The following is a 112,828-nucleotide window of genomic DNA, read 5'->3' as shown; positions in this document are numbered from 1 at the left end:
CGTGGCCACGGTTTCGATCGACAGCGAAACCTGCGGATGACTTCGATAGAACTCGCTCAACTTTGGCAGCAACCATCGAACCGCCAGCGACACATGCATGCGTATGCGAAAGGGTCGTTTTTGCGGTGTCAGCCGATCTTCAAGGGTTTTCAGTTGCGCCAGGATACTTCGGGCGGTCGCAAGCACCTGTTCGCCTTCCGGTGTCAGCCGAACACTGCGGTTATTCCTCACGAACATCGGCAAGTCGAAGTGGCTCTCCAACTGCTGGATTTTTCGGCTCACTGCGCTTTGGGTCAGGCACAGCTTTTGCGCCGCGTGCGTGAAGCTGCCCGAGCCTGCGACCTCGACCAGCGCCTGCAAGGCCTGGAGAGAAGGAACGTGGTGAATTTTATCCATGCGTTTTTTGAATAGCTCGATGATTTTATAACGTTGGTTGTATCACTACAGGCCTTATAGATTCTAGCTCTAGCCAGCACCAGCCGGAAATACTCATGCGATGACGTCATGTGCGGTGCTTGCAGAACGACAGGCAGATGAGGTGATGCATGACCAATGTATGTGGCTGGATTGCGCAAGCGGGGAGTTCACCCGCTCGCGATGCTCTCAAAGGCACGCAAAAAGCCGATTGGCTGATTGTCGGTGCCGGTATCACCGGCCTGTGCGCCGCTCACACACTCGCTGAAATGCACCCTCAGGCGCGCATCGTGATTGTCGACAGACAACGGGCCGCACAGGGCGCCTCGGCGCGCAATTCAGGTTTCGTGGTGGGTCACGAACATCCGGCCAAGGATGAGCTGATCGGCAACCCGGGATTTGCCGGTTTTGAAGTCGATACCTCGATTTCCCGTGCTGCCAGTGACGAAGTGCGCCAGCGCATTGCTCGTCTGGGCATCGAATGTGAATTCAGGGAATCGGGCTACTACTTCGCCGTCAACGATCCCGCCAAGTTGACCGATGTCGCGGCCAAACTGGCAACGCTACGCGCTGTCGGCGCCTCTGCGCACTTTCTGGAAGGTGAACCGCTGAGCAAAAAACTGGGCACCGCGCATTACCAGGCCGCGATCTGGTGCGGCAATGGCAACGCACTGCTGCAACCCGCGAAATACGTGAAGGGCCTGCTGGATACGCTGCCGGACACGGTGACCCTGTTTGAGAACACCGATATCACGGGTCTGGAGCGTTTGGGCAAAGGGCGTATTCGTGCCAATGGCACCGATGGAAGCATCGAAGCCAGGCAAGTCCTGGTGTGCCTGAACGCGTTCATCCCGCGCTCCGGAATAGAAGACAGCGGGACGTTCCCGATGGAACTCAGCGCCAGCCTCACGCGACCACTCAGCGACGCCGAGTTCAAGTCCATCGGCGCGGTTGAGCCTTGGGGCGTGCTGTCCACCCGGCCACTGGGCGCCACGGTGCGACTGACCCCGGACCGCCGCGTGATGATCCGCAATACGGCGGAATACCGATCTCGGGATTTATCCGACAGTGAGCTTTTGTACCGTCGCAAACACCATGTGCTCGGCTTGCAACGACGCTTCCCGTTCCTGAGCGAGCAGGACATTCAATACACCTGGACCGGACACTTGAGCGCTTCACGCACCGGGCAACCGTATTTCGCCAAGGTCGACGAGGGTGTGTTTGCGGTGGCCGGCTGCAATGGTTCGGGCGTCGCACGCGGCACCCTTTGGGGACGCTTGCTCGCCGAACTGGCGTCGGGTGACAGCTCGCCCATCCTCGAATCAGTGATGCGCAGAGCCGCGCCGGGCTGGCTGCCGCCGCGCCCCTTGCTCGATATCGGTGCCATGCTTCGAATGCGCGTGGAGGCGGTCAGGGCCAAAACAGAAATCTAGAACACCCGGCGATCAAACAATAAAAACTCATCAAACACACGGTGATTGAACATGCGCGTCAACAACATTTCCCTGATGGTCGTGCTGTCGACGTTGTCAGCAGCCACTTACGCTGACGAAGTCGTCAATATTTCAAACTGGAACGGCTACATCGCCGACGACACCTTGACCACGTTCACCAAGGAAACGGGGATCAAGGCAACGTACGACATTCACGACAGTAACGAAGTGCTGGAATCCAAGCTGATGACCGGCAACACCGGCTATGACGTGGTGAGCCCTTCGAACCATTTTCTGTCCCGATTGATCAAAGCCGGGGCGGTTCAGAAACTCGACAAAAGCCAGTTACCCAACTGGAAAAACCTTGACCCGGCACTGATGAAAAAACTCGAGGTCAATGATCCGGGTAATCAATACGGCTATCCGTACATGTGGGGCACGGCGGGTATTGGCTACAACGTCGAGAAGATCAAGGCGATCTTCGGCAGCACCGATGTCACCCATTCCTGGAATCTGTTTTTTGATGAGAACAACATTAAAAAGCTGAGCCAGTGCGGCGTGGCGATTATCGATAACCCTACGCAGATCCTGCCGATCACCCTGAATTACCTGGGGTTGCCGTCCCATAGTCACGAGCCGGCGGATTACAAGAAAGCCGAGCAGGCGCTGCTCAAAATCAGACCTTACGTCCAGTATTTCCACGCCTCCAAGTACATCAGCGACCTGGCGAACGGCAATGTCTGCGCGGTGATCGGTTTCAATGGCGACATCGTGCAGGCGGCCGCCAGCGCCAAGGAAGCCAACAACGGCATTGAAATCGCCTATTCGATCCCTGACGAAGGTTCCACCCTGTGGTTCGACATGGTGGTCATGCCAAAGAGCGCGCCGCACGAGAAGAATGGCTACGCCTACATGAACTACCTGCTGACACCGCAGGTCATTGCCAACATCAGCAACAGCATCCATTACGCCAACCCCAACCTTGCGGCGGATGAATATGTTGTTCCGGCTGTGAAGCAGGACCTGGCGATTTACCCGCCGACACGTGTGCTGGACAAGCTGTTTACCGTAGAGGAACTTCCCGCTGCCATCGCACGGTTGACTACTCGCCTGTGGACCAAGTTGAAAACCAATACCTGATGATCAGGTGTACGCCAATAGCCGACCGCACATCACCACGCTGACCCATAACCCAATCGAAAGCAGCGCCTGGATTTTTGCGATTCCAGGCGCCGCAGTGCCCGTGTTCCACTGGGTGACCGAGCGGTATACCCCGACGTGGAAAAGAGCAGCGTTGAGCCCGGCAGTGGCGATCAGGCATAGCTTCAAGATGAAAATGTCATTCGAGGCGAAGTCATGGGGATGGGCTGAAAACATCATCAGCCCGGCGGGCACGATCAACAGCAGGGCCAGGATGGACCAGGTCAGGAGGTGGCGAGCCAGGGCTGTTACCGCAATCTCTTTCGACAGCCCGAGCACCCGTAGATCGAACATCACCACAGAGCCGACAAGCACCGCAAATCCAATGATGTGAACCACCTCGACCATCGGATACAACCACAGGTCGCCCCGCATGGCCGCGCCAAGCTGCGAGTCACCCACCCAGTCCAGCCAGCTGTCCGGACCCGAACCAGCGCTGGTATCGATGGCCTGCATCATCTCAACTCTGTGGTTTTGCCGCCGACCGTGATGCGTTCGGCGCGCATTTCATCGGGTTTGTTTCGATTCTGATAGCCGACCACGCTGGCCGTGTTCCCCACACTCAGCATGTCCCGGGAAAGGCCGCGGTTCTCCATGCGCGAGGGTGGTGCCAGGACGACGTTCCAGGTTTTGTCTTGTGTTTTGAGACGCACGAAGCCGTGTGGATGGGAGTAACCGGATTCTTCTATCGTGCCGTTCAACTGCAGGGGGGTGCTGGAGTCGTATTCACTCCAGCCGTGATGCGCGAACGCCGCCGTTGCAGCCAGTAACAGTGACAATCCAATGCTGCCGAGCATGCCGTTCATGACAAGTCTCCTGTTGCAGATCATTGATCTACGTGAGTCCTGGCGAGTTTTCACCGCAGAGGGTTTTTAGAATAGTCCGACATTTTTCAACGCTACGCCGAGCAAATGTTTCTGAAGAAGTAGAAGTTTGAACATCAATAGCTTGCTTGGCCGGTTCATAGGCGAGTGACGATAGCGAATTGGTTAAATGCTGTCTCCCTAACCATGGCCTACGCTTATCCGCAGGCCAGTGTTCATTGAGCAGGGTTTGTTCGCCCTGCTCGGCGTTCACCCGGCACCTATAAAAACAATGCAATCGGGAGACAACTTATGTCCGCCTTGTTCCGTCGATTCAGCCGCTGCATCGCAACGGCCGTTACCGCTGCTGCACTCGCGACACCGGCCTTTGCGCTGGACACCGTCAAGTTCATGGCCCCGGGTTCTGTGGGTGGCGGCTATGACCAGACCGCCAGGGTTCTGGGCAAAGCTTTAATCGAGGCCAACACGGCCAAATCCACCACCTTCGAGAACAAGGGCGGAGCAGGGGGGACATTGGGGCTGGCGCAGTTCGCCAACAGCACCAAGGGTGATCCGAATGCGCTGCTGGTTGTCGGTGCGATCATGGTCACTGCCATTGAACAAAACAAACCGCAAATCACCTTGAAGGACGTAACGCCGATTGCTCGGCTGTTTACCGAATACAACGTGATTGCCGTCCGCAAGGAGTCTGAATTCAAAACCCTGGAGGACTTGCTGAAAGTCTTCAAAGACAAGCCGACCAGTATTTCTTGGGGCGGTGGCTCCAAGGGGTCGATCGATCACATCGGCATTGCCGAATTGGCCGCAAAAATGGGTGTGCCGGTCAACAAGGTGAATTACGTCGCCTTCGCGGGTGGGGGTGAAGTCGTTGCTCAAGCATTGGGCGGGCAGATCAAGGTGATCACCGGTGGTTATGCCGAGCTTGGCCAATACATCAGGAACGGCCAGTTCCGAGTACTTGCCATCGGCGCGCCAGAACGCATTGAAGGCATCGATGCCCCGACCCTCAAGGAGAAAGGCTACGACGTGACCATCGGCAATTGGCGCGGTGTTTACGGTGCCGCGAACCTCACGCCCGAGCAGCGCAAAGCAGTGATCGACGCCGTCGTGGCTGCCGCCAACAGCAAGGTCTGGAAAGACAATATCGACACCAACAAATGGGCACCCAACGTCCTGACCGGCGATGAGTTCGGCAAATTCGTCGACGAAGAGCATGTGCGGCTGCGTGCAATGCTGGTCGAGGTCGGGCTGGTTTCGAAATGACTCAGTCTCGCGCAATCGTGCCGGTACAACTGGCGATCGGCGCCGGAGTGATTGCCATCAGCGCCGTGTTGGCGGTGGGCGCATTCCGCTTTCCTCCCGAGATGGGCTTCGTCATCCTGGGAGCCCACGTCTATCCGTACGCCGTCGCGGTGTTCCTGGGCGTTGTCGGTCTGTTGCTGTGTTATCAGGCCGTCACCGGTGGTTTTCGCGAGTTGGCAGACCACAGCGACGAAGCCGCCCAAGCGCTGCCCGGCGGCAAATCCGGCGCAGCCTGGGTGACGGCGGGACTTGTGGGGGTGGCCATGCTGATTAACCTCATCGGGTTCGTATTGGCCGCCGGGCTGCTGTTTGCCTGTTCGGCGCGGGGGTTTGGCAGTCGTCGTCCGGTGAAGGACCTCGCCATCGGCATTGCCTTGACCCTGCCGATTTACTGGCTGTTCAACGCCGGGCTAGGGGTTTCCCTGCCGCCCCTTGTCAACGCCTGGATCTGACCCGGGCTGAAGGAGGTAATCAAGGTGGAAACTCTTGCGAACTTGGCCATTGGTTTTTCTGCTGCGCTGACACCGATCAATTTGATGTGGGGCTTTATCGGCTGTTTGCTCGGCACCGCCATTGGTGTCTTGCCGGGTATTGGGCCGGCGCTGACGGTGGCGTTGTTGCTGCCGATTACCGCCAAGGTCGATCCTACGGGCGCCTTGATCATGTTCGCCGGCATCTATTACGGCGCGCAGTTCGGCGGCTCGACCACCTCTATCCTGCTCAATACGCCCGGCGAATCGTCCTCCATGGTCACGGCCCTGGAAGGCAATCTCATGGCGCGCAACGGCCGGGCAGGACCGGCCCTGGCAACGGCCGCGATAGGGTCATTTGTTGCCGGCACTATCGCGACGGTGTTCCTGACGTTATTTGCCCCTATTGTTGCCACGCTGGCGCTCAAGTTTGGTCCTGCCGAGTATTTCGCGATTCTGGTGTTGTCCTTCACGACGGTGTCTGCGGTACTCGGTGCTTCGATGCTGCGTGGTTTTGTCTCGCTCGGGATTGGACTGACCATCGGCTTGATCGGCCTGGACTCGACCTCGGGCATTGCCCGCTACACCTTGGCGGTGCCGGAGTTGGTTGATGGCATCGAAGTCGTGCTCGTGGCGGTCGGTTTGTTTGCAGTGGGTGAAGCCTTGTACAGCCTGCTTTATCAAAAAGAAGAAGCGTCCGGTCGGCACCGTTTGACCTCGTTGTGGATGACGCGCTCTGACTGGAAACGCTCGGTCCCCGCCTGGCTACGGGGCACGTTGATCGGTTTTCCATTCGGGTCGATTCCGGCCGGTGGCGCTGAAATTCCGACGTTCCTGTCCTATTCGGCGGAACGCAAACTGAGCAAGTACCCGAAAGAGTTTGCAGGCAACAAGGGCGAGGGGGCGATCGAGGGCGTTGCCGGTCCCGAGGCGGCCAACAACGCGAGCGCGACGGGTTCTTTGGTGCCACTGCTGACGCTCGGCATCCCGACGTCCGCCACTGCGGCGATTCTGTTGGCCGCGTTCCAGAACTACAACCTGCAACCGGGGCCGATGCTCTTCCAGACGTCGGGGGAACTGGTCTGGACCCTGGTGGCCTCGCTGTATATCGGCAACGTGATCCTGTTAGTGTTGAACCTCCCGTTGGTGGGCCTTTGGGTCAAGCTCCTGCAGATTCCCCGGCCGTACCTGAACGCCGGCATTCTGGTGTTTGCCACCATCGGCGTGTACGGCATGCGCCATTCTTCCTTCGACCTTTTTCTGATGTTGGCGATCGGTTGGGGTGGGGTGCTGATGCGTCGTTTCGATTTTCCCGTCGCCCCCGTGATCGTCGGCATGCTGCTCGGGCCGATGGCTGAAAAGCAGCTGCGCAATGCGTTGTCCATCAGCGAGGGAGACTGGCTGGTGTTTGTGACGCAACCGATATCGGCCGCGTTCCTCGCGCTAACGCTGCTGGTGCTGGTGATCCCGCATCTGCTTCACGCCCGCGGTATCAAGTTGCATGAGGACGATTGAGCGAATTGGCCAGCGTAGCCTGCCGGGCATTGAGGCGCGCCTGGAGGAAAAAGGCAAATCTTCCGACCACCTGTATGTGGTGGCAGGGAAGGGCGGGGCTTTTCCGGCGTAGGAGCATGGTTATTCGGCGTGCAGCACACGGACTCGGTCTCGCCGACAGCTGCCGGCGGGACCATTTTTGGCCTGACCATCACCCTCGTTTAGGCAGTTTCCAGTCTGGCCGAATGAAATGGCACGTGTAGCCGTTGGGATAGTGTTCGAGGTAGTCCTGATGTTCCGGCTCTGCTTCCCAGAACGGGCCTGCGGGCACGATTTCAGTCACGACCTTGTCGGGCCACAAGCCAGATGCATCAGCGTCGGCCACCGTGTCCTCGGCCACCTGCTTCTGTTCATCGTTGAGATAGAAGAGTGCAGAACGGTAGCTCATACCCACATCGTTGCCCTGACGATTCTTCGTTGTCGGGTCGTGGATCTGGAAGAAAAACTCGAGGATCTGGCGATAGCTGATCTGGTCCGGATCGAACACGATCTCGATCGCTTCCGCATGCGTGCCATGGGTGCGGTAAGTCGCATTGGGCACATCGCCGCCCGAGTAGCCTACCCGCGTGGACAGCACGCCGGGGTAACGTCTCAGCAAATCCTGCATGCCCCAGAAGCAGCCACCGGCCAGGATGGCAGTTTCAGTTCGCGTCGTCATATACGGTCCCTCCCATCAGTGAATTTGGGATCAGGTATCAATGTACATCATGTGGTTCCGCTTCTTGGCCGAAAGCGCTCACTCCGTCCGTGGCCACTGATCCTCGATTGCGTACCACGGCGCTTTCGATGCAACACACACGTGTTTCTGTTTTTCACTCAGGAACGGGGTATCCAGCGTGCCTATCGCCAAGGACATCCAATCCGAATACTCACCTTTGGAATCAGACCAGAACAGCGAAGAGCCGCACTCGCCACAGAACTGTCGTGCGACGCCTTCAGATGAGTGAAAGGTTTTGAGCGTCTCGCCCCCCGCAACGATCGTAATCGCCGACCTGAGGGCGCTTGCATACGTCGCGAATGCTGCCCCGTGGCCCTTGCGACATTGGCTGCAATGGCAATGGGTAACCGCTTTCAGCTCGGCGGCCACTCGATATTTCACTGCGCCGCACAGGCAACTTCCTTGGTGAAGTGCATCCATGTTCATCGTTTCTCAGGTATCGGTCGCGCCACTGTAGCGGTCTGCCGAGTGGAGTGAAACCCAGTTGTCCGGTCTTTCGTCAGGCGGTTTTAAGGTATCGTCAGCCCCCAGGATTTGACGCATCCCATGGAGAGAGCATGACGTTAACCGCTGAAACGTTGATTGAGATCGCGATGGCCAATCCGGCAAACGCCGAGATTGCCCGACGCTTACCTTCACTCGGCCTGAACCAATGCCTGTTGACGGCGGGCTGCCTTTTTCAGGCGGTCTGGAATCATCAAGCCGGGCTTCCCGCCGCTTGGGGCATCAAGGATTACGACGTTTTCTACTTTGATAAAGACGTGTCGTGGGAGGCCGAGAATGAAGTCATCATCGCCGCCCGGAAACTCTTTCACGACCTCGACGTAAACATCGAAATCAAGAACCAGGCACGGGTTCACCTTTGGTACGGTCAGCGATTTGGCAGGGCTTATCCCAAGCTTCAGTCGACAAAGGATGGCATCGATCGGTATCTGATTGCGGGGACGTGTATCGGTCTGGATGTGGTGACCGGCGAGGTGTATGCGCCTTACGGTTTGAACGATGTCGAAGAAGGGCTTTTACGGATTAATCCGGTGAATCATCAGCCCGATCTGTTCGATCAGAAGGCCCGGAGTTATAAGGCTCGCTGGCCTTTTCTACAAGTGGTCGCAGTTTGAATCGACAGACTTTTCCGCCGCGCACTCGCGGATCAACGGTAGGTAAAAGGGGAGGGTAGGGACACCGCAGCCTGGCTGACCGATGTCCCCTTCGTTACGAAAATCAGAACTTGAACGCTTGTCGGCCTACCAGCAACCCGTGGCCTTTCTGTTTTTGCCAAATCTGGAAGTTCTCGATTTCGGTCGGAACCACTTCGGTGCCTTTGAGCGCTTGTGCCGAGAAGTGATGAAGGACCAACGCTACGTCACCCGATACGGTGATGGTCAGGTTCTCGGCGGTCAGCGCTTTCAGTTCGGCAATGTTCTGCGGCCGAGAAAAAACGAACTTGCGTTGAGGGCTTGTCTCGAGGTTTAAGGTCAGAACGACGTCCCGAAAAATGAAGGTGAAAACTTTTGTCCTGGGCGAGCAGGGTTCGTTAGCAAAGTCTTCATATTGCTGGGTGTAGTCAGCGCGACTCGCCATTACAATGCAACACGTAGTAACTCATCATTTATAGGGATATTGGCTAGTGGATGACAACAGAAGGCCCATCAAGACGCGCTCTGCGGGCTGGGCAAAACGCATCACCGACATTCTGGTGAAAAGAGACATTTCCCCCAATCAGATTTCCGTCGCCAGCATCGCCTTCGCGCTTGCCGGCGTCGTGGCGCTCAATATTGATAGCGGTGTCATTGGCTCGATCTGCTGCGCGATCGGCATTCAGTTGCGCCTGCTGTGCAATCTCTTCGATGGGATGGTGGCGATTGAGGGCGGCAAGAAGTCCGATATCGGCAGTCTCTACAACGAATTCCCGGACCGGATTGCCGACAGCCTGCTGATCGTAGGGTTGGGGTATGCCATTGGCCAATCCGACCTCGGATGGTTTGCTGCCCTGGCGGCGGCACTGACTGCTTATGTCAGGGTGTTCGGCGGCTCGATTGGCCTCAAGCAGACCTTCATCGGCCCTATGGCCAAGCAGCATCGAATGGCCGTGATGACCGCAGGACTGCTGCTGAATGCCGTCGAAGCCAGCGTTTATGGCACTCACTACGTACTGTTGATCGCGCTGGCTGTCATCGCCATTGGCTCAGTCGCAACCTGCGTCACGCGAACGCTGGCGATCGCCAGGCAGCTGAAAGGGGCCGACCATGTGGATCAGTAATGCGTTGATTTCTGTTCTTCGACTGGTTATTGGCGTCACGGCCAGGTGGGAGAGTCCGCCGGATCTCTCGCGTCAGCGAATCTATTTCGCCAATCACACCAGTCACATGGACACCTTGGCCATCATTGCAGCCCTGCCGCCCGAGGCCAGGTTAAATGTGAAGCCGATCGCCGCTGCCGATTACTGGGGAAAGAACCGGTTTCTGTCGTACATCTCGCAGAAAGGGCTCAACGCCGTGCTGATTGACCGTAAACCGGCGCCCGGTAAAAACGCCCTGGAGCCCATTTTCGATGTGGTGCAGGCGGGTCATTCGATCATCTTCTTTCCTGAAGGCACTCGCTCATCCGAGGCACTGCCGGGGGAATTCAAATCAGGTCTTTACCGGTTGAGCGAGACCTTCCCCGATGTCGACCTGGTGCCTATCTACCTGGAAAACCTTCATCGCTCCATGCCCAAAGGCAAACACGTCCCTCTGCCGATCATCTGCACGATCCGTATCGGCAATCCGATGGAAAGGATTGCTGGCGAGGATAAACAGGTGTTTCTGGAACGCGCGCGTAACGCCATTGTGGGGCTGTCGAAATGAGTCTTGAAGCAAAGTTTTTGTGGTTCTTTTTTGGATTGGCGTGCTTGCTGGCGATTGCTTCGCTCGCCGGTCGACTGCTGGCCCGGCGGGCCAAAACGGAAGGCGCTGTCTCGACCATCGAAAACCTCAATCAGCGCGTGAATGCCTGGTGGGGGATGGTCATCATTTTCTTCGCTTCCTACCTGCTGGGCGGTAATGCAACGGTTGTCCTGTTCGGATTCATCTCACTGTTCGCGCTCAGGGAGTTCATCACCCTGACACCGACCAGGCGGGGTGACCATAACGCCCTGTTTTCGGCGTTCTTCATCCTGATCCCGCTGCAATACATACTGATCGGTATGCACTGGTATTCGATGTTCACGCTGCTGATCCCGGTGTATTCATTCTTGCTGCTACCGGCGATTGCGGTACTGAGCCAGGACACTGACGGCTTCCTGGAAAGGACGGCGAAGATCCAGTGGGGCGTGATGATCTGCATTTATTGCATCAGCCATGCGCCCGCACTTTTGCTTTTGGATCTGGAAGGATTCACGGGCCAAAACGCGCTGCTGCTGTTCTACCTGGTGTTCGTCGTTCAGTTGAGTGACGTGTTGCAGTACGTGTTCGGCAAGCTCTTCGGCAAACACAAGGTAGCGCCGCTGGTGAGTCCATCAAAAACGGTGGAAGGACTGGTCGGTGGAGGCCTGTCTGCAACACTGATTGGCGGCTGCATGTTCTGGATGACCCCCTTCAGCTTCTGGCAGTCACTGATGATGTCGTTCGTCATCGTGGTGATGGGTTTTCTCGGTGGGCTGGTCATGTCGGCGATCAAACGCAGTTTGAGCGCCAAGGACTGGGGGACCATGATCAAGGGCCACGGCGGCATGCTCGACCGGATGGACTCGATTTGCTTCGCAGCACCAATCTTCTTTCACCTGACGCGCTACTTCTTCTCCGCTGCCTGATTCAGGCGCCCTCAAAACCGAAAAAACATACCGCATGTCGTAAAGACATGCGCGTATGGATATTCGCTTAAATAACGGCTTGCGCCAGCCGATAGCCTCTTCAGCAAACCAATCCGCAGTTGGCTTTACGCCACTGACAAACGTGCTGAGAGAGGATCCACAGAGTGTCCATAAAATTACGTTTGATTCTGCTGATTGGCACCGGGCTGATTACCGCGTTGATCATGAGCCTGGTCAGTTACCTGGGGAACACTCAGATGGCTGAGGCGGTGAATGAAAACGAGGTCAGTATGGCCGTGCTGCGCAATCACCTCGAAGCCGACATGATGCACGACGCATTACGCGCCGACGTGCTTTCCGCGATGGTGGTGGGCTTGGGTAAAAGCACCAGCAGCAAAGCCGAGGTGCGCAGTTCCATCGAGGAACATGCGGCGCATTTTCGTGACATGCTCGGTGAAAACCTCAAGCTGCCGGTCAACGACACCCTTAAAGCGGGCCTGAGCAAGATCAAGCCAAGCCTCGACAACTACATCAGCGCAGCCGAACGGATCGTCGGGTTGGCGCTGGAAAATCCGGAGGCTGCTCAAAAAGATCTGGGCACCTTCAATACTGCGTTCAGCCAGCTGGAAGACCAGATGGCCGCTCTCAGTGAACTGATCGAAACCAACACCCAACAGACCAGCGCCGGCACTCAAAAAGTCATCAGCAACGCCAACTTCACCCTTGGCAGCGTACTCATCGCCAGCCTGTTATTGCTGCTCGCCCAGGGCCGCTGGGTGATTCTGAGCATCATGGGGCCGTTGCAGACCGCCAGCCGCATCGCCGACAGCATCGCCCATGGCAACCTGAGCGAACCGATTGTCGAACCCGCTCACAACGACGAAGCGAGCGCCCTGATTCGCAGCCTCGCGACCATGCAGCGCGACCTGCGCGGCATGATCGAAGTAGTGCGCAGCAACGCCCACGGCGTGAGCGGCATGAGTGAGCAATTGAGTAGCGGCTGCCATGAAGTGGCCGGGAGCAGTCAGCAGCAAAGCGTAGCGGCCAGCACCATGGCGGCGGCCGCCAGCGAAATGACCGCGAGCATCGAGGAGATCACCCGGCATGCCGAGCGGGCGCTGAACATGGCCAATCAAGCCGAGGCACTGGCCAAGGATGGCGGTCGTGTGATCCATCAGGTGGTCAACGACATGGACGGTATTGCGCGTTCGGCGCAGCAATCGGCCCAGGTGATCCGCACGCTGGACAAGGAGTCCGAAGGGATTTTCAGCATCATCCAAGTGATCAAGGGCATTGCCGATCAAACCAACCTGCTGGCGCTCAACGCCGCGATCGAAGCCGCTCGTGCCGGTGAGCAAGGGCGTGGATTTGCCGTGGTGGCCGACGAAGTGCGCAGCCTGGCGGGACGCACCAGCGCCTCCACCCAGGAAATTGCCACGATGGTCTCACGCATCCAGCAAAGCACCCGCGAGGCGGTGACCAGCATGGAAGCGGGCGTGGCGCAGGTCGACAAAGGCATGGCCGTGACCGCCGACGTCGAGCGCGCGATTCGCGAAATCCTCGACGCCACGTTGAACACCACGCAACTGGTCAATGACATCACCCGCACCATCGGTGAGCAGAGCCTGGCCAGCAACGAAATCGCCCATCAGGTCGAAATGATTGCCGGCATGTCCGAAGGCAACAGCAAGGTCATCGGCCGGACCGCCTCGACCACCGATGAGCTGTCCACCCTGGCGGGCAAGCTGTCGCAGTCGGTGGATCGGTTCAGACTCTAAGCCAAAACGCGATCCCTGTAGCAGCTGTCGAGCTTGCGAGGCTGCGTTCGGTTCGGGCCGCGTTCGGACGAAGCAGTCGTAAACCCTGAGTGCGCGGTGAATCTGACACACCGCATTGTCTGACCTTACGACTGCTTCGTCCGAACGCGGCCCGAACCGAACGCAGCCTCGCAAGCTCGACAGCTGCTACAGGGCTACAGAGCCGGACGCAAGCTCGCGCATGAAACGCCTAGAGATACTTATCCGTCACCGCGCCTTCCGAGGCGCTGGACACCGTCTTCGCGTACTTGGCCAACACCCCGCGTTTGTACTTGGATTCCGGGCGCACCCAGCGGGTTTTGCGCTCGGCCAGTTCGGCGTCGGAAACATCGACCGTAATCTGCCGTGATTCGGCGTCGATGGTGATCCTGTCGCCGTCTTCAATCAGCGCAATCGGCCCGCCATCAAAGGCTTCGGGCGTGATATGACCCACGACAAACCCATGTGAACCGCCGGAGAAGCGGCCGTCGGTGATCAGCGCAACGTCCTTGCCCAGCCCCTTGCCCATGACCGCCGACGTGGGCGAGAGCATTTCGCGCATGCCCGGGCCACCTTTTGGGCCTTCATAGCGAATCACGATCACATCGCCGGCTTTGACTTCGCCGTTGAGGATGCCGGCCAGCGCGCCTTCCTCACCGTGGTAGACCCGCGCCGTGCCTTCAAAGCGCAAACCTTCCTTGCCGGTGATCTTGGCCACGGCACCGGTGGGCGAAAGGTTGCCGCGCAGCACCACTAAATGGGAGTCCTTTTTGATCGGTTGGTCGAAGGGCAGGATCACGTCCTGACCTTCGGGGTAGTCAGGCACGTTTTCCAGGTTTTCGGCCAGGGTTTTGCCGGTGACCGTCAGCGCATCGCCATGCAGCATGCCGGCGGCGAGCATGCGCTTCATCAGCGGCTGAATGCCACCGATGGCCACCAGTTCACTCATCATGTATTGACCGCTGGGGCGCAGGTCGGCCACCACCGGGGACACCTTGCCCAGCTCGACGAAATCATCCAGCGTCAGCTCGACATCCACGGCATGCGCCATGGCCAGAAGATGCAGCACGGCATTGGTTGAGCCGGCGAGGGCGATCACCACGCGAATGGCGTTTTCGAAGGCCTTGCGGGTCATGATGTCGCGCGGTTTGATGTCTCGTCTGAGCAGCTCCATGACCTGCTGACCGGCGCGGAAACTGTCCGACGCCTTGTCGCTGCCGACGGCCTCCTGAGAGCTGGAACCGGGCAGGCTCATGCCCAACGCCTCAATCGCGGAAGCCATGGTGTTGGCGGTGTACATGCCGCCGCAGGAGCCGGGGCCTGGAATCGCCACTTCCTCGATCTGCTTGACCTGAATCTCGCTGATGTCACCCCGTGCGTGCTGACCCACGGCCTCGAATACGGAAATGATATCGGTGTGGCCGGCGCCCGGCCGGATGGTGCCACCATAGACGAAGATGGAAGGGCGATTCAGCCGCGCCATGCCGATCAGGCAGCCCGGCATGTTCTTGTCGCAACCGCCCACGGTCACCAGGCCGTCAAAGCCTTCGCAGCCGGCCACCACTTCAATGGAATCGGCGATCACTTCCCGCGACACCAGCGAATACTTCATGCCTTCAGTGCCGTTGGCGATGCCGTCGGAAATGGTGATCGTGTTGAAAATGACACCCTTGGCACCGGCGGCATTCGCGCCTTTTTCGGCTTCTATCGCCAGCTTGTCGATGTGCATGTTGCAGGGTGTCACCATCGCCCACGTGGAGGCGATGCCGATCTGCGGCTTTTTGAAGTCCTCGTCCGTGAAACCCACTGCGCGCAGCATGGATCGTCCCGGCGCGCGTTCCACACCGTCGACCACTAGGGAGGAATATTTGCGCAAATCGTTTTTGTCGCTCATGACTGCTCCTCACAGGCTCGTCGAGAAAATCACGATGAGTATAGTGGGCTCAGCGCGCGTGCCCGGACTATCAAGTCGGGAACAGACGCGCGGGTTTGCCGTGTCGTGATATTCTTCGCCCTAACTTGCTTTGACCTATTCAGTTTGCGCGTCCTTGAGACGCGCCAACAGAATCACTGTCGCTCAAGTAGCTGAAGCCAATAACGATAAAAAGTCAGTTCAGTAGGGACATATAAACTGAGGTCGATGGAGACACGTCGGCCTTGTGTGCCCACCCTCCAATCCTAATGCGTGCGGAACCCACAGCATGCTGCCTGCATGCCGTGAACCAGGGGCCTCAAGCGTGGGGATGGAAGGGCGGATGGCGTTTTATCATAGGTGCTACACATGTTTAAAAAAATGAACACGGCCCTGCTGGGGCTGGCTTTGTCGATGGGGATCGCGTCCGCGCATGCGGAAGAGGCAAAGAAAGTCGATGTGCTGCTCATTGGCGGCGGCATCATGAGTGCGACCCTGGGTGTTTGGCTCAATGAGCTGGAACCGGGCATGTCGATGGAAATGGTCGAGCGCCTCGACGGCGTCGCCCAGGAAAGCTCCAATGGCTGGAACAACGCCGGTACCGGTCACTCCGCCCTGGCCGAGTTGAACTACACCCCGGAAGACGATAAAGGCAACGTTCAGATCCCGAAAGCCGTTGAAATCAACGAAGCCTTCCAGATCTCCCGTCAATTCTGGGCCTGGCAGGTTCAGCAAGGCGTGCTGAAGAACCCGCGTTCGTTCATCAACTCCACGCCACACATGAGCTTTGTGTGGGGCGATGACAACATCAAGTTCCTGAAAAAGCGCTACGAAGCCCTGCAAGCGAGCCCGCTGTTCGCCGGCATGCAATACTCCGAAGACCCGGCTGTGATCAAGAAGTGGGTTCCGCTGATGATGGAAGGGCGTGACCCGAACCAGAAAGTCGCGGCCACCTGGTCTCCGATCGGTACCGACGTCAACTTCGGCGAGATCACCCGTCAGTTCGTTGCGCACCTGCAAACCACGCCGAAGTTCGACTTGAAACTGTCTAGCGAAGTGCAAGACATCACCAAGAACGAAGACGGCAGCTGGCGCGTCAGCTACAAAAACCTGAAAGACGGCACCAAAACCGAAACCGACGCCAAGTTCGTCTTCATCGGCGCGGGCGGCGGTGCACTGCACCTGCTGCAGAAGTCCGGCATTCCTGAAGCCAAGGAATACGCAGGCTTCCCGGTAGGCGGCTCGTTCCTCGTGACCGAAAACCCAACCCTGGCCGAACAACACCTGGCCAAGGCCTACGGCAAAGCCTCCGTTGGCGCACCGCCGATGTCGGTTCCGCACCTGGACACCCGTGTCCTGGACGGCAAGCGCGTCATCCTGTTCGGCCCATTCGCGACCTTCAGCACCAAGTTCCTGAAAGAAGGCTCGTACCTGGACCTGCTGACCACCACCACCACGCACAACGTGTGGCCAATGACCAAAGTAGGCATCAAGGAATACCCGCTGGTCGAGTACCTTGCTGGCCAACTGATGCTGTCTGACGAAGACCGCCTCAACGCCCTGAAAGAATACTTCCCGAACGCCAAAGCCGAAGACTGGCGCCTGTGGCAAGCCGGCCAACGCGTGCAAATCATCAAGCGTGATGAAGCTGCCGGTGGCGTGCTGAAGTTGGGTACTGAGATTGTTGCTTCGCAAGACGGCACCATTGCTGGTCTGCTGGGCGCATCGCCGGGTGCATCGACTGCTGCACCGATCATGCTGACCGTGCTGCAGAAAGTGTTCAAGGACAAGGTTGCTTCGCCAGCCTGGCAGGAAAAGCTGCACCAGATCGTGCCTAGCTATGGCACTCAGTTGAATGGCAGTCCTGAGAAGGTTGCTGAAGAGTGGGCTTACACCGCCAAGGTGTTGCAGCTGACTCCGCCGCCGGCGATTGGTCAGGTGGTGGCTCCGGCTACTGCTCCGGCTGCTCCTGCCAAGGCGCCGAAGGCTAATGCTGCGACTGATATGGCTCTGTAACTAGAGGCCAAATCAAAAGCCCACTGAACCGGTGACGGTCAGTGGGCTTTTTTGTAGGCGCCATTCAGTTCTTGCAGGTTACGCAACACTAAGGCTGAAGCGGGCGGACCGCTATCTCAATACTGCTTTGGTTTTTGCTCAACGTCCTTCGAACCGCTAGAGGTCGACGCATCTTTGTCTGTCGCTTCCGAGTCCGCACCGGAGTTTGAACCCGCCGCTTCCTCACCTTTTTTGTCGGCCTTGTCCTCCTTGGATTCATAGCCCTGAGCCTGGTTGATTCCGGGAAGCGCGGCAGGTGGCACGGCAGATTCTTCAGTTGTCTTTTCGGCCGCAAGTGCGAAAAGCGAGCAGGCGGCCAGGCCCGCGATCGTGAGAGCAGCAATTGTCCTGTTCATCATTTAGGTCTGCCATGTGAGGGGTGTACAGCGTTGGAAAAAACGGGAAGGGGAAGGTGCTGAGGAGCTGACAAACGGTGGTGGCTCCTGAGTTCGCAGCACCAGAGACGGCCAAGCAGTGCCTTCATTAGTCGCGACAAAATGGCTTAAGCTAATAGAAGGCTGGAATGGAACATCTCGACTAAAGGACGCGACATTTATGGAAATCCCCTTTTCTCAAATCAGCGAGCGTTTGAACAATCGCCGATTTTCGGTAGCAGACAACGCCCACGGGCTATCCGATGCACGCACCGTATTTCACTACCATGTCGAGGAAGATGCTATTTGGGGTACTTATCAGGGCGGCCATATCCGCATGGGTAATCAAGTCGGGCGCGTGACTGGTCCCGATACCATTGAGCTTCTTTATCAGTGCTTGACTACGGATGGTGAGATTCTTGCCGGCTGGTCGCGTGGCACAGTAGGCGTTGATCACGCAGGACGTACCACTCTGACCTTCGTATGGGGTTGGTTGTCGGGCGCGACTGGAGGTGGGGAGTCTAGCTACGTCGAGCTTGCGGCGTAGCGGTTAAGCAGAAAAAGTCGGACTCCGCCGCCGGTGATTGGTCAGGTGGCGGCTCCGGCTATTGTTCCAGAAAGGTGGACGATCATTCGTCGTACATCAATTCCAAGCTTTTTATCCATTCATGCGGCGCATTGTATCTTGCGTAATAAATCTCCCTTTCTGCTCCGCTTAAATCAGTAAAAAACGGCGAGAAGTAGCTGTCGTTATAGTAGCCCTGAGCGCCTTGCATATTTCCTCCCCACCACAAAGGGTTGTACCCCTCAAACGCTATCCAGGGTGGCGGAACGGCCAACCTCTCAAGCTGAATGATGTTCAGAAATTCGACGCTGTTCGTAACCATCCGTATCGTTGTGGCGCTATATTCTCCGTCGGAGCTGAAATAGATCAGGTGGTTGTTTTCTCGGATGTCTGAATAGCGTTTTACGGGAAGGTCGTTGAATGGTTTTTCAGTCTTGAACCTGAAATTCGATTCGACGAGTGCCGAAAACTTATGAGCGTCTTCATTGCCGATTAAGAAAGCAGAGTAATAGGCCGAGATACCGATATCGTCCAAAGATACCACTTGCGGATAGTCGGTCAGAGACCGAGGGAGGCGTGATAGAGGCTCAGCAAAAACCGACTTCAAATCTGGTATGGAGTAGCCGGCAACTTGCTCTTCCTGGACACGTCTTACTAAAGTTTTTATTCGACTGAAAATACTCATTCCCTATCCTCGATCCTTGAGATGACCAATCAATTTTGCCCATTTCCGGGCGCTGACAGATAGGCGTGCTGCTCTGCTATCCAAGCATCCGGGTAGGGTTCCGAGTGGTCTGCACCCCATCAGTTGTGTCCAACTTTTGGGGTCAGTCCACTGCGTGGGAACGATCAGTGCGCCTGTCAGCCTTGTGGATCGATGTTATCCAGCGCCCGATTCACCGCCAGTTCGCCCAGCATGATGATTTGCGCAATACCCAACAGGGAGTTGCGACTCGGCCCGTCCATGTGATCCGCCAAATCCATGGTCATGACATTGGCTGATGCCAACGACTCGCAAGCATGGCCCAGCAGGGTTTCGGTATCGAGCTCCGGGTTGACGATGAACATGGTGCCGGGTGTGCGCGGGGTGGCTTTGATGTGGGCAGCCAGTTTGAGGCAGTGATCGAGGGCGCGGTCGGCGGCTTCGTGGAGTTTTTTTGAATCGAGTGATTCGCAAGGGGATGCCGGATCGGTGTCCGGTGGATTGGGCGTTACTTTGAACATAGTTGAATCTCCTGGAATGAAAATGAAGAGCCATCACTCTCGCTACCAAACGATGGGTGGCGGCCATACGCGGGTTGGTAGACCGGTCCAGGAACCCGGCGCGTCCGAAGACGCCCTGCGCATGGCCACCATAAAAAGCAGAGATGAGACAACCCCGCAAAAGATGGTGCTATGCGCCTGGACATACCGGGCTACCAAACCCGATCGCTGCTTTTCAGCGACCGGCAAACGATAGAGCCCAGGCCCAAGGCGCACAAGCCGGCGGATTCTGGCGCAGTCGTAGGCAGCGGCGCAAGGATGTGTAGCCCGAATCAGTATCTGGAGATGTCGATTAAACAACTCGGTTATTGCTGACTTTTCGATCGATAGGAGAGACGGATAAATAAGTCCGTCCCTCTTTCGAAAACCGGATAAATAGATCTGTCCCCTTATCTCCCGGTATCAATCACCGAGATCGTTGCGCTATTAAATAGGCAGGCATAAGCGCGAGTACCGTCCGGGCTGATGGCAAGCCCCCTCGGTTGGTTCCCGGCCGGGATGTTCGTCAGGACTAGATTCTTCGCCGTATCAATCACCGAGACCGTGTTGCTACCAACGTTGCTGACATAAGCGCGGGTACCGTCCGGGCTGACGGCGATCCCGTACGGACTGTCCCCGACCTGGATGGTCGTCAGGACTCGATTCTTCGCCGTATCAATCACCGAAACCATGTGGTTAGCCTGGATGCTGACATAAGTGCGGGTACCGTCCGGGCTGACAGCGATCCCGGTCGGATGGTGCCCGACCGTGATGGTCGCCAGGACTAGATTCGTCGCCGTATCAATCACCGAGACCGTACTGCTATTCCAGTTGCTGACATAAGCGCGGGTACCGTCCGGGCTGACGGCGACCCCGTACGTATTGATCCCGGCCGGGATGGTCGTCAGCACTCGATTCTTCGCCGTATCAATCACTGAAACCGTTTGGTTAACCCCGTTGCAGACATAAGCGTGGATCCCGTCCGGGCTGACGGCGATCCCGATCGGAGCGTTCGTCGGGATGGTCGTCAGGACTAGATTCGTCGCCGTCTCAATCACCGAGACCGTGTGGCTCTTATAGTTGCCGACATAAGCGCGGGTACCGTCCGGGCTGACGGCAACCCCCGCCGGATAGCTCCCGACCGAGATGGTCGTCCGGACTAGATTCGTCGCCGTCTCAATCACCGAGACCGTGTGGCTATCAGCGTTGCTGACATAAGCGCGGGTACCGTCCGGGCTGACGGCGATCCCGTATGGAAGGTTCCCGACCGGGATGCTACCGACCAGCCCCAGCCCCGTAACGGTTACGGTTGCGGTTGCGCTCTGAACACCACTGCTGGCGCTCAGTGTGTAAGAGCCGGGAATGAGAGCGCCTTTGACGCCGCTGACGCTGACCCTGCCGGCAGCGTCGGTGATGAAGTCGCGCGGGTCGCTGCTGCCATCGCCGAATGTAAAGCCGATCGGGAGAGTCAGACTGAGCTTGCCCTCGCGGATGGGGATGTTATTGCTGGTACAGAGAAGCAACTCAACGTTCTTGAGTAGGCCGGCCGGGGCGATGGTGTAGGGCTCGTTGGTGAAGGTCAGCACGTCATACTCCGCGCTAACAGTATAGGTGTGCACCGGGAAGGCCACGGCCGTTGCGGCATTGGCCACATTATCAAAGTTCACCCTGAAGCTGATGGTCAGCACACTCCCATCCTTGAGCGTCTTCAACCAATCAATCGGTGCCGGCCGGATCAGACCCGGCAGCGCGGTGTGCGGCTCACCTTTGCGGTCCTCGAAAAAGATCGCCGTGCCATTGATATCGAACCCGTCATAGCGCAACCAGACACACTGCCCGCTCACTTGCTGCGGCCATTCACCCACCCGCAGCTGATCGCTGGCCTGCATCTTGGTCACGTCCAGTTCGTTGCCGATCGCGCTGTCCAATGCTGGTGTCGGCAGACTCGGATGGTTGTCCGGAATCGTGCCGACTGAAGCTGTCAGTGCCGGCGACGGGAATGACCTGCCGCCGCGAATCAGCACATAACTCAACTCGACCGTTTTACCCATATTCGCCGCGATAAACGCCTTGCTCAGCGCAAAGTTGGCGCGGCTGTTGACGTTGAGCGGCTTGGCCGCGAAGGTCGGCGAGCCAGCACCAGGGGCGCCCTTGACGATGAGTCGCACGGTGTCGCCCGCACGAAAACCCAGCACTTCCACCTGACCGTTGGCACCTTGCAGATTGGCCGGGTCCAGCGGGTCGAGCACCCCGTTGACGGATTTGATCAGACTCGGTGCTTGCAGGTTCGGTAGCCCCTCACCAATCACCCGCGCCGTGGCGGTCCTGGACGTTGCGAGTGGCACGCCGCCTCTGATCAGTTGATAGCTGACCCGCACCACGCTGTTGGTCAGCACCTTGTCGTTAGCCACCTGAAGGATGCAGGGTTTTTTCTGCCCAAACTCGTCAGCCTCGACGTTACCGACCACCGGCACTACCACATCCGCTTGCCCGGGCAATGTGGCGATGTAGGTCGCGCTGATGCTGTCGCCCGGCTGAAAGCGAGGATCGTGGGTGAGGACGATCACCAGCAGCGGATTGCTGCCCAGTTTTTCCAGGTCGATGGTGTTCGGCTCGTCGGTCGGGTCGTTCTGGATTTCCCGCAGGATCGGTTCCGGCAACCGATTGCCCGCCAGGTCCACGTCGACGACCTGGGTGGCCGACCACGGCGAGTTAGGGTCGGGGTTGTTACCCACCTGGTCGGTGACCGTGTAGGAAAACTTGAACTGCGCATGGTCCTGGGCGCTTTCCAGGTCCGCGCGAGTGACGGGGAAATATACCGAGACCGGGGTCGCCGAGCCCGGCAGCGGGGCTTCGAGCGGAGTGACGTCGTGGTACACCGGAAAGCCGTTGCAGTTCAGCCAAATCCGGTCGTAGGCCCGGCAATAGGGGTAGGACACGCACACCTGGGCACTGACGAAGTCGGGACCGACGCCGTTCTTGATGACGTCGGGCAGGATCAACTCCAGCTCGGAGTGGCCGTCGACACCTGGATCACGGTCCACGTTGCCGGGCCGGATGGCGTTGTACAGCATCTCCAGCGGCGGCTCGGAGGTGCCCATGTTCTGGCTGCCACGCGTCACGGTGTAAGTGAGGCGGTTGATGAAGTCCGGCTGCAGCAGCTTCTTCGGCAGATACAGGGTGCTGATCGCATTCTCCTCGCCGGGCTGAATAATCTTGCCGGCAAGGCCTGTTTGCCCGTTCATGTTGAGCGTGATTACGTCGCCAAGCTGTAGACCCAGCGGTGGATCAACGTGAACCTCCAGGCCCATGGGTTCCAGGTCATAAATGCGCAGCGGGACACCAAGATGAGCCCCCACCACCGGTTCTGTTGCGGCGGGGATCCTGGGTGGAAACAGTGCCAGCACGGTGTTGTCGGTCAGTGAATTGTCGAGCGCACTGAAGTCCAGTGGCGTGATGTCAAGTGCACTCATATCCACCGGGATGATGCCGGATGGGTCGGATTGATCATTCATCTGAAGCCGCTCCTTCGCCTGTAAGTCCGCCATAGACAGCAGACTGATGGGGGCTATCAGACACCTGACAAGAACTGGCTGGCTACTGTCAGAACTATCAGGTCGATGGGGTTTTCAGACGAGCGGTCGGGGCTGTGGGTTGTTCAAAGGCGCGTAACTGTCGACTGAAACGGGCTTGGTGACTCCATTTTTTTGTGGACACTATCTTGGATACAGTTGCCCCAGCCCGTCGAGCCGGTTGCCGCCCCAACTTCCCGCTGGACTTCAAACACCAATCGTCGAGGCCACCTTTCAGCCTGGTGCCTCCCCCCGTTTTACGTCAATGGCCGTAAGGTGCCTATTTGGGGTACTTACCGGGGCGGCCATATCCGCATGGGTAATCAAGTCGGACGCGTGACAGGCCCCGATACCATTGAGCTTCTTTATCAGTGCTTGACTACGGATGGTGAGATTCTTGCCGGCTGGTCTCGTGGCACAGTAGGCGTTGATCAGGCAGGACGTACCACTCTGACCTTCGTATGGGGTTGGTTGTCGGGCGCGACTGGAGGTGGGGAGTCGAGCTACGTCGAGCTTGCGGCGTAGCGGTTAAGGATTTATTTGATAATTGCGCGTCCATCTGTGCCGCCAGACCCCAACGCCTGAAGCGACGCATCACGCAGTAAAAAGCCCACTGAACCGGCGACGGTCAGTGGGCTTCTAGTGCCCGGAAAAGCATTAAACCAGCGGACTCACCCGCATCCCCCGCGCCGGATCATCCAGCAACTTGAATTGCTCCACCATGAAATCAATCAGCATCCGCATCGACGGCAGCATCCCATGCCTGCTCGCAAACACGGCGTAGATCATTTCAGTCCGCGGAGCCCAGCCAGGTAAAACCACCACCAGTTGCCCGCGATCAATGTAGTCGTGCACCAGGGACATAGGCATCTGCGCAATGCCGATGCTGTCCAGCGCCGCGCATCGCAGCATGGGCAGTCCCTTGGTGATGAGTTGCGGACGGTGTTGAATCGTAAATTCCGCGCCATCCTGATGAAACAACGTCCAGCTGTAATCACGTTGCGGACTGCCGTGATGGACGCTGGGGAAGCGTGACAGGTCTTCCGGTTCCTGGGGTTCGCCCAGGCGCTGCAATAGCGCGGGACTGGCCACCAGACATTGTGGACGCTGGGACATAACCCGGTTAACCAGGTCCGAATCCTGAAGGGGAGGCGGGCGTACTCTCAGGGCAAGATCAACGCCCTCGGCCACCACGTCTACTTGACGGTCGCTGGCTTCCAGATGCACTTCGACTCGCGGGTGCATGGCCATGAATCGCGTGATCATGCCGCCCACGCATTCTTCCAGTAACACCGTCGGGCAGGTGACGCGCAGCAAGCCACCGGGTTCTGAGCGGGTCATGGCAACCGCCGCTTCAGCGGCTTCTGCTTCCTTGAGCATTGAACGGCAATGGGCGTAGTACGTCAGCCCTAGTTCCGTCACTTTGAAACTGCGGGTGTTACGGATGATCAGGCGCACGCCGAGTCTTTCTTCGAGCAGTGCGATCCGTCGGCTGAGGTTGGATTTAGGAATGCCTAGCGCCCGTGCAGTCGGCGCGAAGCCGCCGTGGTCCACCACCATAACAAAGTACTGAAGGTCATTGAGATCGAGCACTGGGCGACGTTCATTCAGCCAAAGGAGGCCAACTATACAAGAAGGATCGTCCACTGTATGGGAAAGAGAAACCAACTATTGGGGCCTAGTTGACCAGGCAACACGGCGGCTAGATTGCCGCTGTTTGGTTGGTTCACTTAAGGAGATACAGATGTTACGCAGGACAGTTCTCGCCATGTCTGTGGGTTTGGCCGCACTGGGTTCGGTGTGTTGGGCCAATGCTGCAAACGATCCTTCCGTGGTGCTGGTGCATGGTGCGTTCGCCGACGGTTCTGACTGGGCGAAGGTGATCACTTTGTTGCAGGCCAAAGGTGTGGAAGTACGGGCCGTGCAGAACGGTTTGAATTCACTGGCCGATGATGTGGCCACAACCCGTCGCGCGATTGAAACGGCGCCGGGCAAAGTGGTGCTGGTCGGGCATTCGTGGGGCGGCAGTGTGATCACTGAAGCCGGTGCCAGTGACAAGGTAGCGGCGCTGGTTTACGTGGCCGCCTTCGCCCCGGACGTCGGGCAGACCACGGGTGAGCTCGGTAAAGACTATCCGCCGTCGCCGGGCATGCGCGAATTTGTGGCCGACAAGGCCGGGTATCTGTCGCTCACGCAGCACGGCATGGAGCAGGATTTTGCCCCGGACGTGCCCGCTGCGCAGGCCCGGTTGATGGCGGCCACGCAAGGCGCCATCAATGCCCGAGCGTTCGACGAACGCATCAGCGTGGCCGCGTGGAAGCAGAAGCCATCGTGGTACATCGTCAGTGAGCTCGATCGCATGATTGCACCTGAACTTCAGCGCGCACTCGCCAGGAAAATAAACGCCACAACGACAGCGCTGCCTACCAGCCATGTGCCGCATCAATCCCGCCCCGCAGATGTGGCCAAGGTCATTACCGAAGCGCTGAACACCACGCGCTGAACATGACCTGCGATGTAAATCAAAGTCGCCACATCAATAAATAGGGATATGAAAGATGACTGTAAATAGCAAGGTTTTCGACTTTGTCATTCTGGGTAGCGGTTCTGCCGGTGCCGTATTGGCGGCGCGTTTGTCGGAAGACAAACAACTTAGTGTTCTATTGGTTGAGGCGGGTCGAGCCTTTGAACCCGATGAGTATCCAGAAGCGATCTACAGCAGCAATATCATCGCCGCCAACGCGGATGGACGTTATGAGTGGGGATATTTCGCAACGCCGGTCGATCAACCGCAAGCGGTCTACGTTCCGCGTGGAAAAGTACTGGGCGGAAGTTCCGCCATCAATGGCGCCGTTGCCTGCCGGGCCTTACCTTTTGACTTTGCGCGCTTCACTGCCAAAGGCCTGAAAGGCTGGAGCTTTGAAGAGGTGCTGCCCTATTACAAAAAAATGGAGCGCACCCCGCACGGTGAAGAAGAATGGCACGGCCGCAGCGGGCCGCTTCCGATTCACCAAATGTCATTGGAATACATCACCCCTGTACAGCGCGCAATGGTCGAGGCGGCATGGGCTTGCGGCGCCAACAAAGTCGACGATTTCAATGATCCCGACGCTAATAACGGCGCGGGCGCTATTCCAATGAACGTGATCAACGGTGTACGCGTTAACACCGGGATGGCCTATCTCACGCGGGCAGTACGCGCTCGTCCAAACTTGACGATCCTGGATCAAAGCCTCATCGACAAGGTGCTGATTGAAGGCGGCAAGGTTCAGTCCGTGTTGTTGGCCGGAGGTGAAAAAGTCCACGGCAAAGAAGTTATTCTTAGCGCTGGCGCCTATGGCTCTGCTGCCATTCTTTTACGTTCAGGCATCGGTCCCAGGGCAGACCTTGAAGTGTTGGATATTCCCTTGGTCAAAGAGGCGCCGGTCGGTGTTCGACTGCTCGATCATGCGTTCTTCTGGATGAATTTCAGTGGAACAGAAGCGTTGAAAGGGCAGGATCATCCGGTGGTGGGGGCGCAGTGGTGGACCCACTCATCCTATGCCGGGTCGGATAAAGAACTGGATATCGCTATTTCCCCCTCGCATTTGCTCGATCCCGCCAGCAGTCCGACCGGTGTCGCGTTTTCGCTGGGTCTGGAACTGATGCATTGCACATCCCTCGGTCGCCTGCATTTGAAAAGTCGCGATCCCGAAGAGGCACCTGTTATCGAACTGAATCACCTGACCAGTGAAGACGACATGAACAGAATGATCGAGTGTTTCCGTCTGGCCAGAAAACTGGCCAACACTGAACCGCTTAAAAGCATGATCGTGGAAGAGCTCTATCCAGGCTCATCCATTGACGACAGTGATGAGCACATTCGTGCCGCGCTGGCAAAAGGTGTGGGCACTTTGCAGCACCCTTGTTCGACGGCCCCGATGGGGTTGCCGGATGACCCAAACGCCGTGGTGGATGAGGAGGGGCGCGTTTACGGCATAGAAGGGCTACGCGTTATTGATGCGTCCATTTTCCCAGAGATCCCGCTGATCAACTTGAACCCGACCGTCATCATGACGGCGGAAAAGTTGTCCGATGCCATTAAAAAATCCCTCCAGTCCGCATAAAAAACCTTGAGGGGGCATGCCATCTGAAAGGTATGCCCCCGACTTTTCTCTGGATTACTAAAACTTGAACAAACTGTCCGAGATGCATTCTTTCGCCATGGTGGTGGACACCGGCAGTATTTCCGAAGCCGCCCGGCGTTTGGGTATCGCCAAGTCAATGGTCAGCCTGCGGATCCAGCAATTGGAAAAGCGCCTGGGCAGCATCTTGTTGGAGCGTGGTCGTCAGGCCCGGCTGACTGAGTCGGGCGAGGTGTTTCACCGTTATTGCGTGCGTATTCTGGCCGATGTCGAAGATGCCGAAGATGCAGTGTTGGCGTTTCAATCGAGTTTGCGCGGGGCCCTGCGGCTTGCCGCGCCGATGGCCTTCAGCATTCGCTACCTGACGCCGATTCTGTCGTCATTCGCGGTGCGTTACCCCGAGTTGCGGCTAGATGTCGAGTTTGATGACCGCCACGTCAACTTGCACGAAGAGCAGTATGACGCGGCCATCCGCATCGGCGAGTTGCCTGACTCCTCGCTGGTCGCCAAGACCATTACGCCCAACCGTCACATCATCTGTGCGAGTCCGGAGTACCTGGCCGCTCACGGCACACCGCAAACCCCGCAAGAGCTGGCCCAGCATTTCGCCATGCTCTATGTGAATCGCGAACCCCACGGCATGTGGACGCTGCCGGTGAACAACACCTTGGAATCGTTTCGTGTGCGTTGCCGTATGCGCACCAATAATGGCCATCAACTTTTGGAAGCCGCCAAGGCCGGTATGGGCCTGGCGATTTTGCCCACCTTCCTGGCGGCGCAGGCCATTGTGGCTGGTGAACTGAAAGAGGTGTTGGCGCCTTATGCCCCTCGAGGCGGCAATATCTCGGCGGTTTACCGGCGATCCCAGCGAGCTTCGCCCAAGCTTCAGGCGCTGATCAACTTCCTCATCGAACAGATCGGTAGCCCACCGGCGTGGGAGCAAATGCTGACGGCTCACTCGCAACCACAGCGTTGATTCGTTCGAGAATAGCGAAACGTGGAATCGTCTTTTGCCGACTTATGAGTCTGCGCACCCTCCCATATGCTTTTTCCCAACAGACGCATTCTGGCGTCTGACAGGGAAGAAGACGGATGAAGAGTACCCTTAACAATCCTGCTCGCCGTGCTGTACTGGCCGGCGGTGTTGTGGCCGCCGCTACGTTGGCGGCGGGCAGTGGTTTGGCGCAGGCGTTGGAGTCAACCGGCAAGCGTGCCGCTCACAGCGCCCCGGTTGACGTGATCATTGTCGGCGGTGGCTCGGCAGGTGCGGTGTTGGCCCGTCGTTTGAGCGAGAACAACCAGCGTCAGGTGGTATTGCTTGAGGCGGGCCACAGCTACAGTCCGCACAACTACCCCGAGATCATTGCCAGCAGTGACATCGTCGGTGCCAATGCCAATCCTGAGTTCGAATGGGGTTACAAGACCCGACCGGGCTACATCGATCATCCCATCGGCGCCTTGCGCGGCAAGGTGCTGGGAGGCAGTTCGGCGATCAACGGAGCGGTGGCCATCCGCGCCCGTGCCAGCGACTTCAAGCGCTGGGATCTGCCTGGCTGGAGCTATGAAGAGCTGCTGCCTTCGTTCAAAAAGCTGGAAACCCACAGCGGTGGTGCCAGCCCGTTGCACGGTCATGAAGGGCCGCTTCCGGTGCATCAATTGGGCAAGGCCGATGTCACCCCCATGCAGCGAGCCTTCATCTACGCGACCTTCGCCAACGGCTACAGGGTGATTGAGGACTTTGACGGCGCTGACGCCCACGGCGTGGGCCCGTACCCGATGAACATCGTCAACGGCGTGCGGGTCAACACCGGCATGGCGTATCTCACCGATGAGGTGCGCGCACGCGACAACCTGCATATCCGTACCGACAGCCTGGTGAACAAAGTGCTGTTCGACGGTACTCGTGCGGTCGGTGTGCAACTGGGCAACGGTGAGAAGCTGCTGGCCGGTGAAGTCATCCTGTCAGCTGGCAGCTACGGCAGCGCCGCGATCCTGTTGCGTTCCGGCATTGGCCCTGGCGAGGACCTGCGAGCCTTGCAGATTCCACAAGTCGCTGAGCTTGCGGTCGGGCAGAACCTGGTGGATCACCCGTTCTATTACAACGCCTATGCCGCCAGGCCTGACCTGATCGGCAGCCAGTCGCCCGCCATCGGGGCCAAACTCTGGACCCACAGCCGTTCTGTCGAGAATGGCGAGCTGGATCTGCATATCACGGCCACCCATTTGTTCCCCCATGAACAGAGCCCGACCGGCGTTGGCTTCGTGCTCGCGGTAGCCCTGACCCGGCCACTGTCTCGGGGCAAGGTGACGCTGGCCAGTCGCGATCCGTTCGTGGCACCGAACATCGACCTGAATTTTCTCGCCGAGCCCAAGGATCGCCAGCGCCTGCTGGATGGCATCCGCCTGGCCCGCAAAATCGGCACCACGGGGCCTCTGAATTCGTTTATCCATTCCGAGCTCAACCCCGGTCAAGGCAACGATTCGGACGAGGCCTTGCTGGCCAGTGTCAAAGCCAGTCTCGACACCTATCATCACCCGACCTCGACGGCCCCGATGGGCAAGCCTGGGGATGCGCGGGCGGTGGTCGACCTGCAAGCGCGGGTCATCGGTGTGCAGGGGCTGCGCGTCGTGGACGCGTCGATCTTCCCCGACGTGCCATCGGTCGCCACCAACATCACCGTGATTGCCACCGCCGAGCACATCGCCCGTCTTTACGCTTGACCCTCAGGAACCTGCCTCTATGAACAGCACCCCGGTTTTGAACTGGATCGACGGCCAATGGCTGGACTCCGGTGTTTACAAAGACTCCATCGACCCTGCGACCTACGAGCTGATTGGTCGATACGCCGAAGGAGGCTTGAACGAAGCGCAACAAGGGATTGAAGCGGCGCAACGGGCGTTTGCCGAAACACCCTGGAAAGATGACCGCCAATTGCGCGCTCAGGTTTTGCTGGAGCTGGCGGACGCCTTCGAGCGCAACGCCGATGAGCTGATCGATACCCTGGCGCTGGAAAACGGCAAGATCAGACCCGAAGCCGAGTTCGAGGTCAGCATGGTGCCCTCCAAATTGCGCTATTACGCCGCCCTGGCCCGTGCCGAATACGGTCGAGCAGCCGAGCCCCGGCCCGGCAAGATATCGTTGGTGATTCGTCAGGCGGTGGGCGTGGCGGGCATCATCGTGCCGTGGAACTCGCCGGTGGTGCTGATGATTCGCTCACTGGCACCGGCGCTGGCGGCCGGTTGCACCACGGTCATCAAAATGCCCGGGCAAACCGCCCAGACCAACTGCCTGGTGGCCCGGATCATGAGCGAGGCGCTGTCGCTGCCGCGCGGCGTGATCAATCTGTTCAGCGAGCAGGGCGCGGCCGGCTCCATCCATCTGGTGGAGTCACCCCGGGTTCCAGTGATCAGTTTTACCGGCAGCACCACCACCGGCCGGGCGATTTCAGCCGTGGGTGCGCAACACCTCAAGCGTTTCGGCCTTGAGTTGGGTGGGAAAACACCCATGTTGGTGTTTAACGACACCGACCTCGATGCCGCTGTACCAACCCTGGTGAAAGCCCTGACGGTATTCGCCGGTCAGTTCTGCATGACCGGTTCGCGCCTGCTGGTACAACGCGATATCGCCACGGCGTTGACCGAGCGTCTGGCCGAGCGACTGGAAGCTGTGCGTGTGGGGCCCGCCGCGGACCCGGCCAGCGAAATGGGTCCGTTGATCGATAAGCCCAACGTGCAACGGGTCAATCAAATCGTGAAGGAGGCGATTACCGCCGGTGCCCAGGTCATCGTTCGTGGTGGCCCGGTGACCGAGGGGCCTTTGGCCAAGGGCGCGTTCTATCGCCCGACGCTGCTGCGGGTCAGCGACCCCGAGATGGCGATCGTCCAGCGCGAAACTTTCGGCCCGGTGCTGACGCTGCAGGTCTTCGACAGCGAAGCCGAGGCGATCGAACTGGCCAACAACAGCGAGTTCGGTCTGGCGGCCAGTGTCTGGACCCGCGATGTCGACCGCGCGTTGCGGGTGGCACGCGAACTGGAGGCGGGCACGGTGTGGGTCAACGACTGGGCCGTGGTCTACGACGAGTTCGAAGAAGGGGGTTTTAAACAGTCGGGGCAGGGGCGCCTCAATGGCGTGGCGGCCATGGATGACTTTGTCGAGTACAAACACATCGCACTCAATCCCGGTCTGCGCCAAGGCTGAATCCAATGCAGCCACCCCGATTATTGATTGGCATGCTGCTGGCAGGGACGCTTGCCGCGTCCTCTGCCTTTGCCGCCAACCAGAATAATGTGTCGCCCATGAGAAGTGCCCCCATGTCCCAGGACAGACTTTACGACGCTTTACTTGATGCACTCACCGCGACGTTCGGCCATCACCCGGGATTTCGCACGACTCATGCCAAGGGTTTATTGCTACGCGGAACCTTTGCGGCTTCGCCATCAGCCCCGGTATTAAGCCGGGCGGCCCATTTGCAGGGGCAACCGGTGCCGGTGGTGCTGAGGTTCTCCAACTTCAGCGGCGTGCCGGCCACCGAGGACGGCGATCCGCAGGCCAGTCCTCATGGCCTGGCCGTTCGCTTTACGCTGCCGGACGGTGAGTTCACGGATATCGTGACGCACTCGTTCAACGGCTTTCCAGTGGCCACGCCCGAAGACTTCCTGAGCTTTTTGCAAGGCATTGCCGCCAACGTCGCCACGCCGGCGGATCCGCTACCGCTGCAAACCTTTCTGGCCAGTCATCCAAGCGCGGAGCATTTCCTTCAGACACCCAAGCCCGCGCCGAGCAGTTACGCCAGTGTCGAGTACTTTGGCGTGAATGCCCTGGTGTTCAGCAATCGTCAGGGTGAAGTGTTTATCGGTCGCTACCGTATTGAACCGTTGCGGGCAGAGCCTGCATTGAGTGATCAGCAAGCCGCCGCGATGCCAGCCGATTATTTGCAGGACGAAATCGGCGCACGACTGGTCAGGGGGGCAGTGAAGTTACGTCTGGTGGTGCAACTGGCGGCGCCGGGGGATGCCATCGAAGATGGTTCGATCCCTTGGTCGCGCAGCCACGAGGAAGTCAAGCTGGGGATTCTGACCCTTGATGCGCTTGTCGCGGCCGAGGAACAGCAGCTCGCCCAGCAGCGCCTTGATTTCAACCCCGGGCGCTTGCCCGATGGCATCGCACCCAGTCACGACCCGATGATTCTAGCGCGCGAACGCCTCTATCAGCGGGCCATGCTCCGGCGGCAGCAACCATGAGTATTGACGCTGATATTGGCGTCAGTGTGATTGTGCATGAGGTCAATCCGCAGTATCAGGCGTTGTATGAGCAATGGATGAACAAGGCCATCGACGCCCATCGGCAGTTTCCGGGTTACCTGGCGACGGATGTGGTCAAACCGGTCGGCTCGCACTTGCGCTACGCAATCATCCTGCGCTTTGTCAGCAAGGGGCATGTCACGGCCTGGCTGGAATCCCGGGTCCGTCATGCCTTGTTGCGCGAGTCGTTGCCCTGGCTGCGGCAGGACTACCACCGTACTGACGATGATTCGAAATTCTGGTTTGAGCCGCTGCAAGGGCGGGTGACGGTTGAGCGATGGAAGCAGTGGTTATTGTCCTGGATGATCGTATTGCCATTGACCGTTTTTGTGCCTTGGGTTCTGGCGGCTGGGCTTGAACTGTCTGATTTGCGTCTGCCGGTCTGGTTATTCAAGGTTGCGGTTGCCGGGGTGGTGTCATTCAGTATGGTCTACGGATTGATGCCGTTGACGACGCGTCTGATGTCGCGCTGGTTGTTGAGCTGATATCAGTGGTCGTCGTGAATGATTAACTTCTCCGTTTATCACGATATAGCCGCTATAAAACGTGTAATAAGCTATCCATGAATATTCCCGAAAAAGTAGTCTCTACCGGTCCAATAAGAAAGACAGGTCCCACGCCATCCCATTGAACCGTTACAGTTCCGCCATCACATTCAACCTCAACGGAATGGTCTAACAAGCCACGACGAATTCCGTTAACAGCGGCACCACAAGAGCAGGAACCTGAACCGAGTGGAATACCACCCCCGCGCTCCCAAATGCGCAACCGAATGTGCTTTCGGTTGATGATCTGGACGAAATGCACGTTCGTCCTGAGGGGGAATAGGGGGTTGGTTTCTATTGTCGGTCCGATTGTCGCTATATCAATGGCTGTTAGATCATCCACAAAATAGGTGCAGTGCGGATTTCCCATGCTGCAAGCTGATGGGTCACCAGCAAGTGGCAAAACAGCTGTATCCAGTTCCAGAGCCAGGGGAATATCCGACCAGCCGAAAAGCGGCTCTCCCATGTTCACAGAAATTGCGCCGGTTGAGGTCCGTTCGCAAGTGAGTAGACCACGCTTGGTTTGGAGCGCTATCGAAGTGGTACTTGATTCGCGCATCAACATATCCGCGACACCCCGCGTTGCGCTGCCACAAGCATCCAGCGTGGAGCCATCTGCATTCCAGAACATCAAACGCGCATCTGCATCATCGCAATCGAGCACTACCGCGAGTTGATTGAAGCCGATTCCTCGGTTCCGATCACCCATTCGCCGAGCCAGGGCACTTGTCATTGGATTGGCCGCGTTTCGTGAGTCCACAATAATGAAGTCATCGCCATTGGCGTGCATTTTATGAAAACTCAGCGGCATAAATAGATCCTGGCGGAATTGACGTTTAAAGACGATCTAGCACCAATTCGGTGTTCTGATCCGTATTTTCCTGCGCTATCTGCATCTGTAACGCACACAGCCACCGGCTCACAATAACGGCACGCTCCGCAGTCGCGGCAACTGCTGCGCCGCAAACTCATAATGTAGGAGGCCCAATGGGCAAGATGGCGATTTTCCTGGGTGGATTTCTGGTGTTGACCATTTTGATTGGTGCCCTGGCCACGATCTCTCCCGCTTAGTCCTTCCTGCGATCAGACATCCTCCCGCCAGCGCCGCGCCTGAACGACCAAGGCCGGCGCAAAGTGCAGCACGACCATTCGCACCAGGTGATGGGTCAGGATGAACACCACGTTCAGGCCGCCACTGAAGGCGACGAGGGCGATGGTTTCGATGGCGCCAGGCATGTACGCCAGCCACAACGACAAGGGGTCGCTGCCCAGGACCCGTCCGGCCACTGCGGCAAACGCCGCTGCGATCAGCAACATCAAGGCGACGGCCATCAACCCGGCTCGTCCGTGGCGGACAAGTTCTGCGAGGCTGATGTCTTTGAATTTCGAGCCAATCAGCACGCCGAGCAGGACCACGGCGGTGTCGACACTCCATGACGGCAGGTGGAAGGCCTGGAGATAGCCCATTTTGAGGTAGACGCCGGTGACGACGATCGCGGTGAGCATGAACGGCGCCGGAACGCCGACGCGCAACAGCAAGCGGCCGAGCAACAGGCACAAGGCGATCAGTGACAGCAGGGTCAGCACCGTGCTCATGAGCAGCGGGCTGCTCTCGGCAAGTGCCACGTCGGTCTGTCCGGGAATGCAAAAACTGACCAGCACGGTGATCGACAGCAGTCGCACCAGGTGCACGACGATCACTTTGCTGGACGCGCGTTCGGACTCGAGCAAATCGAACACGGCGGCGAGTGCGCCCGGATACACGGCTAACAGGGAGTCCTTCGGGTTCCATCCCGAGACTCTGAGCAGCCACAAACCGGCCACGGCGCTCTGGACCATCAGGCCCAGCAGCATGAAACCCAGACTGGGCAACATGGCGGCCGCGGTTTGGCTGTTCCACGACGTGAACATCAGGCCGGTCGCGATCCCCAATACGATTTGCACGTAGCCAAGGCTGAAGGGCAGCGCAGGAGAAAAACGCAGATTGCTGGCGATCAACGCGGTCGCGAGTATCGAGCCGAGCAACAGGCCATGGGGGAGACCGGCATATTGCAGCGCGGTGCCGACGCCGGTGGCGATCAGCAAACACAGAAGGGTTTTCATGGTTTTGTGAGTCGTCCTTGATTCTTGTGTGAACCCAACGCTTGCATCCGCGCCACGCACGTTTTCCCATCTAACGGCGTGAAGCGTCAAGTGACAAAAAGCACAACGCCTCCACAGTGGGAGGCGTTGCAGTTTCAGCGATACCGCTCGTGTTACTTAAGGTCGAAGCGATCCACGTCCATCACTTTGGCCCAGGCGGCTACGAAGTCTTTAACGAACTTCTCCTGCGCATCAGCGGTTGCATAGACTTCAGCCAACGCTCGCAACTGCGCATTTGAGCCGAAGACGAGGTCGACACGGGTACCTGTCCACTTCACTTCGCCGGTTTTGCGATCGCGCCCTTCAAACTCCTCATTAGCCTCCGACACCGGTTTCCATTCCACGCCCATATCCAGCAGGTTTTTGAAGAAGTCGTTGGTCAACGCCTCCGGCTGCTTGGTGAACACACCATGTTTGGTTTGCCCGACGTTGGTGTTCAGCACGCGCATGCCGCCAATGAGCGCGGTCATTTCTGGCGCGGTAAGTGTCAGCAGTTGCGCCTTGTCGATCAACAGCTGCTCGGCCGCTACGCTGTATCTGCCTTTGAGGTAGTTGCGGAAGCCATCGGCGATGGGTTCGAGGAAGCCGAAAGACTCCACGTCCGTCTGCTCTTGGGAGGCGTCCATCCGTCCTGGCGAGAAAGGCACCGTCACGGTTTGACCGGCATTTTTCGCCGCCTGTTCGACGCCGGCGTTACCGGCCAGCACGATCAGGTCTGCCAGCGAGATCTTCTTGCCGCCGCTGTTGAACTCGCTTTGGATACCTTCGAGTTTCGCCAGTACGTTCGCCAGTTGGTCAGGCTGGTTGGCCTGCCAGAACTTCTGCGGCGCCAGACGCAAACGCCCACCGTTGGCACCACCGCGTTTGTCGGAGCCGCGGAAGGTCGAAGCCGCCGCCCAAGCCGTAGATACAAGCTGCGAGACGGTCAGGCCTGAGGCCAGCAGTTTGCTCTTGAGTGCGGCGACGTCACTGTCGTTGACCAAGGCATGGTCGACCTCTGGAATCGGATCTTGCCAAATCAGCTCCTCGCTCGGCATTTCCGGGCCGAGGTAGCGGGAGAGGGGACCCATGTCGCGGTGGATCAGCTTGAACCAGGCGCGGGCGAACGCGTCGGCCAACTGGTCTGGATTGGCCAGGAAGCGCCGCGAAATCGGTTCGTAGATCGGGTCGAATCGCAGCGACAGGTCGGTGGTCAGCATGGTCGGATTACGACGTTTGGACGGGTCGTGAGCATCCGGAATGATCCCGGCGCCGGCGTTGTTTTTCGGTATCCACTGGTTCGCACCGGCAGGGCTTTTACTCAGTTCCCACTCGAAGCCGAACAGGTTTTCCAGATAGTTGTTGCTCCACCGGGTGGGGGTGGTGGTCCAGGTTACTTCCAGGCCGCTGGTGATGGTGTCCGGGCCTTTACCGGTGCCGAAGCTGTTCTTCCAGCCAAAGCCTTGGGCTTCGAGGCCAGCGGCTTCGGGCTCGGCGCCGACATTGTCGGCAGGTCCGGCGCCGTGGGTCTTGCCGAAGGCGTGGCCGCCGGCGATCAGTGCCACGGTTTCTTCGTCATTCATCGCCATGCGCGCGAAGGTTTCGCGGATGTCCTTCCCGGCCGCGACCGGGTCTGGGTTGCCTTCCGGGCCTTCCGGGTTCACATAGATCAGGCCCATTTGCACGGCGGCGAGCGGGTTTTCCAGGTTGCGTCCCTGGTCGGTGCGGCTCTCCTCATTTTCCCCCGGCTCGGCAACGAGTGGGCCTTCGCCAGGCTCTTGCATGGGCTCGTTTTTTTTGCCGTAGCGGGTGTCGCCGCCCAGCCACTTGTTTTCCGAGCCCCAGTAGACGTCCTCATCCGGTTCCCAAACGTCCGGACGACCGCCGGAAAAGCCGAAGGTCTTGAAGCCCATGGACTCCAGCGCGACGTTGCCGGTGAGGACGATCAGATCCGCCCAGGAAATTTTACGACCGTATTTTTGCTTGATCGGCCAGAGCAGCCGACGCGCCTTGTCGAGGCTGACGTTGTCCGGCCAACTGTTGAGCGGCGCGAAGCGTTGCTGGCCGGAACCGGCGCCACCACGACCGTCACCGGTGCGGTACGTACCGGCGGCGTGCCAGGCCATGCGAATGAAGAGTGGCCCGTAGTGACCGAAGTCCGCCGGCCACCAGTCCTGGGAATCGGTCATCAACGCAGTCAGGTCTCTTTTGACCGCTTCAAAGTCCAGGCTTTTGAATGCTTCGGCGTAGTTGAAGTCCTCGTCCATGGGATCGGACAGGGACGAGTGCTGATGGAGGATCTTCAGATTCAGTTGGTCCGGCCACCAGTCGCGGTTTGTCGTGCCACCGCCAGCGGCGCTAAGGAACGGGCATTTCGATTCGTTTGCCATGTGTGAGCTACCTTTGGTCGTATTCATCCGGCTATCCGGCCCAGCGTGGGCGTTAAACAGCAACGAGCGAAACCAATGACACAGGCTGCAGGGCCAGCAGTTTGATCAACTGATTGTTTTGATCACACGGGAATTCTGAACAGCGGCAATCGAGTTGCCTGCACGGTGGCCTACGGCAGGTTTAGTCAGGCTTCTGACCCATTCCTATCTCCTTATCAGCTCTTTACCGGCCGGCTTATGGTGCCGACGCTCGGATAAGGTTAGACCCCAGTTGGGAAGTCAGCTAATAGGGGGAGTATTGGGTCGTGATAGGCAGAGTCTTTTACTGGCGTCACGGGGAGGCCCCGCGTCTATTTGAAGCATAGACGCGGGAAAGCCGCTACTTTCGCACGTTCTGGTACAGCATCAACCTTGAGGTTTCGTGCATGGCGCGGGTCAGTTGCGACAGGCGCTTGAACTCTTCAGGGTTTTGCTCGGCGACGTTGTCCAGCGGCGTCGGTGAGGCCAGGTCATGGAGACTTGGCGAGCTGCCGTCGTGCTCCATCTGCACCATGTAGTGTTGAGTCACGCCGGCAATCAGCGGGAATGTTCCCTCACGCAGTACCAGCGGTACCACGCGTTCACCCTCGGGCGCGGGCTGCTGAATGTCACGGCCCATGCCGCTGTTGCGGAACTCAAGGCCGGCCATGCCCGCCACGGTGGGCAGCAAGTCCACCAGGCCGACCGCTTCCTTGACCTTACGCGTCCCCAGCAAACCCGGTGCGTGGATGATCATCGGCACCGCGTTGCTTTCCAGACCCAGTTGCTCGTAGGCCGGTGCCAGGAACGGGATCTGCGCGATTCGGGTGTTGTGGTCGCCAAACAGCACGAAAATGGTGTTGTCGTACCAGCCGCCTGCTTTGGCGATTTCCATCAAGCGACCAATGTTGAAGTCCAGCAAGCGCACGGCGTTGTACTGCTCGACACTGCGCGACCCTGCGGCCTGAACTTCGGCCAGGGTAGGGTGCTTGACCTCGAATCCATCATTGGTCCTGGGAATCGTGAAGGGGCGGTGGTTCCCGGCCGTCTGCACATAGGCGAAGAACGGTTTGTCCTTGGGCAGTGCTTGCAGGATCTGGTCGGTTTCCTTGAACAGGTCCAGATCGGAAATCCCCCAGACATCCACCACCGGGGACTTCCAGTCCCGCTCTTCGAACAAGCGAACGCCGTCGATGCTTTGCCGAATCAAGGCATTCATGTTGGCCCAGCCGGAGTTGCCGCCGATGGTGTAGATCTTGTCGTAACCGGTGAAGGCGTTGATCAGTGTGTTTTGCTTGGTGATCAACGGATTACGCGTCGCGGTTTCCTGTCGAGTGACGTCAGGCACACCGCTAATGCTGGCCCATACGGTTTTTGCGGTCCCCGTCACGGGCACATAGAAGTGCTCGAAGAACCAGCTCTGCGTGGCCAGGCGATCGATGTTCGGCGTCGGATTGATCGGGTTGCCGTAGGCCCCGACGGCGCTGGTGCCCAGCGATTCGAGCATGACGAACATCACGTTCGGCGGCCGGGAACCCGGTATTTTGTAGGGTTGCGGCGCCTGGTGACGGACGAAATCAAGGGTTTGCGGATCGGGCTTGTCCACGCCCAGGTAGTTGGCCATCACCGCGTAGTGTTCGCGCACCTGCGTTTCGTCATAGCGCGACTGGCCGACTTTGACCGTGTCGTAGAGGAACAACACCGGGTTCAGGCCCAGCGCGGCAACCTGGTTATTGCCCGAGAAGAACGCATCGCTCCAGCGCAACGGGACCGGGTTCTCAAGGTTCATGTTTTCGACACGACCTAAAATGCCCAGCAGCACCACCACGACCATCAACGCGCCACCCAATGTCGCGGAAATCCGGCGAATGGCTTTGCGGGGGCGGTCCAGCGTCACGCGTTCGAGACGCACCAGGGCCAGTGTCACCAGCGTGACCGTTGCCAGCCAACCCAATGAAATCCAGATCACCGGGTAGGTCTGCCAGACCATGTCACGGGATATTTGCGCATCCTCGATAAAGCGCAGCACGGTGGCGTTGATCCTCACGCCCAGGTAGGCGTAATGACCAAAATCGATGATGTAAATCAGCAGCAGGACGCTCAGGGCCGCGACCAGATACACGCGGGCGATCCGGCGAAGCAGACGGCTGCCGATCAGGTTCCAGCGAGGAATCCAGGCCAGTAACGCCAACGGCAACATCGCCAGGATGGCCAGGCGCAAATCGAAACGAAAGCCGATCCCCAGCGTTTCCATGACGGCATTTTGGTCGATCAGCGCTCTGGCGTCGAAACCGGAATAGCCGAAAAAGAACATGACCCGAAGCACAGCAAACAGCGCAAACGTAATCGCTGTCGCGCCCAGCCAGTAATGTAAACGTCTCGAGTGCAGCCAACCCATCCCTGTTCCCCTGTTAATAAAGTCGTTAAATCTCAAACGGAACTGGACACATCGCCCACTGCACCGTGGCGCTTGGTTGCCCGGCGATACGTCCAGCGCACGGCAGGCATCAGCAGTGCCATGCAGCAATACAGACCCAGCAGTGGATCAACCAGGTAATCCCAATAGTTTTGCGAAGGTTTGATCCCGGCAATGAAGGCCAGGGTCGCGCTGGCCAGCATCACGACGGCCAGGCCGTTGCGCAGGTAAAACAGGCCCAGTGTCAGCGCAGCGACGAAAATCAGCATGGGGCGCGGGCTGTAGCCAAACCGATAGGGGTCCAGATCACTCATGCCCAGGGTTGCCGGGTACAGCACCAGGGCCATCGCGGCGAAGAGGATCAGTACGCCGGTTTTACCCCGCGCAGGTGGCAGGATGTCCAGCCGACGCAAGCAGCCCCACGCCATGAACACCATGGAGGTGATCGCCAGGTCATCAATGTAGCTGCGCAAATAGGCGGCCAACGATAACCCGTCCAGCGATATGAAGCTGGCTGCCAGCAATACGGCCAACAGTGCGATCCGCCAGGTCCTGTGCAAGCCGAAAGAGGGCAGCACCAGGAAGATGATCAGTGCGAAGCTGACATGGGCTTGCCACAGGCTGATCATTTGCGACGCTCGTTAAGCCATGCATCGTTAAAGGTGACGTGCTTGATGAAGGTGTTGTTCCAGGAATAAACCAAGTGATACATCCCGTCGGGGCTGCGGATGAAGTACGGGTATTCATATTCAAACTCACACCCTTGGTTTTTACAGACACGGTTGTCGAGGTTGTCCAGGAACTGCGCCTCCAGCGGTTGGCGAAGCGCGCCGCTGGAACCGCGGAACTCTTTACCGATGATTTCCTTGTAGGCCTCGGGGGAAAACGGAGCGCCTTCGGGATCAGGTGACTTGTCCAGGTCCCGCAACGAGCGCCAATCGTCCATTTCTGCGTCGGTCCCATACAGACTCAGCTTGAAACGCCCCTCCTGCAGGTCGTTGAGCGCCACCAGCAACCCATGTTCGGGCGTCGCGACGGCGGCCAACGATGAGTTCGGATTCGAAGGATCGAGCGGATAAGGTTCGCTCCAGGTTTGACCGGCGTCTTCGGTGCGGGTCGCCAGCACGCGGTGGTGGGTGTTGCCGGCATAGCGCAGCAAGGCGATGCCGCGCTGGCCGTCCAGTGGAACCACCGTGGGTTGCAATGAGTTTTTGCCGTAGCTGATGCGGAATTTGTCGATCACATCGCCGTCTGCGCTCAAGTAGAGGTACTCGGCAAACTTGCCCAGAAACTCGTGGTAGACCGGCAAACCGATGGAGCCGTCGGCATGAAACACCGGTGCCGACCGGACCAGGGTGCTGATGTTCAGAAAGGGTGAAGTAATCAGCTGGCGCGGAGCGGACCAATGTTCACCGAAGTCGTCTGAAACCATCACATTGACCGCGCTGCCGGCCCAGCCACCCATGGACACGGACACGTAGAACAGCCACACGCGATTATCCGGCGCGAGGGCAACCACCGGATTGCCCAGCTTGCGAATGTATTTTCGGGTGCCCTGTTGGGTCGAATCCCGAGTCGCCAATACTTTTTCTGCACCCCACTCGCCGGTTTTCGGGTCGAAACGGGCAGAGCGCACCTGCACATCGGCCGCGCCTTCGCGGGAGCCAGCGAACCAGACCGTCATCAAGCTACCGTCGGGCAAGGCGGTCACCGCCGAGGAATGCACGAAATCCACCAGCCCGGAGGAGGCGAAACGGCTGGTATAGATGGGCTTGGCCACTTGGCCGGCCACTGCCATTACTGGATTTACCAGGGCAAAGGAGGAATGCGTATTGGCAGGATTGACGAACCATGCAGCCGCAAAAAGGCAAGAGAGTGCAAGGTATGCACCGAAGGCAGGAACGCTGGGAAGTTTGATGCGCATAATTAAGACTTTGGCATCTCATGGCCCGATAAAGCGCTCAAACTAACACTCGGTAGTACACGATCGGGTTTAATGATTTTCTATTTTGTAAGCAATTATTTGTGGCGTGCTGCGCAGTCGACGATCCAAGTCTGATTGATGGGCTGAAACCATCGGATTAGACGGTTTTCGCTTCGGCACCACGGGACTGATCGACCATCCCCGCCGTTGGTCGCAAAAGTCGGACCGGAGCCGTGGCGAACCTGAAATGGAAGCTTCTATCCATCCCCTGCAAAAAGTAATCTGTCACCCCGACACTTGGATGGATCCAAGCCATGCACCTGACCCACCGCCCCGTCAGCGCTGAAGATGTCCTGACGATTTGCGACTTTCCTCAAAATCCCCAAGAGCTGTTTTTTATGTTCCCGAAGGCTCAGTACCCGCTGACGGAGGATCAACTGCAGGCTTCGATTGCTCAACGTTCCGACTCAACGGTGGTTGAGGCGGACGGTTCTGTGATGGGCTTTGCTAACTTTTACAGGTTTGAGCGCGATGGCGTTTGCGCGATAGGCAACGTGATCGTGTCGCCCAAGGCTCGGGGGAAAGGGATCGCGAAGTTTTTGGTGCAGACGATGGTGAGGCTGGCGTTTGAACGTCATCGGGCACGCGAGGTGCAGCTGTCGTGCTTCAACGAGAATACGGCAGGGCTGCTTCTGTATCCGCAGCTCGGGTTTGTGCCGTATGGGGTTGAGGAGCGGTTGGCGCCGGATGGGCGTCGTGTGGCGCTGATAAACATGCGGTTGCTCACCGAAGCCAAAAGCGTGGAAATCCCATGCGCATAGATAAAGCTTGTCCTGTCGTGCTGCGAAACAAGAGTTACGAGCGCTTCTGGGGAAGCCTGGTGGAGGATCGTGAATTAGACTCAACAGCGAACATCCGACGGTGGGAGTGACAACGGTGGCGGGATTGCGATGGACTCGCTGATCACGGCCGCAGCGCAGGCGCTGGCTGCGGGTGATCCGCTCGGCGCGCTGAACCGGGTCGCGTTGCGCGACGATGCGCCGGCGCTGGCGTTGCGCGGGATTGCGATGGCGCAACTGGGCGACCTGGTGCGAGCCAAGGCGCTGGTGCAGAGGGCGGCGCGGGCCTTCGGTCCGAAGGAGGCATTGGCTCGGGCGCGGTGCGTGGTCGCCGAGGCCGAGATCGCGCTGGCCTCCCGGGAGTTGGGCTGGCCGGTGAAGGCACTCGAGGCTGCGCGGGTGACGCTTGAGGCACACGGCGATCGAGTGAACGCCGCTCATGCGCGGTATCTGCAGATCCGGCGTTTGCTGCTGATCGGGCATCTCGACGAGGCCGACGTGCTGCTCGCCGAGCTTGACCCCGCGCCATTGCCGCCGGCATTGCGCGCCGCCCACGAACTGGTCGTGGCGGGGATCGCGATGCGGCGACTCGAGACGAACAAGGCGCGGTCTGCACTCACGAGGGCCGAGCACGCCGCGCGCGACGCCGATATTCCTGCGCTGACGGCCGAGGTGGAAAACGCTGCCCTTGTCCTGAACACGCCCGTCGCGCGTTTGATTGCCCATGGCGAAGAACGGCCTCTGTTGCTGGATGAGGTTGAAGCGTTGCTCGCGTCCACGTCGCTGGTCGTGGACGCCTGTCGCTACGTCGTGCGTGGTGCCGGCATGTCGGTTTCCCTCGCCACACGCCCGGTCTTGTTCGCCCTCGCACGGGCACTGGCCGAAGCGTGGCCGGCCGACGTGTCGAGGGAAACGCTGATTACCCAGGCCTTTCGTTTGAAGCACGCCGATGAGTCCCTTCGCGCACGATTGAGAGTCGAAATCGGGCGACTGCGTGCGATGCTTAAACCCTTGGCCGGCGTGACTGCAACCCAACGGGGTTTTGCGCTGGTGGCGCTGGTTGCCTCTGACGTTGTGGTGCTGGCGCAACACGCCGAAGAGAAGCACGCGCAGGTGTTCGCTTTCCTCGTCGACGGTGAGTCGTGGTCGAGCTCGGCCCTGGCGCTGGCCCTCGGTGCCAGCCAGCGCACGGTGCAACGAGCGCTCGATGAACTGGCCCGCGCGGGCAAGGTGCAGTCGTTCGGTCGCGGTCGGGCACGTCGCTGGATGACCCCGCCGGTGCCGGGTTTCGCGACGACCTTGTTACTCCCGGTGCCACTGCCGAGTGACTAGGATGAACGCCACCCACCCGTAACGAGGAATGCCAACATGAAACAGTCAGCAGCCCAAATCCTCCGTGAATATGGACCCTTTGCCGGTGTCGACAAGGTGCATGGCGTCACCTGGGACGGCCAGCACGTGTGGTTTGCCACCGGCGACAAACTCAACGCCCTGGACCCTGCGAGCGGCAAGACAGTGCGTTCAATCGATGTCGCCGCCCATGCCGGCACCGCCTTCGACGGCCAGCACCTGTTCCAGATCGCCGAGGATCGCATCCAGAAAATTGACCCGCAGACCGGCCGTGTACTCGCGACTATCCCGGCGCCTGGCGGCAGTGACTCAGGGCTGACGTGGGCGGAAGGGACGTTGTGGGTCGGTGAATATCGGGATCGCAAGATTCATCAAATCGATCCCGAGACCGGCGCGATTCTGCGCACCCTTGAATCCAACCGCTTTGTCACCGGGGTGACCTGGGTCGAGGGGCAGCTTTGGCATGGCACCTGGGAAGAAGACGAGAGTGAGTTACGCCATATCGATTCGACCACCGGCGAGGTGCTGGAGAGCGTGAAGCTGCCGGCCGGCGTCGGCGTGTCGGGGCTTGAATCGGACGGTGGCGATCAGTTTTTTTGCGGCGGCGGTGGCAGTGGAAAGGTGAGGGCGGTGCGGCGCCCTCAATAAGGCGCCGCTCAATCATTCAAGGTGCGCCAAACAACATCGTCCAATAAACGCCTTCATCGCTACGCGCGTCCGCCGCATAGGCTGCGCCCATTTGGGTATACATCGGGTTCATCAGGTTGGCGCAATGCCCCGGGCTGGCCAGCCAGCCCGACATTGCCTTGCTCGGTGAACCCTGGCCGGCAGCGATGTTCTCGCCGATCTGCCGGCCACGGAAACCAGCCGCTCTGGCCCGGTCCGCGGGCATGTCACCGTCGGGGTCCTGGTGGGCGAAGTAGTTGCCGTAGGCCATCGCTTTGCTGTGCCCTTGCGCCGCAGCGCCCAGGGCTGCGTTCCAGGCCAATGACCGTGCGGCGGCGAAGCGCTGACGACCGCAGAGGCGCGGCTTTGAGCGTGCCGCATTGACCTGTGCCAGCAACGCTTTGCTGACGGCTCGCGAATCACCCACACGATTGTCCAGCACGGGTTGCGCCAGCACCACCTGCCACTCACTCCGGGCACGACTGACGCCAATGTCGGCAAATTGGGTATCGAGCAATGCCCCGCAGTAATCACTCTGGAGCATGTCGAAGGCCTCATCGGCATCCTGCGCACCGACCACGCGAATGGTGCGCACCGTCACCGCCTGATAGCCGGACGCTTTCAATCGATCGCGCAAACCGCCGCCATAGCCGATCGGCAAGGCCAGGTTCGACTTCAACGCCAATGGCGATAACGCTCGGCCGGCGCGTCCCAAGCAGCGATCGGGGTGAGCGCGGTAGTCGTTGATGGCTTCCACCAACTGCCTTTCGGCACCGGCGTGGGCGGGGTTGGCGAACAGGGAAAACAGAGGAATGAAACAGAGCGAGGCAACGCGAACGGACAGGAGGGTTTGGCGCATGGATGAATAGCTCTGAGCGGGCAAGTGGAATTCACGGCTCGGCTATGACTGGGGCTTCAACACAAGGTTCACGGGGGCAAGAGACATATTTGCGCTGGGCGCAGTGCGTCCGCCAAAGAGGACATGGAGGTGTCGTATGATGGCTTCTTTTTACCCGTCACAAGGACCCAACCATGCCGTTAAGCAAACGCGATCAGGCGCACATCGAGCGTCGCCTGATTGCCACCCTGACCGAGGCGTGTGAGACGGCCAAAGTGGACATCGTCGGGTTCTGCTGGCTGACCCACGAGATCGATTACGACCTGTTTCCCTCCAGTCTGAGGGTCATCTGGGTCTTCGATACGCAGGCCAACAAGGATCAGGCGCTGGCCAGTGGGCAGGGCGAGCGCATGGTCGAGTTGACTGCAATGGCGTTAAGCGAAGCGGACGTTCCCGTCAGCCCGGTATCGGCCCATGTGCAGTTCGATTCTGAAGAGGAGTGTCAGCGCGCCAATGGCGGAAACTGGCAGCAACGCTTGTTGCGCCCGCTCACTTCGAAAACTTTCTCGCCCCGGCCACGCAAAGGATCACCGCGACGGTAACCCCCAGCATGCCGATGCTGACGTGCTCGTGAAGCAGCGTGGCCGCCAGCGCCAAACCAAAAAACGGCTGTAGCAGTTGCAGCTGGCCGACGGCGGCAATCCCCCCTTGGGCCAGCCCGCGGTACCAGAATACGAAGCCGATCAGCATGCTGAAGACCGATACGTAAGCCAGGCTGAGCCACGCGGATGGGGTGATTCCCGAGAACGAAGCCGGGGCCATGAACCAGGTCAGCGGGACCATGACGGGCAGCGACAGCAGCAATGCCCAAGAGATCACCTGCCAGCCACCCAGTGTTCTTGAAAGCTTTGCGCCTTCTGCATAACCCAGCCCGCAGGCGAGGATGGCCAGCAGCATGAGGATGTCGCCGGTCGGCGAAGCGGTCAGGCCCTGAGAGACCGCAAACCCCACGACCAACGCGCTGCCCAGCACCGAGAAGAACCAGAACACCGGCCGGGGACGCTCCCCGCCGCGCAACACGCCGAACACCGCAGTGGCGAGCGGCAACAGGCCAACGAAGACGATGGAATGCGCCGACGTCACGTACTGAAGCGCCAGCGCCGTCAGCAGTGGAAACCCTACTACGACGCCCATTGCCACGATAGCCAAAGGAAAAAGCTGACGCTTGGCGGGACGTTGTTCTTTAAACAGCACCAGCATGCAAAGCGCCAGGAGCCCGGCAATCGCCGCTCGGGCAACGGTCAGGAACACCGGATCGAATTCCAGCACGGCCAGCCGTGTGGCCGGCAGCGAGCCGCTGAAAATCAGCACGCCGATGAATCCGTTGAGCCATCCGCTCGCGGTCTTTTCCGTCGTTGGGTTTTGCAGGGTCCGTTCCATCTGAGGGCACTCTCAATTTGCAGAGTTCCATCGTATGATCGACGATCAATACAATCAAAAAAATGTCATGGATACATCTCGGTATGCCTCGCTCACGGTACAAGTCATTAGTGGATGCTTTGGCGGCTGACATCCGGTCAGGCCGATTGTTGCCAGGCACGCGATTGCCGACGCATCGTCAACTCGCGGCGACAGAAGGGCTGGCGCTGGTCACCGCCAGTCGGGTCTATGCAGAGCTCGAAGCCATGGGCCTGGTCAGTGGCGAGACGGGGCGAGGCACGTTCGTGCGGGAGACGTCGTTGCCGCCTGGCTTGGGTATTGATCAGAAAAATGTTGCCGTGGGAATGACCGACCTCAATTTCAACTATCCCTCGCTGCCCGGGCAGGCAGAACTCTTGCGAAATGCACTGCGCCAGCTCGCCTCGGGCGGTGATCTGGAATCCCTGTTGCGCTACCAGCCACACGCCGGGCGCCTGCATGAGCGCGCCTCGGTGGCGCGCCATTTGCTCGCCCGAGGGCTGACGGTGGATGCCGAGCAAGTGTTAATGGTCAGTGGTGCCCAGCATGGGCTGGCCGTGACGATGATGGCGCTGCTGCAACCCGGTGATGTGATTGCAGCGGATGCGCTGACCTATTCCGGATTCATCGTACTGGCCGAAGCCTTGCACCTTGAAATCGTGCCCATTCCCGTGACCGGACAGGGACCTGATGTGGAGGCGCTAACCCGTCTGTGCCGGAGTCGACGCGTGCGGGCGGTGTACACGATGCCAACGCTGCACAATCCGCTGGGATGGGTGATGAGTGGCGATCAGCGCGAGTCGCTGGTGACGATTGCGCGCAGGCATGACTTGCTCATCATCGAGGATGCCGCGTATGCCTTCCTTGCCGAGAGCCCGCCGGCACCGATAGCGCAACTCGCACCCGAGCGGACCGTTTACGTTTCAGGGCTCTCCAAGAGTGTGGCTACCGGATTGCGCGTAGGTTTCGTCGCAGCCCCGGCCGAAAAAGTGCCAGCGCTGGAGCGAACGATCAGGGCGACCACCTGGAATACCCCCGGCGTGCTGACGGCGATCGCGAGCACGTGGCTCGACGATGGCACCGTCATGCAACTGGAAGCTGAAAAACGTCGGGATGCGCAGGCCAGGCAAACCATGGCCGCAGAAGTGCTGGCAGGCCTTCCGTGTATTCGCCACCCGTCGTCCTATTTTCTTTGGCTGCCTTTGTCTGAAGATGCAAGGGCCGACCAGATCGCTGCGGCGCTGCTGCGTGAAAAAGTGGCGGTTTCAACCGCTGAGCCTTTTGCCACTTCTGCCCATGTACCGCATGCGATCCGCTTGGCGCTGGGGTCAGCGGAGATGGGCGCACTGCGGGAGGCGCTTGAAAAAGTGAAGTGGGTGATTGGTGCTTATTCATAGCCCGAAGTCGCCCACCGCCATCTATATTGAAAGGTCCAGTCCGCTGCAAGTGATGCAAGCGCCCTGACGCGTGGCGAATCCATCAAGCAAGAAGGACTGGTCGATACGCTCACGGAGGGCAATCTTTTTCATCCAGCATTTTCAATCAGGAGATCATCATGACCCAGATCGAAAAAGTACTGTACACCGCCAAAGTCCACACCACAGGTGGACGGGACGGCGCATCACGCAGCGATGATGGACGACTCGAAGTCAAGCTTTCGTCACCTGGCACCAAGGGTGACGGCACCAATCCGGAGCAGTTGTTCGCCACCGGGTGGTCAGCCTGCTTCATCGGTGCGATGCAGGTCGCTGCCGGCAAAATGAAGGTCACGCTCCCGCCTGATCTGGCCATTGACGCCGAAGTTGACCTGGGCACCAACTCAGGGGGTTACCTCCTGCAGGCTCGCCTCAACATCAGCCTGCCGGGAATGGACCGCGAAACGGCCCGGGCGCTGGTGGATGAAGGGCACAAGCTGTGTCCGTATTCCAAAGCCACGCGGGGCAACATCAACGTCGAAATCAACCTGGTCTGAGCCGGACCTGTTACGCAATTTGGGCAAGGCATCGCAAGGGTGAAACTCAAACGTTTCGCCCTTGCGAGATGACTCACGTGCCCTGTGTCTTCTCTGACCGGCTGGTAAAGCGTCTTCGGTGTCCGATAAGCGCAAACTCATCACTCATCGTGACCCTCAACTGAGGTAATGAAGATGAAGCACCTTTTCGCGGTTGCTATCGCTATCCTCGCGCTTTGCGTCTCGGCTCTCGCCAGTGCCGCTCCCGCCGCCGATCCCCAGGCCATTCAACCCTTCCACGTCAATGTGGCAGACAAGGAACTCGCCGATCTGCGCAACCGTATCGCGGCGACCCGCTGGCCGGACAAAGAGACGGTTTCCGATCAATCACAGGGCGCACAGCTGGCACAACTGCAGGCGCTAGTTCGCTACTGGGGCACGGACTACGACTGGCGCAAGGCCGAGGCGCAGCTCAATACTCTGGCCCAGTACGTGACCACCCTCGACGGAGTCGATATCCACTTTATCTGGGTGCGTTCCCCCCACCCGAACGCTTTGCCGATGATCATGACCCACGGTTGGCCAGGCTCCGTGTTCGAGTTCATCAAAGTCGTCGGTCCGCTCACCGATCCGCCCGCGCACGGGGGCAATGCGGCAGATGCATTCGATGTGGTGATTCCGTCCATTCCTGGCTACGGCTTCTCCGGCAAGCCGAGTGGCATCGGTTGGGATCCGGACCACATCGCGCGGGTCTGGGTGCAGCTGATGCAGCGCCTCGAATACACCCACTACGTCGCCCAAGGTGGCGACTGGGGCGCCCCCATTACCAGCGCGATGGCACGCCAGGCGCCGGCCGGGTTGCGCGGTATTCACCTTAACCTGCCCGCCACGATACCGGCGGAAGCGAGCGCGGCGCTCGCTGTCGGCGGACCGGCGCCGACGGGATTTTCCGAAGAGGAGCGTGCGACCTATGACGCCGTCGCCACGCTCGTCAAACAGGGGAACCTGGCGTACAGCACAATGATGGCCGCGCGACCGCAGATGATCGGTTACGGCGCGACGGATTCACCGGCATTCCTCGCCGCGCTCATGCTCGTACATCCTGGTTTTGCCCGGTGGACATACGGCGCCGACCCCCAACAGTCGCCGACGAAGGATGAAGTGCTGGACGACATCACCCTCTACTGGCTGACGAATAGCGCCGCTTCGGCAGCGAGGCTCTATTGGGAGAACATGGGGCGAAGCCCTCTTTCTTCGGCGGCACAGAAGACCACCGATATTTCGCTGCCGGTGGCCGTCACCGTGTTTCCAGAGGATGTCTACTGCCCGCCAGAAACATGGGCCCGGCGCGCTTATAGCAACCTGATCTACTTCCACCAGGCCGAAAAGGGCGGCCACTTCGCGGCCTGGGAACAGCCGCAGCTTTTTACCGAGGAACTTCGCACGGCGTTCCGATCGCTGCGCTAGTCGAACACTGCCCGTGGGGACGGCCTACGCGGTCTGGACCGGTATCGGCGCGGCGGGCACCGCCACTCACAAACCATCGCCCAACACCTTGAGGTACTCGGGACTCTCGGATATCGAGTTGTGCCCCGTACCCGGTATGACCTTCAGCGATGCCACCCCGTTGGCGAAATGCGTGAAGAGCCGCTCGGTGCTGGAACGCGGTATCACTTCGTCGTGCTCAGCCGCGATCAACAGCGTCGGCACCGTGATATGGGCGGCGTACTTCCAGGATTCAAAGGTGTCCTTGAGCAACCACTTCACCGGGAAAATGGGGAACTGCCGGGCGGCGAGTTCTTCAACACTGTTGTAGGGCGTGATCAGCACCAGACGCGCCGCCGGGCGTTGGCTGGCGAGGCGTACGGCGACGCCCGAGCCCAGGCTGCGACCAACCACCGTAATGTGTGGATGGGTGGCGTAGACCAGGTCAAACAAGGTCGTGGCGTCACGCGAGATCATCTCCTCGGAGGGCGATCCGGAACTGCCACCGTAGCCTCTGTAGTGCAGCAAGTAGACGGCGTGACCGGCAAAGGCTTCGGAAAACGAAGGTAGGCTCCGGGAGACGTCCTCGGCATTTCCACCGAAATAGATCAGCGCATTGGCCCCCTCGCGCGGCCTGACGGACACCAACACCTGTGCGTCGTCGACGGACAGTGTGAGCAGCGTTGCCGAGGTGCCGACAGCGCGGGGTTGCGGGAAGTAGATGAGGGCGCGCTGAAACACGAACAGCGCAGCGCACAGCGCCAGATACACAACGGCGACGATGACGACGATTGACACCAGGATTCGTGGCATTCGGCTAACTTTAGTGGGCGGCATTGACGGCTCTGGCCTGAAGACGGCTATCGCGTGATCGCTGTCAGAGTGTAGTAGACCGATAGCGCGACGCACCGGGAGGGCAGCCATGCCCATCGCTGTTAAATGGCTCAACGTCCTGCCGTCGGAAAGAGCGGCGCTGAGGCTGGGTTTCGCCTTCCATTTCTGCGTGCTGGCCAGCTATTACCTGGTCCGACCGCTGCGCGATGCCTTGGGCCTTGAAGGCGGCGCCGACAAGTTGCAGTGGCTGTTCACGGCCACCTTCGTGGTGATGTTGTTGATGGTGCCGCTGTTTGGTGCGCTGGTGTCGCGGCTGCCGGCCACCCGTTTCGTGCCGTTGATCTATCGCGTGATCGCCGTGTCGATGCTGGTGTTTGGCGTGTTGATCGCCAATCACGTTGCACCGGTGGCCGTCGGGCGCGTGTTTTTCGTCTGGATCAGCATCTACAACCTGTTCATCGTCTCCATTTTCTGGAGCGTGCTGGTGGACCGGTTTTCCAGCGAACAAGGGCGGCGGCTGTTCGGCTTCGTCGCAGCCGGTGGAACGCTGGGCACGTTCATCGGGCCGTTGCTGGCCGCGACCATGGCCACCCGGTTTGGCCCGGTGGCGTTGACCATCGCCGCGGCGGTGCTGCTGGAAGTTGCGGTGCGCTGCTATCGGGCGTTGCTGTCCCGTACGGAATCGCAATCCGGCCGTCGGTCGCTGGATGATCGGCGCATGGGCGGCAGCATGCTCGCCGGCATCACCCTGATTCTGCGCTCGCCTTATCTGCTCGGACTGGTGTTGTTCATGCTGTTGCACACCAGTGCCGCGACCTTGTTGTATTTCGAACAGGGACGAATTGTCGCCGGTAGCTATGCTGATGTGGCCAGCCGGACACAATTCTTCGCCGTCGTCGATTTGTTCGTGTCGGCGCTGACCTTGGTCTTTCAGTTGGTGTTGACGGCGCCGCTGATCCGTTTGATTGGTATCGGCGGGGCGCTGGCAGCCTTGCCGCTGGCGACGATCGTGGCGTTCGCCGCCATGGCCCTGTCGCCCGTGCCGGCGACCGTCGCGCTGGCGCAGGGGCTGCGCCGTGCGGTCGAGTTCGCCATCGTGCGTCCGGCGCGAGAAGTGCTGTGGACCGTGGTCAGCCGAGAAGAAAAGTACAAGGCCAAGAATGTGATCGAGACCCTGGTGTATCGCGGCGGAGATGCCGCCAGTGGCTGGTTGTCCGCGGGGTTGACGGCGCTGGGAGCGGGTTTCGGGCTGGTGGCGCTGGTGATCGTGCCGTTTGCCGGGCTGTGGGGCGGGTTGTGCCTGTGGCTGGCCAGGCAGCAGGTGCAAAGGGCTGACAGCAAAAATGTGGAAGGACAATTCCATGAGCCACACTGATGGGTACACGCGTCGAAAAATACTCACGCTGGCTGCCGGTGCTTCGGCGGTTTTCACCTTCGATCCGGCTTTTGCAGCATCCACGCCGTCGACCGAAACAGGAGGCAAGAACATGCTGACCCGGGCCATTCCATCCAGCGCCGAACTACTACCGATCGTTGGGCTGGGCACGTATCGCGGTTTTGATGTCGAGCCTTCAAGTCCAGCCTACAAGCAGCTGCCTGCTGTGCTGCGCGCGTTGTTCGAGAAGGGCGGGAAGGTGATCGACAGTTCGCCGATGTACGGTCGCGCCGAACAGACGACCGGTGAACTGCTGTCGATTCATGAACCGCGCTCGCCGGCGTTTCTGGCCACCAAGGTGTGGACTCGTGGCCGCGAAGAAGGCATCGCGCAGATGGAACAGTCCTTCAAACTGTTGCAGACCGACCAGATCGACCTGATGCAGATCCACAACCTGCTGGACTGGCAAACCCATTTGCCCACGCTGCGCAAATGGAAGGAAGAAGGGCGCATTCGTTACATCGGCATCACCCATTACACGGCGTCGGCGTATGACGAGGTGGAGGCGGTGCTCAAGGCCGAGCCGTTGGATTTTTTGCAGATCAACTATGCCCTGGACGATCGCGGCGTCGAGAAACGCATCCTGCCGCTGTGTCGCGAACGGGGCGTGGCGGTGATCTGCAATCGGCCATTCGGCGGCGGTGATTTGCTCGCCCGCTTGAGGGGCAAGCCGCTACCAGGGTGGGCCGCGCAAGTGGGGATCAACAGTTGGCCGCAACTGGCGCTCAAGTTCCTGCTGACGCATTCGGCGGTGACTTGCGTGATCCCCGGCACCGGCAACCCGCGTTACATGGCGGAAAACGCCGGTGCAGGTTTCGGTCCGATGCTGACGGGAGCGCAGCGTGAGCAGTTGATTGACGTGGTGGGGTAAGCGAACTTTCGAGGCCAGTCAGGTGTTGTCCGGCGTCTGGCGAAATCGCTCCGGGATGGCCTCTTCAAATGGATAAAACGAAAACCAGGGCCTGGCTTCGTCAATGACCCGCTGGACGGACGGTCTGCTCATCAGCCTGTCGAAATAGGCTTTCAAGTGACCGTAGTCGTCGGGGAACGGCTCAAGCGTGCTGGCATAAAACAGGGCCGGGGCCGCGGCGCAATCGGCCAGGCTGAAATCTGCACTGGCGAGCCAGATTCTGGAGGCCATCTGGCGGTCGAGCATGCCGTACGTCGTCTGCAGTGTGGAACGTTCTCTGGTCAAATCGCCGTGAGCGTCGCGCAGGCGATCAAACACAATCTGTTGTAGCGGCGCCTGGAGATAGTGGTCGCAGACACGGTCCCACAGACGGACCTCAAGCGCGGTGTCCCAATCGTTGGGAACGAGTGGATGTTCCCCCGGATAAAATCGGTCCAGGTACTCGATGATGATCGTGGTCTCCGCCACGTTGCGCTGGTGAGCGTGATCGCGGATGACCGGGAACTTGCCGAGCGGCCACAGCGCTTGCAGCTCTGCTCTGTCTGCATCATTGGCGAGATCGATGATCCGCTTTTCGAATTCGACAGTGTTTTCGTAGAGCGCGATGAGCACTTTGTGGCAGAACGACGACAGCGGATGGTAGTAAAGAGTCAGCGACATTTCTCAGCTCCTCGAAAGGCAGGTGACCCCCATCATCATAGTCGCCGTCCGGGACGGTTAAGCGCGCGGTGCTAGACTTTCAGGGTGGGATGGATGATCGAACAACCTGATCCGGCGGTGCGATGGTGAGAACGCTGGAGGTATGACATGACGACTCAACTGCTGGCTAAAGAACACATCAACGTGGTGGTCCGAAATTATGTAGAAGGCATGGTGTTCGCTGATGAAGCCTTGCTGCGACAGGCCTTTCATCCTTCTTGCCGCATCATTGGCCATTACGAAGGAACGCTGGAATGGGCATCTCTGGAGGAATTTATCAGCGCGATCAAGGCCGAGGGGCCGGCAGCCAAAGAGGTCAAACCGTTTTGGGAAGTGCTCAGCATCGATGTCACGGGCGATGCCGCTGCGGTAAAAGTCACTGATGATTATCTCGGCATGCGATTTACCGATTATCTGTCGCTACTGAACATCAATTACCGCTGGATGATTGTGAACAAGCTGTATTACCTGAATGAATAGCGCCTGAGCCCGGGAGCCAAAAGGCTCCCGGGCATCGTTATGCAATCAGCGCCGATCCAGCCACACCGTCTGGGCATTGCAGAACTCGCGTACACCGAAATGCGAGAGTTCACGACCAAACCCGCTTTTCTTCACGCCGCCGAAGGTGACACGTGGGTCGGAGGCGCAATAGCCATTGATAAACACGCCACCGGTTTCCAGTTCACCGGCCATCTGCTCGGCAAGCTCGACGTTACGTGTGTAAATGGTGGAGGCGAGGCCGAACTCACTGTCATTCGCCAGTGCCAATGCATGCGCCGCATCGCGCGCCGTGATGATCGAGGCCACCGGGCCAAACAGTTCCTGTTTGAACGAGGTCATCTGGTCGGTGACATCACCGAAGACCGTAGGCTCGTAAAAGTTGCCGGGGCCTTCAGCCTTCTTGCCGCCCATCAACAGCGTCGCGCCTTCTTCCAGGGTGTCGCGCACCTGTTGATCCAGTTCATCACGCAGATCAAAGCGAGCCATCGGCCCGATGTAGGTGTCGGCGGCCAGTGGATCGCCGACCACCAGTTTTTGCGTGGCTTCGACGAACTTGCGCGTGAATTCCTCGACGATGCCTTGCTCGACGATCAAGCGTTTGGCCGCCGCGCAAACTTGCCCGGTGTTCTGATAACGGCCAATCACTGAGGCTTTGACCGCTTCGTCGAGGTCGGCATCGTTGAGCACGATAAACGGATCGGAGCCGCCCAGTTCCAGTACACACTTCTTCAACGCCGCACCGGCTTGAGCGCCGATGGCGATGCCGGCTCGCACGCTGCCGGTGAGGGTCACTGCCGCTATGCGTGGATCGGCGATCGCGGTGGAGACGCCGTCCGGCATGACATTGATGACCTCGAACACGCCTTCAGGGAAGTCGGCTTGCTTGAAGGCCTCCCGCAACAGATAGGCGCTGCCCATCACGTTGGGCGCATGTTTGAGCACGTAGGTGTTGCCGGCGATCAACGCTGGAACGGCGCCGCGCAGGACCTGCCAGATCGGGAAGTTCCACGGCATTACCGCGAGAATCGGGCCGAGCGGGCGATACTCAATGCGCGCTTTTCCTCCTTCAACCAGCGTCGGCTCAGCGCTCAGCATCGCGGGGCCGTGCACGGCGTACCACTCACAGAGCAGCGCACACTTTTCAATTTCGCCACGCGCCTGAGTGATCGGCTTGCCCATTTCCAGGGTGATCATGTTCGCCATCGCGGCGGCGTTGTCGCGCAATGCCTGCGCCAGGGCGATCAGCAACTGCGAGCGTTGATCAACCGGTTGGCTGCGCCAGACGCGAAACCCGGCAGCGGCACGGGAAAGGGCGGCATCCAGTGCCGATGCGGATTCAAAAGGGTAGTGGCCGATCTGCTCGCCGTTGGCGGGGTTGATCGAAATGGCATGGGTGAGGCTGGAAACTTGAGTCATGGCACCGTCCTGCGAGGTGGGGATGCGCTCAGGTTACGGTGGCGTTTGTTTTCTGGAAACTGAATAATACTGAGCATATCGTTCACGTTTGGAGAATGACTTGGATCTGGTTCAGCTGGAAATTTTCAAAGCCGTCGCCGAACACGGCAGCATCAGCGCAGCGGCTCAGCACATCCACCGGGTGCCGTCGAACCTGACGACGCGGATCAAGCAACTGGAGCTGGATCTGGGCGTGGATCTGTTTATCCGCGAGAAGAGCCGCCTGCGCCTGTCGCCGGCGGGCTGGAGTTTTCTCGACTATGCCCGGCGCATCCTCGACCTGGTTCAGGAGGCTCGCGCCACCGTAGCGGGTGAAGAACCTCAGGGATCGTTTCCGCTGGGGTCACTGGAGAGCACCGCGGCGGTGCGTATCCCTGAGCTGCTGGCCGCGTATAACCAGAAGCACGCCAAGGTCGAGCTGGACCTGTCCACCGGACCTTCGGGGACCATGATCGACGGGGTGTTGTCTGGCCGATTGGCGGCAGCGTTTGTCGATGGACCGGTGCTGCACCCGGCACTGGAAGGCGTGCCGGCGTTTGAGGAGGAGATGGTGGTGATCGCGCCACTCAACCATTCCCCCATTCATCGTGCGCGGGATGTTAATGGCGAAAACATCTATGCCTTCCGCTCCAATTGCTCTTACCGCCACCACTTCGAAAGCTGGTTCGCCAAGGACGCTGCGGTGCCCGGCAAGATTTTCGAAATGGAGTCCTATCACGGCATGCTGGCGTGCGTCAGCGCCGGTGCAGGCCTGGCGCTGATGCCCCGCAGCATGCTCAACAGCATGCCCGGATGCACCACCGTGAGCGTCTGGCCGTTATCGGAATCGTTTCGCTATTTGCGCACCTGGCTGGTGTGGCGCCGCGGGACGGTGTCGCAAAGTCTGACCATGTTTGTGCGCTTGCTGGAGGAGCGCGGGGTGGTGCGGGATGAGGCGGTGCGCTAGTTCGCACACGAAAATATCCAGATCGGTATGCCGGCTCATTCCCCGGCTTTCGTCGACTTGATGAGATTGTTGCGCAGCTTCACGATCGCCTTCTGCAGGGTCGTGAACTCGTCGAGCGTCAGGCCCGTCGCGTCGGCGAGGCCCATTTCCGGTTGGCTTTCGCGCAGCTGTCGACCGTTCTTTGTCAGGCAGATCCGCACCTGGCGCTCGTCCTCGGGATCGCGTTGCCTTTGCAAAAAGCCCATCGCTTCCAGCTTCTTCAGGATCGGGGTCAGGGTGTTCGATTCAAGAAACAGCTTCTCGCCCAGGCTGCCCACGGTCTGATTGTCTTCCTCCCAGAGCGCGACGATGGTGATGTATTGCGTATAGGTCAGCCCAAGCTGCTCGAGTATCGGCTTGTAAGCCTTGCCAAAGGCCAGGTTGGTGGAATAGACCGCAAAACACAGGAATTCGGAGAGCTTCAGGTTGTCGGGGGCGACGTTGTCGGTGGATTTCATGTGCATCCTCGTGGCCAAAGACGGATGGCTCGCAAAAAGCGAAATATACCTCGTATGCGATTGTGTCGGAACGACTCTAACTGACGGTGGCGACCGGTTCGACGACGAAAGTCGAACCGGTCGTACGGCGCATCACGCTGTCAGGGCGTTGATGACCACGTCGATATTGCCGCGCGTTGCCTTCGAGTACGGGCAGATTTGGTCTGCGGCGTGCGCCAGCTCCGTCGCGACGTTTTGCGTCAAGCCTGGCACGCGAAGACTCAACCGGGCCTGGAGGAAGTAGGCCGGACCGGTCTGGCCCAGATCGACCTCAATATCAACGGCCAGATTGGGCGGCAGCGTCACCTTCATATTTTTCGCCGCCAGCTCGACGGCAGCGGTGTAGCAGGCTGACCATGCGCCGGCGAAAAACTGCTCTGCTGTTGGGTGCGGCACGATGGCGGCGAACTCGTGTGCCAGTCTAGGGTTTCCAGGCGACGAGAGCTGGATGGCGAGGCCGCGGGAAGAGTTGTCACCGTCGCTGAACGTCGTGTGGGTTTTGCCTGTGGCCAGGACTTTTTCGATCTTGTTCATGGATGAGTCCTCAACGTTTTGGGTTTGTTGTTCGCATGCGCTTAAGGCGCATGCGATATATATGGCGTATCGACCATGCCGATCGATAGCAACGCCGCGCGGTGCGTCAAGCCGTGAGGACGTTCAGGGCCACGTCAATGTTACCCCGCGTCGCTTTCGAGTACGGGCAGATTTGATCGGCGGTGTGCGCCAGTGTCGTCGTGATGTCGTGGGACAAACCCGGTACGCGCAGGGTCAGTCGAGCCTGAAGGAAGTAGGCCGGACCGGTCTGACCCAGATCGACCTCGATGTCGACGGACACATCGGACGGCAGCACCACGTTCTTCGCTTTGGCTACGTGCTCGATGGCGGTGATTTAGCAGGCCGACCATGCACCGGCGAACAGTTGCTCGGCGGTCAGGCAATCGGTGTCAAGGGGTGGTGTGACGTCCAGCCGACGAATGGTCGGGCTGCCGGGATATGCCGAATTCGTCGTCGACCGGGCCTAAAGCGATCAAGCCATGGCGTCTGGAATGGGCCAGTCTGGGCGGTCTGTCCAAGGAGTTGATGATGAAACGACTGTCCCTGGCCGAAGCTCGCGAGCTGGCCGAATCGATCTTGCTGCACAACGGTTTCAACCTTGCCCACGCTCAGGCGGTGGCCGCCACGGTGATTGCCGGCGAGCGCGATGGCTGCGCCTCCCACGGTCTGTACCGGGTTTTGGGATGCGTAAATTCGCTCAGGGCCGGCAAGGTGGTAGCCGATGCCGAGCCACGGGTGATCGACCAGGCCCCTTCGATCGTGCGGGTCGATGCGGCGGGTGGTTTCTCCCAGTTGGCGTTTCAGGCGGGTCTGCCATTACTGGAGGAGAAAACCCGGGAAAACGGGATTGCGGCTTTAGCGATCAATCGCTGTGTGCATTTTTCCGCCCTGTGGGTCGAGATCGAGCAACTGACCGCTGCCGGCCTGGTGGCGCTGGCGTGTAATCCCAGCCATGCCTGGGTCGCGCCGGCGGGAGGCAGTCAACCGGTGTTTGGCACCAATCCCATTGCGTTTGGCTGGCCGCGTTCGGGCAACGATCCGTTTGTGTTCGACTTCGCCACCAGTGCGATTGCCCGTGGCGAGATCGAGTTGCATCGACGTGCCGGCCAAGCGATTCCCGAAGGTTGGGGCGTCGATGCTGACGGGCAGCCGAGCACCGATGCGAGCGTGGTACTCGATGCCGGCGCGATGCTGACATTCGGCGGGCACAAGGGCTCGGCGCTGGCCGCCATGGTGGAGTTGATCGCGGGGCCGTTGATTGGTGACCTGACCAGTGCCGAATCGCTGGCGTACGACGCGGGCAGCAAGTCGTCGCCGTACCACGGCGAGCTGATCATCGCCCTCGATCCGCGGCGCTTCCTCGGCGAGGCTACCGAGCAGCACCTGGCCCGTGCCGAAGTCATGTTCCAGAGCATACAAGGGCAGGGTGCGCGCTTGCCGTCGCAACGGCGTTACGAGGCGCGAGCACGCAGTTTGGTGGAGGGCGTGCAGATTCCCGAAGCCTTGTACAACGACTTGAAGGCACTGCTGGGATGAGTGAAAGCCGGACCTGTGGGAGCGAGCTTGCTCGCGATGGGGCCATAACATTCAGCATTTCTGTCGAATGTTGCACCGCTATCGCGAGCAAGCTCGCTCCCACAGGGTTTCGCTGCACATTAGAGTGGTTTTACAGCGGTTCGCGGTGGCTGTTGCCATCGACCAGACGGGCGATGCCCAGCGGATTGGCGTTTTTCAGCGCCTCGGGCAGGAGCGCATCCGGGCAGTTCTGGTAACACACCGGACGCAGGAAACGCTCGATAGCCAGGCTGCCGACCGAGGTGCCACGGGCATCGGAGGTGGCCGGGTAGGGGCCGCCATGCACCATCGCATCGCAGACTTCGACACCGGTCGGGTAGCCGTTGAACAGCACCCGGCCGACCTTCTGTTCGAGCAGCGGCAGCAGTTCGTCATGGGTTTGCAGGTCACCGGCTTCGGCAATCAGGGTGGCCGTGAGTTGACCGTGCAAACTCTGCAATGCCCGTTGCAGTTCGGCCTTGTCGGCCACTTCTACCAGTACCGTGGTCGGCCCGAAAACTTCTTCCTGTAACAGAGGATCGCCATTGAGCAGCAGGCTGACGTCGGCCTTGAACAGCTGCGGCTGGGCCTGCTTGCCCTGTTGTTCGCGGCCGGCCAGGTGGCTGATGTGCGGATGCGCGCGCAGCGCCTGCACGCCCTTGGTGTAGCTGGTTAACGTGCCAGCGTTGAGCATGGTTTGCCCCGGCTGGTCGGCCATTGCCGCGCTGAGCGATTCAACAAATGTGCTGAATTCAGGGGAGCGAATACCAATCACCAATCCGGGGTTGGTGCAGAACTGGCCGCAGCCGAGCACCACTGACGCGGCGAGTTCGCTGGCGATTTTCTCGCCGCGCAGTTGCAGGGCTTCGGGCAGTACCAGCACCGGATTGATGCTGCTCATTTCGGCGAACACCGGAATCGGCTGAGGCCGTGCGGCGGCCATGTCGCAGAGGGCGCGACCGCCCTTGAGCGAGCCGGTAAAACCCACCGCCTGGATCGCCGGATGCTTGACCAGCGCTTCGCCGACACCCGCGCCGTAGATCATGTTGAACACGCCTTTGGGCATGCTGGTTTGCTCGGCGGCGCGAATGATCGCATCGGCCACGAGTTCGGCAGTCGCCATATGCCCGCTGTGGGCCTTGAACACCACCGGGCAACCGGCGGCCAGGGCGGCCGCGGTGTCGCCACCGGCGGTGGAGAACGCCAGCGGGAAATTGCTCGCGCCAAACACCGCGACCGGGCCGACGCCGATTCGGTACTGGCGCAAATCCACACGTGGCAGTGGCTGACGGTCGGGCAAGGCCCGGTCGATGCGCGCGCCATAGAAATCGCCACGGCGCAGGACTTGAGCGAATAGGCGCATCTGGCCGCTGGTACGGCCGCGCTCACCCTGAATACGCCCGGTCGGCAGCGCGGTCTCGCGGGTTACCAGGGCAATGAACTCATCGTCCAGCGCATCCAGTTGCGCGGCGATGGCCTCTAGAAACTCTGCGCGGCGGCTCGCCGGCAAGTTGCGGAAAGCGGGGTAGGCGGTAGCCGCGGCTTGGGCGGCGGCGTCGACTTCCTGAATGGTGGCTTGCATGAACGAGTAGGGCAGCGCTTCACCGGTACTCGCATCATGGCTTTGCACGGTGATGTTGCCGGCGGCACTGCGCGCACCGCCGATGTAGTTGTGGCCGATGATGTGGGGCATGAAAAACTCCTGTCGGAAAAGGGCAAAGGGAAAGGCGCGCCGGACACAAATATTCGCCAGGCTCAAGCCAACGAATCACCCCGACGTGCGCTGGCGGGTACGGCGGTGTCCAGAGCAGCGATCCGTGCAGCGGATTCGCTATCCACCACATGCAGCGACTTGCCACGGGTTTCCCGAGTCAGGCCGACGGCGACAATAGAGATCAGCGCGGCGCCGACCAGGTACCATGCGATCGGTGTCGAGCTGTGGTACTTGTTGAGCAGGGTGAGGGCAATCAGCGGCGCCAGCGAGCCGGCGAAGATCGGTGCCACCTGGTAGCACAGGGACAACGCGGTGTAGCGCACGTGGGTCGGGAACATTTCGGCCATCAGTGCCGAGTAGGGCGCGTAGGTCATCGACTCGATCGCCAGGCCCAGGGTGATTGCCCCGATGATCAGCCAGTTGTTGCCGGTGTCCATCATCGGGAAGCCGATGAAGCCCCAGAACGCGGTGAGGATTGCGCCGGTCAGGTACACCGGTTTGCGCCCGACCAGGTCGGACAGATAACCCATCAGCGGGATCATGAAGAAATGCAGCAGGTGCGCGCCAAACATCAGAAACAGAATCTCTGAAGTGTCCTTGTGCACCACCAGTTTCAGGTAGGTAATCGAGAAGGTCACAACGGTGTAGTAAAGGATGTTCTCGGCAAACCGCGCGCCGATACCGACCAGCACCGCACGCCAGTGATGACGCAGCACTTCGACCACGCCCAATTGTTGTTGCTTGTTTTGCGCCTGACGGGCCTGGGCTTCCTTGAAGATCGGCGCGTCATCGACGCTGGTGCGAATCCAGTAGCCGATCAGCACCACCACCGCCGAGAACCAGAACGCGACACGCCAGCCCCACGCGAGGAATTGCTCTTCCGACAGGTTCGACGACAACAGCAGCAACGCGACGGTCGCCACCAGGTTACCGGCCGGGACACCGGCTTGCGGCCAGCTGGCCCAGAAGCCTCGGCGATTGTCCGGGCAGTGTTCGGACACCAGCAGAATCGCACCACCCCATTCACCACCGAAGGCGAAACCCTGGATCAGCCGCAGCAGCACCAGTAACACGGGCGCGGCGTAGCCGATTTGGTCGAAGCCGGGCAGGCAACCCATCAGGAATGTGGTGATGCCGACCACCACCAGGCTCAGTTGCAGCAGGCGTTTGCGGCCGAACTTGTCACCGTAGTGACCGAACACCAGGCCACCCAGCGGGCGGGCGAGGAAGCCGACGGCATACAGAGCGAAGGCGGCGAGAATGCCATCGATCGGGCTGTCGGTCTGGCGAAAAAACAGCTGGCCGAAGACCAGTGCCGAGGCGGTGCCGTAGAGGAAGAATTCATACCATTCGGCGACGGTGCCGGCCATGGCGGCGGCCACGACACGTTTGAGTCCCGAGGGCGTGGTTGCGCGGGAGGAGCTGTGAGGATTGGGCATGCTGACGTTTCCTGTAGAGGCGCAAAAAACAGGTAGCCGGGCCGGGGCCGCAAGGGACCCGCCCGGCAATCACTCAGAGACCGACGTCCGGCAACTCCGGACGATTGGCCAAGGCCTTGGCCATGATCTGCTCGACGAAAACACGATCGGCTTCCGGCAGGGCCAGACGGGGTGGACGGGTCAGGGCGCTGCCGCGACCGGCGATGGCTTCGCACAGCTTGATGCACTGCACCAGGTCGGCACGGGCGTCGAGGTGCAGGATCGGCATCAGCCATTCGTAGATCGGCATGGCTTCGGCGAAGCGACCGGCCTTGGCCAGGCGGAAGATGGTTTCGCCTTCTTTCGGGAACACGTTGGACATGCCCGAGACCCAGCCTTCGGCACCCACCGCGATGCTTTCCAGCACCACGTCATCAAGGCCGGCGAACAGCACAAAACGGTCACCGACTTCATTGCGCACGTCGATGAAACGACGGGTGTCGCCGGATGAATCCTTGAAGCACACCACGTTGTCGCAGTCGGCCAGGGAAATCAGGATGTCCGGGGTCACGTCGTTTTTGTAGATCGGCGGGTTGTTGTAAACCATCAGCGGCACGTCGGCATTCTTCGCCACGTAGCGGTAGTGCTCGGCGGTCTCGAACGGTTTGGAACCGTAGACAAGCGCCGGCATCAGCATGACCCCGTCGACGCCGACGCGGCGCACGGCGTTGGCGACCTTGGCCGCTTGCACGCTGGTGAATTCAGCCACGCCGCAGATCACCGGCACGCGGCCGCGGGAAGCGTCGACCGCGACTTCAGTCACGGCGATTTTTTCTTCGGCGGTCAGCGAGGTGTTTTCCCCCACCGAACCGCACACCACCAGGCCCGACACGCCGTCACGGATCACGTTGGAAATCACCTGGTGGGTTTTTTCCAGGTTGATGGTGAAGTCGTCGTTGAATTGGGTGGTCACCGCGGGGAAGACGCCACTCCAGTTAATGCGCTTGCTCATTGTTGCCTCCGGTTCAGTAATTGTATTTCGTATACGATATTGCAAGTGAAAAGACTCGGCCAGTGCTTTTTTCAGTTACGAAGGGTTTTTTACTAGCCGTTTGTCAGAGTTTTTTGGTGAGGATTGGCAAGGCTGTGCTCACCCCCCAGGCCAGGTGTCAGACAGTCGATAGCCTTGTGGCCACGGATCGCTCGGATCGAGCAGCAACTGATGGGTGCCGGTTATCCAGGCCCGGCCGGAAATGCACGGGTAAATTGCCGGGCGTCCGGCCACTTCCGTCAGCGAATCGATGCGGCAGTGGAACTCGGAACCGATGATCGAACGGCCGATAAAACGCTCGCCGACCTGCATCAAGCCCTTCGCCTGCAACACCGCCATGCGCGCCGAGCAGCCGGTGCCGGTCGGCGAACGGTCGATCTTGCCGGGTTGAATCACCACCGCGTTGGCGCCGGTGGCGATGCCGTTTTCATAGACGAGGGGAGCCGCGATCTGGCAGAAGGAAATGTGCGACCACTCGGGGTTCAGCGGATGGACAAATCCCAACTGTTCATTGGCCGCGCGGGTGATTTTCAGTCCGACCTCGACCAGCTCCGCCGCTTCATCAGGACGAATGGAAAAGCCCAGGCGCTTGGCGTCGGCGATCACAAAACTGTCGCCGCCGTACGCGGTGTCGACCTGCAATGAGCCGACGCCTTCGACTTCGATCCAGGCGTCGAGGCGGTCAGCGAAGGAGGGCACGTTCTTGATTTCCACCCGTTCGACCTTGCCGTCACGGCAGTCGGCCACCGCTTCGATCAGTCCGCCCGGTGCTTCGAGCACCAGTCGGGTTTGCGGTTCTGTCATCGGCAGGATGCCGCTGTCGAGCAACACGGTGGCCACGCACAGTGAGTTGGAGCCGGACATCGGCGGAGTGTCGGCGGGCTCCATGATGATCCAGGCCATCTGCGCCCGAGGATCCTTGGCCGGCACCAGCAGGTTGACGTGGCGGAACACACCGCCGCGCGGCTCGTTGAGCACGAAGTTGCGCAGGGTCTGATCCCTGGCAATCCAGCGTGACTGTTCCCACACCGTAGCCCCGGGCGGTGGTGCAACGCCGCCGACGATCACGTCGCCGACTTCGCCTTCGGCGTGGCAGCTGACTACATGGATGACTTTTGATGAGCGCATTGTCTGCTCCTTGTTTTGTCTGTTAGGGCCTCATCGCGAGCAGGCTCGCTCCCACACTGATTTTGTGTAGACCACCAAACCCTGTGGGAGCGAGCCTGCTCGCGAAGGGGCCATCGGTTATTTCACTGACTTGAGGAACGCCGCGGTTTCCGCATGCACCGGGTTGCCAATAACCTGATCAGGCGAACCAATCTCATGCACCAGCCCATTGCGAAAGAACGCCACGCGGTCGGACACATCGCGGGCGAAGCGAATTTCATGAGTCACCAGGACCATGGTCATGCCGTCTTCAGCGAGCATGCGCATGGTGTCCAGCACCTCGCCTACCAATTGCGGATCGAGGGCCGAAGTGGCTTCGTCGAACAGCATGTAGTCCGGCGACATGGCCAGGGCGCGGGCGATCGCCATGCGCTGTTGCTGGCCGCCGGAGAGCTTGCCGGGAAACGCTTTGAGCTTGTCGCCCAGACCGACGTGGGTCAGTTGCTTGACCGCCAGTTCCTCGGCTTCGGCTTTGCTCTTGCCCAGCACTTTTCGCGGCGCCAGCATCACGTTTTCCAGCACGGTCAGGTGCGGGAACGCATTCCATTGCTGGAAAACGATGCCGATCTTCTGTCGCAGACGGTTGAGGTCGGTGGCGCTGTGATGGACCTCGACACCGTCGACCCGGATGTTGCCTTTCTGGATCGGTTCCAGGCCGTTGATGCACATCAGCAGGGTCGACTTGCCCGAGCCAGAGCCGCCGATGATCGACACCACTTCGCCCTTGTTCACCGTCAGGTTGACGCCCTTGACCACTTCGAGGTTGCCGAAGGATTTGTGTACGTTGTCGATCTCAATCATTTTCTTGCCACCTTCTTTCCAGACGAGCGCCCAGGCGAGCGACCACCAGGCTCATGACGTAGTAGATGAGGCCCGCGATGCACAGCACCAGTAGCGGCTCCTGAATGCGGGTCACGATGGTTTGCGAGGCGCGCAGCAGTTCGACGATGCCGATCCACATCACCAGCGCGGTGTCTTTCATCACGCTGAGTACCAGGTTCAGCCAGCCGGGAAAAGCTACCCGCGTGGCCATCGGCAGAACGATCCAGCGCAAGTCCTGCAGGAAACTCAACCCCAGGGAACGACTGGCCCGACGCACGGTGAATGGCACCGAAAGCACGCCGCTGCGCACGATCTCGGTGAAGTACGCGGCGGCGTAGACCCCGAGCACAATGCAACCAACGCTGAAGGCGCTGATGTTCAAGCCGACGATGCTTTTGAGCGAGTTGAACAACACAAACTGGATCAGCAACGGCACGCTGCGAAACACGTCCAGCACCCAGGCCAGTGGCAGGCTGGCGCGCGGAAACAGCGCCCGCAGCAAGCCGAACAACAGCCCGGCGAAGGAGCCGAGGATGATCGACCAGAACGTGAGTTTCAGAGTGACCCAGGCGCCATCAAGCAAGAACAACAGGTCATTCCAGGAAAAACTGGTGGTCAACATGCTCACCTCCTCAGTAGCGGAACAGTCGCCAGGCCATCAGCCGGGCGACGGCGACGATCGCCTTGGCAATCAGGTAATACAGCACCGCGGCGATGGCGAAATATTCGAAGGTGCGGAACGTCTTGACGTTGTAATCCTGGGTCACGCCGGTGAGGTCATTGTTCAGCCCGACGATCACCCCCAGTGACGTCATCAGCACCGCCCAGACCATCTGGTTGCTCAACGGGTAGAACACGATTCGCAGCAGCTGCGGGACGATGATCATCCGGTAAGCCTGAAAGGCACTCATGCCCAGCGAACGCGCGGCGCGCACTTGCGTCCCGGGCACAGCCTTGAGGCCACCGCGAAAGTTTTCCGCCAGGTAGCCGGCGTTGTTGAAGGTGATCCCGGCCAGCAGCGCGAACCATGAGCTGACATGCAAATCCAGCGAGCCGAGGCCGAAGTAGAGGACGTAGATCTGGAACAGCGACGGGGTGTTGCGGGCGATCGACACCCAGCCGTTGCCGATGCCGCGCAACAACGGCTGTTTGGTTTCGCGCATCACCGTCAGGGCCAGGGCGATCAGCACGCCGAAAATCATCGACAGCGCGGCGGTCTCGAAGGTGACCCAGGCGCCGGCGAGCATGTCCGGCAGGGCGCGCAGGGTTGCGCGCCATTGGAAGGTGTAATCAAACATGCGCGTGGCTCTCCAGTGAGGCGGCCGATTGCAGCCAGGCCGGCAAACGACCACTGGCCGTGGCGCTGCAGGCGGCGTCGACACATTCGGCGAGGTTGGCGAAGTGCACCTTGCGGCCCACCAGGCCGGGTGCGTAATGGGCGTACTTGCCTGAGTTGGTCATCAAGGTTTTGGCCGCCAGCGGGATCACTGGCTCGCCGAGCATGCACCAGCAGGTGTCGGTGACCAGGGTCGCGCCGAAGGCTTCGATCACGGCGATATGTCCAGCCTCGTGGGCCTGCTCCAGCACAGCGCGTCCGCAGGTGATGGCAAGCACGACCTCGGGATGCTTGTGCCGACCCCGACACAACCGCGCCAGAAGCGCGAATTCGCTGAGGGAGAAATGCGGATTGCCCAGCGAGACCACATCTACCCGGTTGTCGCGGGCACTGTTGAGTTCGCGCCAGCTGAGCAGCAAATCCTTCAGGCGGATTTTTTCCACCGGCACATGGGCATCCGCCTCCAGCACCTGCGTCGGGTCGAGTGCTTCCGGGGTCACCCCGGCGATATGGAACAGCGGTGCCGCGGAGGTGGTGGCGAAAGCGGCGCCGAAGGCTTTCAAATCGTCCAGGCTCGGCTTGCGCTGTTCAAGCCCCAACACCAGCGGAATCCGGCTGCCGGCCAGGGCACCGATGTGGTAACCGAGCAGCGGGTAGAAGGCGTCATCCAGCTCGCGCAAAACCGGCAATTCGATTTGCAGTCTCGCTTTACGTTGCGCGTCCAGATGGCAGCCGATCAGGGGCGCGCGGCCGGTCAGGGCGATGCAGATATCCAGGTAGTCCGGGTATTTCAGGGTGCGTGCGCCGAGCACGCTGTTGGCGTAGACCACCGCGTTGGATTCGGCCCAGACAATCTGCTCGCCAGCCTTCGGCGCGCTGTCGAGCAAGTAGGGTGCGCAGGTGAAACTGAGCTGCGCGCCCATCGCCATATAGGCATCGCCCAAGGCGCTGGCCGGTACGCCGAGTGCCGGATCAATGCCCAACTCGCGCCAACGGCGCTGGTCGACGGAAATCGAATTGAGGGTGGTCGGCACCCGTACTTTTGCTCCCCACTGCACCAGTTGTTCAGCAAAGCGCAGGCTCGCAGGTCCCGTATAAATGCAGCCGTCGATGTGTGCCTGGGTGACGTCCACCAGATGGCGGGCGCCTTGCAGTTCGGCCATGCGCAAGACGATCTGCATCGCCACTTGGGCGGCTTTGCCATGCTCGCCGTCGAGCAGCGCCTGATCGTGTTCGGTGAGTTCGATAGAGGTGATTTTTTCTGCTGTCTGCAACGGACTGTCGAGTGACTGCCAGGCATCGCCCGGCAGGTGTTCGAACACGGTCACCGTTGATGCTTCGACCCGAGCAAAGGCCCTGCCGCGCAAGGCGGCGAAGGCCTCCCGGCCGATGCACAGCACCGGCAGGGAACGCTCGAAAATGGTCTGTGCCACAAGCACGCCCAGGGTCAGGATCTCATCGGGTTCGGCCAGCACCAGTGCGGCCGGCGCATGACCGTTGCTGATCAGTTCCATCAGCACACTGCTGCCGGTGCACGAGCCGCGGCCGCTGGGAATCGCCAGCACCCGGCCGGCAAGATGTTCGCCGCTGAGCGGGTGGTGACGGTCGATGACCTCGCCGCTGTACGGATCGACCCCGCCCCAGAAGCTCAGCCCGACATCGGCAAACAGCAGGGCGCCTTGTGCGGCGCCGGCGACCAGGCTGCGACCGGTCAGAGAGGTTGGCCTAGGCATGCCGGACACCTCAGTAATAGACCTTAGGCACGGTCAGGTCGGAGGGTGAAATCTCGGTACCGACCCATTTGGTGAACAGCTCGTTGTAACGGCCACTGCGCACCTGCTGGTTGACGAACAGATTGAGGTAGTTGAGCAGACCATACTCGTTGCGCTTGGCGCCCAGGGATACGTAGTCGATGGTGTAGGGCGCGTTACCGGCGATTTTCAGGTTCTTGTATTTGCCCGACTTGATCGTGGCGGCGGCCACGGTGTTGGTGACCACGGTGGCGTCGATGTGGCCTTGGGCGACGGCCAGCAGCGTGTCGTTCTGCGACTGATAGGCGCGGAAAGTGCCGGTGCCCCAGCTCTTCACATCTTTTTCCAGAGCGATGGCTTCATAGGTGCCGCTGGTGTTGCCCAGGGCTTTGCCTTTGATATCGGCGAAGCTGTTGATGCCGGTGTTATCGCGGGTCAGCACGACCATCTGAAAGGCGAAGTACGGCACGGTGAGGCCGACGGTCTTGGCTCGTTCAAGGGTGTCGGACGTGGACGCGACGATCACGTCTGCGCGCCCGGAGACCAGCGCCGGAATTCGATCGGGGAAGGGCGTTTCAACCACTTCAGCCTCGACCCCTAGGATTTTCGCCAGGTCGCGGCAGTAGTCCACGTCGAAACCGGCCGGGTTGTTACCTTCATCGCGAAAACCCATGGGCGGGAAGTCCAGCGTCACGGCGCAGCGCAGCTTGCCCGAGCCGATAATGTCGTCGAGCTTGTCGGCCTGGGCGGTGGCAATGAAGGACGTACTGAGAACAGCGCTGAGGGCTACGGCAAATGCGGGGTTTTTCATAGAGGCCTCGTTGTCGGAAAGTGCTGTTGGATATCGTATTGTGAATTTCGTATACGATATGTGATTAGCAATGAGCGTGCCTGTTTCCGAACAGAGGCGAGAATTAATCGCCAAGCCTTGAGTTAAACGTCTTACAAGATTGTGGGAATAGGCCGTAGGAGAAGAGCGTCTCGGTGACTTGTATCAGGCGGTGTTACAGAAGGGAGCAGTGGGAACGCCGGGCGCCCCTTAAAGGAACACTCGCCCAAGTTCAGCGACGGCTTTCGCGATACTGACTCGGCGCCAGACTGGTCAAGGCGCGGAACTGCCGACTGAAAGCGCTGTGATCGGTGTAACCGCAGCGCAGGGCGATCTCGGTAATGGGCAGCTCGGTGTGCAGCAACAGTCGGGAACCTTCTTCCAGGCGCGCCTTGTGAATCATCTGCCGTGGGGTGAGTTGGAACACCCGTTTGCAGTGGCGCTCCAGTTGCGCCACGGAAAACCCGGCGATCGCGGTCAGTTCGGCGAGGCTGATAGGCCGGGCGAAATGGCTGCGGATGTGCGCGTCCACCGCTGCGAGTTTATGGAACGCCGGATGGCTGGACTGTGGCGCTTGCAGGTCGCGGGAGATACCAGCCAGGCCGACGATCTGACCTTGCAGGTCGCGCAGCGCGAGTTTGTGGGTCAGGCACCAAACCGGCTGGTTACCGTAATACAGGTGCAGTTCGAGTTGGTCAGCCAGTTCGCGGCCGGTGGACAGTACCCGCCGATCCTGCTCGGTGTACAGCGGGCCGAAGCGCTCGGGAAAGACCCTGTCGGCGGTGCGCCCGAGCAGCTCGTCACTGTGTTTGAAACCGCAGCGCCGGGCCAGGGTCTGGTTGACGAAGGCGTAGCGGGCCTCGCTGTCTTTGATGAAAAACACCACGTCCGACAGGGTGTCGAGCAGCGCCGCGATCGGCTGCAGACTGCTCAGCAGAGTGGGCAGGTCGCAGGGTTTGAAGGTAGTGAGCGAGGCATACATGGCGCTGGGCGTCTGGAGGCAATGCCCGGGATCATAAAGACTCGGCGACGGACCCGAAAGCCCCGGGCCGGCATTCAGGCCGGCGGGGTGTCGTCCAGGCACAGCAAGGTCTCGATCCGTGCCGGACTGAACGGTGGTCGTGGTGCCGAAGGTTGCCAGCCGAACAGGTGCTGCAACGCGCCGCCACACACACGGCCCTGGCAGGCGCCCATGCCGCAGCGGCTGGCCAGCTTGGCCTCGCGCCAGTCAGTGTGCCCGGCAAGCGCTGCGTAAGGCACGTCTTCGCAACGGCACACCAGGGTGTCGGGTTGTGCCAGCGACTTGAGTTGCGGACCGAGGGTGAATGCTTTGTTGAGGGCGTTGGCGAAACCCTGCCAGCGCGCACGGCGCGGCCACAATGCTCGGGCCGAATCAAGGTCGCCGACGGCGGAGTGGCCAGCGATGGCGCCTTCGACCAATGCCAGTTCACTGCCACCGAAACCAGTGCATTCACCTGCCGCGAAGTGATCGGCGCGGCGAGTGGTCTGCCAGGCATCGACGGCGATCGCCTGATCTTCAAGTTCGCAGCCGAGGGCCTGGCCGAGTTGGGTGTTGGGAATCAGACCGAAGCCACAGGCCAGGCGATCACACTCCAGCTCGACGATTTTTCCTTGCTGTTGCAGGCGCACACCTTCCAGCCGCTCATTGCCCAGGGCGGCCAGTACATGGGTGCCGGTACGGTAATGGCGGTCGAACAACGTGACCGACTGCATCAGCTTGTTGGGCCAGCGTGGCAGTTGCGCGGCGAAACCGGCGACGGCGGCCGCACAGGCCTGCTCGGCGATGCGCAGCACTCGGGCGCCGTTGTGTTTTGCGGTGGCGGCGCTGGCCAGCAATAACGGTCCGCTGCCGGCAATCACAATGCGTTCGTCCTGCACCGGCAGGCCGCCTTTGATCAGCGCCTGGAGGCCACCCGCGCCAGTCACGCCGGGCAGCGTCCAGCCGGGGAAGGGCAGCAGTAATTCGCGGGCGCCGGTACACAGAATCAGTTTGTCGTAACCGATCAACCAGCCTCGATCGGCGTCTTCGACCAGCAGTTGTTTCGGCCCGGCGCAGGCAATCACCCGAGTGCCGGAGTGGCGGCGGATGTTGCTGAACGCCTCCAGTCGCTCGCGCATCTGACGCGCCGGGTTCGGCAGCTTGACTTGAGGTCCGTCGCGCCAGATTTGCCCACCCGGCAACGGGTTGTCATCGAGCAGGACGATGTGCGCACCGCTGGGCGCCGCAGCGAGCGCGGCGGCCATGCCGGCGGGACCGGCACCGATGATCAGCAGGTCGGCGTGCTCGCTCATGCTTGAGTCTCCACATGCATGCCGTCACGGCACAGCGTCTGGCACGCCAGACGTCGTCGACCGTCGATGGTCACCCGGCATTCCTGGCAAATGCCCATGCCACACAGCGGTGCGCGACGTTGGCCACTGACCGAGGTGCGCGTGCAGCCATCGCCGCTCAGCGCCAGTGCCGCGGCGACGCTGGTGCCCTCGGCAACCCGCAGGGCACGTCCGTCCAGCATCAATTCAGGCATAAACGGGCTCTCCGAGAAAACGTTGCGGCAGATACGGTTGCGCGGCCAGTGGCGGGGTTTCGTTGAACAGCTGCGCGACCATCAGGTCGGCGGTGCCGGGGGCGGTCGTCACGCCGAGGCCCTCGTGACCGACCGCCAGCCATAAACCTTTGCGTTGCGGGTGCTGACCCACCAGCGGCAAGCCGTCGGGGCTGGCAGCGCGAAAACCGGTCCAGGCGCGGATGCCGTTGAGCTGAGCCAGACCCGGCATGTAGTCGGTGGCACGCCGGAGCATTTTCGCCAGCATCCAGCCCTCGACTTGCGGGTCGGTGGTGCCGAATTGTCGCGAGGCACCGATGAACAGCTGCCCGGTGGGCCGGGGCTGAATATTGCACGCCGTCGAGGGGCCAGTTGCGTTGTGGGCACTGGTGACGTAACCGAGTTCCACCAGGGTGTGGGTGACTTTTCCGGGGTAGCGGTCGGTGATCAGTAAGTGGCCTTTTTTTGGTTCGATCGGCAGCTCGGGGCAAAGCGCATTGGCCTGGATGCCGTTGGCCAGAATCACCGCTTCAGCGCTCAGCCAGTGGCCGTCGTCGAGTCGCACGCGGTTGCCATCGACTTCGCTGACCCGCGCCCGGCGTTGGCTGATGTTCGGTGTATCGAGCATCCAATTGGCCGTCGCCGGCGCATACAGAATGCCATCGCCATTGATCAGCAGACCGCCTTCCAGGCCCTTGCGCAATTCCGGTTCGCGTTGGTGCAAGGCACCGCTGGAGATCAACTCGCAGGCCACGCCTTGGGCCTGCAAGTTCAGGTATTTACTGTGGGCGACGGCCATTTCTTCGGCATTGGTGGCCAGCCAGAGGGTGCCATTGCAACGGTAGGCGCAGCCGTCGGGCAGGGCCGGCGCCAGTTCGCGCCAGCGTTGCAAAGAATATTGACTGAGGGCCAGTTCGGCCGGGTTGTCGTCGAGGACCAGCAAGTGGCCCATGCCCGCCGCCGTGGCGCCGGGCAGGCCGGCGTCCAGCACCAGCACGCGCAAGCCGCGCCCCGCCAACGCTTGGGCACAAGCGGCGCCGATGATGCCGGCGCCGATCACGATCACATCGGCCGCCAGACCCTCGTTCACGGGCGAATACCCCAGGCGAACGGGTCGTCCTGTTCGATGATCAGGCTGGCTTCGGCGCTGATAAAGGCGCGGCCGCGAATGGTCGGCACGATGCGCTCGCCCTGAAGTTCGTAGGAACCCTCGAACTCGCTGCCGATGACACTGGCCTGACGCCAGATCTGTCCCGGCTGCAATTTGTCGTCGGCTGCCAGGCACGCCAGTTTGGCGCTGGTGCCGGTGCCACAGGGCGAGCGGTCGTAGGCTTTGCCGGGGCAGAGGACGAAGTTGCGGCTGTCGGCCTGATCGTCATCGGCGAACAGTTCGACATGGTCGATCAAGCCGCCGTCTTCGCCGCGAATCCCCTGAGCTTCCAGTGCTTGCTGGACGGCGAAGGTATAGGCGGTCAGCGTATCGAGGTTATCGCCAGCAACGCGCAGGCCATGCTCGGCAATCAGGAAAAACCAGTTCCCACCCCAGGCAACATCGCCGGTTACTTGACCGATCCCCGGCACCTGCAGCGAAAGCGCTTTGCGGTAACGGTACGCTGGCACGTTGCGCACGCTGACTGAATGATCTTCGTGCAGCGTCGCCTGCACCGTGCCCACCGGGGTTTCGATGCTGTGCACCCCAGGGCCGATCTTGCCCAGATGCGCCAGCGAGGCCACCAGGCCGATGGTGCCGTGGCCACACATGCCGAGGTAACCGTTGTTGTTGAAGAAAATCACGCCGGCACAGGCGCTCGGGTCCACCGGCTCACAGAGCAGGGCGCCGACCAGCACGTCACTGCCCCGCGGTTCGAGTACGCAGGCAGCGCGCCAATGATCATGCTGTTGGGCCAGCCGCTGTCGACGTTCGGCCATGCTGCCGCTGCCCAGGTCAGGAAAACCGGCGGTCACCAGGCGGGTCGGTTCGCCGCCGGTGTGGGAGTCGATCACGGTGATGCGTTTCATAAGTTGGCCACGCCCGTTCAGATGAGTGAACGAAAGAGTGGCCTGTGCGGGGGCTTGCCGGCTTGATGGTTTTATCCAGTGCCAATGACGAAATCGGCACAGCGCGGCGAGCTGTCAGTGGTGATGAGGCAGGTGCTCGAACAGGGTCTTGCAGACGCCGGCAATGTGTTCGTCGAGCAACTTCACCGCCAGGTCCACGTCACCGGCGCGGCAGGCCGCAAGGATTTCCCGGTGTTCGTGATCGGCGCGTTCCTTGCCGGCCGACAGGCTCATCTGCATGCGCAGGTAGCGCTCCAGCTTGTCGTTGACCGAGCGGATCAGGCCGACCAGAAACGGTCGTTGCGCCGGTTCGTAGAGGCAAGCGTGCAGTTCCCAATTGAGCTCGGCCCAGCGCCCCACGTCATCTTCGCCAATGAACTCCTGACAGATGCGTTCGGCACGGGCGAAGGTGTCTTCGGTCATGTTCGGAATGGCCAGGCGCAGCACCTTGTCTTCGAGCAGCATGCGCACTTCGAACATCTGCGCCAGTTCCGCATCGGAAACCCGCGTGACCATCGCCCCGCGATTGCGCTGGAACATCACCAGTCCTTCGGCCTCCAGGCGTTTGAGGGCTTCGCGCACCGGAATCTTGCTGACGTTGAACTGGCGGGCGATGTCGTCCTGGCGAATCGGCTCGTCCTCGGCGAAATGCCCGGCGACGATGGCGTCACGCAGATGACGGGTGATGATTTCCGACGTCGAAGGCGAATTGCCAAGGTCGGGAGCGTTGAGTTTTGTCAGGGCCACGGTCGTGATCGTTAGGATTGAATTGCAGATATGGTATACGAATTTCCCCAGGGTGTTCCTTCGGCGATGGCCAGGACCTCCAGCCACTGCAATATCTTCCCGATCCGATTGCAACTGCTACGCTACGTTCTGGCAGCGCTCAAGTCGTTCATGGCCATCGAGGTGGCGGGCGACAGGCGGTTACCTGCAAGGAGGCAGGCAGTTGTGATCAAGCCCAGTGGTAATTCGAGTGCGGACATCGTTCCCGAGCCTCTTGGCCGAGAAGAGGTGGAGAGGGTGCTCGCGCTGTTATTGGCCAGCCCGTTGTTCGCCAAGTCACGGCGGATGGGCGCCCTGCTGCGCTTTCTGGTCGAGCACGACCTTCAGTTCTCGGACATTCCCCTCACCGAGCATGCCATCGGCATCGCGGTGTTTCGCCGTGATCCGGCGGTCTACTGCACCGGCGATGATCCGGTGGTGCGGGTGCAGATTGGCCGATTGCGGCGCAAGCTCGCCAGTCATTACGCCACGTTTGGCCAGCAGGATCCGGTGCGTCTGAGCATACCGGCCGGTTGTTATCGGCTGGCGTACCAGCGACTCAGACTCAAAGGCCTCCCTATTCGCCATCCTGTCCTGCAACTCCAGCCGTTTACCTGCATCACCCGCGACGGCGATGACTTTACTCAGGGCTTGTGCGAAGAGTTGAGCTGCAGGCTGTTCGAGTCATTCGAACAGACGCAAACGCCTGCGAACCATGTGCTGATGAAGGTGCCACGAAGTAGTGTAAAAGCACCGGATCTGGGGCGGGCCAGGCGCGGCAGTTATTTCCTGGAGGGCAGCGTGCGGGTAGAACCGGCCCGAGTCCGGACCTCGGTACGCTTGATTGATGTCGCTCAGGGCCGCATTCGTTGGTCTGCGCAGTTTGATCGCAATCGACCTTATGGCATTGCCACTCAGGAAGATCTGGCCGAGTCCATCTGCCGGTCGTTGACCGGATATTTCGCCAGGGTTGGCAGCGACGATGCCTGAGGATCAGGGGCAACGCGAGGTTGCCCCTGGGTGTGGCGGTTATATGGTTTTCCATTCACCGCCTTCGTAGAGACGAGCTGCATCATTGGCGAAGGTCAGCTCGATTTCGATGGCCTTGGAGCGCGAGGTGCTGAACATGGTGCTGGTCTGCACGTTCTGTTCGAACCACACGAGAATGGTCTCGACAGGGGTCAGAACGGTATTGCCGGTGACCACCTCGTTGACGGCCACGTAGATGGGTGTACTGACCTGATTGCCATCGATACCGGTGGACAACTGGTTGACCCCCGGGTGAATGGGTGCGTAGTCGTTCACCAGCGTGAAGGAAACGTTAGGACCGCCCGTCACGGCCTGACCCAGCAGGCCGGAGTCGGCGAGTATCGACGTTTGTCCCAGCCCGATGTTGACGATGTTGGTCGAGACTTTGACTTGCACGTTTTCCTTGAACACGTTGGAGGCGAACAACTGGTACTGAGGCGTCCAGCTGAATTCGTTGTTGCTCAGGTACTTGTCATAGGACTGCCAGACCACGTTGTAGTCTTCGGTCCCCACCTTCTTGGCAAAACACAGCTTGTAGCCGGACTTCTTGAGCTGGGTCAGATCGCCGGCGGCGATCTCGATCGTGACCGTTTTTTGAGTAGCTGCCAGGGTCGACCTCAACACCTTGCCGTAGTCGGCAGGGCTCAGGGCCTTGGTGGCGCCCAGGATCGACTTGACGGCTTCTTGCACGTCATCTTGGAGTTGCTGGCTGTGTTGGCTGACAGCGATTGATTTGCTCATGGTTTCCCTCTTCCTTGGTGGTGTGTTGGGCAATCAATGGGCAGCGGGCATCGAATTTGACGAGGGATCAGCACCCGACACGTCTTCCATGCCTCCACCGGGGAGGCGGGCGGTGCCGATGATGTGTCACGACCCTGTAAGCACATTGACGGCTTTACGGTAGGCGGGTCGTGCAGTGCGGCGAAGTGTCTTGGCGTTACAGTCAGAGGGGTCACTGGCACCGGTGCAGATCAGGAAGTAACAACCTGCGTAACAGTGTTGTATCAATGGGGTCGGCCGCCTGCCAGCCACCGCTCAGGTGGGCGTCGACGCTATCAACGTTCGGGCAGGTTCCAGCTTTCGCGAAAGTGCTCGTATTGCGCCTCGGGCATTTGAACCAGCAGAGGGGACTGGCGAGGATCCAGCCAATGGAACAAGCGAGAAATATCCGCTTGATCCATGGCAGTGCAACCCAGCGTCGGCGAGGTGGAGCCCCGCCAGATATGGAAGAAAATGCACGATCCCGAGGCGGGGGACGCCGGCGTATTGTGCTCGATGAAAATGCCTTTTCGATACATGTCATCATCGCGACGCATACGTTCGGAACTGTTCCAGTCTTTCGAAACAGTCGCTCCATCGACCAGCTCGTTATAGCGCTCGGAGTGGCTGTCATCCACGCATTCGATGGTCGGGGTGAGTGCCAGGTAAGGCAGTTTGGTGTCGGCCGTGCTGTCGTAGCCAAACGCCGTTCCCAGTTTGAATACCCCGGCAGGCGCTTTGCCATCGCCTTCACGTTTGACCGGACCCTCGCGTTGCTCAACGCTGCTCAGGCCCTTGCCCCACGCCAGCCCGCTCTTGCCGACCATCACCGGAAACGACCCTTCGTATTTTCGAAAGGTGTTTCCCTGCCGTTCATAGCGCTGGGCAGTGCCCTGGATGTCAGTCCAGTTTTTTGTGGTGACCACAATCAGCTGATTGGCGGTGTCGAGAGCGTCGCGTGTACCCAGCGGCGTGATGGGGAAGTCCATGACGTTCTTCGGCGAACCTTCGCTGTTGTATGTGAAATGCCACCATTCCTTGGAGTACCCAGTAAACCCTTCTTTCTCCATGGCCCTGCTGAGCTTCTGGCGATTGTCCTTGGCGGCAGCGCTGATCATCGGGTTGTCGGTATGCGCGCGCTCATCGAAGCAATCGAACCCCGTTCCCATGTCGAGCGCGCCGTCGCGCCAACGCTGGTCATAGGGGGCCGTGCAATCGACTTGCCCGGCTGAAGGTGTCCAGGTATCGGCGGGCAGGGCATCCGGACCGGTCAGTGTCAGGTCCACGGTTGCGCCTTTGGAGTGGTTCGACACCCGGGCCACGTAACCCAGGCGCCAGAAGTCCTGCTTGTCCACACGCGGATAGAACTCGGCCTTGCGCGGGTCCCCCGGCACCAAAGCGAAGCGCCCCATATCGGCAACGGCACGGCTGGGCCGATAACAGTCGAACACCTTCAAACCGTAACCCTTCGCTCGCAAGGCCGTTTGTACCCGAGCGAGGGCCTTTGCGGCGTCCAGCGATAACAGGCACTGCGCCGCGGCGTAACCGTCGAGTGGGTGCCCGGTGAAGTTGTGAGCGCTGGCATAGCGAATGTCTTGCTCAATGCCCGGATCAATCGTACGCAGATACACCATGTTCTCGGGTCGTGTCTCTGCAGCGGCCATGCCGGGCGCGACAATGCTCAGGCACAGGGCCCATAGCAACCAGGGCCGCGCGAGCCTGTTTGGCAGACGGACTGAAAATGGCATCGAGAAGGACGGAGGTTTGATTGGGCACAAAGGGCGCATGCGATACCTCCAAAGATTCTGGTTTCTAAACAAGATCATGCAATGACACGAGTCGGTGACAGTATCAATGCTCGATCCGCTGCACCAGCTGCGCCCTCCCTCCTTTCAGCCAAGATCACGCAGTTCCCGACGCAACACCTTGCCGACGGTGGATTTCGGTAAATGGTCCATGAAGACGACGATCTTCGGAACCTTGTAGGCGGTCATTCCACGGCGGCAATGGGATTTCACTTCATCTGCGGTCAGGAGGTTCTGGGGCTCTGACAACGAACAGTTTCTGAATGCTCAGTCTCGCTAAGAGGTGTGAGTAGGTCCTGGAAGCGATGCGATCATTTGATCAAAGACCGCTACCGCATATCTTCCATCAAGGCTTTTCAAGGTCGGCATTTCTGAAGGAAAACTGAATCGAACTCTGCCGGGAAGCACTTCATCCATAGCTGAGTACCAGGTCAGCAGAGCTTGTTGGAGGCGCACGTGTAGCTCGAATCTGCTCCGTCGGCGGGCGGTGTCTGCTTTGGCTCGTTCTCGCGCGAGCTGAGGATCTATGCGACCAACAATGTAACAGTCAGCAAAGCCAATACGTCCTTGTGCGATCGTTTCTCTTGTGACGTCCAACTCAGTTCGCCAGTCGTGTTCGCTCGCCTCGCCGATCTGCCAAAGGCTCCAAATGTAGTGGAGCTTGAGAGGGTCACTGTCACACAAAGCCCAAGAAGAAATGTCTTCCATGGTCAGCGCCGTTTGCCAGCGATCCACGTTTCGCTCGGCCCAAAAAGTTGCTGCTCCGACTGGATCCTTTATCCGATTCGGCTCGTTTTCAAAACGGCCGTTTTCAGGAATGACATGTTGCCCTCCATGCTTGGCGCACCAAGTGGTTTTCCCGCTGGCGCTGATACCCTCAACAACTAAAATCATCGTTTGCCCTTAAATCTGGAGTTCTGAAGGTGATGCGCAATGCGGCTGGCTGGTATTAAAAAGCATTTATGTCGTGTTCTTTGCTCACCCGTTAACCGACACGCAGCGTGTCGTTGTTCGTGCCTTCTAAGTCGACTGTGTATGGCCTTCGAGGCTGGTCTTGAGACGAGTGAGCGAAGCGAACGGCTTGATCTGTTTGTCAAACGTACCAGCCGTACCCTGCCGCGATGATCAGCGGAGAAACCAGCAGCGTTGCCCAGAACCCCGATTTTGGAACAGCAATGACGCAAATGATCGAGATCATAAGCACATAGATGCCAACAATTTTAAGTAGCGCGAGATCGCCAACGGCTACAGCGTGAATCGCTGTCTGCCCTGCGAGCATAAAAAGCGGCCCCAGCATGGTAAACCAGAGGGCAGTACGCCGATCTTCGTGCGCTTTGAATTGGTCAACGAAGCCTGAGTCTACAGCGGCGGCGAATGCTGTTTTGAACTTGAAAATACCGAATGGAATATGGAGGACACCCAAGGCGAACAGGGTCCATGCGACGATGTTTGACATGTCTTATATGCTCCGTAACGGTAAGGCTGGATAAGTGCCTGACGTTTGGTTAAGGGAGCGCAGCACGGTCCCGGTTTTATCGCAACGTCCAGCAACCGAAGAGAGCGATGTTGAGCGCATTTTCAGGTTGCGTCCTCACGGTGCGAGCCATCGGAACACCTAGCCCAAACAGATTGGTAAATTCCGCTGGTGTTTAAGATAAATAGATCAGCTCTCAGGGGAAATGATCGAGTCTGAACCAGGTTCAGCCGCTAGTTTCAATCGGTCAGCTTTACTAATGTATTTAGACTTGCTTGGCGGTGCCAATTTGGCACTGGCCTTCTTTGCGTGAGCCTTTAATAATTGCTTTATTTTTTTTTGACGATTCATGTTTTCTACTCGGCTTGTCAGTTCTTGAATGATGGCAGAGTTTTGCGCACGAAGCCTAGGTAGTGAGATAGCAGCTTCGCTGTGTCTTCGAGCATGTCAACCAGCTCAGGATATTTCAAACAGCATCATGCTGGCAGAGATCACGGCGAACCGGGTGCTGGATCAAATTGAGCCACCTGAATAATCACTGTGGGAGCGAGCAAGCTCGCTTGTATGTTTAGACTTGAAGGGGTGGGCGGGACTAAAAGCTCGATTCTGACCAGTACAGACCGTGGGAGACTTCTCATCCCGCCCCTTCTACCCAAAGCGCCGATAAGGAATTCATCGGTAAAACCGACGATAGAGGCAAGCCAGCGCAACGGTAGACCCCGACAAGCTCTTAAACCCTAGCTCCGAGGATTCGTCATGACAATCCTTACTTCGCAGACGGTGGTTGGCGTCGATATCGCCAAGACCGAAATAGTTGTCTATCGCTCCGACCGGCTAACCACTGACACCATCAAGAACGATCGAACAGCCCTCAAACGCTGGCTTAAAACATTGCCCGCCCAAAGCGCTATCGCCGTTGAAGCCACCAACATCTACCACCTGGACACCGTCGAGCTGGCCCATGCGATGGGGCACCAGGTCTATGTCGTGGATGCTTATCGGGTGAGCAACTATCGCCGCGGCATCGGCCAACGAGCCAAGAACGATCCCTGCGATGCCCGTCTGCTGGCGCGTTATTTGACGAACGAACAAGACGGACTGCGGATCTGGAGCCCACCACCCAAGGCCTACACCTCGCTGAAAAGCCTGCTCCACAGACGTGCAACGCTGATCCAGAACCATGCCGGTCTGATGCTGAGCTGGGCCAATGAACCCTTGTTGAAGAAAGTACAGAGCGCCCAGCAAAAGGCCTTCAAGCAAGCGGATCAGGCCATTCAGAAACTGCTGCGCAAGGTCAGCAAAGAGGCGGGTATTGAAGAGAATATCGACCGCTGCAAAGCCATCGAAGGGGTTGGCGAACTGACTGCAACCGGGTTGGCGACGACCTTTATGCGCGGTGATTTTGCCAATAGTGATGCGTTCATCGCGTTTCTAGGGATGGACCTTACGGTCGATGACTCCGGGAAGAAGAACGGCCCCCGGCACCTGACAAAAAAAGGGGATCCGGAAGTCCGCCGGTTGGCTTACAACGCCGCAATGGCAGCCTGTCGCTCAGCTAAATGGAAACCGTTTTACGAGTCGTATTTGGCAAGAGGCTTCTCGAAAACCCAGGCCTTGGTGGCCCTTGCCCGGAAACTCTGCCGGGTGGCATTTGCCCTGATGAAAAATCAGAGCGAATACCACCCGGCCTGAGGTTGCGGGGTTGCCCTGCAACATAGAATCTCCCACAGGTCCGTATTTTTATGGCTGTGGCGATCAGCTTCCAGCCCGTTTATTCAACGCCTCTTCCGCCGCGGCAATTTCAGCCTGACGCTTGACGATCATGTCGCCAATCGGCGGACCCTGGAAGCGTCGGGCTTCAAAACCGAACCAGACGATGGCCGTCAGCACCAGAAAACCGATGGTGATGTACAGCGCCCAATCGTTCGGTGGCTGGATGCCGATGACGAAAATGATCACCATCGAGAGGATCGAGAGGAGGGCGAACACTGTGTACCAGAAGCGCCCCATGTTCCACGGCCCCATGGTCGGCCACTTCGAAGTCCCGTAGGTAAACAGGCCCAGCACTATGGGAATGATGAAGGAGAAGAACAGGAAGATCACCGTGCAGGACACCACGATGGTATAGACCGGCGTTTCGCCGACCGAGATCACCGACGATCCCCAGACGAACAACACCGCGAGCGTGGCACCGGTCCAGATCGCTGCCACCGGGCTGCGAAGGGTCGGCGAGACCGAGGCCAGTGTTTTGGAGAAGGGCAGGCCGCCGTCACGGGAGAACGCAAAGATCATGCGTGAGACCGAGGTCACGGTCGCCAACCCGCAAAGAAATTGCGAGATGAAAATCGCCACGTAAAGCGCCAACTTCACAGTCGGATTGACCTGGGTGTCCATGGCCCAGAAAAACACGGTCCAGCCATGCTTCGCCGCCTCGTCCATGCTTGGCAGCATCAGCACAAACGAACTGAGCATGACCCAGCCGAACAGCAACGACCAGACCACCGACATGACCATGCCGCGCGGCACTGACATGGCGGCATTTCGGGTCTCTTCCGAGGTATGCGCAGAGGCGTCATAACCCGTGATGGTATAGATCGGCAAGAGCAGGCCGAGCATGAAAATCCAGCCGTTCGAGACCTGTGGCCAAACGCTGCCGCCAGCCTCGCCGGAATAGTTGCTGAAGGTCCATAACCGGGCGAACTCATAACTGGGTGCAGAGATCAGGCAGACGATGGTCAGCGCGAGCGCCGTGGCGAAGATCAGATAGCCCGAGAAGTCGGTGAGCTTCGCGGTCAGGCCGATACCCAGGTGGTTACACAAGGCCTGGAGACCGGTCAGGATCGCCAGGAAAATCACCCGGGTCGTGGTGGTGTCTTCCATTCCCAGGGCCGGTCCGAAGGCGCCGAAAAAGAAGTAATAGGTGCCGACGTTGATCGCACCGAGCACGGTGACCAGCCCGAGCAAGTTGAACCACGCGGTCAGCCATCCGGTGAAGCGGTTACCGAGAATCGAACCCCAATGATAGAGGCCACCAGCGGTGGGGTAGGCCGAGGAAATCTGCGCCATGGCCATGGCGAAAACCCCGGAGATCAGGCAACCGATCGGCCAGCCGATGCCAATTGACGCACCGCCCGCACCCGAGGTGCCCTGAGCGAGTGAGTTGATACCACCCGAGAGGATGCAGATGATCGAAAAGGAAATGGCAAAGTTAGAGAAAACGCCCATGCGTCGTGAGAGCTGCTGGGCATAGCCCATGTTGTGCAGCACCTTGACGTCATCGTCTTGCGGCGCGCTCGTGCCGGGCTGGCTTGCTGGATTCATGTTGTGTGCCCCTTAGGTTTTGATACGCATCCATCCGGGTTTTACGGTGCCGGATGGGCTGGCCTTCAACCCCTTGTCGTACTGCTCCTGTCTCTTACGGATAAACACCGTCCATGCTGCGAGTTCGCACCTTGGCCATGGACAGACAACTGCTCTACAGACGGCCGTGGTACGCCGCTTCGAAAATTTCTGCCGCGCCATTTCGGGTCAATGGCAGCGGGTTGCCGCCGGCGCAAGGGTCGACAATCGCCATGTCCGCGATCAGGTCGGCCTGCCGATCATCCACCCCCAGCTCAACCAGCGTATGGGGCACGCCGATGTCCTTGCGCAACTTGAGGACGAAGGCCAGAAAACTGTCGAAGCCGGGCGAGGGCAGACGCAAATAAGCCGCGAGGCGGGTGATGCGTTCCTCGATGGCCGGGCGATTGAATTTCAGGACATAGGGCATGAACGTGGCATTGGTCATGCCGTGATGGGTGTCGTACAGGGCGCCCACCGGATGTGAGAGGGCGTGCATCCCGCCCAGGCCTTTCTGGAAAGCGGTAGCGCCCATCGCGGCCGCCGCGAGCATTTCCGCTCGCGCCTCCAGGTCCGAGGGTGTGTGTACGGCTCGCACCAGGGCATTGGCGACCAGGCGCATGCCTTCCACCGCAATCCCTTCGGCCATGGGGTGAAAGCCGGGAGCGCAATACGATTCCAGACAATGCGCAAACGCATCCATGCCGGTGCCCGCAGTGACCTTGGCCGGCATGCCGACGGTGAGGGCCGGGTCGCTGATGACCACGCGCGGCATCATCTTCGGGTGGAAGATGATGCGTTTGGTGTGCGTACGCTCATCGATGATCACCGCGGCACGGCCCACCTCGGAGCCGGTACCCGCCGTGGTCGGCACCGCAATGATCGGGGCGATGCTGCCTTCGTCGGCGCGGGTCCAGTAGTCGCCGATGTCTTCGAAATCCCACACCGGTCGGGTTTGGCCGCTCATGAAGGCGATGAGCTTGCCCATGTCCAGGCCACTGCCACCGCCGAAGGCGACCACGCCATCGTGTTTGCCGGCGCGCCAGGCGTCGAGCCCGCCCGCCAGGTTGGCTTCGACCGGATTGGGTTTAAGGTCGCAAAACAGCGCGACGCCAAGACCGGCAGCGCGCAAGGCGTCCAGCGCTGCGGCAGTGATCGGGGCTCGCGCCAGGCCACTGTCGGTGACCAGTAACGGTCGCTGGATCCCTTGGCTGCGGCAGATCTCGGCAAGCTCGGCGATGCGGCCGGCACCGAAGCGGATGCTTGTGGGGTAGTTCCAGTTCGCGGTCAGGCTCATGGCTCAGATCTCGTGGCGCAAATGGAAGGATTTCGCGCGGGTCAGGTTGTCATAGCCAAGGCGCGACAGCGTGACGCCGCGCCCGCTGTTCTTCACCCCGGTCCAAGCCAGGGCCGGGTCCAGGTAATCGCAGCGGTTCATGAACACGGTGCCGGTGTCGATCTCGTTGCCCAGACGTTCTGCGGCGGCAAGGTCTTGTGTCCAGATGGAGGCGCTGAGCCCGAACTCACTGTCGTTCATCAAGGCGATGGCTTCGTCGTCGCTGGCCACCGGCATGATGCCGACCACCGGGCCAAAGCTTTCGTCGCGCATCACCGACATTTGATGGGTGACGTCGACTAATACTTGCGGCGCGAGGTAGGCGCTGCCCGGTGCGTCGGCAGGAAAATCCTTTGGATCGATCAGCGCCCGAGCGCCTTGGGTCAGTGCATCGGCGATCTGCCCGCGAACGAATTCAGCGGCACTCGGTGTGACCAACGGACCGAGCGTGGTGGCTTCGTCCAGTGGGTTGCCCAGCACGTATTGGCGGGTCAAGGCGACGAAGCGTTCGACAAACACCGGGTAAATTTTTTCATCGACATAAATACGCTCGACCGCGCAACAGCTTTGCCCGGAGTTGAAGAAGCTGCCGTCCACCAGGTTTTCCACTGCATGCTCGAGGTTGGCGTCTGACCGGACGTAAGCCGGGTCTTTGCCACCGAGCTCCAACCCCACGCCGAGGAAGCGTCCGGTGGCGGCGGTTTCCATGGCCTTGCCAGCATCGACTGAACCGGTGAAGTTCACCTGGTGCACGCGTCCCGAGCCAATGATCTCGCCGGTCTGGCCATGATCGAGCAGCAGGTTATGGAACAGGCCGGCGGGCAAGTTGGCGCGGCGCAACGCTTCGGCAAAACGTTCGCCAACCAGCAGCGTTTGCGAGGCGTGTTTGAGGATGACGCTGTTGCCGGCCATCAGCGCCGGGATGATCGTATTCACTGCCGTCAGATAGGGGTAATTCCAGGGTGCGACGACCAATACCGTACCCAGCGGCTCGCGTTTGATACAGCGACGAAAACCTGCGGCGGGTGTCGGTTCAAGCGCTGCCAAGGCTTCAGGCGCAATGGCGATCATATGGCGGGCACGCTCTTCGAAACCGCGCAGTTCACCAGCACCAAAGCGCACCGGGCGGCCCATCTGCCAGGCCAGTTCCGGCACGATGTCAGCCTTCATGGCCAGCATCGCGTCTACCGCGGCGCTGCAGAAGGCGGCGCGTTCGCTCAGTGGCCGGCGTTTCCATTGCGTCTGGGCTGCTTCGGCCGCCGCCAGAGCCTGGTCGATTTGCGCCGCATCGGCGTAGCGACGTTCGGCATAGACCCGGCCATCGACTGGGGAGATGAGTTGAATCATTGAAGTCATGATGGAAGTCTCAATAGCGCTCAAACCCGCGCTGCAGTTCCCAGTCGGTGATCCGCCGGTCGTACTCTTTCTGCTCCCATTCGGCGGTGTGCACGTAGTGGTCGATCACTTCATCGCCGAACGCCTCGCGCAACATGGTCGAGCCCTGGAGTGCGGCGCAAGCTTCGCGCAAGGTCTTCGAGACTTCAGGCAAGTGCTCGTCGACGTAGGCATCGCCCTCAAAGGGCGGCGCGAGGGTGAGCTTCTCGTCAATACCGGCCAGTCCCGCAGCGATCAACGCGGCGAAGGCCAGATATGGGTTGAGGTCGGCACCGCCAATGCGACATTCAATGCGGATGGCTTTGCTGCCTTCTGCGCACAAACGGAAACCTGCGGTGCGATTGTCCCGGCTCCACACCGCCCGGGTCGGTGCAAAGGTGCCGGCCTGAAAGCGCTTGTACGAATTGATGTAGGGCGCGAGAAAACAGGTGATGTCGTTGGCATATTTAAGCTGCCCGGCCACCCAGGAACGCATCAGTTTCGACATGCCAAACTCAGCCTTGGCGTCGAAGAACAGCGGCTTTTTACCGTTCTTGTCCCACAGCGAATTGTGGATGTGGCTGCTGGAACCGGCGGCGTCATAACGCCACTTGGCCATGAACGTGATCGCCTTGCCCTGCAGTTGCGCGATCTCTTTGCAGGCGTGCTTGATGATGACGTGGTGGTCGGCCATGGTCAGCGCATCGGCATAACGGATGTTGATCTCTTCCTGGCCCGGCCCCCATTCACCCTTGGAGTTTTCCACGGGAATGCCGGAGGCCTGCAGATGCTTGCGAATCGCCCGCAGCACCGGTTCTTCGCGGGTGGTCTGCAGGATGTTGTAGTCCTCGATGTAGTGACCGGCCGTTTTCGGCTTGTGGTAGTTGCGCTCGTGGATCGCCTCGTAACTCTCGTCGAACAGATAAAACTCCAGTTCCGAGGCGAACATGCCGGTGTAGCCGCGCTCGCGCAGTCGCTCGACCTGCTTTTTCAGAATCGCCCGCGGGCTGTGCGGCAGGTCGCGCCGATGGTGATGATCGAGTACATCGCAGAGCACCAGCGCCGTGCACTCAAGCCAGGGCACCCGTCGCAACGTGGCCATGTCGGGTTTGAGCACAAAGTCGCCATAGCCTTTGCTCCAGCTGGCCGCGGCGTAACCCGGCACCGGTTCCATGTCGATGTCGTCGGCCAGCAGGTAATTGCAGCAGTGGGTTTCTTCATGACCGCTGTCGATGAAAAACTCGACCTGGAATCGCTTGCCGACCAGTCGGCCTTGCATGTCGACCATGCAGACCAGAACGGTATCGATCTCGCCGGAGGCGGCGGCACGCTTGAGTTGATCAAAACTGAGGAAGGGCTCGGTCATCACGTAGTCCTGCGTGAATTGTTTGGGCCTGTCTGAAATAGCTGTTGCAGACGCTCTCCAGAACAAACCAAAACCTGCAGACGCGAGCATCGTGTGCAATAAGCTGCTGTAAGCGTAGCCTACTGTTGCAGTGTGCAAGTTTCGGAAATCGCAGCCTGATAAGTCGGGCGCAAAGGCGAGAACTGATCGCCCTCCAACGCGAGGAAACAAACATGACAAAGAAGAAAGCGCACAACACCTACCAACGTCTCGAACAGCAGTACCCGGATTACCTGGCCGCAGTGGAGGCCTTGGGTACGGCGGTGCGTCATACCGGCCCACTGGAAGAGATCGTTGTTCAGCTGATCCAGCTCGGTGCCGCGGCGGCCATCCGTTCTGAGGGCGCGGTGCACAGTCATACCCGACGGGCACTGGAGGCGGGCGCTACGCCAGAGCAGATCCGTCACACACTGATCTCACTGACCAGCACGATCGGTTTCCCCACCGTCGTCGCGGCTATCAGTTGGGCGGATGATGTGATTGAGACGTGAACGAGGTCTGTTGAGCCGCGTTTGAGCACCTGGCTTGTCAGCTTTTCGAAGCCCTCCATTCATGCGGAATCTGGCAACAGTGTCAAAGCAGACTTCAGCTTCACCACTAAGCCAGATACCGCCGAAACCATCCGAGCGTCCGGTCCCAGGCTAGCTTCGCTGCGGCCTCATCGTATCGAGGCGTGGAGTCGTTATGGAAACCATGGTTGGCGCCGGGGTAAATGTAGGCTTCATACGTCTTGCCCGCAGCTTTCAGTGCCTTCTCATAGGCGGGCCAGCCTTCGTTGATGCGCGTATCCAGTCGCCGTAGTGCAGCATCACCGGCGCCTTGATTCGGGCGACACCCTTGGCTTCTGGCTGGCGGCCATAAAAGGACACGGCAGCCCCCAGTTCCGGACAGGCGACGGCCGCGGCATTGGTCACACCGCCGCCGTAACAAAACCCGGTGATGCCGACTTTTCCGGTGGTCGCGTCATGCTTCATCAGCCATTCGATGGCGGCGAAAAAATCGTTCATGAGCTTTTCAGGGTCGACGGTCGCCTGCAGCTCCCGGCCTTTGTCGTCGTTGCCGGGATAACCGCCCAGCGACGTCAGGCCATCAGGGGCGAGGGCGATGAACCCTGCCTTGGCCACACGCCGCGCGACATCTTCAATGTACGGGTTGAGCCCGCGGTTCTCATGCACAACCACCACCGCCGGCACCTTGCCGGTGGCTTTCGCCGGGCGCACCAGATAGCCACGGACTTGCCCGTTGCCCTTGGGGGAGGGATAGGTGATGTATTCGGCAACGATGTCCGGGTCGGTAAATTCAACCTGCTCGGCGAGTGCATAATTCGGACTCAGGGCCGCGAGGAGCGCGCTGGCCGTCAAGCCGCCCAAGGTGAACAACGCCGCTCGATCCAGAAACTCTCGCCGGTTGATCTTGCCGTGGGCGTAGTAGTCGTACAGTTCGAGCAGTTCCGGAGCAAAGTCTTTCGCAGTGAGACGGGTCATCTGTGCGCTTCCTCTTGGGCGGGTCGATTGCTCTGTCGGTTGGACAGGGTGAGCGATACCTAACGAGCGTAGCCGCTCACAAACAAAAGAGGCCTCGAAGACTGGGTGAAAACGCGGAGAGGGTGACTCAAGCAAACGCCAGAGATTGTTTAGGGCGCTTGCTTTTGGGGGCAGACGGAAAAGGGCGTTCAGCCCATCAGTGCCATCAAACAATATGAAACAAATAGCCGATTGAGTTGTGATGTAACGAAATTATAGAAGTGTTCAGCTTTCCCGCGAGAAAAGTAATTTTTTCTTACGTTGAAAGTTGCTTTCTTAAACCCTCGCCATGGAGGTGCGCAGGGTTCGTTTCACGGAAGCATTGAAAAATGTCCCGTGATGTTTTTTGAGGTAATAAGGAGCTTGGCTAATGCCGTTAATAAGTGAGACAGCGCAACACAGAGCAAAATCAAAGCGATGGTCAGCCCTAAGCGTGCTCATGCTGCCAGTACTACTGGTGACCGTAGACAATACGGTGCTTGGATTCGCGTTACCAAAGATTGCCGAGGCCTTGAGTCCGAGCGCTAGTCAGCAGTTATGGATGATCGATGCCTATTCGCTGGTATTGGCGGGATTACTGGTGTCGATGGGTAGTCTGGGCGATCGAATTGGTCATCGAAAGTTGTTACTGGCCGGGTCTTTGGGTTTTGTCATTGTGTCGGTGCTGACCGCCTACTCCGATACCGCCATGCAACTGATTGCCGGGCGAGCTTGCATGGGGATTTTCGGTGCGATGTTGATGCCCTCTACTTTGGCATTGATACGCTCGGTGTTTCTGGATCGAGAGGAGCGCAGAGTAGCTGTCGCGATCTGGGCAACAACGCTGACGGTAGGATCAGCACTCGGTCCTTTGGTTGGTGGAGTTTTGCTGGAGTTTTTCAGCTGGGGGGCGATTTTCCTATTGGCGATACCCGTATTGGTGCCGTTGTTGGTATTGGGGCCGGTGTTGTTGCCCGAGTCCGAGAAAGACTGTTCAGGGCCATTGGATCCGCTAAGTATCCTGCAATCGATGGTTGCCCTCAGTGCCATCGTTTACGGCATTAAACACAGCGCCAGTAATGGTCTCGACTGGATGGCGCTGACAGCATTTGTAATCGGCATGGTTGCTGGGTGGATGTTTGTGCATCGGCAGTTACGTCTGCCAGTGCCGCTGATGGATCTGAGTCTGTTCCGAAGTGGCACCTTTAGCGGTTCCGTACTAATCAATCTGATGAGCCTCGCGTTCCTCGTCGGCTTTGTATTCTTTACCACTCAGTTCTTACAGATCGTCCTTCAGATGTCACCGTTGAATGCCAGCTTTGCGTTAGTACCTGGTCAGATCATGGCGATCGTAGTGGGAATGGCAGTCGTGCCTGTAGCGAGGCGAGTACAGGTGCATGTGCTGGTACCGATTCTGATGGCGTTTGCTGGGGCGGCGTTTTTGTTGGTCGCCAGCATCGGCAGCAGTCTGATCGTTCTGGTGGTGGCTTTTGCTTTGCTGAACATTGGCGTGGGCGCGATCGCGACGGTATCCAACGATGTGATTTTGTCGGCCGCGCCGCCGGAAAAGGCGGGTGCGGCGTCGGCCATTAGTGAAACGGCCTATGAAGTGGGTGTGGTTTTGGGGACGACCGTGCTCGGTGGTCTCGTCACTGCCTACTATCGCGGTGTATTGCAGCTTCCGGGCTTTTTGAACGAGGTGCAGACGATGCTGGCGAGTGAGACGCTATCGGGTGCTAATCATGTGGCGGTGCAGTTGTCGCAAGATCAAGCACGAGAGCTGATGACGCAGGCGGGAAGTGCATTCGAGGGTGGAATTAATCTGGTTTCGTGGGTGACGTTCGGCTTGGCACTCATGGCGATTTTTGTTGCCTGGCGCGCTCTGCGGACACCGAAGACGAAGCTTGCTGAAGGGCAGTGATCAAAAACGAACGTCGGGCCGTTTATCACACGGCCCGACTATTTCAGCGCTCAGCTCAAATCAGTTCGGCTCAGTTCAGGCATTGCGCGCCGGCTTTGGCCACTTGTGCGTCCTGCTCGGCTTTGACACCGGACACCCCGACCGCGCCGATCACCTGGCCGTCGACGATGATCGGTACGCCGCCCTCAAGGGACGTCAGCAATGGCGCGGACAAAAAGGCGTGGCGCCCGCCATTGACCATCTCTTCATAACCTTTGGATTCGCGCCGACCCAGGGCCGAAGTGCGGGCCTTTTCGGTGGCGATGTAGGCGCCAATCGGAGCGCAACCGTCGAGGCGTTCGAGGGCCAGGGGGTGGCCGCCGTCATCGACAATCACGATGGTCACGGCCCATTGGTTGCTCTGCGCTTCGGTGCGTGCAGCCGCGAGGATTTGGCTGACTTCGGTCTGGCTCAGTACGGTTTTGTTTTTCATGGGGATTCTCCAGTGCTCGGTTATGGCAAGGCGGCTTCGACCAGTTCGATCCAGTGCCTGACAGGGGTTCGGCCCGCACCGTCGAGGTGGGACTGACAGCCGATATTGGCCGTGACAATGACTTCGGGATGTCCGCTTTCCAGCGCATTGAGCTTGTTGTCGCGCAGTTGCCGGGACAGTTCGGGTTGGGTCAGCGAATAGGTGCCCGCCGAGCCGCAGCACAGGTGACTGTCGGCAACAGGCGTGAGGTTGAAGCCCAGACTCGTCAGAATCGCTTCCACCGCACCGCCCAGTTTCTGCGCGTGCTGCAAGGTGCAGGGGCAATGAAAGGCCAGGCGCTGGGCGCTGTGGATACCGAGCTTCTCCAGCGGCTCGTCGCGCAGCACTTCGACCAGATCCTTGGCCAGCGCACTGACCTTTTTCGCCTTCTCGGCATAGGCCGGGTCGGTGCTGAGCAGGTGACCATAATCTTTGATGAAGGCACCGCAACCGCTGGCGGTTTGCACGATGGCCTCGGCACCGTTTTCAATGCTCGGCCACCACGCGTCAATGTTGCGACGGGCGCGATCCAGGCCGGCCGCCTGAGCGTCGAGGTGATAATCCACGGCGCCGCAACAGCCCGCCTCGCGGGTCGCGATGACGCTGATCCCCAGCCGATCCAGTACTCGAGCGGCGGCCGCGTTGGTATTGGGTGACAGACTCGGTTGCACGCAACCTTCGAGCATCAGCACCTGTCGTGCGTGGCGAGTGACCGGGCGCGGCTTGGCCGGATAGACGCGGCGAGGCAACTTTATCTGCAAGGTGTTGGGCAACAATGCCCGGAACACCTGACCGCTGCTGACCAGCCCTTGGAACAGCGCAGGATTGGGGATGACGCTGCGCAATCCTTCACGCAACAAGCGCTGACCGAGCGGGCGCGGCACCGCCGCATCGACCACCGCCCGGCCGATGTCCAGCAAGTTGTGGTAATCGACACCGGAAGGGCAGGTGGTTTCGCAGTTACGACAGGACAGGCAGCGATCCAGGTGTAGTTGGGTCTTTTGCGTGACTTCGTTGCCTTCCAGAACCTGCTTGATCAGGTAGATGCGGCCCCGCGGTCCGTCCAGTTCATCGCCCAGCAATTGATAGGTCGGGCAGGTGGCATTGCAGAAACCGCAGTGCACGCAGGTGCGCAAGATGCTTTCGGCTTCTTCGGCGCGGGGCAGCTGGCGGGCTTGTTCGCTCAAGGTGGTCTGCATGGGTCAAAGCTCCGCGTACAGGCGCCCGGGGTTGAAGATGCCCCGGGGATCGAGTTGTTGCTTCAAGTTCCGGTGGTAGCGCATCAATGCGGCAGGCAACGGTTGAAACGGGCTGTCGATCAGGCCATGGGTATAGCAGGTCACATGCCCGCCGACTTCTTCGACGATCGAGCGAATGAACGCTGCCTCCGCGTCAGATTTGAGCCAGCGCTGCGCACCGCCCCAATCGATCAACTGACGGCCGGGCAGGGAAAGCCGAGGCGTGTTGTGAGGGACGGACAGGCGCCAAAGTGCCTGGTCCTCATCGAAGAAGCTCAATCGATGTTCGTTGAGATCCTCCCAATAGGAAGCGTCCAGCAACTCGCCGCCGAGTCGGTCATGAGCCGCCGCCACCGAGCCTTCGCCACCCTCAAGCCGCAGGTGCAGGCGCTGCCCATCGTGGCACGCAGCGCTGATCGGCAGCGGCTGTTGCCCCCATTCGGCGAGGCGCAGCAACGCGCGATCGCCGTCCATTTCCAGGCTGATGCTTAAAGCTTGACGCGGCTTGGGCAGGACCTTGAGCGAGACTTCGATCACCACGCCAAGCGATCCGTAGCTGCCGGCCATCAAGCGCGACAGGTCGTAACCGGCGACGTTTTTCATGACTTCGCCACCGAAGCGTAAATGCTTGCCATGACCGGTGATGACCCGTGTGCCGAGGACGAAGTCCCTGACAGACCCAGACCAAGGACGCCGTGGCCCCGACAGCCCGCTGGCGATCATGCCGCCGACAGTCGCGCCGTCGCCGAAAGAGGGCGGTTCGCAGGGCAACATCTGCTGCGCCGCGTCCAATACTTCAGCCAGTTCTGCCAACGGGGTGCCGCAGCGGGCGGTGATCACCAGCTCGGTCGGGTCGTAGCTGACGATGCCTCGGTGGCTGCGCGTGTCGAGCACTTCGCCCGCCACGATGCGCCCAAGAAACGCCTTGCTGTTGGAGCCTTGAATGCGCAACGGCGTAGCGTTTTGCAGCGCCTGGTTGACCTGATCCAGCAGCGAGGCGCTGTCGTCGATATCGTGTTCGCTGTGCATCAGAAACGCTCCAGTTCAGGGAAGGGCATCTGACCCAAATGGACGTGCATGGCGCCGAACTCGGCGCAGCGGTGCAGCGTCGGAATGTTCTTGCCGGGGTTGAGCAAGCCACTGGGATCGAAGGCGGCTTTGACGGCATGGAACACGGTCAGCTCATCGCTATTGAACTGCGCACACATCTGATTGATTTTCTCTCGGCCTACGCCGTGTTCACCGGTAATGCTGCCGCCGACCTTCACGCACAATTCGAGGATCTTGCCGCCCAGGGTTTCTGCGCGATCCAGCTCACCCGGTTGGTTGGCATCGAACAGAATCAGCGGGTGCATGTTGCCGTCACCGGCGTGGAAAACGTTGGCCACCCGCAGGTCGTACTCGGCCGACAACGCGGCGATGGCGTTCAGCACGCCGGGCAGCTCGCGGCGCGGAATCGTCCCGTCCATGCAGTAATAATCCGGTGAGAGACGGCCCACCGCCGGAAAGGCATTCTTGCGTCCCGCCCAGAAACGCACGCGTTCGGCTTCATCGCGGGCCTGGCGCACTTCGGTGGCGCCGGCCTGTTCCAGCACTTGGCGCACGCGGTCGCAGTCATCATGAACGTCGGCTTCAACGCCATCGAGCTCGCACAGCAGAATGGCTTCGGCGTCGACCGGATACCCCGCGTGGATGAAGTCTTCGGCGGCGCGAATGGCCAGGTTGTCCATCATTTCCAGACCGCCGGGGATGATGCCGGCGGCAATAATGTCACCCACCGCACGACCAGCCTTCTCGACGGAATCGAACGCTGCCAGCAGCACTTTGGCGGACTGGGGTTTGGGCAGCAGTTTGACCGTGACCTCGGTGATGACACCGAGCATGCCTTCGGAACCGGTGAACAACGCCAGCAGATCGAAGCCCGGAGAATCGAGCGCCTGAGAACCCAGGGTCAGGTGTTCGCCGTCGACGGTGAGGATGTCGACCTTGAGCAGGTTGTGCACGGTCAGCCCGTACTTCAGGCAATGCACGCCACCGGCGTTTTCCGCCACATTACCGCCGATTGAACAAGCGATCTGCGAGGAAGGGTCCGGCGCGTAGTACAAGCCAAACGGCGCTGCAGCCTGGGAAATCGCCAGATTGCGCACCCCCGGCTGAACCCGAGCCGTGCGGGCGGCAGGGTCGATGTGCAGAATATTGTTGAAGCGCGCCATCACCAGCAGCACGCCTTTTTCCAGCGGCAATGCACCGCCAGACAAACCGGTGCCGGCACCGCGGGCGACCACCGCGACCTGCCGCTCATGGCAGAGTCGAAGCACGCCTTGCACTTCGTCGATGTGGCGCGGCAGCACTACCAGCATGGGCGTGGTGCGGTAAGCAGAAAGTCCATCGCATTCGTACGGTTTGAGCTCTTCCTGTTGATGCAGGACTTCCAGATCCGGCCATTGCGTTTGCAGGGCTTGCAGCAGGGCAGTTTTGTCGACGTCAGGCAGGACGCCGTCGACGCGTTCATCGTAAAGAATGTTCATAGTCGGTTGACGACCCTCAGTTGTTTTTATAGGAGGTCTGTGTCCGTTTACCACTGACTTGCATCATTGGCCTGAGGCGTTCTACTGTCTATGTGTTGTTTGGCTGGTCAAACCAGTTTTTTATTCGGTAGTTTTTTATTGGTGCAGCAGCTGTTGCCCTCGGAGCGTCGTCTGGCCGAATAACTCGGCGTTTCCCGCACTGCACTTCGCGAGGGCCTCAAGCTGTTGCGCGTTCGCGGGATTATCAAGACAGAGCAGGGCAAAGGCTCATTTGTAGCCGACCTTTCGGGCCACGGTGCCGCGTCGCCGTTGATGCACTTGTTCAGCTCACAACCCCGCACGCTCTACGATTTGTTCGAAGTCCGCAGCCTGCTCGAAGGCGAGTCCGCACGCCTGGCAGCCTTGCGCGGAACCGACGCTGACTTTGTCCTCATCACCCGCAGCTACGAGGCGTTGCTCAATGCCCATAGCCGTTCGCTGGAGGCGTCCGAACACGCCTGACTCGATCATGCGTTCCACCTGGCGATTTGCGAGGCCTCGCACAACCCGGTGCTGGTGCAGACCTTGCGCTCGCTGACGGACTTATTGCTGAACACGGTGTTTGCCTCGGTCAACAACCTCTACCACCGCGAGCCACAAAAGCGTCAGATCGACCGTCAACATGCGCGGCTCTACAACGCCGTCACCGGCCGTATGCCGGAGCAAGCACGCAAGGCGGCCATCGCGCACATCCAGAGCATCTGCGAAAACCTCAAGGAAATTGAAAGCGAGGAACAGCGTCTGGTTAGGGCCATGCTGCGACTTGAGGGGTGGGCGTAAGGCCCGGGCGGTGAGCCCGGGCTACGTCAATCAATGCCCGCCCACAACCATACTGCTGAACGGCGCCACATACGCCTGCAACGTCACCAAACCACCGACCAGAATGGCCAGGATGATCGAGTGGAAAAACACATAACGCAGGATTTCCCCTTCATGTCCGTACCAGCGGGTGGCGGTGGACGCCACCACGATCGACTGCGCGTCGACCATCTTGCCCATGACCCCGCCGGAACTGTTGGCAGCAGCCATCAACACCGGGCTGATCCCCAACTGCTCGGCGGTCACCCGTTGCAAGCCGCCGAACAGCACGTTGGACGCCGTGTCCGAGCCGGTCAAGGCCACGCCGAGCCAGCCGAGCAGGGTGCCGAACATGGGGTAGAAGATGCCCGTCGCGGCGAAGGCCAGGCCCATGGTGGCGTCCAGGCCTGAGTAGCGGGTGAGGAAGCCCAGGGCGAGCATCGCCACGATAGTAATCAACGAGTAACGCACCAACCAGATCGTTCGCAGGTAATGGTGGATCAACTGCGGGATGGAGTAACCCATCAGCAACCCGCCGAGGATCGCCGACAACAGGATGCCGCTACCGGTGGCGGTGAACCAGTTGAACTTGTAGATCGCCTCTTCGGTTTTCGGCGCAGGCACCACCGGTGGAACCTTCTCGATCTGCTGGTGAATGGTGGTGAAGGTCAGCGTCGGGGCGAAAATCGGGTTGGCTTCGCGCATCGGTTTGCCTTGCGGGTCGAGTTTGGCGGAGCTGGTGGCCGGATCGATCGCCGCGCGAGTATCGAACATGTTTTTGAAGCTCTGGGTGCCCCAGGCGAACACAAAGATCGTGAGGATGATCCAAGGCATCCAGGCGCGCATCACCGCCGAGCGGTTTTCGCTGTTGAAGGTGGCGGTCGCCGTGGGTTGTACGTCGTGCTCATCGTCGATCTTTGAGTTGTCTACCCGCCCTGACAGCGCGGCGGAGGTATGGATGGTGGCCGGTTTCCAGACCTTGATGAAACCGGTCAGGCAGGCCATGGAAATCAGCGCGGCGATCACGTCCACCAGCATCGGCCCGTGGTAGTTGGACACCAGGAACTGCGGCACGGCGAAACTGACCCCGGCCACCAGAATCGCCGGCCAGATTTCCAGCATCTTGCGCCAGCCGGCGAAGGCCCAGATCAACCAGAACGGCACGATCACCGAGAAGAACGGCAATTGCCGGCCGACCATCATCGACAGCTCCATTTCATCCAGTCCGGTCACCTTGGCCAGGGTGATGATCGGCGTACCCAGCGCGCCGAACGCCACGGGCGCGGTGTTGGCGATCAACGCCAGGCCAGATGCGGCCAGAGGTGAGAAGCCCAACCCGATCAGAATCGCCCCGGTCACCGCCACCGGCGTACCGAAGCCTGCGGCCCCTTCGAAGAACGCACCGAAGCAGAAGGCAATCAGCAGCAATTGCAGGCGTCGATCGTCGGTGATGCGCGCCAGGGAATCCTGCAGCACTTTGAACGAGCCGTTCTCGGTGGTCAGCCGATGCAGGAAGATGATGTTGAGCACAATCCAGCCGATGGGCAGCAAGCCGTTGGCGGCGCCGTACAGTGCGGCCGAGCCGGCCATGTTCGCCGGCATGCCGAAGGCGAAGATCGCGATCACCAGCGCCGAGGCCAGAGCCATCAATGCGGCCAGATGCGCCTTGATATGGAAAAACGCCAGGGCTGCCAGCATCACCACGACCGGCACTGCTGCCATGAGGGTTGAAAGTATCGGGTTACCGAATGGATCGTAGATTTGCTGCCAGACCATGTTCCACCTCTGCTTTTTATTGTTGGGAGTGCAGACCCCGTGGGGTTGGTGGCATCTAGTATAGGTGGCATTACGCCGCTGTCCTGGCAGGCCTTTTAGTGGGCCGCACTGAGCTAACATGGCCAATGGGTAAATGCGCTACTCGGACTTCAACGACGGGAGAAATGCAGCCATGACTGAACGCCATATGCACCACAAGGAAACGCTGTCGAACGGATGCAAGATCGAGGTCAAAGCCGAGATATTGAATGACGGCTCATTGGGAATGTTCATCGGTGTTTACCGGCCGGACGGCACGGCCATTTTTGAGGACCACGATCCAAAACCGCATCTGCTGGACATGGAGGCAGCCTTTGACTGGGGGATCGAAAAGGCCAAGACCCTCGGCAACAGTCAAAAAACGCTGTAAAGCCCGGTTTTGGACACCCTCATAAAGAAGTCCGAACGCTCATCCAGCAGACCGACCCCGACGTGGTCGAGGAATGGAAGTGGCGGGGGCTCCAGTGTGGTCGCACGCCGGAATCATCTGCACCGGTCAGACCTACAAGCAGGTCGTGAAGCTGACGTTTGCCAAGGGCGCTTCGCTGGAAGACCCTTCAGGCCTCTTCAACGCCAGCCTCGAAGGTCATGGCTTATGAGGTGTGTTGTCGTACAACAATGCTCAATCATCAAATCTTCCATACCCTGCGATTAACACCCGAAACGTCAAAAGTCTAACGGTCCAGCAATCAGCAGCGTGTGTACGATATAGCAATGTTAACGGGCAGTCTTTGTCGAGACGAACGGCTGCTTTTTCAGATTGACAGCCAGGTAGTCAACTCGCTATAAAAGGCATGGTTGTACGACGACAGACGATCATCGACTGTTAAACACTAAAAATAAAAACGAGTGTCGGCCCCATCATGAATTCAACCCGCCTGCGCATCCCCCTGAATGCCGCTTCTTACGGTTCGACCTTGACTGCTTGCCCATTCCTGCAGTCAGGCCTGTTGCATACGACTGTCCCACCAAACGCTCCATAGCTCTTGCTAGATGTCCAACTCCAGCCGCTGAGCATGGAATACCCATTTTCGAGCCCGCAATACAGTGGCGTGGACTCATCGCGTTTTGACGATGCTCTACGACACAATTGATCTCGCTTGAAACCGAGAGATCATCACCATAATCCAACAATAAAGTGATGCCATGAATCTGAACGAGCCCATCAATCCGCAACGAATCGGCCAGGCCGTCGGCAAGTACCGCTGGACGATTTGCGCGCTGTTGTTTTTTGCCACCACCGTCAATTACCTGGACCGCCAGGTACTGAGTCTGTTGGCGCCGGATCTGTCGACGCAATTTGGCTGGAGTAACACCGATTACGCGAACATCGCCTCTGTCTTTCAGTTTGTGTACGCGATCTCCATGCTGTTCGCCGGGCGCTTCGTTGACAAGATCGGCACCAAGAAGGCCTATGTGGTAGCGATCTGCATCTGGTCGACCGGCGCGATCATGCACGCCTTTGCGGAGCCGATGGGCGAGGGTATTGCCGGCATCAGCAGCGCCTTGGGCCTTGCCGTCATCCCGGTTTCGATCGCCGGTTTCATGCTGTCGCGCGCCGTGCTGGCGATCGGCGAAGCGGGTAACTTCCCGATTGCCATCAAGGCCACCGCCGAATACTTCCCGAAGAAGGAGCGTTCGTTCGCCACCGGTATCTTCAACTCCGGCGCCAATGTGGGCGCGATCCTGGCGCCGATCTGCGTGCCGCTGATTGCCGGCCTTTGGGGCTGGGAAGCGGCGTTCATCGTGATCGGTGCGTTGGGCTTCGTTTGGGTGGTGGTATGGATTGCGCTGTACGAAAAACCGGAGCAGCAAAAACGCCTGTCGGTGCAAGAGCTGGCCTACATTCGCAGCGATCAGGGCGCACAAGCGCTCACCGGCACAGACTCGGGTGCCGCCGCCAAAAAAGTATCGTGGTTCAAGTTGCTGACCTACCGCCAGACCTGGGCCTTTGCCTTTGGCAAATTCATGACCGACGGCGTGTGGTGGTTCTTCCTGTTCTGGCTTCCGACCTACCTGTCGGCGCAATACGGCATGAAGGGCCAGGCCATCGTGTTGCCGCTGGCCGTGCTGTACAGCATGACCATGGTGGGCAGTATCGGCGGCGGCTGGTTCCCCAGCTATTTCATGGCACGCGGCGACGCGCCGTATGACGGCCGTATGAAAGCCATGCTGGTGATCGCCTTCTTCCCGCTGCTGGTACTGCTGGCGCAGCCATTCGGTTACATCAGTTTCTGGGTGCCGGTGCTGCTGATCGGCGTGGGCGCATCCGCACACCAGGCGTGGTCGTGCAATATCTTCACCACCGTGTCCGACATGTTCCCGCAGAAAACCATCGCTTCGGTGGTCGGTATTGGTGGTTTGGCAGGTGGCTTGGGCGGCGTCGTGATGACCAAGACCGGCGGTTGGGTGATCGACCATTACAAACTGATCGGCGATATCCATACCGGCTACATGATCATGTTTGCCATCTGTGCGGTGGCCTATCTGGTGGCGTGGAGTGTGATGAAGACGCTAGTGCCACGCCATAAGGAAATCACCGACCTGTAAACGGCGACGCGCATGGCCTGCTGACGTCCCGTCCGCAGGCCATGCGCCCACATCCTCGCTGAAATGCCCGATCTCAAACTGATGGCCGACTTGTCCCACTATGTCGTGGGCCGCGAACTGCCAGAGCCGGCCACTGCCGAGGACGACGAGCAGATCCATACCATCCTGCGTCACAGTTGGGGGTTTCATGGTCGCGTCGCCAATGGCGAACAGGTCTCCTGCATCGACCCTGACTGGAGCGTTTCCTGGGCTGGTGGCGCTATGGGATTGAGGATTGGCTGGCCCGACCGAACACACCCGCCAGCCTGTCCTTTACCTGTGAACTCGGTCCGCCGCCGTATGCAATGACGGGTGCCCACGGAAGTGACATCACCGATCGCTGGGCCGAGGCGTTGATGCTGAAGGAGCTGATGCGCAAGGTCTGGAAAGGGTGCCAGGAATGATCTCAAGGTGGTCAATATGTGATGGTCGCTGCCTCTGCTAAGCTCGTGTCAATTCCGTTTCAATGAGATGACCGAATGGCATTCGTCGACAAGTTCGTTGCTGAGATACTGGCGCTTCAGGTTGCCCTGTATCACGCCCATGCTCGGTTGGAAGCACGAACGGATAGCGAAGCGTTGCATGATCTGAGGATCGCCGTGAGGCGTATCAGGAGTTTGCTCCGACCGATGCGCGCCATGAATGAGGTGGCGACGCTGAACATCGCGGCAGCTGAAGTGGGAAGGCTGACTGCGCCCGCTCGGGATCTGGAGGTGATGATTCAGGAACTGGAGGGCAGGGGCTTTCCTGCCCAGGTTCAGGTCAGGAAAGCGCGCTTGGCATCTCACTACACCAGGGTTCTAAAAAGCCCACACCTCAACAACCTGTTCATCCAATTGGATGAATGGCCTTCCATTTTTCGCTCAGTGGAAGTCAACGGCGGTTTAAAGCACATCCAACCTCAAATTGAAAAAGCACTGAAGAAGCAGATTGACCGGCTGCATGCTGCCGTGGATGACGCTGAGTTCGATCGGCACGAGTTGAGAATCCTGGTCAAGCGCACGCGCTACCTCACGGAAGCTTTTCCCAAGCTTTCACCTCTCTCGCGGAAAGCGGCGAGTTCTCTCAAGGCACTGCAATCGGCTTTGGGCTCCTGGCATGACCATTATCAATGGTGCCAAAAGGCGCTGATCGAATCCGACCTGCGCCCGCTGGAAAAGATTTGGCAGAGCTGCGCAGCGACCGCTCTCGAAAAAGCCGAGACCCAATTGGTAGGCTTGGCAAAACGGCTGCCAAAATCATCAGGCAAAAAAAGCCGCCTACAGTGGCAGCAGAAGAACGAGCACGCGTTGTATAGCCTGAGTATTACTGTCGAAGGTTACAGCGATGACACATTTTTTGCGTCCTTCGAAGATCACATCCTCAAGACCCGCGATCCTGGAGTCTGCTCATCCGTAAAGGGCAGCGGGTGTCATCTTAGCGTCATCGACCCCATGGCAAGATCCTCGCAAACCGCCTAGTGCGCTCAGCTTGCAAGGAATCCCCCCATGAAAGGAGACGCCTCTCTATTTGCAGCCATTGACCTTGGTTCTAATGCGTTTCGCATGATGATCGGCCAGTCAGTCAGACGGCGTCAGGGGTTCGTGATCCAGGAGGTGAAAACCCTGCGTGAACCTGTCCGTTTGGCGGAGGGGTCTCATGGCGGCGCGCTGGACGAGTTGGCTCTGGATCGGGGATGGCAAGCGCTCGCGCGATTTGGCAAAAAGTTACGCGGCTTCGAGGCCGGTCGTGTGCGGGCGGTGGCGACCAGTGCCGTGCGCGAAGCCGACAATGCGCAACTGTTTTTGGCCAGCGCGGAGCGGCATCTGGGGTTTCGTATTGACGTCATCTCTGGGCATGAAGAGGCCCGACTGGTGTACGCCGGTGTTGCCCATACTATACCCGGTACCGAAAACAGGCGATTGGTCGTGGATATCGGTGGCGGCTCCACTGAATTGATTCTGGGGCAGGGCGCGCAGCCCCTGATGACCGAGAGTATTGCGATAGGGAGCGGCACCTTCGGCGCGCGTTACTTTCAGGGTGGCTGTATCACGGCTCAGGCGCTCCTGGAAGCTGAGCGCGTCGCCACTCTACAATTTGAAAAAGTGGCACGTCGTTATCGCGCGCTGGGTTGGCAGCAGGTGATTGGCTCTTCAGGCACCGCACGGATGCTGGCCAAAGTCCTCAAGGCCAACGGGTTGAACGACTATGGCGAAAGCGGCATCACCTACAGCGGTCTGTTGCGTTTGTCGTTGCGCCTGCTTGAAGTGGGGCATGTCAAACAGCTCGGCCTGGCGGGCTTGCAAACCCACCGCCAGAGCATCTTGCCTGGGGGGCTGGTGCTCATGCTGGCGGCATTCAAGGTATTTGGTGTCTCGCATATGACGCCTTCCGAGCCGGGTCTGAGGTTCGGCGTTCTGCATGGACTGATGAGTAAACACTGATCAACCCAGCAACCTTGCCTCGATGAAGGCCAACAGTTTGAAACAGGGGAAGAACGTTATGACTGACAAATGTCGAGTGCTGTTCGTTTGTGCGAAAAATGACGTTCGATCACTCATGGCAGAAGCACTGCTGCGACACACTGACTCGGTACGCTTCGAAGCCTTCAGCGCTGGCCTTGAGGCCAGTGAGATCGACTCACGCACCTTGGAATCTCTCGATCACATTGGGGTAAACCGCGCGGGGTTACGTAGTAAAGCAATCGATGAGTTTGAGGGGCAGCCGTTCGACTATGTCATCACCCTGTGTGATAAATCGTCCGAAGAAGCCTCCCGGATGCCAACTTCCGGCGAGGTGATGGTGTGGAGCTTCGAAGATCCGGCGACCAGTGAGCGCCATGAGCCTTTTCGTCATGCCCTCCAGGAAATTCACGACCGCATCAAAATGTTCGTCACCGTGAAGACCAGGCAGTCATAGATCGAGGGAGGGGCCGGCACTGTGCTTTGACCCAGTGAGGTGTGTCACTGGTGTTAGTGTTTTTCCATCCTGTAGCGCTACCCACAGGGCAAAATCGTTCTAAAAAGCCCGCCTTGCGCTTTGGAGTTTGTACTAATCTTGAAGGTGTAGGTGAAGACGCAGACTGATGCGCAAGCGGATGGCGAGGAAACGTGGGGCGCGTTCCGAAGGGTACACGGTTAGAAAGATCTCCGCGCTGAGATCCAGCCCTTATGCCGTGTGAAGCAGGACAGCACAAAACTGTTCTGTGGGAGTCCTGATAAACCTTGTAAGCCGGAGACCAGCACCGGCCACCTACTCGATTTCGAAGCCCGCCTTGTGCGGGCTTTTTCGTGTGCGCCGGATCTGTTTGTATCGGAACGTATCCCGCGCGGCTGCAGCTAACTTCGCATACAAATCCAAGGCATTCCGACACTTGCGCGATACACGGCGGCCTCTGAATAGAGCCACCGCATCCGCGGCAAGCTCCGCGCGATATTCCCGCGCACAGATTGGAGAAATGCCATGTCCCGTTTCAACCACCGTATCACCGCTGGCATGCTCGGCGTCGCCTTTGCCGCGGCACTCACCGCCTTCGCGGGCGTCTCTCAAGCACAAGAGGCGCCTCCAGTAAAAAGCTGGCAGGCGGGTCTTCACCGCACCGATCTGCTGCGCCAGGACCTCGACGTCTCCGGGCGTGAAGTGATCCAGGTTCGCGTTGATTTCGAACCGGGTGTGACCTCCCCCAAGCATTCTCATCCCGGGGTGGAAGTGGCCTACGTGATTGAGGGCACGTTTGAATATCAGCTTGAGGGGCGGCCACCGGTAACGCTTAAGGCTGGCGATTCCTTGTACATCCCCGCAGGCACCGCGCACGTCGCGAAGAACGTCGGCGCGAACAAAGCGTCTGAGCTGGCGACGTACATTGTGAAAAAAGACACACCACTGGTCGTGCTGGAAAAGTAAACGAGGTATCGGGTTATCGGCGGTCACGACGCACTGCCAGCGCGCGGCTTCCCAACGCGATGGCCAGTGCGACAGCGATCAGCACCAGCGCCACGGCGAAGGTGATCCGCAGACCGCTGGCAACCGCTTCGGGTCGCGCCGTTGCAATGTCGACCGAGGCCGATACGAGCGCGAACACCGCGCCCAGGACGGACGCACCTGTGATGAGCCCCAGATTGCGCGACAGGTTGAGCATGCCGGAGATGACGCCTCGCTGGTCCGGCTGAACATCCGCCATGACCGCCGTGTTGTTGGCTGTCTGGAACAGGGCATAGCCGAGGGTTATCACGACCATGGGCAAGAGATAGCCGCCGATGCCGAACGTCTCCGGCAATACCGATAACGTGAGGCATCCGGTCGCCATGGCGATGAGCCCGGCGAGGGTCATGCGTTGGGCGCCAAAGCGGTCGGCAATACGTCCAGCGGGCACACCCGTCAGTGCCGCGACAAACGGCCCGACCGACAAGACCAGTCCAACCAGTACGGCATCGAGCCCCAGCCCATGCGCGAGATAGAAGGGGCCGACCACGAGCGTCGCCATCATCACTGTCGCGACGAGCAGGCTCATGGCGAGGCTGCCACTGAGCACGGGATCACGGAACATCGCCAACCGAATCAACGGTGAGGTGACTCGAGCCTCGGCGAACACGAAGAGGCCGACGCCGCCGCCCGCCGCCAACAGCAAGGCGATGTTAAGCGGGCCGAAACTGCCTCGCCCAAGGGTCATCGCCAGCGCATAAGCGGCGAGTGTCAACGCCAGCAGCAATGTGCCCAGCGGGTCGAAGCCGGCGCGATCGGCCTTGGGCTTTTGGCGGTCGGCAGGCAAGTAGCGATGCGCGAGCACCAGCGTCAACAAGCCCGGCGGTACGGTGATGAGGAAAATCGCCTGCCAACCGAGCCCGCCAATCAGCAGGCCACCGAGCGACGGCCCCATCGCGGTACCTATCGCCGACATCGTCCCGAGCAAGCCCATGGCGCTGCCGGTTTTAGCCTTCGTCACCGTCTCGCCGACAAAGGCCATCGTCAGCGCCATCATGATTGCCGCACCGAGGCCTTGCAGCGCGCGGGCGCCAATCAGCAGCCAGAGCGTGGGCGCAAAGCCGCACAGGGCCGACGCCAGGGTGAACACGCCGATGCCGGCCAAAAGCAACCGCCGACGACCCGTGATGTCTCCGAGCCGACCGACACCGACGATCAGGGTAGTAATCGCCAGAAGGTAGGCGAGGACAATCCACTGCACGTGCTGGAAGGAGGCGTTAAACACCTCGGCCAAGGTCGGCAAACCCACATTGGCGATGCTGGTGCCGAGCGAGGACAGCAGCATCGACAGCGAAAGACTGGCCAGCGCCCACCGAACTGACGGTGTCTGTTGCGCACCCTCTGCGATTGCACTGAGTGATTTCATGCTATTCCTCTTTTCTGGCCACTCCCGAAGCGGAGCTATCAGAAAGCTACGCCCCGGCCTAACATGGCGGAAGGCGCACCATTTGCACTTGATACGTGCGTTCAACGCCACCTCACTCTGCCGCGGGGCGCTGCATGTCCACTCCCGATTTCAATTTGCTGATCACCCTTGATGTGCTGCTCGCCGAAGGCAGCGTGGCGCGCGCCGCCAAGCGCTTGCGCCTGAGCCCGTCGGCCATGAGCCGGGCGCTGGCGCGATTGCGCGAAACTACCGGCGATCCGCTGTTGGTCAGGGCCGGGCGGGGTCTGGTGCCCACCCCGCGAGCGCTCGAACTGCGCGAGCGGGTCAGCCAACTGGTGCAGGACGCAGAAGCGGTCCTTCGGCCTGCCGAGCAACCCGACCTAAGCCAACTGAGCCGCACGTTCACGCTGCGTACCAGTGAAGGCTTTGTCGAGAATTTTGGCGCGGACCTGATTGCCCGTGTCGCCGAGCAAGCCCCTGGCGTGCGGCTGCGCTTCATGCACAAACCCGACAAAGACAGCGCGTCACTGCGCGACGGGACGGTCGATCTGGAAACGGGAGTGGTGGGGAAAACCGCTGGGCCGGAATTGCGTACGCAAGGCTTGTTTCGGGACCGATTTATTGGCGTCGTGCGAATGGGGCATCCACTCAGCGAAGGCGAGATAACCCCCGCACTTTATGCGGCAGGCAGCCACATCAGTGTCTCGCGGCGGGGGCTCGACAAGGGACCCATTGATGAAGCCCTTGAGCTTCTGGGACTGGAGCGGCAGATAGCAACAATCGTTGCAGGCTTCTCCACTGCGCTGGCGCTCGCCCGGGCCACTGACCTGATCGCCAGCGTTCCCGAACGCCACACCGCAAGCTTGCGCACCGGCATGCACAGCTTTGCACTGCCGTTGTCTCTTCCTGCGTTCACCGTCGCCATGCTCTGGCATCCGCGGCTGGATGCCGATCCTGTGCATCGCTGGTTGCGGGGTTGCCTTCGGGATGTTTGTGCTGAGTAAGAAAGTTGTCAGATTTGATCTAATGTTCATTATTGAAACAATGATGTTTCACTCATGTAACTGTTGCTTGATTGTTCTGGTTCTATCGCTGGGTGATTTTGGTATAAAAATAATTTGAACTTATTAGCGTATAGGCGGTGGCGGGAAGGCAATGTCGCAAATGAGAAGTGTCTGCTAATGCAATTAAATGGCGCGATGCTATCAATGGTGGCCATTAACTAGCAGTGAGTATAGTTGTAACGCCTGAGTTACTTAGTGTGTATAACCTGATGAAATATAAATGATTAATTTTTGGTGATGACGAGGCAATTTGCCGAGCCGCAGCTCGGTGAGCAACGCGGGATCCAATAAAGGTTAATGGCAAAATATTGGCGGTCGATATATCAAAAAATAACTTCATAATAATACTGACGTTTTTCTTCTGCGGTGCTAGTGTTTCTAACTCCTTTTAACCGTACTTGTCTGTCTGCAGAGGCCATGTGTCATGCCGACTCCAACTCCACGGATTGCGATACTGGGTAATCGAGTTCCAAGCTTGAATCTTCCGGAGCTTGAGCACTTCGCCGATCTGGGTAGCTTGTTGGCTGCCCCCGCATTTGATGTCCTGCTGCTGGACCTGCCAGCGGTTTATGCCGGGCGGGTGCTTCGAAAGTTGCGCGCCATTTCCCCTTATCGCTACAGCCTCATTTACTGCTGCCGTGATCAGAACGGCTGGTGTGAAGCCTTGGGTGATGGCGCGTGCCCTGCCGATTCCACCGAAACAAGAACCCTCTGGGGGGTGTGGCGAGAACGCTACAGGTTGTTCAAACAGGGTTCCGCCCCCGAGCGTTTTGAAAGTCGGGTGCTTTCATGGTTGTGGTTGCGCGACAACGCCCACATCTATGCCCTTCGAGACCCGGAGGTGCCTCAGCATTATCGCTATCCGTTGCTGGACGCCCTGGCTGATAACGAGCAGGTCAACTCGTTTGTCTGGCTCAGTTTGATGGTGCAGCAGGACTGGCTGGAAGAGGGGATTTTGGTCGATCGCGTTCGCCTGTGTTCGGAGTGTGGCTCGGGCCGGCTCAATTACATTGATGTGTGTGCCGAATGTCAGGCCCTGGACATTTCACGGCAGCCTTCATTGCACTGCTTTACCTGTGGGCATGTGGGGCCACAGGAATCCTTTCTCAAGGACGGGGTGTTGTTGTGCCCTAACTGCTTGAACCGGTTGCGTCATATCGGCAGTGATTACGACCGCCCGATGGAGAACTATCGCTGTCGGTCATGTCAGGCGTTTTTTGTCGATGCCGACGTGCAGGCGCGCTGCCTGGATTGCGGCCTGTCACACACGCCTGACAAGTTGCGCGTACGCGAGGTCAGAGATTTTCGCCTGGCCGAGGCTGGCCGTTTCCGCTGCCGCCAGGAGTTCAGCGATCAAACGGTCCATCACTTCGGTCGACTCAATCTGTTAGGCGGGAAGGATTTCTATGACCTGCTGACCTGGCAGATGCAGGTCGTACGCCGCTACCAGTCGCCTGCCTTCTCACTGCTCGGTCTGCGCTTCGTCAACCTGGCCGGTACGCTGACTCGCCTGGGTGAACACCACGGCCATGCTTTCATCGATAGCGTGGCTGATCGATTGAAGGAAACCGTCAGGGAAACAGACCGCTGCTCTCGGAGTACCGAAGAGTACCTCTGGATCATGCTTCCCCATACCGATGGCGAGGGCCTGGAAACCGTCAAACAACGCTTGAGCCGGGTCGCCGAGTTGTTTTCAGCACCGGAGGTCAGCGACATTTCCCTGCGTGTCGTCAGCATCACGGCGCCCCAGGATCTTCTCGAGCAGGAAGATGGCGAACTACTACTGGCCCGTCTGGCCAGTGAGTTGGTGTGACCGCCATGAGCCCTTTACTGGAGCAACTCTACAACGCACTCAGCGCGTTGATGGGGCCGGATGGTTTGAGCCGGTTGTTTTTTATGCTTTTTCCCTTATTTCTGATCTTTGAATTGCCCCTGATGATCATGGTGATGCTGGGGGTATTGCGCTGGTTCACACGTCGGCGCACCCGTGTGCCGAAGATCAGTGTCTATCGGCCCAAGGTCTCTTGCATCATTACCTGCTACAGCGAAGGGATGGATGTTCAGACCACGCTGTTAAGCCTGTGCGAGCAAACCTACCCCGGCCACATCGAGATGATTCCGGTGGTGGACGGGGCCACGGTGAACCAGCCGACGCTCAGCGCCGTTCGCAGTTTCATCGTGGATCCGCAGTTGTACCCCAGACGCCATTTGCGCCCGATCGCCAAATGGCAGAGGGGCGGGCGGGTGTCGTCGTTGAACGCCGGCCTGTCGCTTGCCAGCGGTGAAATCGTGATGGCGCTCGATGGTGACACGTCCTTCGACAACAACATGGTCAGCTCCATCGTGCGCCATTTCGAGGACCCGTCGGTGCCTGCGGTCGCGGGTAGCCTGCGAGTGCGCAATGTCTGGGCTTCGTGGGTGACCGCGATGCAGGCTCTGGAATACCTGTTGTCCATCCACATGTCGAAAATCGGTCTGGCCGAATGGAACCTGGTCAATAACGTCTCGGGGGCCTTCGGGGCATTCCGCCGCAGCTTTCTGGTGAAAATCGGTGGCTGGAACACGCACACCGCGGAGGATCTGGACCTGACGTTGCGCATCAAGAGTTACTTCAAGCGACACGACTTGAGGATTCCCTTCGAGCCGGAAGCGATTGGACACACCGATGCACCGTCTACGCTCGGTCAGTTTCTGATGCAGCGCTTGCGCTGGGATGGCGACCTGTTTTTTCTCTACATCAGAAAGCACAACCACAACATCAACCCCAACTTGTTGGGCTGGCCGACCTTTCTGATGATCCTGCTCAGCGGCTTCTTTTTTCAGCTGGTGCTGCCGTTCCTCATCTTCAGCTACACCTTGCTGGCGTTGTTTGTTCTGCCGGGCAAGACGCTGTTGTTTCTGTTTGTACTGATCTATGCGCTGTACCTGACGATCACCGCGATGTTGTTCGGCGCCATGTTGTTGATGGTGTCCGACCGACCTGCAAAGGACATGACCCTGGGGTTGTTGGTACCTTTCTTTCCGCTGTTCATGCTACTCCTGCGGTGCTGGAGCGCAGTGGCCATGCTCAACGAGATTTTTCGCCGGGGCCACGAAGAAAGCTCGATGGCGCCGTGGTGGGTGCTTAAACGAGCCACGAGGTTTTGATATGCGATCGATACTTCTGCTGCTGACGCTGTCGTTGCCCCCCACGATACTGGCCGCACAACCCCTTTCGGCTCCGGCGGTGGGGGCGCAGTCGAGCCAATGGTCCCAGGCCAGTTATGTCTGGGACAGCGAAGCGTTGCTCGATCCCGACCAACGTAAGGCGGAGCTCGAGCAACTGCGTAAAGCCGGGATGGACAAGATCTACCTTGGCCTCAAGTCCGCCCAGTTGAAAGACCTTGCCACGACGCGCCAACGGCTGGAGCAATTGCTGCAGGACGCGGCCGGCAAGGGGGTGCAAGTCAGCCTGTTGCTCGGCGATCCGGCCTGGATCGAACCGCAGGAGCGCCATCAGCTCACCGACTTACTGGCGAAGCTGAAGGGGCTTTCATTCACCAGCCTGCACCTGGACCTGGAACTCGAACAACTGGGCGTGCCGGTCCCTGATCAGCGCTTGAAGGACTTGCTCGATACCTTGCGCGCAGCCTCAGCAGCCAGCCCATGGCCGGTAGAAATCTCCAGTCACCATCGCTGGTTCGCTGAGGCAAAACCCGGAAAAACCTGTCTGCCGTGCGCGCTTCCCGAGGCGGGCGTGCGTCAGGTCAGCCTGATGATCTACACCCGTAACCCGAAAAACAGCGCACGAATGGCAGAGCAGATCGCCCAACGTTGGCCCGATCTGCAGTTTCGCCTGGCGCAAAGCACGGAGCCGCAACTGGATGCCACAGAATCCTGGGCCGGCGCGTCGACTGAGCAGTTGCAGCACCAGACCAGTGTCTGGCGCGAACAGCTGCAACCACGGGGAATTGCCGGCATTGACTGGCAAGCCTGGCGAGACTTTCCAAAACGGTGAGCCGTCATGAAGATTCGATTCGATAGTCGCAAAGAACTGAACCCCACCCAGGAACAGGGTTTGACTGTGCTCTACGCGCCGGGCAAACGCATGGCGTTTCGCGTGCGTTGGTATTTGATCTTGTTCCTGGTTGCGAGTCCCTTGATCTGGTTGGGAGGGAAGCTGGCTTACGGCATGTTGATGATCGACGCACCGGCGCAATTGCGCCTGCCGATTCTTGAGGTGCGCGCGCGGGATGCCGGTCGGGTCGATCAGCTGTTCGTCATGGCCGGGGAGCAGGTCCAGATCGATCAGCCGTTGGTCAGTCTCGACAATCCCGAATGGCGTGCGCGACTCTCGCAGCTCACTGCGATGCCGACCAAAACGGTGCCCACCACCAACACCAAACTGGACACCAGGGAACGTCAGTTGCTCAGGACCCGAGTGAGCAGGACGGAGGAGCGCGTACAGGTGCTTGAGGACCTCGTTTTATCAGGCGCCGTCTCTCGTGGAGAAGTGCTGGCCGCCCAATCCGAACTCGATGCTTTTAAAGCAGACCTGTTGGCGTTCGAGCGCCGCGAACAATTGGCTCGTCAGTCGCCGTTGAGCGTTGAGCGCGAGATTATTCAACAGACCGCCGAAAAACAGTGGTTGAAAACGCGCCTCGCCGCATTGTCGGTCAAGGCTACGCAGAGCGGTCGAATTGCGGAGGTGTTGGTCACTCCCGGCGAAAACGTCGGTGCGGGTACGTTGTTGATGCGCCTTGAGCGGCTGGAAGAGCCCCTGCTGTGGATTTATCTGGAACCGCTGAATATCAGCTACGCCGCGATCGGCCAGCCGCTGCGCGTACGCATGCCCGATGGCGAGTGGTTGGCGGCCCATGTTGTCCAGGCTGTCGACAGCGCCGGTCGCACGCCGACGGTGTTGCGTGGGCCATTCGCTGCCAGCGAAATGGGCTTGCAGGTCGCCGCCCGGTTTGATCGCCCTCTGTCGCCGCGCTGGAGAATCGATCAACTGCCGTTGAATGTGCGCTTTCCCACCGACTGGCAACAAATGCTCAGTAACAGCCGTGAATTCATCGAGCAAATAGGCGACTTCATTGCAATGGATCGAACACCCACCACTGCGCCGGGGAGTAAATAAATCATGACTGCTGATCGAATTCTTGTGACAGGCGGTGCCGGTTTCATCGGTTCGCACCTGGTCGAAGCACTCCTTGAAAGTGGTTATAGCGTACGGGTTCTGGACGATCTTTCCAGTGGGAAATTGTCGAACTTGCCGATTGATCGCTGCCATTTGACCCTGGTGGTGGGGGATGTCGCCGACGCGCCGACGGTGGAGCGGGCGATGAAAGACTGCAGCGCGGTGGTGCATCTGGCGGCGGTAGCCTCGGTGCAGGCGTCGGTCGATGACCCGGTCGCGACTCACCAAA

102 protein-coding genes and 10 pseudogenes (2 of these 112 cut by a window edge) are annotated in these 112,828 nt (G+C 59.5%); 54 read left to right on the top strand and 58 right to left on the bottom strand.

Annotation, left to right across the window (positions count from 1 at the left end):
* Window positions 1–396 carry the beginning of a LysR substrate-binding domain-containing protein gene (locus QFX16_RS17440; RefSeq protein ID WP_283180677.1) on the bottom strand. 507 nt of this gene lie to the left of the window's left edge, so 396 of the gene's 903 nt are visible here — the first part of the coding sequence; it begins with the start codon at window positions 394–396; the stop codon falls past the left edge of the window.
* Window positions 397–545: 149 nt separating this feature from the next.
* Between QFX16_RS17440 and QFX16_RS17435 the strand changes: the two genes are divergently transcribed.
* The gene (locus tag QFX16_RS17435) at window positions 546–1,847 is read left to right on the top strand and encodes an NAD(P)/FAD-dependent oxidoreductase (protein WP_283180676.1); all 1,302 of its coding nucleotides are present in this window, start codon (window positions 546–548) and stop codon (window positions 1,845–1,847) included.
* A gap of 51 nt (window positions 1,848–1,898) precedes the next feature.
* Window positions 1,899–2,987, top strand: coding sequence for a polyamine ABC transporter substrate-binding protein (locus QFX16_RS17430; RefSeq protein ID WP_283180675.1), 1,089 nt, complete (start codon window positions 1,899–1,901; stop codon window positions 2,985–2,987).
* A gap of 3 nt (window positions 2,988–2,990) precedes the next feature.
* On the opposite strand, the gene QFX16_RS17425 is transcribed toward QFX16_RS17430, so the two are convergent.
* Complete coding sequence (locus QFX16_RS17425) at window positions 2,991–3,503, bottom strand: DUF6644 family protein (RefSeq protein ID WP_283184591.1); 513 nt, start codon at window positions 3,501–3,503, stop codon at window positions 2,991–2,993.
* Window positions 3,503–3,853, bottom strand: a complete 351-nt coding sequence (locus QFX16_RS17420) for a DUF6152 family protein (protein WP_283180674.1) — start codon at window positions 3,851–3,853, stop codon at window positions 3,503–3,505. Before QFX16_RS17420 ends, QFX16_RS17425 begins: the two co-directional genes overlap by 1 nt.
* Before the next feature lie 309 nt (window positions 3,854–4,162).
* Here QFX16_RS17420 and QFX16_RS17415 point away from each other — a divergent pair, with 309 nt between their 5' ends.
* From QFX16_RS17415 to QFX16_RS17405, 3 genes are read left to right on the top strand one after another with little or no spacing between them, the layout of a single operon-like run.
* On the top strand, window positions 4,163–5,134 hold the full coding sequence (locus tag QFX16_RS17415; protein ID WP_283180673.1) for a tripartite tricarboxylate transporter substrate binding protein: 972 nt from the start codon (window positions 4,163–4,165) through the stop codon (window positions 5,132–5,134).
* Window positions 5,131–5,625: a tripartite tricarboxylate transporter TctB family protein gene (locus tag QFX16_RS17410; protein WP_283180672.1), complete on the top strand. Its 495-nt coding sequence runs from the start codon at window positions 5,131–5,133 to the stop codon at window positions 5,623–5,625. The genes QFX16_RS17415 and QFX16_RS17410 overlap by 4 nt, the downstream gene beginning before the upstream one ends.
* 24 nt (window positions 5,626–5,649) lie before the next feature.
* Complete coding sequence (locus tag QFX16_RS17405; protein WP_283180671.1) at window positions 5,650–7,158, top strand: tripartite tricarboxylate transporter permease; 1,509 nt, start codon at window positions 5,650–5,652, stop codon at window positions 7,156–7,158.
* Window positions 7,159–7,348: 190 nt separating this feature from the next.
* Here the strand turns inward: QFX16_RS17405 and msrA are convergent, their stop codons facing one another.
* Window positions 7,349–7,855, bottom strand: coding sequence for a peptide-methionine (S)-S-oxide reductase MsrA (gene msrA, locus QFX16_RS17400; RefSeq protein WP_283180670.1), 507 nt, complete (start codon window positions 7,853–7,855; stop codon window positions 7,349–7,351).
* Between the two features lie 78 nt (window positions 7,856–7,933).
* The gene (locus tag QFX16_RS17395) at window positions 7,934–8,335 is read right to left on the bottom strand and encodes a GFA family protein (RefSeq protein ID WP_283180669.1); all 402 of its coding nucleotides are present in this window, start codon (window positions 8,333–8,335) and stop codon (window positions 7,934–7,936) included.
* 137 nt (window positions 8,336–8,472) lie between these two features.
* On the opposite strand from QFX16_RS17395, the gene QFX16_RS17390 reads away from it, so the two are divergent.
* Window positions 8,473–9,033 carry a nucleotidyltransferase family protein gene (locus tag QFX16_RS17390; RefSeq protein WP_283180668.1) on the top strand — a complete coding sequence of 187 codons (561 nt, stop codon included), beginning with the start codon at window positions 8,473–8,475 and terminating at the stop codon, window positions 9,031–9,033.
* 103 nt (window positions 9,034–9,136) lie between these two features.
* Here QFX16_RS17390 and QFX16_RS29775 read toward each other — a convergent pair.
* Window positions 9,137–9,307: pseudogene (locus QFX16_RS29775) on the bottom strand (nuclear transport factor 2 family protein); the annotation flags it as partial.
* Window positions 9,308–9,542: 235 nt separating this feature from the next.
* Between QFX16_RS29775 and QFX16_RS17380 the strand changes: the two are divergent.
* The 5 genes and pseudogenes from QFX16_RS17380 to QFX16_RS29765 all read left to right on the top strand — a co-directional run bounded on the left by QFX16_RS17380 (window position 9,543) and on the right by QFX16_RS29765 (window position 13,483).
* Window positions 9,543–10,175, top strand: a complete 633-nt coding sequence (locus tag QFX16_RS17380; protein WP_283180667.1) for a CDP-alcohol phosphatidyltransferase family protein — start codon at window positions 9,543–9,545, stop codon at window positions 10,173–10,175.
* Window positions 10,162–10,761, top strand: coding sequence for a lysophospholipid acyltransferase family protein (locus QFX16_RS17375; protein ID WP_140681266.1), 600 nt, complete (start codon window positions 10,162–10,164; stop codon window positions 10,759–10,761). Before QFX16_RS17380 ends, QFX16_RS17375 begins: the two co-directional genes overlap by 14 nt.
* Complete coding sequence (locus QFX16_RS17370; RefSeq protein WP_283180666.1) at window positions 10,758–11,705, top strand: phosphatidate cytidylyltransferase; 948 nt, start codon at window positions 10,758–10,760, stop codon at window positions 11,703–11,705. The genes QFX16_RS17375 and QFX16_RS17370 overlap by 4 nt, the downstream gene beginning before the upstream one ends.
* 164 nt (window positions 11,706–11,869) lie before the next feature.
* Window positions 11,870–12,625: pseudogene (locus QFX16_RS29770) on the top strand (MCP four helix bundle domain-containing protein); the annotation flags it as partial.
* Window positions 12,620–13,483: a methyl-accepting chemotaxis protein gene (locus QFX16_RS29765; protein ID WP_425589949.1), complete on the top strand. Its 864-nt coding sequence runs from the start codon at window positions 12,620–12,622 to the stop codon at window positions 13,481–13,483. The pseudogene QFX16_RS29770 and the gene QFX16_RS29765, both read left to right, overlap by 6 nt.
* A 229-nt stretch (window positions 13,484–13,712) precedes the next feature.
* Here the strand turns inward: QFX16_RS29765 and ilvD are convergent, their stop codons facing one another.
* Window positions 13,713–15,395, bottom strand: a complete 1,683-nt coding sequence (gene ilvD, locus QFX16_RS17360; RefSeq protein WP_283180664.1) for a dihydroxy-acid dehydratase — start codon at window positions 15,393–15,395, stop codon at window positions 13,713–13,715.
* 387 nt (window positions 15,396–15,782) lie between these two features.
* On the opposite strand from ilvD, the gene mqo reads away from it, so the two are divergent.
* Entirely contained in the window at window positions 15,783–17,429 is a 1,647-nt protein-coding gene (gene mqo, locus QFX16_RS17355) for a malate dehydrogenase (quinone) (RefSeq protein WP_283180663.1), read from the top strand.
* A gap of 116 nt (window positions 17,430–17,545) precedes the next feature.
* On the opposite strand, the gene QFX16_RS17350 is transcribed toward mqo, so the two are convergent.
* Window positions 17,546–17,824 (bottom strand): hypothetical protein, encoded by a 279-nt coding sequence (locus tag QFX16_RS17350; protein WP_283184589.1) that lies wholly within the window; start codon window positions 17,822–17,824, stop codon window positions 17,546–17,548.
* A 199-nt stretch (window positions 17,825–18,023) separates the two neighbouring features.
* Here QFX16_RS17350 and QFX16_RS17345 point away from each other — a divergent pair, with 199 nt between their 5' ends.
* Window positions 18,024–18,389 (top strand): avidin-fold protein, encoded by a 366-nt coding sequence (locus QFX16_RS17345; RefSeq protein WP_283180662.1) that lies wholly within the window; start codon window positions 18,024–18,026, stop codon window positions 18,387–18,389.
* Window positions 18,390–18,471: 82 nt separating this feature from the next.
* Here the strand turns inward: QFX16_RS17345 and QFX16_RS17340 are convergent, their stop codons facing one another.
* From QFX16_RS17340 to QFX16_RS17330, 3 genes are all read right to left on the bottom strand, one after another.
* On the bottom strand, window positions 18,472–19,092 hold the full coding sequence (locus QFX16_RS17340) for a hypothetical protein (RefSeq protein ID WP_283180661.1): 621 nt from the start codon (window positions 19,090–19,092) through the stop codon (window positions 18,472–18,474).
* Window positions 19,093–19,268: 176 nt separating this feature from the next.
* Window positions 19,269–19,631, bottom strand: a complete 363-nt coding sequence (locus tag QFX16_RS17335; RefSeq protein ID WP_283180660.1) for a DUF6124 family protein — start codon at window positions 19,629–19,631, stop codon at window positions 19,269–19,271.
* A gap of 428 nt (window positions 19,632–20,059) precedes the next feature.
* Complete coding sequence (locus QFX16_RS17330) at window positions 20,060–23,164, bottom strand: YncE family protein (RefSeq protein ID WP_283180659.1); 3,105 nt, start codon at window positions 23,162–23,164, stop codon at window positions 20,060–20,062.
* 339 nt (window positions 23,165–23,503) lie between these two features.
* On the opposite strand from QFX16_RS17330, the pseudogene QFX16_RS17325 reads away from it, so the two are divergent.
* Window positions 23,504–23,746, top strand: a pseudogene (locus QFX16_RS17325) (avidin-fold protein); the annotation flags it as partial.
* Window positions 23,747–23,878: 132 nt separating this feature from the next.
* Here QFX16_RS17325 and QFX16_RS17320 read toward each other — a convergent pair.
* Window positions 23,879–24,781 carry a LysR substrate-binding domain-containing protein gene (locus QFX16_RS17320; RefSeq protein WP_439900136.1) on the bottom strand — a complete coding sequence of 301 codons (903 nt, stop codon included), beginning with the start codon at window positions 24,779–24,781 and terminating at the stop codon, window positions 23,879–23,881.
* A 208-nt stretch (window positions 24,782–24,989) separates the two neighbouring features.
* Here QFX16_RS17320 and QFX16_RS17315 point away from each other — a divergent pair, with 208 nt between their 5' ends.
* The 7 genes from QFX16_RS17315 (at window position 24,990) to QFX16_RS17285 (ending at window position 33,131) form a co-directional block, all read left to right on the top strand.
* Window positions 24,990–25,724, top strand: a complete 735-nt coding sequence (locus QFX16_RS17315) for an alpha/beta fold hydrolase (protein WP_283180657.1) — start codon at window positions 24,990–24,992, stop codon at window positions 25,722–25,724.
* 55 nt (window positions 25,725–25,779) lie between these two features.
* On the top strand, window positions 25,780–27,327 hold the full coding sequence (locus QFX16_RS17310; RefSeq protein ID WP_283180656.1) for a GMC family oxidoreductase: 1,548 nt from the start codon (window positions 25,780–25,782) through the stop codon (window positions 27,325–27,327).
* 64 nt (window positions 27,328–27,391) lie between these two features.
* On the top strand, window positions 27,392–28,321 hold the full coding sequence (locus QFX16_RS17305) for a LysR family transcriptional regulator (RefSeq protein ID WP_283180655.1): 930 nt from the start codon (window positions 27,392–27,394) through the stop codon (window positions 28,319–28,321).
* Window positions 28,322–28,437: 116 nt separating this feature from the next.
* Complete coding sequence (locus QFX16_RS17300; RefSeq protein WP_283180654.1) at window positions 28,438–30,066, top strand: GMC family oxidoreductase; 1,629 nt, start codon at window positions 28,438–28,440, stop codon at window positions 30,064–30,066.
* 19 nt (window positions 30,067–30,085) lie between these two features.
* The gene (locus QFX16_RS17295; protein ID WP_283180653.1) at window positions 30,086–31,543 is read left to right on the top strand and encodes an aldehyde dehydrogenase family protein; all 1,458 of its coding nucleotides are present in this window, start codon (window positions 30,086–30,088) and stop codon (window positions 31,541–31,543) included.
* A gap of 113 nt (window positions 31,544–31,656) precedes the next feature.
* Complete coding sequence (locus QFX16_RS17290) at window positions 31,657–32,586, top strand: catalase family peroxidase (protein ID WP_283180652.1); 930 nt, start codon at window positions 31,657–31,659, stop codon at window positions 32,584–32,586.
* Window positions 32,583–33,131, top strand: a complete 549-nt coding sequence (locus tag QFX16_RS17285) for a putative antibiotic biosynthesis monooxygenase (protein ID WP_283180651.1) — start codon at window positions 32,583–32,585, stop codon at window positions 33,129–33,131. Before QFX16_RS17290 ends, QFX16_RS17285 begins: the two co-directional genes overlap by 4 nt.
* A gap of 52 nt (window positions 33,132–33,183) precedes the next feature.
* On the opposite strand, the gene dapF is transcribed toward QFX16_RS17285, so the two are convergent.
* From dapF to QFX16_RS17255, 6 genes are all read right to left on the bottom strand, one after another.
* Window positions 33,184–34,002: a diaminopimelate epimerase gene (dapF, locus tag QFX16_RS17280; RefSeq protein ID WP_283180650.1), complete on the bottom strand. Its 819-nt coding sequence runs from the start codon at window positions 34,000–34,002 to the stop codon at window positions 33,184–33,186.
* A 272-nt stretch (window positions 34,003–34,274) separates the two neighbouring features.
* A complete protein-coding gene (locus tag QFX16_RS17275) occupies window positions 34,275–35,294 on the bottom strand; it encodes an AbrB family transcriptional regulator (RefSeq protein ID WP_283180649.1) in 1,020 nt (339 codons plus the stop codon).
* Between the two features lie 152 nt (window positions 35,295–35,446).
* A complete protein-coding gene (katG, locus tag QFX16_RS17270; RefSeq protein WP_283180648.1) occupies window positions 35,447–37,702 on the bottom strand; it encodes a catalase/peroxidase HPI in 2,256 nt (751 codons plus the stop codon).
* A gap of 379 nt (window positions 37,703–38,081) precedes the next feature.
* Complete coding sequence (locus QFX16_RS17265; RefSeq protein ID WP_283180647.1) at window positions 38,082–40,118, bottom strand: LTA synthase family protein; 2,037 nt, start codon at window positions 40,116–40,118, stop codon at window positions 38,082–38,084.
* 32 nt (window positions 40,119–40,150) lie between these two features.
* The gene (locus tag QFX16_RS17260; protein ID WP_283180646.1) at window positions 40,151–40,765 is read right to left on the bottom strand and encodes a hypothetical protein; all 615 of its coding nucleotides are present in this window, start codon (window positions 40,763–40,765) and stop codon (window positions 40,151–40,153) included.
* Window positions 40,762–42,060, bottom strand: a complete 1,299-nt coding sequence (locus QFX16_RS17255; RefSeq protein ID WP_283180645.1) for a sialidase family protein — start codon at window positions 42,058–42,060, stop codon at window positions 40,762–40,764. Before QFX16_RS17255 ends, QFX16_RS17260 begins: the two co-directional genes overlap by 4 nt.
* Before the next feature lie 314 nt (window positions 42,061–42,374).
* On the opposite strand from QFX16_RS17255, the gene QFX16_RS17250 reads away from it, so the two are divergent.
* From QFX16_RS17250 to QFX16_RS17240, 3 genes are all read left to right on the top strand, one after another.
* Window positions 42,375–42,881: a GNAT family N-acetyltransferase gene (locus tag QFX16_RS17250; RefSeq protein ID WP_283180644.1), complete on the top strand. Its 507-nt coding sequence runs from the start codon at window positions 42,375–42,377 to the stop codon at window positions 42,879–42,881.
* A gap of 129 nt (window positions 42,882–43,010) precedes the next feature.
* Window positions 43,011–44,231 (top strand): helix-turn-helix domain-containing protein, encoded by a 1,221-nt coding sequence (locus QFX16_RS17245; RefSeq protein ID WP_283180643.1) that lies wholly within the window; start codon window positions 43,011–43,013, stop codon window positions 44,229–44,231.
* Window positions 44,232–44,267: 36 nt separating this feature from the next.
* Window positions 44,268–44,897 carry a Vgb family protein gene (locus QFX16_RS17240; protein WP_283180642.1) on the top strand — a complete coding sequence of 210 codons (630 nt, stop codon included), beginning with the start codon at window positions 44,268–44,270 and terminating at the stop codon, window positions 44,895–44,897.
* Window positions 44,898–44,913: 16 nt separating this feature from the next.
* On the opposite strand, the gene QFX16_RS17235 is transcribed toward QFX16_RS17240, so the two are convergent.
* Window positions 44,914–45,774, bottom strand: coding sequence for a CAP domain-containing protein (locus QFX16_RS17235; protein WP_283180641.1), 861 nt, complete (start codon window positions 45,772–45,774; stop codon window positions 44,914–44,916).
* 173 nt (window positions 45,775–45,947) lie between these two features.
* On the opposite strand from QFX16_RS17235, the gene QFX16_RS17230 reads away from it, so the two are divergent.
* Complete coding sequence (locus QFX16_RS17230) at window positions 45,948–46,355, top strand: hypothetical protein (RefSeq protein WP_283180640.1); 408 nt, start codon at window positions 45,948–45,950, stop codon at window positions 46,353–46,355.
* On the opposite strand, the gene QFX16_RS17225 is transcribed toward QFX16_RS17230, so the two are convergent.
* Window positions 46,303–47,193, bottom strand: coding sequence for a DMT family transporter (locus tag QFX16_RS17225; RefSeq protein WP_283180639.1), 891 nt, complete (start codon window positions 47,191–47,193; stop codon window positions 46,303–46,305). The two genes, QFX16_RS17230 and QFX16_RS17225, sit on opposite strands and share 53 nt — an antisense overlap.
* A gap of 83 nt (window positions 47,194–47,276) precedes the next feature.
* On the opposite strand from QFX16_RS17225, the gene QFX16_RS17220 reads away from it, so the two are divergent.
* The 4 genes and pseudogenes from QFX16_RS17220 to QFX16_RS17205 all read left to right on the top strand — a co-directional run.
* Complete coding sequence (locus QFX16_RS17220) at window positions 47,277–48,608, top strand: aminotransferase-like domain-containing protein (RefSeq protein WP_283180638.1); 1,332 nt, start codon at window positions 47,277–47,279, stop codon at window positions 48,606–48,608.
* Window positions 48,609–48,766: 158 nt separating this feature from the next.
* Window positions 48,767–49,183: an organic hydroperoxide resistance protein gene (locus QFX16_RS17215; RefSeq protein WP_283180637.1), complete on the top strand. Its 417-nt coding sequence runs from the start codon at window positions 48,767–48,769 to the stop codon at window positions 49,181–49,183.
* A gap of 174 nt (window positions 49,184–49,357) precedes the next feature.
* Complete coding sequence (locus QFX16_RS17210) at window positions 49,358–50,629, top strand: epoxide hydrolase family protein (protein ID WP_283180636.1); 1,272 nt, start codon at window positions 49,358–49,360, stop codon at window positions 50,627–50,629.
* Window position 50,630: 1 nt separating this feature from the next.
* A pseudogene (locus QFX16_RS17205) lies at window positions 50,631–50,693 on the top strand (SMR family transporter); the annotation flags it as partial.
* Window positions 50,694–50,695: 2 nt separating this feature from the next.
* Here QFX16_RS17205 and QFX16_RS17200 read toward each other — a convergent pair.
* Window positions 50,696–51,484 carry an alpha/beta hydrolase gene (locus QFX16_RS17200; protein ID WP_283180635.1) on the bottom strand — a complete coding sequence of 263 codons (789 nt, stop codon included), beginning with the start codon at window positions 51,482–51,484 and terminating at the stop codon, window positions 50,696–50,698.
* Between the two features lie 85 nt (window positions 51,485–51,569).
* Between QFX16_RS17200 and QFX16_RS17195 the strand changes: the two genes are divergently transcribed.
* A complete protein-coding gene (locus tag QFX16_RS17195) occupies window positions 51,570–52,856 on the top strand; it encodes an NTP/NDP exchange transporter (protein ID WP_283180634.1) in 1,287 nt (428 codons plus the stop codon).
* Window positions 52,843–53,787, top strand: a complete 945-nt coding sequence (locus tag QFX16_RS17190) for an aldo/keto reductase (RefSeq protein ID WP_283180633.1) — start codon at window positions 52,843–52,845, stop codon at window positions 53,785–53,787. Before QFX16_RS17195 ends, QFX16_RS17190 begins: the two co-directional genes overlap by 14 nt.
* A gap of 18 nt (window positions 53,788–53,805) precedes the next feature.
* On the opposite strand, the gene QFX16_RS17185 is transcribed toward QFX16_RS17190, so the two are convergent.
* Window positions 53,806–54,486: a glutathione S-transferase family protein gene (locus QFX16_RS17185; RefSeq protein WP_283180632.1), complete on the bottom strand. Its 681-nt coding sequence runs from the start codon at window positions 54,484–54,486 to the stop codon at window positions 53,806–53,808.
* 147 nt (window positions 54,487–54,633) lie between these two features.
* Between QFX16_RS17185 and QFX16_RS17180 the strand changes: the two genes are divergently transcribed.
* Window positions 54,634–55,005, top strand: coding sequence for a nuclear transport factor 2 family protein (locus QFX16_RS17180; protein WP_283180631.1), 372 nt, complete (start codon window positions 54,634–54,636; stop codon window positions 55,003–55,005).
* A 45-nt stretch (window positions 55,006–55,050) separates the two neighbouring features.
* On the opposite strand, the gene QFX16_RS17175 is transcribed toward QFX16_RS17180, so the two are convergent.
* Complete coding sequence (locus QFX16_RS17175; RefSeq protein WP_283180630.1) at window positions 55,051–56,442, bottom strand: aldehyde dehydrogenase family protein; 1,392 nt, start codon at window positions 56,440–56,442, stop codon at window positions 55,051–55,053.
* 100 nt (window positions 56,443–56,542) lie between these two features.
* Between QFX16_RS17175 and ptrR the strand changes: the two genes are divergently transcribed.
* Window positions 56,543–57,427: a putrescine utilization regulator PtrR gene (gene ptrR / locus QFX16_RS17170; protein WP_046046804.1), complete on the top strand. Its 885-nt coding sequence runs from the start codon at window positions 56,543–56,545 to the stop codon at window positions 57,425–57,427.
* Between the two features lie 35 nt (window positions 57,428–57,462).
* On the opposite strand, the gene QFX16_RS17165 is transcribed toward ptrR, so the two are convergent.
* From QFX16_RS17165 to QFX16_RS17155, 3 genes and pseudogenes are all read right to left on the bottom strand, one after another.
* The gene (locus QFX16_RS17165; protein ID WP_283180629.1) at window positions 57,463–57,924 is read right to left on the bottom strand and encodes a MarR family winged helix-turn-helix transcriptional regulator; all 462 of its coding nucleotides are present in this window, start codon (window positions 57,922–57,924) and stop codon (window positions 57,463–57,465) included.
* 132 nt (window positions 57,925–58,056) lie between these two features.
* Complete coding sequence (locus QFX16_RS17160; protein ID WP_283180628.1) at window positions 58,057–58,497, bottom strand: Ohr family peroxiredoxin; 441 nt, start codon at window positions 58,495–58,497, stop codon at window positions 58,057–58,059.
* Between the two features lie 106 nt (window positions 58,498–58,603).
* Window positions 58,604–58,891 (bottom strand): annotated as a pseudogene (locus tag QFX16_RS17155) (Ohr family peroxiredoxin); the annotation flags it as partial.
* Between the two features lie 155 nt (window positions 58,892–59,046).
* On the opposite strand from QFX16_RS17155, the gene QFX16_RS17150 reads away from it, so the two are divergent.
* Complete coding sequence (locus QFX16_RS17150; RefSeq protein ID WP_283184588.1) at window positions 59,047–60,054, top strand: Ldh family oxidoreductase; 1,008 nt, start codon at window positions 59,047–59,049, stop codon at window positions 60,052–60,054.
* A gap of 130 nt (window positions 60,055–60,184) precedes the next feature.
* Here the strand turns inward: QFX16_RS17150 and QFX16_RS17145 are convergent, their stop codons facing one another.
* The 15 genes from QFX16_RS17145 to QFX16_RS17075 all read right to left on the bottom strand — a co-directional run bounded on the left by QFX16_RS17145 (window position 60,185) and on the right by QFX16_RS17075 (window position 75,529).
* The gene (locus QFX16_RS17145; protein WP_283180627.1) at window positions 60,185–61,765 is read right to left on the bottom strand and encodes an aldehyde dehydrogenase (NADP(+)); all 1,581 of its coding nucleotides are present in this window, start codon (window positions 61,763–61,765) and stop codon (window positions 60,185–60,187) included.
* 62 nt (window positions 61,766–61,827) lie between these two features.
* Window positions 61,828–63,225, bottom strand: coding sequence for a fosfomycin efflux MFS transporter AbaF (gene abaF, locus QFX16_RS17140; RefSeq protein WP_283180626.1), 1,398 nt, complete (start codon window positions 63,223–63,225; stop codon window positions 61,828–61,830).
* A 73-nt stretch (window positions 63,226–63,298) separates the two neighbouring features.
* Window positions 63,299–64,216: a dihydrodipicolinate synthase family protein gene (locus QFX16_RS17135; protein ID WP_030132201.1), complete on the bottom strand. Its 918-nt coding sequence runs from the start codon at window positions 64,214–64,216 to the stop codon at window positions 63,299–63,301.
* Between the two features lie 138 nt (window positions 64,217–64,354).
* Window positions 64,355–65,383 carry a trans-3-hydroxy-L-proline dehydratase gene (locus tag QFX16_RS17130; protein WP_283180625.1) on the bottom strand — a complete coding sequence of 343 codons (1,029 nt, stop codon included), beginning with the start codon at window positions 65,381–65,383 and terminating at the stop codon, window positions 64,355–64,357.
* A gap of 117 nt (window positions 65,384–65,500) precedes the next feature.
* Complete coding sequence (locus QFX16_RS17125; protein WP_008157200.1) at window positions 65,501–66,223, bottom strand: amino acid ABC transporter ATP-binding protein; 723 nt, start codon at window positions 66,221–66,223, stop codon at window positions 65,501–65,503.
* Window positions 66,216–66,866: an amino acid ABC transporter permease gene (locus QFX16_RS17120; protein WP_056745275.1), complete on the bottom strand. Its 651-nt coding sequence runs from the start codon at window positions 66,864–66,866 to the stop codon at window positions 66,216–66,218. Before QFX16_RS17120 ends, QFX16_RS17125 begins: the two co-directional genes overlap by 8 nt.
* 10 nt (window positions 66,867–66,876) lie before the next feature.
* Window positions 66,877–67,542, bottom strand: coding sequence for an amino acid ABC transporter permease (locus QFX16_RS17115; RefSeq protein WP_283180624.1), 666 nt, complete (start codon window positions 67,540–67,542; stop codon window positions 66,877–66,879).
* Window positions 67,535–69,313, bottom strand: a complete 1,779-nt coding sequence (gene lhpI, locus QFX16_RS17110) for a cis-3-hydroxy-L-proline dehydratase (RefSeq protein ID WP_283180623.1) — start codon at window positions 69,311–69,313, stop codon at window positions 67,535–67,537. The genes QFX16_RS17115 and lhpI overlap by 8 nt, the downstream gene beginning before the upstream one ends.
* Window positions 69,314–69,323: 10 nt before the next feature.
* Complete coding sequence (locus QFX16_RS17105) at window positions 69,324–70,142, bottom strand: ABC transporter substrate-binding protein (protein ID WP_283180622.1); 819 nt, start codon at window positions 70,140–70,142, stop codon at window positions 69,324–69,326.
* Between the two features lie 250 nt (window positions 70,143–70,392).
* Complete coding sequence (locus QFX16_RS17100) at window positions 70,393–71,142, bottom strand: AraC family transcriptional regulator (RefSeq protein WP_283180621.1); 750 nt, start codon at window positions 71,140–71,142, stop codon at window positions 70,393–70,395.
* A gap of 74 nt (window positions 71,143–71,216) precedes the next feature.
* Entirely contained in the window at window positions 71,217–72,473 is a 1,257-nt protein-coding gene (locus tag QFX16_RS17095) for an NAD(P)/FAD-dependent oxidoreductase (RefSeq protein WP_283180620.1), read from the bottom strand.
* The gene (locus QFX16_RS17090) at window positions 72,470–72,706 is read right to left on the bottom strand and encodes a (2Fe-2S)-binding protein (RefSeq protein ID WP_008157207.1); all 237 of its coding nucleotides are present in this window, start codon (window positions 72,704–72,706) and stop codon (window positions 72,470–72,472) included. The genes QFX16_RS17095 and QFX16_RS17090 overlap by 4 nt, the downstream gene beginning before the upstream one ends.
* Window positions 72,699–73,814 (bottom strand): NAD(P)/FAD-dependent oxidoreductase, encoded by a 1,116-nt coding sequence (locus QFX16_RS17085; RefSeq protein ID WP_283180619.1) that lies wholly within the window; start codon window positions 73,812–73,814, stop codon window positions 72,699–72,701. Before QFX16_RS17085 ends, QFX16_RS17090 begins: the two co-directional genes overlap by 8 nt.
* Window positions 73,811–74,743, bottom strand: a complete 933-nt coding sequence (locus QFX16_RS17080) for a 4-hydroxyproline epimerase (protein ID WP_283180618.1) — start codon at window positions 74,741–74,743, stop codon at window positions 73,811–73,813. The genes QFX16_RS17085 and QFX16_RS17080 overlap by 4 nt, the downstream gene beginning before the upstream one ends.
* A 114-nt stretch (window positions 74,744–74,857) precedes the next feature.
* Window positions 74,858–75,529, bottom strand: a complete 672-nt coding sequence (locus QFX16_RS17075; protein ID WP_176471612.1) for a GntR family transcriptional regulator — start codon at window positions 75,527–75,529, stop codon at window positions 74,858–74,860.
* Between the two features lie 150 nt (window positions 75,530–75,679).
* On the opposite strand from QFX16_RS17075, the gene QFX16_RS17070 reads away from it, so the two are divergent.
* On the top strand, window positions 75,680–76,537 hold the full coding sequence (locus QFX16_RS17070; RefSeq protein ID WP_283184587.1) for a hypothetical protein: 858 nt from the start codon (window positions 75,680–75,682) through the stop codon (window positions 76,535–76,537).
* Window positions 76,538–76,576: 39 nt separating this feature from the next.
* Here the strand turns inward: QFX16_RS17070 and QFX16_RS17065 are convergent, their stop codons facing one another.
* The 6 genes from QFX16_RS17065 to QFX16_RS17040 form a co-directional block, all read right to left on the bottom strand.
* A complete protein-coding gene (locus QFX16_RS17065) occupies window positions 76,577–77,317 on the bottom strand; it encodes a hypothetical protein (RefSeq protein ID WP_283180617.1) in 741 nt (246 codons plus the stop codon).
* A gap of 314 nt (window positions 77,318–77,631) precedes the next feature.
* Complete coding sequence (locus QFX16_RS17060) at window positions 77,632–79,122, bottom strand: M15 family metallopeptidase (RefSeq protein WP_439900087.1); 1,491 nt, start codon at window positions 79,120–79,122, stop codon at window positions 77,632–77,634.
* Window positions 79,123–79,227: 105 nt separating this feature from the next.
* The gene (locus tag QFX16_RS17055; protein WP_439900086.1) at window positions 79,228–79,389 is read right to left on the bottom strand and encodes an AMP-binding enzyme; all 162 of its coding nucleotides are present in this window, start codon (window positions 79,387–79,389) and stop codon (window positions 79,228–79,230) included.
* 27 nt (window positions 79,390–79,416) lie between these two features.
* A complete protein-coding gene (locus QFX16_RS17050; RefSeq protein ID WP_283180615.1) occupies window positions 79,417–80,034 on the bottom strand; it encodes a hypothetical protein in 618 nt (205 codons plus the stop codon).
* Between the two features lie 199 nt (window positions 80,035–80,233).
* Window positions 80,234–80,596 (bottom strand): DUF6463 family protein, encoded by a 363-nt coding sequence (locus QFX16_RS17045; protein ID WP_283180614.1) that lies wholly within the window; start codon window positions 80,594–80,596, stop codon window positions 80,234–80,236.
* Between the two features lie 207 nt (window positions 80,597–80,803).
* Window positions 80,804–80,965, bottom strand: coding sequence for a DUF2986 domain-containing protein (locus QFX16_RS17040; RefSeq protein WP_283180613.1), 162 nt, complete (start codon window positions 80,963–80,965; stop codon window positions 80,804–80,806).
* 112 nt (window positions 80,966–81,077) lie between these two features.
* On the opposite strand from QFX16_RS17040, the pseudogene QFX16_RS29760 reads away from it, so the two are divergent.
* Both QFX16_RS29760 and QFX16_RS17035 read left to right on the top strand, forming a co-directional pair.
* Window positions 81,078–81,149 (top strand): annotated as a pseudogene (locus QFX16_RS29760) (DUF6124 family protein); the annotation flags it as partial.
* A 221-nt stretch (window positions 81,150–81,370) separates the two neighbouring features.
* Window positions 81,371–82,306 (top strand): IS110 family RNA-guided transposase, encoded by a 936-nt coding sequence (locus QFX16_RS17035; protein ID WP_283180612.1) that lies wholly within the window; start codon window positions 81,371–81,373, stop codon window positions 82,304–82,306.
* Between the two features lie 63 nt (window positions 82,307–82,369).
* Here QFX16_RS17035 and QFX16_RS17030 read toward each other — a convergent pair whose 3' ends face one another.
* From QFX16_RS17030 to QFX16_RS17015, 4 genes are all read right to left on the bottom strand, one after another.
* Window positions 82,370–83,935, bottom strand: a complete 1,566-nt coding sequence (locus tag QFX16_RS17030) for an amino acid permease (protein WP_283180611.1) — start codon at window positions 83,933–83,935, stop codon at window positions 82,370–82,372.
* 154 nt (window positions 83,936–84,089) lie between these two features.
* A complete protein-coding gene (locus QFX16_RS17025) occupies window positions 84,090–85,250 on the bottom strand; it encodes an iron-containing alcohol dehydrogenase (protein ID WP_283180610.1) in 1,161 nt (386 codons plus the stop codon).
* Window positions 85,251–85,253: 3 nt separating this feature from the next.
* Window positions 85,254–86,645 carry an aldehyde dehydrogenase family protein gene (locus QFX16_RS17020; RefSeq protein ID WP_283180609.1) on the bottom strand — a complete coding sequence of 464 codons (1,392 nt, stop codon included), beginning with the start codon at window positions 86,643–86,645 and terminating at the stop codon, window positions 85,254–85,256.
* 10 nt (window positions 86,646–86,655) lie between these two features.
* Window positions 86,656–88,029 carry a glutamine synthetase family protein gene (locus QFX16_RS17015; protein WP_283180608.1) on the bottom strand — a complete coding sequence of 458 codons (1,374 nt, stop codon included), beginning with the start codon at window positions 88,027–88,029 and terminating at the stop codon, window positions 86,656–86,658.
* Window positions 88,030–88,241: 212 nt separating this feature from the next.
* Between QFX16_RS17015 and QFX16_RS17010 the strand changes: the two genes are divergently transcribed.
* Window positions 88,242–88,559: a carboxymuconolactone decarboxylase family protein gene (locus tag QFX16_RS17010; RefSeq protein ID WP_008157167.1), complete on the top strand. Its 318-nt coding sequence runs from the start codon at window positions 88,242–88,244 to the stop codon at window positions 88,557–88,559.
* Window positions 88,560–88,665: 106 nt separating this feature from the next.
* Here QFX16_RS17010 and yghX read toward each other — a convergent pair.
* Window positions 88,666–89,552: pseudogene (yghX, locus tag QFX16_RS17005) on the bottom strand (YghX family hydrolase).
* A gap of 478 nt (window positions 89,553–90,030) precedes the next feature.
* Here yghX and QFX16_RS17000 point away from each other — a divergent pair.
* The gene (locus tag QFX16_RS17000; RefSeq protein WP_283180607.1) at window positions 90,031–91,491 is read left to right on the top strand and encodes an MFS transporter; all 1,461 of its coding nucleotides are present in this window, start codon (window positions 90,031–90,033) and stop codon (window positions 91,489–91,491) included.
* Window positions 91,492–91,561: 70 nt separating this feature from the next.
* Here QFX16_RS17000 and QFX16_RS16995 read toward each other — a convergent pair whose 3' ends face one another.
* From QFX16_RS16995 to glcD, 4 genes are read right to left on the bottom strand one after another with little or no spacing between them, the layout of a single operon-like run.
* A complete protein-coding gene (locus QFX16_RS16995) occupies window positions 91,562–91,963 on the bottom strand; it encodes a heme-binding protein (protein WP_283180606.1) in 402 nt (133 codons plus the stop codon).
* 20 nt (window positions 91,964–91,983) lie between these two features.
* Window positions 91,984–93,201 carry a glycolate oxidase subunit GlcF gene (gene glcF / locus QFX16_RS16990; RefSeq protein ID WP_283180605.1) on the bottom strand — a complete coding sequence of 406 codons (1,218 nt, stop codon included), beginning with the start codon at window positions 93,199–93,201 and terminating at the stop codon, window positions 91,984–91,986.
* A gap of 3 nt (window positions 93,202–93,204) precedes the next feature.
* Entirely contained in the window at window positions 93,205–94,269 is a 1,065-nt protein-coding gene (glcE, locus tag QFX16_RS16985; protein ID WP_283180604.1) for a glycolate oxidase subunit GlcE, read from the bottom strand.
* On the bottom strand, window positions 94,269–95,768 hold the full coding sequence (gene glcD / locus QFX16_RS16980; RefSeq protein ID WP_283180603.1) for a glycolate oxidase subunit GlcD: 1,500 nt from the start codon (window positions 95,766–95,768) through the stop codon (window positions 94,269–94,271). Before glcD ends, glcE begins: the two co-directional genes overlap by 1 nt.
* Window positions 95,769–95,915: 147 nt before the next feature.
* Here glcD and glcC point away from each other — a divergent pair.
* Window positions 95,916–96,587, top strand: a pseudogene (gene glcC / locus QFX16_RS16975) (transcriptional regulator GlcC); the annotation flags it as partial.
* A 30-nt stretch (window positions 96,588–96,617) separates the two neighbouring features.
* Here glcC and QFX16_RS16970 read toward each other — a convergent pair.
* Window positions 96,618–98,381: an L-lactate permease gene (locus QFX16_RS16970; RefSeq protein WP_283180602.1), complete on the bottom strand. Its 1,764-nt coding sequence runs from the start codon at window positions 98,379–98,381 to the stop codon at window positions 96,618–96,620.
* Between the two features lie 172 nt (window positions 98,382–98,553).
* On the opposite strand from QFX16_RS16970, the gene QFX16_RS16965 reads away from it, so the two are divergent.
* The 8 genes and pseudogenes from QFX16_RS16965 (at window position 98,554) to QFX16_RS16930 (ending at window position 104,891) form a co-directional block, all read left to right on the top strand.
* A complete protein-coding gene (locus tag QFX16_RS16965; protein ID WP_283180601.1) occupies window positions 98,554–98,790 on the top strand; it encodes a hypothetical protein in 237 nt (78 codons plus the stop codon).
* A 29-nt stretch (window positions 98,791–98,819) separates the two neighbouring features.
* Window positions 98,820–99,010, top strand: a pseudogene (locus QFX16_RS16960) (DUF1801 domain-containing protein); the annotation flags it as partial.
* A gap of 556 nt (window positions 99,011–99,566) precedes the next feature.
* A complete protein-coding gene (locus QFX16_RS16955) occupies window positions 99,567–100,970 on the top strand; it encodes an MFS transporter (protein ID WP_283180600.1) in 1,404 nt (467 codons plus the stop codon).
* 51 nt (window positions 100,971–101,021) lie between these two features.
* Window positions 101,022–101,413: pseudogene (locus QFX16_RS16950) on the top strand (sugar phosphate isomerase/epimerase); the annotation flags it as partial.
* 75 nt (window positions 101,414–101,488) lie between these two features.
* Window positions 101,489–102,469, top strand: coding sequence for a CHAD domain-containing protein (locus QFX16_RS16945; protein WP_283180599.1), 981 nt, complete (start codon window positions 101,489–101,491; stop codon window positions 102,467–102,469).
* Between the two features lie 27 nt (window positions 102,470–102,496).
* Window positions 102,497–103,432: a Ppx/GppA family phosphatase gene (locus tag QFX16_RS16940; protein ID WP_283180598.1), complete on the top strand. Its 936-nt coding sequence runs from the start codon at window positions 102,497–102,499 to the stop codon at window positions 103,430–103,432.
* 58 nt (window positions 103,433–103,490) lie between these two features.
* Entirely contained in the window at window positions 103,491–103,907 is a 417-nt protein-coding gene (locus tag QFX16_RS16935; protein WP_283180597.1) for an arsenate reductase ArsC, read from the top strand.
* A 543-nt stretch (window positions 103,908–104,450) separates the two neighbouring features.
* Window positions 104,451–104,891 (top strand): cupin domain-containing protein, encoded by a 441-nt coding sequence (locus tag QFX16_RS16930; protein ID WP_283180596.1) that lies wholly within the window; start codon window positions 104,451–104,453, stop codon window positions 104,889–104,891.
* Between the two features lie 13 nt (window positions 104,892–104,904).
* Here the strand turns inward: QFX16_RS16930 and QFX16_RS16925 are convergent, their stop codons facing one another.
* Complete coding sequence (locus QFX16_RS16925) at window positions 104,905–106,335, bottom strand: MFS transporter (RefSeq protein ID WP_283180595.1); 1,431 nt, start codon at window positions 106,333–106,335, stop codon at window positions 104,905–104,907.
* 134 nt (window positions 106,336–106,469) lie between these two features.
* On the opposite strand from QFX16_RS16925, the gene QFX16_RS16920 reads away from it, so the two are divergent.
* The 6 genes from QFX16_RS16920 to QFX16_RS16895 form a co-directional block, all read left to right on the top strand.
* Window positions 106,470–107,360 carry a LysR family transcriptional regulator gene (locus QFX16_RS16920; RefSeq protein WP_283180594.1) on the top strand — a complete coding sequence of 297 codons (891 nt, stop codon included), beginning with the start codon at window positions 106,470–106,472 and terminating at the stop codon, window positions 107,358–107,360.
* 484 nt (window positions 107,361–107,844) lie between these two features.
* Window positions 107,845–109,233, top strand: coding sequence for a TackOD1 domain-containing metal-binding protein (locus QFX16_RS16915; RefSeq protein ID WP_283180593.1), 1,389 nt, complete (start codon window positions 107,845–107,847; stop codon window positions 109,231–109,233).
* Between the two features lie 5 nt (window positions 109,234–109,238).
* Entirely contained in the window at window positions 109,239–110,567 is a 1,329-nt protein-coding gene (locus QFX16_RS16910) for a glycosyltransferase family 2 protein (RefSeq protein WP_283180592.1), read from the top strand.
* Between the two features lies 1 nt (window position 110,568).
* Window positions 110,569–111,417 (top strand): hypothetical protein, encoded by an 849-nt coding sequence (locus tag QFX16_RS16905; RefSeq protein ID WP_283180591.1) that lies wholly within the window; start codon window positions 110,569–110,571, stop codon window positions 111,415–111,417.
* A 6-nt stretch (window positions 111,418–111,423) separates the two neighbouring features.
* Window positions 111,424–112,539 (top strand): HlyD family secretion protein, encoded by a 1,116-nt coding sequence (locus QFX16_RS16900; protein WP_283180590.1) that lies wholly within the window; start codon window positions 111,424–111,426, stop codon window positions 112,537–112,539.
* Between the two features lie 3 nt (window positions 112,540–112,542).
* Window positions 112,543–112,828, top strand: partial view of an NAD-dependent epimerase/dehydratase family protein gene (locus QFX16_RS16895; protein WP_283180589.1) — the start only. It continues 662 nt past the right edge of the window; only the first 286 of its 948 coding nucleotides appear in the window; its start codon is at window positions 112,543–112,545; the stop codon falls past the right edge of the window.

The organism is Pseudomonas svalbardensis, assembly GCF_030053115.1.
GTDB classification, from domain to species: Bacteria; Pseudomonadota; Gammaproteobacteria; order Pseudomonadales; family Pseudomonadaceae; genus Aquipseudomonas; species Aquipseudomonas svalbardensis.
Note: the sequence above shows the minus strand (reverse complement) of the source record. Positions and strands in the feature narration are given on the sequence as shown.

What these genes read in the sequence shown, in the direction of transcription:
- QFX16_RS17190 (WP_283180633.1), top strand. Translation starts at nt 52,843, where the DNA reads ATGAGCCACACTGATGGGTACACGCGTCGAAAAATACTCACGCTGGCT.
- QFX16_RS17165 (WP_283180629.1), bottom strand. Translation starts at nt 57,924, where the DNA reads ATGAAATCCACCGACAACGTCGCCCCCGACAACCTGAAGCTCTCCGAA.
- QFX16_RS17130 (WP_283180625.1), bottom strand. Translation starts at nt 65,383, where the DNA reads ATGCGCTCATCAAAAGTCATCCATGTAGTCAGCTGCCACGCCGAAGGC.
- QFX16_RS17330 (WP_283180659.1), bottom strand. Translation starts at nt 23,164, where the DNA reads ATGAATGATCAATCCGACCCATCCGGCATCATCCCGGTGGATATGAGT.
- QFX16_RS17435 (WP_283180676.1), top strand. Translation starts at nt 546, where the DNA reads ATGACCAATGTATGTGGCTGGATTGCGCAAGCGGGGAGTTCACCCGCT.
- QFX16_RS17120 (WP_056745275.1), bottom strand. Translation starts at nt 66,866, where the DNA reads ATGTTGACCACCAGTTTTTCCTGGAATGACCTGTTGTTCTTGCTTGAT.
- QFX16_RS17000 (WP_283180607.1), top strand. Translation starts at nt 90,031, where the DNA reads ATGCTGCCAGTACTACTGGTGACCGTAGACAATACGGTGCTTGGATTC.
- QFX16_RS17225 (WP_283180639.1), bottom strand. Translation starts at nt 47,193, where the DNA reads ATGGAACGGACCCTGCAAAACCCAACGACGGAAAAGACCGCGAGCGGA.
- QFX16_RS16945 (WP_283180599.1), top strand. Translation starts at nt 101,489, where the DNA reads ATGGCATTCGTCGACAAGTTCGTTGCTGAGATACTGGCGCTTCAGGTT.
- QFX16_RS17395 (WP_283180669.1), bottom strand. Translation starts at nt 8,335, where the DNA reads ATGGATGCACTTCACCAAGGAAGTTGCCTGTGCGGCGCAGTGAAATAT.
- dapF (WP_283180650.1), bottom strand. Translation starts at nt 34,002, where the DNA reads ATGCCGCTGAGTTTTCATAAAATGCACGCCAATGGCGATGACTTCATT.
- QFX16_RS16995 (WP_283180606.1), bottom strand. Translation starts at nt 91,963, where the DNA reads ATGAAAAACAAAACCGTACTGAGCCAGACCGAAGTCAGCCAAATCCTC.
- QFX16_RS17425 (WP_283184591.1), bottom strand. Translation starts at nt 3,503, where the DNA reads ATGCAGGCCATCGATACCAGCGCTGGTTCGGGTCCGGACAGCTGGCTG.
- katG (WP_283180648.1), bottom strand. Translation starts at nt 37,702, where the DNA reads ATGGCAAACGAATCGAAATGCCCGTTCCTTAGCGCCGCTGGCGGTGGC.
- QFX16_RS16955 (WP_283180600.1), top strand. Translation starts at nt 99,567, where the DNA reads ATGAATCTGAACGAGCCCATCAATCCGCAACGAATCGGCCAGGCCGTC.
- QFX16_RS16900 (WP_283180590.1), top strand. Translation starts at nt 111,424, where the DNA reads ATGAAGATTCGATTCGATAGTCGCAAAGAACTGAACCCCACCCAGGAA.
- QFX16_RS17375 (WP_140681266.1), top strand. Translation starts at nt 10,162, where the DNA reads ATGTGGATCAGTAATGCGTTGATTTCTGTTCTTCGACTGGTTATTGGC.
- QFX16_RS17030 (WP_283180611.1), bottom strand. Translation starts at nt 83,935, where the DNA reads ATGAATCCAGCAAGCCAGCCCGGCACGAGCGCGCCGCAAGACGATGAC.
- QFX16_RS17010 (WP_008157167.1), top strand. Translation starts at nt 88,242, where the DNA reads ATGACAAAGAAGAAAGCGCACAACACCTACCAACGTCTCGAACAGCAG.
- QFX16_RS17015 (WP_283180608.1), bottom strand. Translation starts at nt 88,029, where the DNA reads ATGACCGAGCCCTTCCTCAGTTTTGATCAACTCAAGCGTGCCGCCGCC.
- QFX16_RS17180 (WP_283180631.1), top strand. Translation starts at nt 54,634, where the DNA reads ATGACGACTCAACTGCTGGCTAAAGAACACATCAACGTGGTGGTCCGA.
- QFX16_RS16940 (WP_283180598.1), top strand. Translation starts at nt 102,497, where the DNA reads ATGAAAGGAGACGCCTCTCTATTTGCAGCCATTGACCTTGGTTCTAAT.
- QFX16_RS17150 (WP_283184588.1), top strand. Translation starts at nt 59,047, where the DNA reads ATGAAACGACTGTCCCTGGCCGAAGCTCGCGAGCTGGCCGAATCGATC.
- QFX16_RS16930 (WP_283180596.1), top strand. Translation starts at nt 104,451, where the DNA reads ATGTCCCGTTTCAACCACCGTATCACCGCTGGCATGCTCGGCGTCGCC.
- QFX16_RS17285 (WP_283180651.1), top strand. Translation starts at nt 32,583, where the DNA reads ATGAGTATTGACGCTGATATTGGCGTCAGTGTGATTGTGCATGAGGTC.
- QFX16_RS17045 (WP_283180614.1), bottom strand. Translation starts at nt 80,596, where the DNA reads ATGTCAAACATCGTCGCATGGACCCTGTTCGCCTTGGGTGTCCTCCAT.
- QFX16_RS16920 (WP_283180594.1), top strand. Translation starts at nt 106,470, where the DNA reads ATGTCCACTCCCGATTTCAATTTGCTGATCACCCTTGATGTGCTGCTC.
- QFX16_RS17230 (WP_283180640.1), top strand. Translation starts at nt 45,948, where the DNA reads ATGCCGTTAAGCAAACGCGATCAGGCGCACATCGAGCGTCGCCTGATT.
- QFX16_RS16915 (WP_283180593.1), top strand. Translation starts at nt 107,845, where the DNA reads ATGCCGACTCCAACTCCACGGATTGCGATACTGGGTAATCGAGTTCCA.
- QFX16_RS17195 (WP_283180634.1), top strand. Translation starts at nt 51,570, where the DNA reads ATGCCCATCGCTGTTAAATGGCTCAACGTCCTGCCGTCGGAAAGAGCG.
- QFX16_RS17260 (WP_283180646.1), bottom strand. Translation starts at nt 40,765, where the DNA reads ATGATCAGCCTGTGGCAAGCCCATGTCAGCTTCGCACTGATCATCTTC.
- QFX16_RS17335 (WP_283180660.1), bottom strand. Translation starts at nt 19,631, where the DNA reads ATGTTCAAAGTAACGCCCAATCCACCGGACACCGATCCGGCATCCCCT.
- abaF (WP_283180626.1), bottom strand. Translation starts at nt 63,225, where the DNA reads ATGCCCAATCCTCACAGCTCCTCCCGCGCAACCACGCCCTCGGGACTC.
- QFX16_RS16910 (WP_283180592.1), top strand. Translation starts at nt 109,239, where the DNA reads ATGAGCCCTTTACTGGAGCAACTCTACAACGCACTCAGCGCGTTGATG.
- QFX16_RS17390 (WP_283180668.1), top strand. Translation starts at nt 8,473, where the DNA reads ATGACGTTAACCGCTGAAACGTTGATTGAGATCGCGATGGCCAATCCG.
- QFX16_RS16970 (WP_283180602.1), bottom strand. Translation starts at nt 98,381, where the DNA reads ATGGTCTGGCAGCAAATCTACGATCCATTCGGTAACCCGATACTTTCA.
- glcD (WP_283180603.1), bottom strand. Translation starts at nt 95,768, where the DNA reads ATGAACATTCTTTACGATGAACGCGTCGACGGCGTCCTGCCTGACGTC.
- QFX16_RS16935 (WP_283180597.1), top strand. Translation starts at nt 103,491, where the DNA reads ATGACTGACAAATGTCGAGTGCTGTTCGTTTGTGCGAAAAATGACGTT.
- QFX16_RS17340 (WP_283180661.1), bottom strand. Translation starts at nt 19,092, where the DNA reads ATGAGTATTTTCAGTCGAATAAAAACTTTAGTAAGACGTGTCCAGGAA.
- QFX16_RS17185 (WP_283180632.1), bottom strand. Translation starts at nt 54,486, where the DNA reads ATGTCGCTGACTCTTTACTACCATCCGCTGTCGTCGTTCTGCCACAAA.
- QFX16_RS17430 (WP_283180675.1), top strand. Translation starts at nt 1,899, where the DNA reads ATGCGCGTCAACAACATTTCCCTGATGGTCGTGCTGTCGACGTTGTCA.
- ilvD (WP_283180664.1), bottom strand. Translation starts at nt 15,395, where the DNA reads ATGAGCGACAAAAACGATTTGCGCAAATATTCCTCCCTAGTGGTCGAC.
- QFX16_RS17345 (WP_283180662.1), top strand. Translation starts at nt 18,024, where the DNA reads ATGGAAATCCCCTTTTCTCAAATCAGCGAGCGTTTGAACAATCGCCGA.
- QFX16_RS17320 (WP_439900136.1), bottom strand. Translation starts at nt 24,781, where the DNA reads ATGGTGGTGGACCACGGCGGCTTCGCGCCGACTGCACGGGCGCTAGGC.
- QFX16_RS17210 (WP_283180636.1), top strand. Translation starts at nt 49,358, where the DNA reads ATGAAGCACCTTTTCGCGGTTGCTATCGCTATCCTCGCGCTTTGCGTC.
- QFX16_RS17420 (WP_283180674.1), bottom strand. Translation starts at nt 3,853, where the DNA reads ATGAACGGCATGCTCGGCAGCATTGGATTGTCACTGTTACTGGCTGCA.
- QFX16_RS17415 (WP_283180673.1), top strand. Translation starts at nt 4,163, where the DNA reads ATGTCCGCCTTGTTCCGTCGATTCAGCCGCTGCATCGCAACGGCCGTT.
- QFX16_RS17215 (WP_283180637.1), top strand. Translation starts at nt 48,767, where the DNA reads ATGACCCAGATCGAAAAAGTACTGTACACCGCCAAAGTCCACACCACA.
- QFX16_RS17125 (WP_008157200.1), bottom strand. Translation starts at nt 66,223, where the DNA reads ATGATTGAGATCGACAACGTACACAAATCCTTCGGCAACCTCGAAGTG.
- QFX16_RS17135 (WP_030132201.1), bottom strand. Translation starts at nt 64,216, where the DNA reads ATGAGCAAGCGCATTAACTGGAGTGGCGTCTTCCCCGCGGTGACCACC.
- QFX16_RS17115 (WP_283180624.1), bottom strand. Translation starts at nt 67,542, where the DNA reads ATGTTTGATTACACCTTCCAATGGCGCGCAACCCTGCGCGCCCTGCCG.
- QFX16_RS17245 (WP_283180643.1), top strand. Translation starts at nt 43,011, where the DNA reads ATGGACTCGCTGATCACGGCCGCAGCGCAGGCGCTGGCTGCGGGTGAT.
- QFX16_RS17315 (WP_283180657.1), top strand. Translation starts at nt 24,990, where the DNA reads ATGTCTGTGGGTTTGGCCGCACTGGGTTCGGTGTGTTGGGCCAATGCT.
- QFX16_RS17050 (WP_283180615.1), bottom strand. Translation starts at nt 80,034, where the DNA reads ATGATTTTAGTTGTTGAGGGTATCAGCGCCAGCGGGAAAACCACTTGG.
- msrA (WP_283180670.1), bottom strand. Translation starts at nt 7,855, where the DNA reads ATGACGACGCGAACTGAAACTGCCATCCTGGCCGGTGGCTGCTTCTGG.
- lhpI (WP_283180623.1), bottom strand. Translation starts at nt 69,313, where the DNA reads ATGCCTAGGCCAACCTCTCTGACCGGTCGCAGCCTGGTCGCCGGCGCC.
- QFX16_RS17080 (WP_283180618.1), bottom strand. Translation starts at nt 74,743, where the DNA reads ATGAAACGCATCACCGTGATCGACTCCCACACCGGCGGCGAACCGACC.
- QFX16_RS16925 (WP_283180595.1), bottom strand. Translation starts at nt 106,335, where the DNA reads ATGAAATCACTCAGTGCAATCGCAGAGGGTGCGCAACAGACACCGTCA.
- QFX16_RS16965 (WP_283180601.1), top strand. Translation starts at nt 98,554, where the DNA reads ATGACTGAACGCCATATGCACCACAAGGAAACGCTGTCGAACGGATGC.
- QFX16_RS16905 (WP_283180591.1), top strand. Translation starts at nt 110,569, where the DNA reads ATGCGATCGATACTTCTGCTGCTGACGCTGTCGTTGCCCCCCACGATA.
- QFX16_RS17295 (WP_283180653.1), top strand. Translation starts at nt 30,086, where the DNA reads ATGAACAGCACCCCGGTTTTGAACTGGATCGACGGCCAATGGCTGGAC.
- QFX16_RS17250 (WP_283180644.1), top strand. Translation starts at nt 42,375, where the DNA reads ATGCACCTGACCCACCGCCCCGTCAGCGCTGAAGATGTCCTGACGATT.
- QFX16_RS17310 (WP_283180656.1), top strand. Translation starts at nt 25,780, where the DNA reads ATGACTGTAAATAGCAAGGTTTTCGACTTTGTCATTCTGGGTAGCGGT.
- QFX16_RS17200 (WP_283180635.1), bottom strand. Translation starts at nt 51,484, where the DNA reads ATGCCGCCCACTAAAGTTAGCCGAATGCCACGAATCCTGGTGTCAATC.
- QFX16_RS17265 (WP_283180647.1), bottom strand. Translation starts at nt 40,118, where the DNA reads ATGGGTTGGCTGCACTCGAGACGTTTACATTACTGGCTGGGCGCGACA.
- QFX16_RS29765 (WP_425589949.1), top strand. Translation starts at nt 12,620, where the DNA reads ATGCAGCGCGACCTGCGCGGCATGATCGAAGTAGTGCGCAGCAACGCC.
- QFX16_RS17100 (WP_283180621.1), bottom strand. Translation starts at nt 71,142, where the DNA reads ATGTATGCCTCGCTCACTACCTTCAAACCCTGCGACCTGCCCACTCTG.
- mqo (WP_283180663.1), top strand. Translation starts at nt 15,783, where the DNA reads ATGTTTAAAAAAATGAACACGGCCCTGCTGGGGCTGGCTTTGTCGATG.
- QFX16_RS17105 (WP_283180622.1), bottom strand. Translation starts at nt 70,142, where the DNA reads ATGAAAAACCCCGCATTTGCCGTAGCCCTCAGCGCTGTTCTCAGTACG.
- QFX16_RS17040 (WP_283180613.1), bottom strand. Translation starts at nt 80,965, where the DNA reads ATGAATCGTCAAAAAAAAATAAAGCAATTATTAAAGGCTCACGCAAAG.
- QFX16_RS17235 (WP_283180641.1), bottom strand. Translation starts at nt 45,774, where the DNA reads ATGCGCCAAACCCTCCTGTCCGTTCGCGTTGCCTCGCTCTGTTTCATT.
- QFX16_RS17350 (WP_283184589.1), bottom strand. Translation starts at nt 17,824, where the DNA reads ATGAACAGGACAATTGCTGCTCTCACGATCGCGGGCCTGGCCGCCTGC.
- QFX16_RS17370 (WP_283180666.1), top strand. Translation starts at nt 10,758, where the DNA reads ATGAGTCTTGAAGCAAAGTTTTTGTGGTTCTTTTTTGGATTGGCGTGC.
- glcF (WP_283180605.1), bottom strand. Translation starts at nt 93,201, where the DNA reads ATGCAGACCACCTTGAGCGAACAAGCCCGCCAGCTGCCCCGCGCCGAA.
- QFX16_RS17025 (WP_283180610.1), bottom strand. Translation starts at nt 85,250, where the DNA reads ATGAGCCTGACCGCGAACTGGAACTACCCCACAAGCATCCGCTTCGGT.
- QFX16_RS17275 (WP_283180649.1), bottom strand. Translation starts at nt 35,294, where the DNA reads ATGAAAACCCTTCTGTGTTTGCTGATCGCCACCGGCGTCGGCACCGCG.
- QFX16_RS17160 (WP_283180628.1), bottom strand. Translation starts at nt 58,497, where the DNA reads ATGAACAAGATCGAAAAAGTCCTGGCCACAGGCAAAACCCACACGACG.
- QFX16_RS17240 (WP_283180642.1), top strand. Translation starts at nt 44,268, where the DNA reads ATGAAACAGTCAGCAGCCCAAATCCTCCGTGAATATGGACCCTTTGCC.
- glcE (WP_283180604.1), bottom strand. Translation starts at nt 94,269, where the DNA reads ATGCACAGCGAACACGATATCGACGACAGCGCCTCGCTGCTGGATCAG.
- QFX16_RS17070 (WP_283184587.1), top strand. Translation starts at nt 75,680, where the DNA reads ATGGCCATCGAGGTGGCGGGCGACAGGCGGTTACCTGCAAGGAGGCAG.
- QFX16_RS17035 (WP_283180612.1), top strand. Translation starts at nt 81,371, where the DNA reads ATGACAATCCTTACTTCGCAGACGGTGGTTGGCGTCGATATCGCCAAG.
- QFX16_RS17255 (WP_283180645.1), bottom strand. Translation starts at nt 42,060, where the DNA reads ATGCGCATCAAACTTCCCAGCGTTCCTGCCTTCGGTGCATACCTTGCA.
- QFX16_RS17175 (WP_283180630.1), bottom strand. Translation starts at nt 56,442, where the DNA reads ATGACTCAAGTTTCCAGCCTCACCCATGCCATTTCGATCAACCCCGCC.
- QFX16_RS17145 (WP_283180627.1), bottom strand. Translation starts at nt 61,765, where the DNA reads ATGCCCCACATCATCGGCCACAACTACATCGGCGGTGCGCGCAGTGCC.
- QFX16_RS17220 (WP_283180638.1), top strand. Translation starts at nt 47,277, where the DNA reads ATGCCTCGCTCACGGTACAAGTCATTAGTGGATGCTTTGGCGGCTGAC.
- QFX16_RS17090 (WP_008157207.1), bottom strand. Translation starts at nt 72,706, where the DNA reads ATGCCTGAATTGATGCTGGACGGACGTGCCCTGCGGGTTGCCGAGGGC.
- QFX16_RS17065 (WP_283180617.1), bottom strand. Translation starts at nt 77,317, where the DNA reads ATGAGCAAATCAATCGCTGTCAGCCAACACAGCCAGCAACTCCAAGAT.
- QFX16_RS17290 (WP_283180652.1), top strand. Translation starts at nt 31,657, where the DNA reads ATGTCCCAGGACAGACTTTACGACGCTTTACTTGATGCACTCACCGCG.
- QFX16_RS17060 (WP_439900087.1), bottom strand. Translation starts at nt 79,122, where the DNA reads ATGCGCCCTTTGTGCCCAATCAAACCTCCGTCCTTCTCGATGCCATTT.
- QFX16_RS17300 (WP_283180654.1), top strand. Translation starts at nt 28,438, where the DNA reads ATGAAGAGTACCCTTAACAATCCTGCTCGCCGTGCTGTACTGGCCGGC.
- QFX16_RS17020 (WP_283180609.1), bottom strand. Translation starts at nt 86,645, where the DNA reads ATGACTTCAATGATTCAACTCATCTCCCCAGTCGATGGCCGGGTCTAT.
- QFX16_RS17095 (WP_283180620.1), bottom strand. Translation starts at nt 72,473, where the DNA reads ATGAGCGAGCACGCCGACCTGCTGATCATCGGTGCCGGTCCCGCCGGC.
- QFX16_RS17410 (WP_283180672.1), top strand. Translation starts at nt 5,131, where the DNA reads ATGACTCAGTCTCGCGCAATCGTGCCGGTACAACTGGCGATCGGCGCC.